This is a genomic window from Paraburkholderia silvatlantica, from assembly GCF_003096715.1.
GTDB lineage: Bacteria > Pseudomonadota > Gammaproteobacteria > Burkholderiales > Burkholderiaceae > Paraburkholderia > Paraburkholderia silvatlantica.
The window spans coordinates 57,672-173,014 of the sequence record NZ_QEOL01000002.1; the positions used below are offsets into that span (position 1 = coordinate 57,672).

Annotated in this window: 100 protein-coding genes, 1 tRNA gene and 2 pseudogenes (2 of these 103 cut by a window edge); 52 read left to right on the forward strand and 51 right to left on the reverse strand. The window is 63.3% G+C overall.

The genetic code is table 11. The annotated features are described in order from the left end of the window. From C7411_RS02560 to C7411_RS02600, 10 genes are all read right to left on the reverse strand, one after another. Positions 1–740, reverse strand: the 5' portion of a protein-coding gene (locus C7411_RS02560) for an ABC transporter substrate-binding protein (protein ID WP_110383260.1). Its footprint begins 430 nt before the window's first position; only the first 740 of its 1,170 coding nucleotides appear in the window; the start codon lies at positions 738–740; its stop codon lies beyond the left edge, outside the window. A gap of 293 nt (positions 741–1,033) precedes the next feature. After that, on the reverse strand, positions 1,034–2,200 hold the full coding sequence (locus C7411_RS02565) for an ABC transporter substrate-binding protein (RefSeq protein ID WP_110383259.1): 1,167 nt from the start codon (positions 2,198–2,200) through the stop codon (positions 1,034–1,036). A gap of 182 nt (positions 2,201–2,382) precedes the next feature. Beyond that, positions 2,383–2,595 (reverse strand): hypothetical protein, encoded by a 213-nt coding sequence (locus tag C7411_RS36905; RefSeq protein WP_133253610.1) that lies wholly within the window; start codon positions 2,593–2,595, stop codon positions 2,383–2,385. A 294-nt stretch (positions 2,596–2,889) separates the two neighbouring features. Beyond that, on the reverse strand, positions 2,890–3,861 hold the full coding sequence (locus C7411_RS02570) for a branched-chain amino acid ABC transporter permease (RefSeq protein ID WP_165822737.1): 972 nt from the start codon (positions 3,859–3,861) through the stop codon (positions 2,890–2,892). After that, positions 3,861–4,745: a branched-chain amino acid ABC transporter permease gene (locus C7411_RS02575; RefSeq protein WP_110383320.1), complete on the reverse strand. Its 885-nt coding sequence runs from the start codon at positions 4,743–4,745 to the stop codon at positions 3,861–3,863. The genes C7411_RS02570 and C7411_RS02575 overlap by 1 nt, the downstream gene beginning before the upstream one ends. A gap of 115 nt (positions 4,746–4,860) precedes the next feature. Next, a complete protein-coding gene (locus C7411_RS02580; protein ID WP_165822732.1) occupies positions 4,861–6,078 on the reverse strand; it encodes an ABC transporter substrate-binding protein in 1,218 nt (405 codons plus the stop codon). A gap of 109 nt (positions 6,079–6,187) precedes the next feature. After that, the gene (locus C7411_RS02585) at positions 6,188–6,958 is read right to left on the reverse strand and encodes an ABC transporter ATP-binding protein (RefSeq protein ID WP_110383257.1); all 771 of its coding nucleotides are present in this window, start codon (positions 6,956–6,958) and stop codon (positions 6,188–6,190) included. Beyond that, positions 6,955–7,734: an ABC transporter ATP-binding protein gene (locus C7411_RS02590; RefSeq protein ID WP_110383256.1), complete on the reverse strand. Its 780-nt coding sequence runs from the start codon at positions 7,732–7,734 to the stop codon at positions 6,955–6,957. The genes C7411_RS02585 and C7411_RS02590 overlap by 4 nt, the downstream gene beginning before the upstream one ends. Positions 7,735–8,085: 351 nt before the next feature. Beyond that, complete coding sequence (locus C7411_RS02595) at positions 8,086–9,789, reverse strand: GMC family oxidoreductase (RefSeq protein WP_110383255.1); 1,704 nt, start codon at positions 9,787–9,789, stop codon at positions 8,086–8,088. Positions 9,790–9,905: 116 nt separating this feature from the next. Continuing rightward, a complete protein-coding gene (locus C7411_RS02600; protein ID WP_110383254.1) occupies positions 9,906–11,429 on the reverse strand; it encodes a CoA-acylating methylmalonate-semialdehyde dehydrogenase in 1,524 nt (507 codons plus the stop codon). Positions 11,430–11,539: 110 nt separating this feature from the next. Here C7411_RS02600 and C7411_RS02605 point away from each other — a divergent pair, with 110 nt between their 5' ends. Both C7411_RS02605 and C7411_RS02610 read left to right on the forward strand, forming a co-directional pair. Beyond that, on the forward strand, positions 11,540–12,427 hold the full coding sequence (locus tag C7411_RS02605; RefSeq protein WP_110383253.1) for a LysR family transcriptional regulator: 888 nt from the start codon (positions 11,540–11,542) through the stop codon (positions 12,425–12,427). A gap of 205 nt (positions 12,428–12,632) precedes the next feature. Continuing rightward, a complete protein-coding gene (locus tag C7411_RS02610; protein WP_110383252.1) occupies positions 12,633–13,157 on the forward strand; it encodes a class IV adenylate cyclase in 525 nt (174 codons plus the stop codon). 81 nt (positions 13,158–13,238) lie between these two features. Here C7411_RS02610 and C7411_RS02615 read toward each other — a convergent pair whose 3' ends face one another. Further along, the gene (locus C7411_RS02615) at positions 13,239–13,730 is read right to left on the reverse strand and encodes an Lrp/AsnC family transcriptional regulator (protein WP_028203286.1); all 492 of its coding nucleotides are present in this window, start codon (positions 13,728–13,730) and stop codon (positions 13,239–13,241) included. Positions 13,731–13,871: 141 nt separating this feature from the next. Here C7411_RS02615 and phhA point away from each other — a divergent pair, with 141 nt between their 5' ends. Further along, positions 13,872–14,765: a phenylalanine 4-monooxygenase gene (gene phhA, locus C7411_RS02620; RefSeq protein WP_110383251.1), complete on the forward strand. Its 894-nt coding sequence runs from the start codon at positions 13,872–13,874 to the stop codon at positions 14,763–14,765. Between the two features lie 86 nt (positions 14,766–14,851). Then, positions 14,852–15,205 (forward strand): 4a-hydroxytetrahydrobiopterin dehydratase, encoded by a 354-nt coding sequence (locus C7411_RS02625; protein ID WP_258365411.1) that lies wholly within the window; start codon positions 14,852–14,854, stop codon positions 15,203–15,205. A 79-nt stretch (positions 15,206–15,284) separates the two neighbouring features. Here C7411_RS02625 and C7411_RS02630 read toward each other — a convergent pair whose 3' ends face one another. Continuing rightward, on the reverse strand, positions 15,285–15,515 hold the full coding sequence (locus C7411_RS02630) for a DUF3717 domain-containing protein (protein ID WP_028203283.1): 231 nt from the start codon (positions 15,513–15,515) through the stop codon (positions 15,285–15,287). A gap of 106 nt (positions 15,516–15,621) precedes the next feature. Here C7411_RS02630 and C7411_RS02635 point away from each other — a divergent pair, with 106 nt between their 5' ends. Both C7411_RS02635 and C7411_RS02640 read left to right on the forward strand, forming a co-directional pair. Continuing rightward, positions 15,622–16,308, forward strand: coding sequence for a response regulator transcription factor (locus C7411_RS02635; protein WP_027815974.1), 687 nt, complete (start codon positions 15,622–15,624; stop codon positions 16,306–16,308). Positions 16,309–16,492: 184 nt separating this feature from the next. Then, positions 16,493–18,061 (forward strand): sensor histidine kinase, encoded by a 1,569-nt coding sequence (locus C7411_RS02640; RefSeq protein WP_110383250.1) that lies wholly within the window; start codon positions 16,493–16,495, stop codon positions 18,059–18,061. Positions 18,062–18,140: 79 nt separating this feature from the next. Here the strand turns inward: C7411_RS02640 and C7411_RS02645 are convergent, their stop codons facing one another. The 7 genes from C7411_RS02645 to mnmC form a co-directional block, all read right to left on the reverse strand. Beyond that, on the reverse strand, positions 18,141–18,647 hold the full coding sequence (locus C7411_RS02645; protein WP_110383249.1) for an SET domain-containing protein: 507 nt from the start codon (positions 18,645–18,647) through the stop codon (positions 18,141–18,143). A 329-nt stretch (positions 18,648–18,976) separates the two neighbouring features. Then, complete coding sequence (locus C7411_RS02650) at positions 18,977–20,089, reverse strand: NADH:flavin oxidoreductase/NADH oxidase (protein ID WP_110383248.1); 1,113 nt, start codon at positions 20,087–20,089, stop codon at positions 18,977–18,979. A gap of 130 nt (positions 20,090–20,219) precedes the next feature. Next, positions 20,220–20,948, reverse strand: coding sequence for a glutamine amidotransferase (locus tag C7411_RS02655; protein WP_110383247.1), 729 nt, complete (start codon positions 20,946–20,948; stop codon positions 20,220–20,222). Between the two features lie 276 nt (positions 20,949–21,224). Further along, entirely contained in the window at positions 21,225–21,863 is a 639-nt protein-coding gene (locus C7411_RS02660; RefSeq protein ID WP_042266031.1) for a MarR family winged helix-turn-helix transcriptional regulator, read from the reverse strand. 754 nt (positions 21,864–22,617) lie between these two features. Then, on the reverse strand, positions 22,618–23,733 hold the full coding sequence (locus C7411_RS02665; protein ID WP_110383246.1) for a YbdK family carboxylate-amine ligase: 1,116 nt from the start codon (positions 23,731–23,733) through the stop codon (positions 22,618–22,620). Between the two features lie 55 nt (positions 23,734–23,788). Further along, the gene (locus C7411_RS02670) at positions 23,789–24,994 is read right to left on the reverse strand and encodes a cation:proton antiporter (RefSeq protein ID WP_110383245.1); all 1,206 of its coding nucleotides are present in this window, start codon (positions 24,992–24,994) and stop codon (positions 23,789–23,791) included. A 929-nt stretch (positions 24,995–25,923) separates the two neighbouring features. Beyond that, on the reverse strand, positions 25,924–27,900 hold the full coding sequence (mnmC, locus tag C7411_RS02675; RefSeq protein ID WP_110383318.1) for a bifunctional tRNA (5-methylaminomethyl-2-thiouridine)(34)-methyltransferase MnmC2/FAD-dependent 5-carboxymethylaminomethyl-2-thiouridine(34) oxidoreductase MnmC1: 1,977 nt from the start codon (positions 27,898–27,900) through the stop codon (positions 25,924–25,926). A gap of 462 nt (positions 27,901–28,362) precedes the next feature. Between mnmC and C7411_RS02680 the strand changes: the two genes are divergently transcribed. Then, complete coding sequence (locus C7411_RS02680) at positions 28,363–28,641, forward strand: HU family DNA-binding protein (protein ID WP_027815965.1); 279 nt, start codon at positions 28,363–28,365, stop codon at positions 28,639–28,641. A gap of 129 nt (positions 28,642–28,770) precedes the next feature. On the opposite strand, the gene C7411_RS02685 is transcribed toward C7411_RS02680, so the two are convergent. Then, a complete protein-coding gene (locus tag C7411_RS02685) occupies positions 28,771–30,108 on the reverse strand; it encodes a GTP-binding protein (protein WP_110383317.1) in 1,338 nt (445 codons plus the stop codon). 137 nt (positions 30,109–30,245) lie between these two features. Beyond that, a complete protein-coding gene (locus C7411_RS02690) occupies positions 30,246–30,692 on the reverse strand; it encodes a lytic transglycosylase domain-containing protein (RefSeq protein WP_110383244.1) in 447 nt (148 codons plus the stop codon). Positions 30,693–31,203: 511 nt separating this feature from the next. On the opposite strand from C7411_RS02690, the gene gspD reads away from it, so the two are divergent. From gspD to gspF, 3 genes are read left to right on the forward strand one after another with little or no spacing between them, the layout of a single operon-like run. After that, positions 31,204–33,552, forward strand: a complete 2,349-nt coding sequence (gene gspD / locus C7411_RS02695; RefSeq protein WP_110383243.1) for a type II secretion system secretin GspD — start codon at positions 31,204–31,206, stop codon at positions 33,550–33,552. Continuing rightward, positions 33,549–35,045, forward strand: coding sequence for a type II secretion system ATPase GspE (gene gspE / locus C7411_RS02700; RefSeq protein ID WP_110383242.1), 1,497 nt, complete (start codon positions 33,549–33,551; stop codon positions 35,043–35,045). The genes gspD and gspE overlap by 4 nt, the downstream gene beginning before the upstream one ends. Positions 35,046–35,103: 58 nt before the next feature. Continuing rightward, a complete protein-coding gene (gene gspF, locus C7411_RS02705) occupies positions 35,104–36,321 on the forward strand; it encodes a type II secretion system inner membrane protein GspF (RefSeq protein ID WP_110383241.1) in 1,218 nt (405 codons plus the stop codon). Positions 36,322–36,366: 45 nt separating this feature from the next. Here gspF and C7411_RS02710 read toward each other — a convergent pair whose 3' ends face one another. Continuing rightward, positions 36,367–36,780 (reverse strand): general secretion pathway protein GspC, encoded by a 414-nt coding sequence (locus C7411_RS02710; RefSeq protein WP_110383240.1) that lies wholly within the window; start codon positions 36,778–36,780, stop codon positions 36,367–36,369. Between the two features lie 216 nt (positions 36,781–36,996). Here C7411_RS02710 and gspG point away from each other — a divergent pair, with 216 nt between their 5' ends. Genes gspG through C7411_RS02750 form a run of 8 tightly spaced genes read left to right on the forward strand, consistent with a single transcriptional unit; the run spans position 36,997 to position 43,002 of the window. Continuing rightward, positions 36,997–37,467: a type II secretion system major pseudopilin GspG gene (gene gspG / locus C7411_RS02715; protein ID WP_373682565.1), complete on the forward strand. Its 471-nt coding sequence runs from the start codon at positions 36,997–36,999 to the stop codon at positions 37,465–37,467. Between the two features lie 21 nt (positions 37,468–37,488). Further along, positions 37,489–38,022: a GspH/FimT family pseudopilin gene (locus tag C7411_RS02720; RefSeq protein WP_110383238.1), complete on the forward strand. Its 534-nt coding sequence runs from the start codon at positions 37,489–37,491 to the stop codon at positions 38,020–38,022. A gap of 13 nt (positions 38,023–38,035) precedes the next feature. Further along, positions 38,036–38,464, forward strand: coding sequence for a type II secretion system minor pseudopilin GspI (gene gspI / locus C7411_RS02725; protein ID WP_181431305.1), 429 nt, complete (start codon positions 38,036–38,038; stop codon positions 38,462–38,464). Next, positions 38,442–39,125, forward strand: coding sequence for a PulJ/GspJ family protein (locus C7411_RS02730; RefSeq protein ID WP_110383236.1), 684 nt, complete (start codon positions 38,442–38,444; stop codon positions 39,123–39,125). Before gspI ends, C7411_RS02730 begins: the two co-directional genes overlap by 23 nt. Then, a complete protein-coding gene (gene gspK / locus C7411_RS02735; RefSeq protein WP_110383235.1) occupies positions 39,122–40,243 on the forward strand; it encodes a type II secretion system minor pseudopilin GspK in 1,122 nt (373 codons plus the stop codon). Before C7411_RS02730 ends, gspK begins: the two co-directional genes overlap by 4 nt. A gap of 34 nt (positions 40,244–40,277) precedes the next feature. Further along, positions 40,278–41,666 carry a type II secretion system protein GspL gene (gene gspL / locus C7411_RS02740; RefSeq protein ID WP_110383316.1) on the forward strand — a complete coding sequence of 463 codons (1,389 nt, stop codon included), beginning with the start codon at positions 40,278–40,280 and terminating at the stop codon, positions 41,664–41,666. Further along, on the forward strand, positions 41,642–42,181 hold the full coding sequence (locus tag C7411_RS02745) for a type II secretion system protein M (RefSeq protein WP_110383234.1): 540 nt from the start codon (positions 41,642–41,644) through the stop codon (positions 42,179–42,181). Before gspL ends, C7411_RS02745 begins: the two co-directional genes overlap by 25 nt. Before the next feature lie 41 nt (positions 42,182–42,222). Then, the gene (locus tag C7411_RS02750) at positions 42,223–43,002 is read left to right on the forward strand and encodes a type II secretion system protein N (protein WP_110383233.1); all 780 of its coding nucleotides are present in this window, start codon (positions 42,223–42,225) and stop codon (positions 43,000–43,002) included. A gap of 60 nt (positions 43,003–43,062) precedes the next feature. Here C7411_RS02750 and C7411_RS02755 read toward each other — a convergent pair whose 3' ends face one another. Beyond that, positions 43,063–44,661 (reverse strand): efflux transporter outer membrane subunit, encoded by a 1,599-nt coding sequence (locus C7411_RS02755; RefSeq protein WP_110383232.1) that lies wholly within the window; start codon positions 44,659–44,661, stop codon positions 43,063–43,065. Between the two features lie 159 nt (positions 44,662–44,820). Continuing rightward, positions 44,821–45,381, reverse strand: coding sequence for a hypothetical protein (locus C7411_RS36910; RefSeq protein WP_133253611.1), 561 nt, complete (start codon positions 45,379–45,381; stop codon positions 44,821–44,823). Between C7411_RS36910 and C7411_RS02765 the strand changes: the two genes are divergently transcribed. Together C7411_RS02765 and C7411_RS02770 are read left to right on the forward strand one after the other, a co-directional pair. Next, entirely contained in the window at positions 45,380–45,904 is a 525-nt protein-coding gene (locus C7411_RS02765) for a MarR family winged helix-turn-helix transcriptional regulator (RefSeq protein ID WP_110383230.1), read from the forward strand. The genes C7411_RS36910 and C7411_RS02765 overlap by 2 nt on opposite strands. Positions 45,905–46,054: 150 nt before the next feature. Beyond that, positions 46,055–47,611 (forward strand): DHA2 family efflux MFS transporter permease subunit, encoded by a 1,557-nt coding sequence (locus tag C7411_RS02770; RefSeq protein WP_110383229.1) that lies wholly within the window; start codon positions 46,055–46,057, stop codon positions 47,609–47,611. A 142-nt stretch (positions 47,612–47,753) separates the two neighbouring features. On the opposite strand, the gene C7411_RS02775 is transcribed toward C7411_RS02770, so the two are convergent. From C7411_RS02775 to ada, 4 genes are all read right to left on the reverse strand, one after another. Continuing rightward, entirely contained in the window at positions 47,754–48,236 is a 483-nt protein-coding gene (locus tag C7411_RS02775; protein ID WP_110383228.1) for a hypothetical protein, read from the reverse strand. Positions 48,237–48,435: 199 nt separating this feature from the next. Continuing rightward, positions 48,436–50,058: a glutamate--cysteine ligase gene (gshA, locus tag C7411_RS02780; RefSeq protein WP_110383227.1), complete on the reverse strand. Its 1,623-nt coding sequence runs from the start codon at positions 50,056–50,058 to the stop codon at positions 48,436–48,438. 201 nt (positions 50,059–50,259) lie between these two features. Beyond that, positions 50,260–51,273, reverse strand: coding sequence for a DNA-3-methyladenine glycosylase family protein (locus C7411_RS02785; protein WP_110383315.1), 1,014 nt, complete (start codon positions 51,271–51,273; stop codon positions 50,260–50,262). Between the two features lie 5 nt (positions 51,274–51,278). After that, the gene (gene ada / locus C7411_RS02790; RefSeq protein ID WP_110383226.1) at positions 51,279–52,439 is read right to left on the reverse strand and encodes a bifunctional DNA-binding transcriptional regulator/O6-methylguanine-DNA methyltransferase Ada; all 1,161 of its coding nucleotides are present in this window, start codon (positions 52,437–52,439) and stop codon (positions 51,279–51,281) included. Between the two features lie 537 nt (positions 52,440–52,976). Here ada and C7411_RS02795 point away from each other — a divergent pair. Then, positions 52,977–53,387 (forward strand): VOC family protein, encoded by a 411-nt coding sequence (locus C7411_RS02795; RefSeq protein WP_110383225.1) that lies wholly within the window; start codon positions 52,977–52,979, stop codon positions 53,385–53,387. A gap of 6 nt (positions 53,388–53,393) precedes the next feature. On the opposite strand, the gene C7411_RS02800 is transcribed toward C7411_RS02795, so the two are convergent. Next, positions 53,394–53,948 (reverse strand): YaeQ family protein, encoded by a 555-nt coding sequence (locus C7411_RS02800; protein WP_110383224.1) that lies wholly within the window; start codon positions 53,946–53,948, stop codon positions 53,394–53,396. 235 nt (positions 53,949–54,183) lie between these two features. Continuing rightward, positions 54,184–54,525, reverse strand: coding sequence for a surface attachment protein Sap1 (sap1, locus tag C7411_RS02805; RefSeq protein ID WP_110383223.1), 342 nt, complete (start codon positions 54,523–54,525; stop codon positions 54,184–54,186). Between the two features lie 482 nt (positions 54,526–55,007). Between sap1 and C7411_RS02810 the strand changes: the two genes are divergently transcribed. The 4 genes from C7411_RS02810 to C7411_RS02815 all read left to right on the forward strand — a co-directional run bounded on the left by C7411_RS02810 (position 55,008) and on the right by C7411_RS02815 (position 56,726). Next, positions 55,008–55,634 carry a LysE family translocator gene (locus tag C7411_RS02810; protein ID WP_110383222.1) on the forward strand — a complete coding sequence of 209 codons (627 nt, stop codon included), beginning with the start codon at positions 55,008–55,010 and terminating at the stop codon, positions 55,632–55,634. Positions 55,635–55,829: 195 nt separating this feature from the next. Continuing rightward, on the forward strand, positions 55,830–55,994 hold the full coding sequence (locus C7411_RS37295) for a hypothetical protein (RefSeq protein WP_165822733.1): 165 nt from the start codon (positions 55,830–55,832) through the stop codon (positions 55,992–55,994). A gap of 43 nt (positions 55,995–56,037) precedes the next feature. Beyond that, positions 56,038–56,205 (forward strand): hypothetical protein, encoded by a 168-nt coding sequence (locus C7411_RS37300; protein ID WP_165822734.1) that lies wholly within the window; start codon positions 56,038–56,040, stop codon positions 56,203–56,205. Positions 56,206–56,339: 134 nt separating this feature from the next. Next, complete coding sequence (locus C7411_RS02815) at positions 56,340–56,726, forward strand: ecotin precursor (RefSeq protein WP_110383314.1); 387 nt, start codon at positions 56,340–56,342, stop codon at positions 56,724–56,726. 57 nt (positions 56,727–56,783) lie between these two features. On the opposite strand, the gene C7411_RS02820 is transcribed toward C7411_RS02815, so the two are convergent. From C7411_RS02820 to mnmE, 5 genes are all read right to left on the reverse strand, one after another. Next, positions 56,784–57,809 carry a S1C family serine protease gene (locus C7411_RS02820; protein WP_258365409.1) on the reverse strand — a complete coding sequence of 342 codons (1,026 nt, stop codon included), beginning with the start codon at positions 57,807–57,809 and terminating at the stop codon, positions 56,784–56,786. Positions 57,810–58,072: 263 nt separating this feature from the next. Continuing rightward, positions 58,073–58,309: a hypothetical protein gene (locus C7411_RS02825; protein ID WP_110383220.1), complete on the reverse strand. Its 237-nt coding sequence runs from the start codon at positions 58,307–58,309 to the stop codon at positions 58,073–58,075. Between the two features lie 144 nt (positions 58,310–58,453). Further along, positions 58,454–58,645 (reverse strand): hypothetical protein, encoded by a 192-nt coding sequence (locus tag C7411_RS02830; RefSeq protein ID WP_110383219.1) that lies wholly within the window; start codon positions 58,643–58,645, stop codon positions 58,454–58,456. Positions 58,646–59,070: 425 nt separating this feature from the next. Beyond that, positions 59,071–59,382 carry a DUF4148 domain-containing protein gene (locus C7411_RS02835; RefSeq protein ID WP_110383218.1) on the reverse strand — a complete coding sequence of 104 codons (312 nt, stop codon included), beginning with the start codon at positions 59,380–59,382 and terminating at the stop codon, positions 59,071–59,073. A 156-nt stretch (positions 59,383–59,538) separates the two neighbouring features. Beyond that, positions 59,539–60,939 (reverse strand): tRNA uridine-5-carboxymethylaminomethyl(34) synthesis GTPase MnmE, encoded by a 1,401-nt coding sequence (gene mnmE, locus C7411_RS02840; RefSeq protein ID WP_110383217.1) that lies wholly within the window; start codon positions 60,937–60,939, stop codon positions 59,539–59,541. A 363-nt stretch (positions 60,940–61,302) separates the two neighbouring features. Between mnmE and C7411_RS02845 the strand changes: the two genes are divergently transcribed. Next, positions 61,303–61,722 carry a helix-turn-helix domain-containing protein gene (locus tag C7411_RS02845; protein WP_110383216.1) on the forward strand — a complete coding sequence of 140 codons (420 nt, stop codon included), beginning with the start codon at positions 61,303–61,305 and terminating at the stop codon, positions 61,720–61,722. Between the two features lie 135 nt (positions 61,723–61,857). Here C7411_RS02845 and yidC read toward each other — a convergent pair whose 3' ends face one another. From yidC to rpmH, 4 genes and pseudogenes are all read right to left on the reverse strand, one after another. Further along, a complete protein-coding gene (gene yidC / locus C7411_RS02850; protein ID WP_110383215.1) occupies positions 61,858–63,537 on the reverse strand; it encodes a membrane protein insertase YidC in 1,680 nt (559 codons plus the stop codon). A 30-nt stretch (positions 63,538–63,567) separates the two neighbouring features. Then, the gene (yidD, locus tag C7411_RS02855) at positions 63,568–63,798 is read right to left on the reverse strand and encodes a membrane protein insertion efficiency factor YidD (RefSeq protein ID WP_042266160.1); all 231 of its coding nucleotides are present in this window, start codon (positions 63,796–63,798) and stop codon (positions 63,568–63,570) included. 203 nt (positions 63,799–64,001) lie between these two features. After that, positions 64,002–64,424, reverse strand: a pseudogene (gene rnpA / locus C7411_RS02860) (ribonuclease P protein component); the annotation flags it as partial. A 91-nt stretch (positions 64,425–64,515) separates the two neighbouring features. Further along, complete coding sequence (gene rpmH, locus C7411_RS02865; RefSeq protein WP_026120950.1) at positions 64,516–64,650, reverse strand: 50S ribosomal protein L34; 135 nt, start codon at positions 64,648–64,650, stop codon at positions 64,516–64,518. Positions 64,651–65,072: 422 nt separating this feature from the next. Between rpmH and dnaA the strand changes: the two genes are divergently transcribed. From dnaA to C7411_RS02895, 5 genes are all read left to right on the forward strand, one after another. Beyond that, a complete protein-coding gene (gene dnaA, locus C7411_RS02870) occupies positions 65,073–66,650 on the forward strand; it encodes a chromosomal replication initiator protein DnaA (RefSeq protein WP_220025053.1) in 1,578 nt (525 codons plus the stop codon). 288 nt (positions 66,651–66,938) lie between these two features. Beyond that, on the forward strand, positions 66,939–68,042 hold the full coding sequence (gene dnaN, locus C7411_RS02875; protein ID WP_110383213.1) for a DNA polymerase III subunit beta: 1,104 nt from the start codon (positions 66,939–66,941) through the stop codon (positions 68,040–68,042). A 113-nt stretch (positions 68,043–68,155) separates the two neighbouring features. After that, positions 68,156–70,627, forward strand: a complete 2,472-nt coding sequence (gene gyrB / locus C7411_RS02885; RefSeq protein ID WP_110383212.1) for a DNA topoisomerase (ATP-hydrolyzing) subunit B — start codon at positions 68,156–68,158, stop codon at positions 70,625–70,627. 530 nt (positions 70,628–71,157) lie between these two features. Continuing rightward, complete coding sequence (locus tag C7411_RS02890) at positions 71,158–71,946, forward strand: Hachiman antiphage defense system protein HamA (protein WP_116603277.1); 789 nt, start codon at positions 71,158–71,160, stop codon at positions 71,944–71,946. Between the two features lie 46 nt (positions 71,947–71,992). Beyond that, positions 71,993–75,109, forward strand: coding sequence for a DEAD/DEAH box helicase (locus tag C7411_RS02895; RefSeq protein WP_181431304.1), 3,117 nt, complete (start codon positions 71,993–71,995; stop codon positions 75,107–75,109). Positions 75,110–75,172: 63 nt separating this feature from the next. Here the strand turns inward: C7411_RS02895 and C7411_RS38830 are convergent. Then, positions 75,173–75,475 (reverse strand): annotated as a pseudogene (locus C7411_RS38830) (DUF3732 domain-containing protein); the annotation flags it as partial. 321 nt (positions 75,476–75,796) lie between these two features. On the opposite strand from C7411_RS38830, the gene C7411_RS02905 reads away from it, so the two are divergent. The 10 genes from C7411_RS02905 (at position 75,797) to C7411_RS02950 (ending at position 91,582) form a co-directional block, all read left to right on the forward strand. Further along, entirely contained in the window at positions 75,797–76,516 is a 720-nt protein-coding gene (locus tag C7411_RS02905; protein WP_110383208.1) for an AAA family ATPase, read from the forward strand. Next, positions 76,411–77,727, forward strand: coding sequence for an ATP-dependent nuclease (locus tag C7411_RS02910; RefSeq protein WP_165822735.1), 1,317 nt, complete (start codon positions 76,411–76,413; stop codon positions 77,725–77,727). The genes C7411_RS02905 and C7411_RS02910 overlap by 106 nt, the downstream gene beginning before the upstream one ends. A gap of 252 nt (positions 77,728–77,979) precedes the next feature. Beyond that, on the forward strand, positions 77,980–79,821 hold the full coding sequence (locus tag C7411_RS02915) for a type I restriction-modification system subunit M (protein WP_110383206.1): 1,842 nt from the start codon (positions 77,980–77,982) through the stop codon (positions 79,819–79,821). Beyond that, the gene (locus tag C7411_RS02920; protein WP_110383205.1) at positions 79,818–81,116 is read left to right on the forward strand and encodes a restriction endonuclease subunit S; all 1,299 of its coding nucleotides are present in this window, start codon (positions 79,818–79,820) and stop codon (positions 81,114–81,116) included. Before C7411_RS02915 ends, C7411_RS02920 begins: the two co-directional genes overlap by 4 nt. Beyond that, the gene (locus C7411_RS02925; protein ID WP_110383204.1) at positions 81,113–82,045 is read left to right on the forward strand and encodes a DUF5655 domain-containing protein; all 933 of its coding nucleotides are present in this window, start codon (positions 81,113–81,115) and stop codon (positions 82,043–82,045) included. The genes C7411_RS02920 and C7411_RS02925 overlap by 4 nt, the downstream gene beginning before the upstream one ends. 54 nt (positions 82,046–82,099) lie before the next feature. Then, positions 82,100–85,213 (forward strand): type I restriction endonuclease subunit R, encoded by a 3,114-nt coding sequence (locus C7411_RS02930; protein WP_110383203.1) that lies wholly within the window; start codon positions 82,100–82,102, stop codon positions 85,211–85,213. 78 nt (positions 85,214–85,291) lie between these two features. Next, on the forward strand, positions 85,292–87,658 hold the full coding sequence (locus C7411_RS02935; protein ID WP_110383202.1) for an nSTAND3 domain-containing NTPase: 2,367 nt from the start codon (positions 85,292–85,294) through the stop codon (positions 87,656–87,658). Between the two features lie 184 nt (positions 87,659–87,842). Then, entirely contained in the window at positions 87,843–88,769 is a 927-nt protein-coding gene (locus C7411_RS02940; RefSeq protein WP_133253612.1) for a hypothetical protein, read from the forward strand. A gap of 36 nt (positions 88,770–88,805) precedes the next feature. Further along, positions 88,806–89,615 (forward strand): hypothetical protein, encoded by an 810-nt coding sequence (locus tag C7411_RS02945; RefSeq protein ID WP_110383200.1) that lies wholly within the window; start codon positions 88,806–88,808, stop codon positions 89,613–89,615. A gap of 59 nt (positions 89,616–89,674) precedes the next feature. Continuing rightward, positions 89,675–91,582 carry a GmrSD restriction endonuclease domain-containing protein gene (locus C7411_RS02950; protein ID WP_110383199.1) on the forward strand — a complete coding sequence of 636 codons (1,908 nt, stop codon included), beginning with the start codon at positions 89,675–89,677 and terminating at the stop codon, positions 91,580–91,582. Positions 91,583–91,727: 145 nt separating this feature from the next. Here C7411_RS02950 and C7411_RS02955 read toward each other — a convergent pair whose 3' ends face one another. The 5 genes from C7411_RS02955 to adh form a co-directional block, all read right to left on the reverse strand. Then, positions 91,728–93,431, reverse strand: a complete 1,704-nt coding sequence (locus C7411_RS02955; RefSeq protein ID WP_110383198.1) for a hypothetical protein — start codon at positions 93,429–93,431, stop codon at positions 91,728–91,730. Positions 93,432–94,045: 614 nt separating this feature from the next. Beyond that, a complete protein-coding gene (locus C7411_RS02960; protein ID WP_110383197.1) occupies positions 94,046–94,717 on the reverse strand; it encodes a SagB/ThcOx family dehydrogenase in 672 nt (223 codons plus the stop codon). 535 nt (positions 94,718–95,252) lie between these two features. Then, positions 95,253–95,732 carry an AraC family transcriptional regulator gene (locus C7411_RS02965; protein WP_116603278.1) on the reverse strand — a complete coding sequence of 160 codons (480 nt, stop codon included), beginning with the start codon at positions 95,730–95,732 and terminating at the stop codon, positions 95,253–95,255. Positions 95,733–95,835: 103 nt separating this feature from the next. After that, positions 95,836–96,216 carry a DUF779 domain-containing protein gene (locus C7411_RS02970; protein ID WP_110383195.1) on the reverse strand — a complete coding sequence of 127 codons (381 nt, stop codon included), beginning with the start codon at positions 96,214–96,216 and terminating at the stop codon, positions 95,836–95,838. A gap of 102 nt (positions 96,217–96,318) precedes the next feature. After that, positions 96,319–97,839 carry an aldehyde dehydrogenase gene (gene adh, locus C7411_RS02975; protein ID WP_110383194.1) on the reverse strand — a complete coding sequence of 507 codons (1,521 nt, stop codon included), beginning with the start codon at positions 97,837–97,839 and terminating at the stop codon, positions 96,319–96,321. 330 nt (positions 97,840–98,169) lie between these two features. Here adh and C7411_RS02980 point away from each other — a divergent pair, with 330 nt between their 5' ends. Further along, the gene (locus C7411_RS02980) at positions 98,170–98,364 is read left to right on the forward strand and encodes a hypothetical protein (RefSeq protein WP_042266086.1); all 195 of its coding nucleotides are present in this window, start codon (positions 98,170–98,172) and stop codon (positions 98,362–98,364) included. A 334-nt stretch (positions 98,365–98,698) separates the two neighbouring features. After that, positions 98,699–98,947, forward strand: a complete 249-nt coding sequence (locus tag C7411_RS02985; protein WP_110383193.1) for a hypothetical protein — start codon at positions 98,699–98,701, stop codon at positions 98,945–98,947. Positions 98,948–99,016: 69 nt separating this feature from the next. On the opposite strand, the gene C7411_RS02990 is transcribed toward C7411_RS02985, so the two are convergent. Continuing rightward, a tRNA-Lys gene (locus tag C7411_RS02990) sits at positions 99,017–99,092 on the reverse strand. A 275-nt stretch (positions 99,093–99,367) separates the two neighbouring features. On the opposite strand from C7411_RS02990, the gene C7411_RS02995 reads away from it, so the two are divergent. Next, positions 99,368–99,772, forward strand: a complete 405-nt coding sequence (locus tag C7411_RS02995; RefSeq protein WP_028203232.1) for a PaaI family thioesterase — start codon at positions 99,368–99,370, stop codon at positions 99,770–99,772. 48 nt (positions 99,773–99,820) lie between these two features. After that, positions 99,821–100,699: a patatin-like phospholipase family protein gene (locus C7411_RS03000; RefSeq protein ID WP_110383192.1), complete on the forward strand. Its 879-nt coding sequence runs from the start codon at positions 99,821–99,823 to the stop codon at positions 100,697–100,699. A 73-nt stretch (positions 100,700–100,772) separates the two neighbouring features. Here the strand turns inward: C7411_RS03000 and C7411_RS03005 are convergent, their stop codons facing one another. Continuing rightward, on the reverse strand, positions 100,773–101,786 hold the full coding sequence (locus C7411_RS03005) for a D-2-hydroxyacid dehydrogenase family protein (RefSeq protein ID WP_110383191.1): 1,014 nt from the start codon (positions 101,784–101,786) through the stop codon (positions 100,773–100,775). 427 nt (positions 101,787–102,213) lie between these two features. Here C7411_RS03005 and C7411_RS03010 point away from each other — a divergent pair, with 427 nt between their 5' ends. Together C7411_RS03010 and C7411_RS03015 are read left to right on the forward strand one after the other, a co-directional pair. Next, positions 102,214–104,064, forward strand: coding sequence for a phosphoenolpyruvate carboxykinase (GTP) (locus C7411_RS03010; protein WP_110383190.1), 1,851 nt, complete (start codon positions 102,214–102,216; stop codon positions 104,062–104,064). 315 nt (positions 104,065–104,379) lie between these two features. Next, a complete protein-coding gene (locus C7411_RS03015) occupies positions 104,380–105,489 on the forward strand; it encodes a LysR family transcriptional regulator (RefSeq protein WP_110383189.1) in 1,110 nt (369 codons plus the stop codon). Positions 105,490–105,597: 108 nt separating this feature from the next. Here the strand turns inward: C7411_RS03015 and C7411_RS03020 are convergent, their stop codons facing one another. The 3 genes from C7411_RS03020 to dprA all read right to left on the reverse strand — a co-directional run bounded on the left by C7411_RS03020 (position 105,598) and on the right by dprA (position 110,235). Continuing rightward, the gene (locus tag C7411_RS03020) at positions 105,598–108,255 is read right to left on the reverse strand and encodes a DNA topoisomerase III (RefSeq protein ID WP_110383188.1); all 2,658 of its coding nucleotides are present in this window, start codon (positions 108,253–108,255) and stop codon (positions 105,598–105,600) included. A 257-nt stretch (positions 108,256–108,512) separates the two neighbouring features. Continuing rightward, complete coding sequence (locus tag C7411_RS03025; protein ID WP_110383187.1) at positions 108,513–108,890, reverse strand: thioredoxin family protein; 378 nt, start codon at positions 108,888–108,890, stop codon at positions 108,513–108,515. A 94-nt stretch (positions 108,891–108,984) separates the two neighbouring features. Next, complete coding sequence (gene dprA / locus C7411_RS03030; protein ID WP_243413024.1) at positions 108,985–110,235, reverse strand: DNA-processing protein DprA; 1,251 nt, start codon at positions 110,233–110,235, stop codon at positions 108,985–108,987. A 304-nt stretch (positions 110,236–110,539) separates the two neighbouring features. Here dprA and def point away from each other — a divergent pair, with 304 nt between their 5' ends. From def to htpX, 4 genes are all read left to right on the forward strand, one after another. Next, positions 110,540–111,043 (forward strand): peptide deformylase, encoded by a 504-nt coding sequence (gene def, locus C7411_RS03035; RefSeq protein ID WP_110383185.1) that lies wholly within the window; start codon positions 110,540–110,542, stop codon positions 111,041–111,043. A gap of 55 nt (positions 111,044–111,098) precedes the next feature. After that, entirely contained in the window at positions 111,099–112,091 is a 993-nt protein-coding gene (gene fmt / locus C7411_RS03040) for a methionyl-tRNA formyltransferase (RefSeq protein ID WP_110383184.1), read from the forward strand. A gap of 112 nt (positions 112,092–112,203) precedes the next feature. Further along, complete coding sequence (locus C7411_RS03045; RefSeq protein WP_110383183.1) at positions 112,204–112,854, forward strand: LysE family translocator; 651 nt, start codon at positions 112,204–112,206, stop codon at positions 112,852–112,854. Positions 112,855–112,985: 131 nt separating this feature from the next. Continuing rightward, entirely contained in the window at positions 112,986–113,840 is an 855-nt protein-coding gene (gene htpX, locus C7411_RS03050) for a zinc metalloprotease HtpX (protein ID WP_042266165.1), read from the forward strand. A 48-nt stretch (positions 113,841–113,888) separates the two neighbouring features. Here htpX and C7411_RS03055 read toward each other — a convergent pair whose 3' ends face one another. Next, positions 113,889–115,073, reverse strand: a complete 1,185-nt coding sequence (locus C7411_RS03055) for a hypothetical protein (protein ID WP_110383182.1) — start codon at positions 115,071–115,073, stop codon at positions 113,889–113,891. 235 nt (positions 115,074–115,308) lie between these two features. Between C7411_RS03055 and rsmB the strand changes: the two genes are divergently transcribed. Next, positions 115,309–115,343 carry the 5' end (the start) of a 16S rRNA (cytosine(967)-C(5))-methyltransferase RsmB gene (gene rsmB / locus C7411_RS03060; protein WP_110383181.1) on the forward strand. Its footprint extends 1,504 nt past the window's final position, so 35 of the gene's 1,539 nt are visible here — the first part of the coding sequence; its start codon is at positions 115,309–115,311; its stop codon lies beyond the right edge, outside the window.

A 115,343-nucleotide genomic window follows, 5' to 3' on the forward strand; every position in this document is an offset into this window, starting at 1 on the left:
TGATAGATCTTGCCCTTGTAGCCGCGATCCTTGAGCGTCGTCGCAGGCAGCGCCGCAGGTGTGCCCGAGCCTGCGATCAGGATCGCCTCGGGGTTCGCCGACATCAGCTTGAGCGCCTGGCCCGTCACCGACGAATCGGTGCGGTTATAGCGCTCGTTCGCCACGATCTTGAGGTTGTGCTTCGCGGCTGCGCCGGTGAATTCCTTGAGCCAGCTGTCGCCGTAGGCGTCGGTGAAGCCGATGAAGCCCACCGTCTTCACGCCCTGCTTCTCCATGTAGCTCGCGAGCGCGTCGGCCATCAGGCTGTCGTTCTGCGGCGTCTTGAAGGCCCACTGACGCTTCGCGTCGATGGGCTCGACGATCGCGGCGGAGGCGGCGAGCGAGATCATCGGCGTCTTGCCCTGCGCGGCGACGTCGAGCATGGCGAGCGAGTTCGGCGTGACCGACGAGCCGATGATCGCGTCCACGTGATCTTCGTCGATCAGCTTGTGCGTGTTCTGCACGGCCTTGCTCGTGTCCGAGGCGTCGTCGAGCACGATGTATTGCACGCTCTTGCCCGCGATCTCCTTGGGCAGCAGCGCGATGGTGTTCTTCTCGGGAATGCCGAGCGACGCGGCCGGCCCCGTTGCCGAAAGCGTCACGCCAATCTTCACCTGCGCGGCGGCGATGCCCGCCGTGCCCATCAGTGCCGCTGCGAGTCCGGCACTCATCGAGCTCAATACCCACTTCTTCGTTTTCATTGCGCGTCTCCAAACGCCTGGCCTGCGTGTTGTCGATTGATCCTGCGCCGATTACTAGGATGTTCGTAAATCGACGCCGGCCTTTGAGTGTAGTAATCGGGATCGCGCGTGTAATGCATGGTTTTCCCTGCCTGCGGCGCCGCACAAGCCGCCGCGCGCCAGGCTGCGCTCCCCGCCTTATCGACTGCCTGACTCCCTGCTCACCTGCTGCTGCAAAGCCGTTGTAACGGCAACAAAAAAGGCACCTCGACCGAGCGTGCCTTTTCGTGTTTCGTGCGTCATTCAACCGGCGCTCAATCGCCGGCGAGTTTCCACTTGCCGCCGACGATCTCCACCATCACGCGGGCACGCTGGTCGAGACCCGCGTGGTCCGTCGCGCTCATGTTGAAGATGCCGTGCGCGCCTGCCACGTCGTGCGAGTTTCCGAGCGCGGCGCGCAGCGCATCGCGGAAGGCCTTCGAGCCCGGCTGACCGGCTTTCAGCGCGGCGGGAACCGCGTGCTGGAGCAGGACACCCGCGTCCCACGCGTGACCGCCGAAAGTCGAGATCGAGCCCGCGCCATAAGCCTTTTCATACGCGGCCTGATACGCAAGCGCCGATTGCTTCACGGGATTCGAATCGGGCAATTGATCGGCGACGAGCAGCGGCCCGGCGGGCAGATACGTGCCGTCGCAGTCCTTGCCGCACACGCGCAGGAAGTCGTTGTTGGCCACGCCGTGCGTCTGGTAGTACTTGCCCGCGTAGCCGCGCTCCCTGAGCGTTTTCTGCGGCAACGCAGCCGGCGTGCCCGCACCCGCGATCAGCACCGCGTCGGGGTGCTGCGAGATCATCTTGAGCACCTGGCCCGTGACCGATGCGTCGTTACGCGCGAAGCGTTCGTTCGCGACGACCTTGATGTTCTGTTTGGCGGCAGCCGCGCTGAATGCCTTGTACCAGCTCTCGCCATAAGCGTCTGCGAAGCCGATGAAAGCCACCGTCTTCACGCCGTGCGCGGCCATGTGCTGCGCGATGGCGCCGGCCATCAGCGCGTCGTTCTGCGGCGTCTTGAAGACCCACGAGCGTTTGGCATCCATCGGCTCGACGATCGAGGCCGCTGCGGCCATCGAGATCATCGGCGTGGACGTTTGCGCGGCCACGTCGATCATGGCGAGCGAGTTGGGCACGACAGTCGAGCCGATCAAGGCGTCGACGTGATCTTCGCTCGTGAGCTTGCGCGCGTTCTTCACCGCTTGCGTGGAATCCGTGGCGTCGTCGAGCACGATGTAATCGATCTTCTGGCCCGCGATTTCCTTCGGCAGCAGCGCAACGGTGTTCCTTTCCGGAATCCCGAGCGAGGCAGCCGGACCCGTAGCCGACAGCGTCACACCGATCTTCACATCTGCATACGCCCCGCCGGCCGTCGCCGCGAGCACCCCGGTCGCGACGCAAGCCGCCCCCATCCAGCGCAAAACCCACTGCATCTCCACTCCTTCGATATTCGTTTTCTTTATTGCCACGGATTTTGTGGTGCACCGCAGCCGGTTACCTCATCGGCAAGTCGCTGATCGGCTGCGGAAAATCAGCGCAAAAATGCTGACCGCATGGTCGGTGATTGGCGAGTGTAGCGGTCTGCGTATTCAGATGGCAAGTGCTTTCCATCAGCTTACAGCGAGGAAGATTGCGCGCTCGCCTTGCGTAATGCGCAAATGCTTGTGCAGCGGGCGAAGTCGGCCGCGCGGCGATTTGCGTCATTTGGGAAGGGATAACCGGCGCGTACGAAGGCGCGTAAGTCGAACGCTTCGCAGCGAAAAAAGATAATCGGCTCACCGTTGAAAACAGGCTCGCAGAAATATAAAAAGCGCTGTTGGATTCTCATCCAACAGCGCTTCCTTGTCCGGGCACTTGGTGCCTCAGTTGTCTCCTCGTTCTCCACCTGCAAATTCGGTGCATCAGAACTAGGTGAAACTTTAAACTTCGCCCCTCTCTGCAGCAACTAGCATTTACCCTAGTGGTGCAGTGCGGCACCGAAATGGGGCGCTGCGCCACAGATTTGCCGCATGGCGGGCCGCAGTCGCATACCGCAACGCGCCATCACTGCGCGCGCCACGCCAGCTCGGGCCGGCGGGGCACCTATTCTATCGTAGTCCGGAGCAGTCCTGGCACCCCGCCGTCACGCGCGCAGGGGCCGTACGCGCGCCACGATCTCGCCGACAATGCCGCGCCGGAACGCCAGCACGCAGGCAATGAAGATGATGCCCGTGACGATCGTTGTGGACTCACCGAGTGAGCGGAACCACTCCACGCCCGTCCCTCTTGCGAGCGCGGTGCCGATGTCGCCCAGCCGGTCCTCCAGCGCGACGATCAGCGTCGCGCCGAGCAACGGCCCGAACAGCGTGCCCATGCCGCCCACGAGCGTCATGAGGATCACGAGGCCGGACATGGTCCAGTAAGCGTCGCCGAGTGTTTCGAAGCCGAGCACGAGTACCTTGAGCGCGCCGGCCAGTCCCGCGAGCCCCGCCGACAACACGAACGCGAGCAGCTTGAAGCGGTCGGTGTCGTAGCCGAGCGAAACCGCGCGCGGCTCGTTTTCCTTGATCGCGACGAGCACCTGCCCGAACGGCGAATGCACGATGCGCACGATCAGACCGAACGCGAACACCATCACGACGAGCACGGCGTAGTAGAGCGTGAGATCGGAATCGAGCGAAAGCACGCCGAACAGCTTGCCGCGCGGCACGCCTTGCAGACCGTCTTCGCCATGCGTGAACGGCGCCTGCAGGAATACGAAGTAGACCATCTGCGCGAGCGCGAGCGTGACCATCGAGAAGTAGATGCCCTGCCGGCGAATCGCGAAGATGCCGACCACGAGTCCGAGGACCGTGGCCACCGCCGTGCCCGCGAGCACGCCCGCCTCGGGCGTCAAATTGAGCGACTGGATCGCGTAGCCGGCCGTATAGCCCGCGCTCGCGAGAAACATCGCGTGGCCGAACGAGAGCAGGCCCGTGTAGCCGATCAGCAGGTTGAAGGCCGCGGCGAACAGGGCGAAGCACAGCACCTTCATCACGAAGAGCGGATAGGCGCCCGCAAACGGCGCGACGATCAGCCCGATCAGCAACAACCCATAGAGCGCTTTTCTTTGCATCATCGTTCCTTGCCGAAGAGGCCAGCGGGGCGAATCAGCAGCACGATCGCCATGATTACGAACACCACGGTCGCGGAGGCCTCGGGCCAGAACACCCGCGTGAAGCCTTCGATCACGCCGAGCATGAGGCCAGTGAGAATCGAGCCCATGATCGAGCCCATGCCGCCGATCACGACCACGGCGAACACGGTGATGATCATTGGCTGGCCCATGAGCGGCGACACCTGGATCACGGGTGCGGCGAGCACGCCCGCGAACGCCGCGAGTGCAACGCCAAAGCCGTAGGTGAGCGTGATCATGAGCGGCACGTTGATGCCGAACGCCTCCACGAGCTTGGGGTTCTCCGTGCCCGCGCGCAGATACGCGCCAAGGCGTGTCTTTTCGATCACGAACCAGGTCGCGAAACATACGGCGAGCGAAGCCACCACCACCCAGGCGCGATAGTTGGGCAAATACATGAAGCCGAGATTCGTCGCGCCGGCCAGCAGGTCGGGCACATCATAGGGCTGCCCCGACGAGCCGTAGATCGACCGGAACACGCCCTCCACCACGAGCGTGAGACCGAAAGTGAGCAGGAGTCCGTACAGATGATCGAGCCGGTAGAGCCAGCGCAGCATGGAGCGCTCGATGAAGACGCCGAACAGCCCGACCGCGAGTGGAGCGACGACGAGCATTGCCCAGTACGGCAGATCGAAGTACGCGAGCCCCATCCACGTGAGCATCGCGCCCAGCATGAACAACGCGCCGTGGGCGAAGTTGATCACGTTGAGCATGCCGAAGATCACCGCGAGACCGAGGCTCAGGATCGCGTAGAACGAGCCGTTCACGAGCCCAAGGAGCAACTGGCTCAGCATTGCCGGCAGCGGAATGCCAAAAATCGTCATGAAAGCCGCCCATTGACGCATTAACGCATTAACGGATTACGCAATCATGCCGCGCCCGGCGCACCCACCTCGGGGCGCCGGGCGCGGCATCCGACTGCAGCATTGACGCGCGCGCTCACTTCCACAGCGCGCACTTGCTCTCCTGCTTCGTCGTATAGGCCTGCTCGCCCGGGATCGACTGCAGCACCTTGTAGTAGTCCCACGGCTTCTTCGACTCGGACGGCTTCTTCACCTCGACGAGATACATGTCGTGGATCAGCACGCCGTCCTGGCGGATGTAGCCACCCTTGGTATAGAAGTCATTGACCTTCGTCTTCTTGAGCTGCTCCATGACCTTGTCGGAATCCGTCGTGCCGGCCGCCTGCACCGCCTTCAGATACGTCGTCACCGCCGAGTAGTCGGCTGCCTGCAGTTCCGACGGCATCTTCTTCGTCTGCTCGAAGTAGCGCTGCGCCCACTTGCGCGTGTCGTCGTTCTGGTCCCAGTACCAGCCGGTCGTGAGCACGAGGCCCTGCGTGGTGTCGAGCCCGAGGCTGTGCACGTCGGGCAGGAACATCAGCAGCGCCGCGGTCTTCATCGTCTTGTTGATGCCGAATTCCTTCGCGGCCTTGATCGCGTTGACCGTGTCGCCGCCCGCGTTCGCGAGGCCGAGGATCTGCGCCTTCGAGGCTTGCGCCTGCAGCAGGAACGACGAGAAGTCCGACGCCGAGAGCGGATGGCGCACTTCGCCGAGCACCTGGCCGCCGTTCGCCTTCACGACGTCCGCGGTGTTCTTCTCGAGCGACTTGCCGAACGCGTAGTCGGCGGTCAGGAAGAACCAGCTCCTGCCGCCCTGCTTGAGCACCGCGAGGCCCGTGCCCTTCGCGAGCGCCACCGTGTCGTAACCGTAGTGGACCGTGTACGGCGTGCACTGCTCGTTCGTCAGGGCGTCCGTGCCCGCGCCCGTGTTGAAGTACACCTTCTTCTTCTCCTGCGCGACCTGGTTCATCGCCAGCGCCGTCGCCGAGTTCGTGCCGCCAAGCAGCATGGTGAGCCCGTCGCGGTCGAACCATTCGCGCGCCTTCGAAGCGGCGATGTCGGCCTTGTTCTGGTGATCGGCGTACTCGATCTGGATCGGCTTGCCGAGCACCTTGCCGCCGAAGTCCGCGACCGCCATCTTGATCGCCGTGAGGCCGCCCTGGCCGTCGTCGTCGGCGTAGAGGCCGGACATGTCGGTGATGAAGCCGATCTTCACCGCGTCGTCGGCGGCCTGCGCGCTCCCCGCGCTGAACGCCATCGCAGCTGCCGAGGCGGCAAACAGGCCCGCGAGCCGCGCGAACGTGGTTTTTCTCATTGCAGTCTCCTTCCTTGGTTGCGTAGTTATTCAGGAACACTCCATGAACACCGGAGGCAAAGCGATTCGCGCGGCACCGTTGCGTCGCGCGGCAAACCCGAACCGAAAATTAAACGCCCAGCAGGTCGTGCAGCACCGGCATCTTCCCCTCGAGCTCGGCAGTGCCGAAGTGCTCGACGATGCGCCCGTGCTCCATCACGTAAAAGCGGTCCGCGAGCGGCGCCGCAAAACGGAAGTTCTGCTCGACCATCACGATCGTGTAGCCGCGCGACTTGAGCGTGAGAATCATGCGCGCGAGCGTTTGCACGATCACCGGCGCGAGGCCTTCGGAAATCTCGTCGAGCAGCAGCAGGTTCGCGCCCGTGCGCAGAATGCGCGCCACGGCCAGCATCTGCTGCTCGCCGCCGGAAAGCCGCGTGCCCTGGCTGTTGCGCCGTTCGGCGAGATTGGGAAACATCGCGTAGATCTCGTCGAGCGACATGCCCTCGGCCAGCTTCGCGCCTTTCGCGCCGATGTGCGGCGGCAGGAGCAGATTTTCTTCGCACGACAGGCTCGAGAATATGCCGCGCTCCTCGGGGCAGTAGCCCACGCCGCAATGCGCGATGCGATAGGTCGGCATCTGGATGGTCTCGCGCCCGCCGATGCGGATCGAGCCCGTGCGCCGTCCGGTGAGCCCCATGATGGCGCGCAGCGTCGTCGTGCGCCCCGCGCCGTTGCGCCCGAGCAGCGTCACGACCTCGCCGCGCCCGACGGACAGATCCACGCCGTGCAGGATGTGCGACTCGCCATACCACGCCTGCAGTCCCGCAATCTCGAGCGCTTTCGCGCTCCCGGCTGCGCCGGCGGCCGCGGCCGTCTCGCGTTCGGTGACCGTGCTCATGCGTGCGCCCCCGTGAGCGCCGCGTCCGCACTGCCCATATAGGCCTCGGCGACGAGCGGATTCTTCGAGACTTCGGCGTAGCTGCCTTCCGCGAGCACCTCGCCGCGCTGCAGCACCGTAATGGTGTCGGAGATGCCGGCAATCACGTTCATGTTGTGCTCGACCATCAGGATCGTGCGCCCGCTCGATACCTTCTTGATGAGCGCCGTCACGCGGTCCACGTCTTCGTGGCCCATGCCCTGGGTCGGTTCGTCGAGCAGCATCAGCTCGGGCTCCATGGCGAGCGTCGTGGCGATTTCCAGCGCGCGCTTGCGGCCATAGGCGAGCTCGACCGTGGGCACGTCGGCGAAATCGGTGAGGCCCACTTGCGTGAGCAGATCCATCGCGCGGTCGTTGAGCTCCGCGAGCGTGCGATCGCTCTTCCAGAAGTGATAGGCGGTGCCGAGCGAGCGCTGCAGCCCCACGCGCACGTTCTGGAGCGCCGTGAGGTGCGCAAACACGGCCGAAATCTGGAACGAGCGGATGATGCCGCGCCGCGCGATCTGCGCGGGCCGCTCATGCGTGATGTCGATGCCGTTGAAGACGATGCGCCCCGCGCTGGGCACGAGGAATTTGGTGAGGAGATTGAAGCAGGTGGTCTTGCCTGCGCCGTTCGGTCCGATCAGTGCGTGGATCGAGCCGCGGCACACGCGCAGGTTCACGCCGTTCACGGCCGTGAAGCCCTTGAACTGTTTCGTGAGGTCGCGCGTCTCCAGAATGGTGTCGCCGAGAATCATGTCCCCTTCCGAGCATGGTAAGGCGTAACACTGCAGACCGTCCGTGACTCGTGGTACACGGTGAGGTCCGGCGCGGACGTGGCGGCGCGCCTCCCGATGCGCGCAACGCGCGCCTGCCGACTTTGCGTCATTGTCTCGCCAATGATGCAGCGCAATCATTGGGATTTGCACTTAAGGGAGCGCCACAAGGACAGCGAACATTACAATCGATAGTTGACGACAGTTCGCGCAAAGATCCCTACAAGTTAGGCGCAAGATCGCCGCCAACCCGCATCCGGCAGACGTACAGAAACACGCGCGCGCGTCCCATATCGTCATCGAATCGACGCTGTCTTGCGCGTCGTCCTGCTTTCAGGCGGTCGTCAGCGTTGCACCGGCGGCAGCCTCCGTTTGCGCACGCGCCGTCTCGCGACGGTCGGCGCGCAGCATCTCGGCGGCGCGCTCCGCGATCATCAGCGTCGGCGAATTCGTGTTTCCCGAGGTAATGGTCGGCATGATCGAGGCGTCCACCACGCGCAGGCCCTCCACGCCACGCACGCGCAGGCGCGCGTCGACCACGGCGTCGGGGTCGTCCGCGCGGCCCATGCGGCACGTGCCGACCGGATGGAAGATCGTCGTGCCGACGTTGCCCGCCGCCTCGCGCAGCTGCTCCTCGGTTTGAAACGCGAGCCCCGGCAGGATCTCGTGCGGCTGGTAACGCGCGAGCGCGGCAGACGCCGCGATGCGCCGCGTGAGCCGTATCGAGTTGGCCGCCACGCGCAAGTCGTGATCGGTCGACAGATAATTGGGCGCGATCGCGGGCGCCTGCGACGGGTCCGCCGAAACGGCGTGGATACTGCCGCGCGACGTGGGCCGCAGGTTGCACACCGAGGCCGTAAACGCGTTGAAGCGATGCAGCGGCTCGCCGAAGCGGTCGAGCGAAAGCGGCTGCACGTGATACTCCAGGTCAGGCCGCGTGAGCGCGGAGTCACTCGGGTCCGACTTCGCGAATGCGCCGAGTTGCGAGGGCGCCATCGACATGGGTCCGCTCTGGAACAACGCGTACTGCACGCCGATCATCAGCTTGCCCCACCAGTGCGCGGAGGCCGTGTTGAGCGTACGCACGCCGTTCACGCGAAACGCCATGCGCAACTGCAGATGGTCCTGGAGGTTCTCGCCCACGCCGCGCAGATCCTGCACGACGCCAATGCCAAGCTGCGCGAGCCGTGCAGCGGCGCCGATGCCGGAAAGCTCGAGCAATTGCGGCGAATTCACGGCGCCGGCGCTCAGGATGACTTCGCAACGCGCCCGCGCGACGTAATCGACGTCGCCGCGATACTCCACGCCCACGCAGCGCTTGCCTTCGAATATCACGCGCTGCGTGAGCGCGCCGGTGACGACCGTGAGGTTGGGCCGCTTCATCGCCGCGCGCAAGAACGCCTTCGACGCGTTCCAGCGCACCCCGCGCTTCTGGTTCACCTCGAAATAGCCCACGCCGCTGTTGTCGCCGCGATTGAAGTCGCCGGTAGCAGCAATGCCCTGCTCTTGCGCGGCGTGCGCGAACGATTCGAGAATCTGCCAGCGCAGGCGCTGCTTCTCCACGCGCCATGGGCCGCCCGCACCGTGAAATTCGCTCGCGCCGCCGTGATGGTCTTCGCTGCGGCGAAATACGGGCAGCACACTGTCCCACGACCAGCCGGAGTCGCCCGTCTCGCGCGCCCAGTCGTCGTAGTCTTCGCGCTGGCCGCGCATGTAGATCATGCCGTTGATCGACGACGAGCCGCCCAGCACCCGCCCGCGCGGGTAGGACAGCGAGCGGCCGTTGAGGCCTTTTTCGGCGGCGGTCTTGTAGAGCCAGTCCGTGCGCGGATTGCCGATGCAATACAGGTAGCCCACGGGAATGTGGATCCAGTGATAGTCGTCGGTGCCGCCCGCCTCGATGAGCAGCACCGAGACGTCCGCGTCTTCGGTCAGGCGGTTGGCAAGCACGCAGCCCGCGGTGCCGGCTCCTACGATCACATAGTCGAATTCGCCTTCGAGGCGGCGCGCGGCCTGAGCTTCACGCGGTGCAGGCATGATGTGTCTCCAGCGATGATTGCTTTCTTTATGTTGTATTTCTTGAACTGCGACTGCTGCGGCGGGCGGCATCAAACGCTTTGGATTCCTTTCGAACCGCCCGGCTCCCGCCCCGCCTACTTCGCCACCGGCATGGTGAATTCCGCGCCCTTGGCGATGCTGTCGGGCCAGCGTTGCATGATGCTCTTGTAACGCGTGCAGAAGCGCACGCCTTCCTCGCCGTAGGCATGGTGATCGCCGAACAGCGAGCGCTTCCAGCCGCCGAACGAGTGCCACGCCATCGGCACCGGAATCGGCACGTTGATGCCCACCATGCCTACCTTGATCTGGCGCGAGAAGGCGCGCGCGACGCCGCCGTCCGAGGTGTAGCACGACACGCCGTTGGCGAATTCGTGCGCGTTGATCAAGTCGACGGCGCTCGCGAAATCGGGCACGCGCACGACCGAAAGCACCGGGCCGAAGATCTCTTCCTTGTAGATCGTCATGTCGGTCTTCACGTCGTCGAACAGCGTGCCGCCGAGGAAGAAGCCGTCCTCGTGGCCTTCCACCTCGTGGCCGCGCCCGTCCACGACAAGCCTCGCGCCCGCGGCCACGCCCGCTTCGATATAGCCCTGCACTTTCGCGCGATGTACGCCCGTGACGAGCGGCCCCATTTCCGAGGCGCCGTCCATGCCGCTGCCGATCTGCAGCGCCTTCACGCGCGGCGTGAGACGCTCGACGAGTTCGTCGGCGATATGGCCCACGGCCACCGCCACCGAAATCGCCATGCAGCGCTCGCCGGCCGAGCCGTAGGCGGCGCCGATCAGTGCATCGACGGCCTGGTCGAGGTCCGCGTCGGGCATCACGACAAGGTGATTCTTGGCACCGCCCAGCGCCTGCACGCGCTTGCCGTGCTTCGTGCCTTCCGTATAGATGTATTCGGCGATCGGCGTCGAGCCGACGAACGACAGCGCGGTGACATCGGGATGCGCAAGCAGCGCGTCCACGGCCACCTTGTCGCCGTGCACGACGTTGAACACGCCGTCGGGCAGCCCCGCTTCCTTGAGCAGTTCGGCGAGCCGCACCGAAGCGGACGGATCGCGCTCCGAAGGCTTCAGCACGAACGTGTTGCCGCACGCGAGCGCGATCGGGAACATCCAGCACGGCACCATCATCGGGAAGTTGAACGGCGTGATGCCCGCCACGACGCCCAACGGCTGGCGCAGATTCCAGTTGTCGATGCCGCCGCCGATCTGGTCGGTGAAATCGGTCTTCAGCAGATTGGGAATGCCGCACGCGAACTCGACCACCTCGATGCCGCGCATCACCTCGCCCTTCGCGTCGGAGAACACCTTGCCGTGTTCGCGCGTAATGAGTTCGGCGAGTGCGTCGTGATGCTGGTCGAGCAGATCCTTGAACTTGAAGAGAATGCGCGCGCGCTTGATCGGCGCCGTTTCCGCCCAGGCGGGAAACGCGGCCTGCGCAGCGGCAACGGCGGCATCGACCTCCGCCACGGTGGCGAGCGGCACGCGCGCGCTCACGTTGCCGAACGCCGGATTGAAGACGTCGCCGTAACGGTCGCTCGTGCCGGCCAGCGGCTTGCCGTTGACGAAATGCGCCAGCGTGCGTACGCCCGCGTCGCTCTGATGTGTCTCGCCCATGTGTGCCTCTTCTGTCGTGAAGCCTCGATCTACCTAGCGTAATCGGGAGGCCGGGGCGCGATCCAATGATTAATGCTCAATAGCGATATAAGGCGGTTTAATATCAGAATATGGACCTGACCTTGCTCCGCGCGTTCGTCACGGTCGCACGCGAGGGCAATCTCACGCGCGCGGCCACCCATCTGCATCTCACGCAGCCGGCCGTGAGCCTGCAGATCAAGCATTTGCAGGAAGCGCTTGGCGTGGCGCTCTTCACGCGCACCTCGCACGGCCTCGCGCTCACGCGCGACGGCCAGGCGCTGCTGCCGCACGCCGAACGCGCGCTCGCCGCCGCCGGCGACGTGCAGCGCGCCGCTGCTGCGCTGCGGCACGAAGTACGCGGACGCTTGCGCATCGGGACGATTCTCGATCCGGCGTTCCTGCGCCTCGGCGGCTTCCTGCGCCAGCTCGTCGAAACCTGGCCGCAGATCGAAACGGCGCTGCGCCATGGCATGTCGGGCTGGGTGCTCGACCAGGTGCGCTCGCGCGAACTCGATGTGGGCTACTACATCGGCCAGCCCACGCCGGACCCCGACAGCTTCCACGCCATCGCGCTCACGCGCTTTCAGTACCGCGTGCTCGCGCCCGCGGGCTGGAAAGACCGCGTGAAGGATGTGCACGACTGGCGCGCACTCGCCGCGCTGCCGTGGATCTGGACACCGCCCGCCTCCGCGCACAACCGCCTGCTCACCACGCTGTTCGAGGCCGCGCACGCGAGGCCCGTGAAGGTGGCCGAAGTGGACCAGGAGCCGTCGATGCTCGATCTCGTGAAGTCGGGCGTGGGCCTCACGCTCGCACGCGATTCCACGGCCCTCGCCGAAGCGCACGCGCACGGGCTCACCATCGTCGAAGGCGTGACGGTGCCCACGGAACTCACCTTCATCACGCTTGCCGCGCGGCGCGACGAGCCCACCATCGCGGCGGCGCTCAAGTCGATCGAAACGCAGTGGGCGATATGAGCCGCGCTCATGAAGACGCGCGTGCGCCGTTCATGTCTGACGTAAGCGCAGGCCCGGCCGCGTAACAGCGCGGTCACACAAGTTTTGATAGATTGGGCATTCGCTCCGCGTTTTCGCCACGCCCTTCGGTGTGTTCACCCTGCGCGGCGCGTTTCCAGCCTCTCCCATCGTTCCCCTTGTTCTCTTCGTTCGACAGGAGCCTTGCATGGCCCGCAACATCGAAATCAAAGCCCGCGCCCGTCAATTCGACACCCTGCGCGACCGTGCTTCCCAGCTCGCCACCGAGGCGCCGCTGATCTTTCGCCAGCAGGACTTCTTCTACGACGTACCGCGCGGCCGCCTGAAGCTGCGCCAGTTCGACGACGGCACGCCGCCCGAGCTGATCTTCTACCAGCGCGACGACCGCGACGGCCCGAAGGCCTCGTACTACACGCGCAGCCCGGTCACCAATGCCGAAGCCATGCACTCGCTGCTCGCCACGGCGCTCACCACGCGCGGCATCGTCTCCAAGGAACGCCACGTGTATCTGGCAGGCCGCACGCGCATCCACCTGGACCGCGTGGATGGTCTCGGCGACTTCGTCGAGCTGGAAGTGGTGCTCGGCCCCGAGGACGACGAGCAAGGCGGCGAAGCCGAAGCGCACGCGGTGTTCGCGAAGCTCGGCGTGGACGAAAGCGATCTCGTCGCCGTGGCTTACGTGGATCTGCTCAATACGGCCAACCCGGCCTGATATCTGTCGTCGGCGAGGCGCGGCCGGCGAGGCGCGGCCTTGCGGCCCGCTGCGCCATGCCGCTCACCCCGCCCATGCCACTCATGCCGCCGGCGCGCCCGGCTCCAGATGCCCGAGCGGCAGCGGCCCGTTGCGCTTGAACGTGGTGAGCACGATGTTCGAGCGCACGCTGTCCACGCCGGGCACGCGCATGAGCTTCTTCATGACGAAGGTGGAGAGCGCGTTCAGATCGGGCGCGACGATGCGCAGCAAATAATCGGCATCGCCCACCACGGCATGGCATTCGAGCACTTCGGGCAGCACGTCGATCTGCTGCTGGAACTGCTCGATGATCGAATCCCCATGATGCTTGAGCTTGAGGCTCGTGAACGCCGTCACGCCCAGCCCGAGTTTTTCGGGCCGCAGCACCACGCGATAGCCGTCGATCACACCTGACGCCTCGAGGCGCTGCAGCCGCCTGCCGATCTGCGAAGGTGAGAGCGGCACCTGCTCGCCAAGCTGCTGATGCGTGGCGCGGCCAAAGCGCTGCAGCACGTCGAGCAACGCCAGATCGAAATGGTCGAGTTCAAGCATGAATGAAATCCGCATTGATTGACGATATTGCGCTCAATTATTGCATATGCATGGCGTAATCTATGGAGTACGCGCACATGCCGCACGCCTGCCGCTCTAGACTTGCATGACAGCAAGTCTTTTTAGTGGAGCGTTACGAACATGGCCGCCGCCACCGCGAAACTGCAGGAGCAGTTCGACGCGGGTCTCGCCACCCGTGCCGATTTCACGATCGACCAACCGTTCGAACGCTACGGCGGGGCCGATCACGCCGTCTGGGACCAGCTCTACCGGCGCCAGCGCGCCCTGCTCGAAGGCCGCGCCTGTGATGCCTTCCTGGAGGGTGCATCGCGCATCGGCCTGAATGTCTCCCACGTTCCGTCCTTCGCACAGGTGAGCGAGTGCCTGATGAGCGCAACCGGCTGGCGCATCGTGGCCGTGCCGGGCCTCGTACCCGAGCGCATTTTCTTCGAACACCTTGCGAACCGGCGCTTTCCGGTCACCTGGTGGATGCGCCGTCCCGACCAGCTCGACTATCTGGAGGAACCCGACTGTTTTCACGACCTGTTTGGCCATGTCCCGCTGCTCACCGACCCCACTTTCGCCGATGCGATTCAGGCTTATGGCCGCGCCGCGCTCGCCGTCGAGGAACGCGCATTGCCGTTGCTCGCGCGGCTCTACTGGTACACGGTGGAGTTCGGCTTGATGCGCGATGCGAACGCCCCCGACGGCGTGAAGATCTACGGCGCCGGCATTGTCTCGAGCAAGGGCGAGACGCTGCACAGCATGGAGAGCGCAGCGCCCAACCGGCTCGCCTTCGACCTCGACCGCGTGCTGCGCACGCGCTATCGCATCGACACGTTCCAGAAGACCTACTTCGTGATCGACTCGTTCGCCCAGCTTTTCGAAGCGCTGGGCGCGGGCATCGCTTCGCGCCTGGCCGATCCGGCGGCGCTCATCGCGGCGCCGCCTCACACGGCGGGCAGCGTGCTGCACAGCGACACGATCATCACGCGCGGCACGGGCGAGGGCTGGCTCGACGACGGCGACGTCTGAACGGCACGCGGGCATTGCGCCGCAGCACGCGCGCGTTCCTTGATGCGGGCGCTCGCACGCGTGCCTCATACGTGAAAAAATGGCTGATCGGCTCACGGCGCAAGCCCGGCCTCAAGTTCAATACAGGTGCAACGATGATCAACCGACTCACATCCGAAGAACGCGCATCGCAACTCGCCGACCTGCGCGGCTGGCAGGCCGTCGCCGGCCGCGATGCGATCCAGCGCCATTTCCGCTTCGCCGACTTCAACGAAGCGTTCGGCTTCATGACGCGCGTCGCCATCAAGGCGCAGGAAATGAATCATCACCCCGAGTGGTTCAACGTGTACAACCGTGTGGAAATCACGCTTTCCACTCACGAAGCCGACGGTCTCACCTCGCGCGACATCGAACTTGCGCGCTTCATCGATTCGATCGCGCCGGGGCCGCTCAGCGCATAAGCGGCGGTACCAGGCATGGGCACGCTGCGCGCACAGCGCGTCGCGAAAGCATAATGCAGGGTGCCGGACCTTCAAACCTTCAGCTTTGAAGGCTATTCTTGATGGATACGTAAGACTCCCAGGCAGCGCGGGCAATCGGGTCTAAACGTTCCGGTGATATCGCGTTCTGACGCTGTACAATCAGCAGCGCATAAGGCTTGGAGAGCGCACTTGCCTCCTGGCACAACGCGAGTTCATCGCCAATCGATGGCGAGCGGTTGCGCCAGAAGTTGATCGCGGCTTCGAGTTCGGTGATCGAAATATCGGACATGTGGATCGTGATCGCGCAACCGTCGGGCTGTGCCACGAGGCCAGCAAGCGACGCTTCGCGAACTGCGTGCCTGAACGCTAAAACCCATTGTACTTGAGCGAATTCCATGCGACTCCTTCTGATCGAAGACGACCGCCCTATCGCACGCGGTATCCAGTCCAGCCTCGAACAAGCCGGCTTCACGGTCGACATGGTCCACGACGGCATTTTCGCCGAACAGGCCCTCACGCAAAATCGCCATGAGCTCGTGATCCTCGATCTGGGGCTGCCGGGCATCGACGGCATGACGCTGCTTTCGCGCTTTCGTCAAAGCAACCGGCATACGCCCGTCATCGTGCTCACTGCCCGCGACGAACTGAATGACCGCGTCCAGGGCCTGAATTCCGGCGCCGACGACTACATGCTCAAGCCGTTCGAACCGGCCGAGCTCGAAGCGCGCATTCGCGCCGTGATGCGCCGCAGCGGCCCGCACGGCGACGTCCCGCGCCCCGAAGTGTCGCTCGGCGGCGTGCGCCTGTCGGGCGTCGATCGCCGCATCTTCAACGACGACAAGCCGCTCGAACTCTCGCCGCGCGAATTCGCCGTCCTCGAAATGCTGCTGCTGCGCCATGGCCGCGTGGTGAGCAAGGCGCAACTGCAGGACCACCTCACGCACTTCGGCGGCGACCTCGGCGACACCGCGATCGAAGTCTACGTGCACCGCGTGCGCAAGAAGCTCGAGAACTGCCGTGTCGAGATCGTCACGGTGCGCGGCTTCGGCTACCTGCTGCAGGAAATCCGCCAGGCGGCCTGATCCGCCCCGTTTTCTGAGCCAGTCAGCGGCGGCGGAGCACTCCGCCGCCGTTTGCGCTTGAGGGCGCCGGCTTTGGCGTGTCACCGGCACTTCAGCCGCCGCGCCCGCGGCCCGCGTACAATGGATCGGTCCTGCGCAGCGCAAGCCGCCGCACCCACGATTCGTCATTCGCCCCGAAGCCATCATGTCCTCACCTGCCGCAACGAGCCTGCGGCGCACGCTGCTACGGCGCCTCGCCGCCCCGCTCTCGCTGCTCGCGCTGATGAGCGGCCTGATCGCCTATTGGCTCGCCTGGCAGTACACGCAGCACGTGGTCGACCGCTCGCTCGCCGACCTCGCCACCGCCATATCCCGCCAGATCCAGATCGCCGGCGACGACGCCCCCAATACCGTTCCGCCGCTCGCGCAGGCGATGTTTTCCGACCCTGTCGAGCACCTCGTCTATCGCATCAGCAACGGCGAAACGGAAATCGCGGGCGACCACAACCTGCCACTACAGGGCACCAACGTGCGCCGCATGCACTACGCGTACGTGTTCGAAACGATCTATCAGGGCGTGACCGTGCGCGTCGCCCAGGTACGCGTGCCGCAGGCGCATGGCAATCCCATCGTCGTGGAAGTCGGTCAGCCTGTGCATCACCGTTTTCGCATCGCGGCCGAATTTCTCGTCGCGATCATGATGCCGTTGCTGCTCCTGCTGCTCGCCGGCTGGGTCATTGTGTGGCGCGTGGTCAACCAGCAGCTCAACCCGCTCACCGCGCTCGCCGACTCGCTCAACCGCCAGACGCACACGTCGCTCGAACCCGTCGACGAGACCTACGTGCCGGTCGAGATCCGTCCGCTCACGGGCGCGCTGAACGCGCTGCTCGGCCGCCTGAAGACCGCGCTCGACGCGCAGCGCAAGTTCATCGCCGACGCTGCCCACCAGCTCCGTACGCCGCTCACTGCAGTAAAGCTGCACGCCGAGCAGGCCGTGAACGCGCGCGAGCCGCAGAAGGTCAACGACGCGGTGCGCGAGTTGCGCGCGGCCGCGGATCGCGCGGTGCGTCTGTCCAATCAGTTGCTCTCGCTCGCGCGCGCGGAACCGGGTGAGCAGGCCGCGCGCTTCGTCGATATCGACATGGCCGCGCTCGCCTTCGAGACAGGCGCCGAGTGGGTGCCGCGGGCACTGGCGGGCCACGTCGACCTCGGCTTCCAGCGCCTCGACGATCCCGAAAACGACACGCCGTTGATGGTGCGCGGCAACCCCGTGCTGCTGCACGAGGTCGTCGCGAATCTGCTCGACAACGCGCTCAAATATTTGCCGCCCGCGCGAGTCGAAGGTGCGCGCATCACCGTCACCGTTTCGCAGTCCTGCGCGGAAGGCGTGCCGATGGCCGAGATCGTCGTGGAAGACAACGGCGGCGGCGTGCCCGCTTCGCAGCAGGCGGATCTCTTCAAGCGCTTCTTCCGCGGCGACGGTCAGAGCGAAAGCGGCGTGGACAGCGGCGCGGGCCTGGGCCTTGCAATCGTGCACGACATCATGGCGCTGCATCGCGGCAGCGTGCATTACGAAGATGCGCCGGAAGGCGGCGCACGTTTCATCGTGCGCGTGCCGCTCGCGCATCGCGGCGCGCCCGGCGGCAAGGCCCCCAAAGACCGCAAGGACAGCAAGGAGACCGCCGCCTTCGAGACCGCACATTTGCGTACGGCCGACGCCGGCGAGCCGCCTCGCGAGAAGAAACCGACCCATCAGGCGAGCGTCGACCTCTGACGCTGCGGGTGCCAGGAAAACGACAAGGGCCGCTCATGCGGCCCTTGTGCTTGATACCTGGCAATGCGCGTCGCGCCGCTTACTTCTTCTTTTTGCTCCTGCTTTTTGACGCTTTCGCGCCCTTCGCAGACTTGTCGCCGTCGGGCGGCGCGAGCATCGTGCCGCGGCACTTGCGGGCGCCGCAACGGCATTCGTATTCGCGCTTGAGCTTCTTCGTCTGCTTCGCGTCGATCACGAGGCCGTAGTCGTAGAAGAGCTCCTCGCCCTCGGCGATATCGCGCAGCGCGTGAATGTAGACGTGTCCTTCGATTTCCTCGGCTTCGCAGTTCGGCGCGCACGAATGGTTGATCCAGCGCGCGCTGTTGCCCTTTACCTTGCCGTCGATCACGTCGCCGTCGTCGAGTGCGAAATAGAACGTGTGATTCGGTTCGTCAGGATTATGCGGATGACGCCGCAGCGCTTCCTTCCAGGAGATGCGCTCGCCCTTGTATTCGATCAGTCGTTCGCCGGTCGCAATGGGGACCGCCGCAAACACGCCCTTGCCGTGCACGCCCGACTGGCGCACGACGATCCTGCGTTCACTCATTGAATGAATCCTTGTGAAGTACTGGGGGAGACTGTCCCGGTCATGACAGGCGGCGTGGAACACGTCCTCCCGCGCGCCGCCTGCGGCTCTCTCATGAAGCCGTGCCTGGCGGTCTGCCTGGCCTTGCATCGGCCCTTGCATCAAACCGCGCTTCCCGGCGCGTCGCGCTCCGTACGCAAACGCGGCGCCCGATTGGGCGGATTGTGCGGATTGGGCGGATTGGGCGCCGCTCATGCGACGCCCGGCGCGCCACAGACGGCATCGTACACGCTCGCGCCTCTTTCGTTCAACCCATATGCGCCGCGAAAAATCGCACCGCGCCGCGTATTTCAGCGCTGGCCGAGCGTCGTCTCGCCGAACAGCTTCTTCAACTCGCGCGGTTGCGAACGCCAGTATTGCGGCGGCGCGCTCACGCTCGCGCCGAGTTGCGCCGCGGCGTGCCACGGCCAGCGCGGATCGTAGAGCATTGCGCGCGCCATCGCGATCATGTCGGCTTCGCCGTCTTCGACGATCTGGTTGGCCTGCAAGGCGTCGGTGATGAGGCCCACCGCAATCGTCGTCATGCCGGTTTCGGCCTTCACCTTGCGCGCGAACGGCACTTGATAGCCGGGTTCGAGCGGGATCTTTTGCAGCGGCGACACGCCGCCCGACGACACGTCGATCCAGTCTGCGCCGCGCGCCTTGAGCGCCTGCGCGAAGACCACGGTGTCGTCAAGCGTCCAGCCGCCGTTAACCCAGTCCGTTGCCGAAACGCGTACGCCGATCGGGCGATCGGCGGGAAATTCGGCGCGTACGGCGTCGAACACTTCGAGCGGAAAGCGCATGCGGTTTTCGCGCGAGCCGCCGTACTCGTCGCTGCGCTGGTTCGCGATCGGCGAGAGAAATTGATGCAGCAAATAGCCGTGCGCCGCGTGGATTTCGAGGGCGTCGATGCCAAGACGCGCAGCGCGCCGCGCCGTGGCCACGAACGCATCGCGCACTCGATTCAGACCCGCGACGTCGAGCGCGAGCGGCGGCGCCTCGCCCTCCTTGTGCGCGAGCGCCGAAGGCGCGTGCGTCACCCACCCGCCGTCGGCCACCGAAATCAGCTGGCCGCCTTCCCAGGGCACATGACTCGACGCCTTGCGCCCCGCGTGCGAAATCTGCATGGCGACGCGGATAGGCGAATGGCGGCGGATGGCGGCGATCACGGGCGCGAGCGCGGCTTCGGTCGCGTCGTCCCACAGGCCGAGGCAGCCCGGCGTGATACGGCCGTCGGGCTCGACGGCCGTCGCTTCGATGCAGAGCATCGCCGCGCCCGAAAGCGCCAGGTGGCCGAGATGGATCATGTGCCAGTCATTGGCTTCGCCGCGCTCGGCGGAATACTGGCACATCGGCGAAACGACGATGCGATTGGGAAGCGTCACGCCACGCAGTTCGAGCGGAGTGAAGAGCTTGCTCATGGGAGGTCCACGGACGGTTGGCAGAAGCGTCCGAGAATAGCACGCGCTTTATTCACGCGTTCGACAAGGAACAGGACGCCTGCGCAACACGCGCCCGCGCGAGGTAAATCAAGCCGGGTTCAGGCGCGGGTCAGGGTTGGCGCGCGGCCATCTGTGCGTCGACGGCATCGAGCCATTCGCCGAACATGCGGCTCGCCTGCGCTTCGAGCTGCGGCCCGTGGCGCGCCGTGTCGTTGCGCAGCGCGTTCACGTCCACACCCGCGCTGGCGATTTCGGCGGCATGACCGATCAGCCAGGGCTCGAAGCGGTCGGCGCGCACTTCGGGATGGCACTGCAGGCCGAGCACGTGCTCGCCCCATGAAAACGCCTGGTTCTCGCAGGGCGGCGTGGAAGCGAGACGCGTCGCCCCCTGCGGCAGATCGAAGGTATCGCCATGCCAGTGCAGCATGGAGGTCGCCGCGCCGTCGAGGTGCCGCAGTGGCGAGGCGCGGCCGGCGTCCGTGAGCGTGAGCGGCGTCCAGCCGATCTCGGGCTGGGGTCCCGCATACACGCGGGCACCGAGCACGCGCGCAATCAGTTGCGCGCCGAGGCAGATGCCGAGCGTAGGCAGACCCGCCGCGATGCGCTTTTCGATCATCGCAGCAAGGGGAACGAGTGTGGGGTAGCGCGCATCGTCGCACGCGTTGATCGGGCCGCCGAGCACGACCATGAGCGACGCCGACAAGGGATTGAGCGCGCCGACACGGGCGAAGCCGACGTCGACGTAGCGCACGGGGCGGCCACGGTCGCCGAGCACGCGCTCGAAGCTGCCGAGGTCCTCGAAATAGACATGGCGCACAGCCAATACTTCGCGATTCATCGGCAAATTCCCGGGTCGGCTGTGGGCGGCATGCACGTCACCGCTTTTTCACGGCGCGGGCGAATGTCTGCGCCTACGGTCGTAGCAATAAACTTCTGGCCAATACTTGCGAGAACTACACAAATTGCCACGCCCGCGTCTGCTGCACGCAAAGTCAGGCACGCAAGGTCAGGCGCGCAAAGTCGGCACGCCATCGACAGAGCGAAGCTTTGCATTACGGCGCATTACATGCATGGCGCGCACCGCCCGCATGGGGGCGGCGGCGCAGCTTCGGCCTTAAACCGCGAAGATCTTCCAGTTCTTCTTCTGGGTCGTCACGTCGGCCTGTTCGTAGACCGAGCAGTCGAGACGCAGATCCGTGTCAGCCATGTCGATGTTCAGAAGCTGGCAGTGATGCGGCGTCTTCTTCGGGTTCTTGCTCGGCTCGAAATGCGAGCAGGTCAGGCACATGCGGTGTTGCGGGCTGGTTTCCTGCGATTCGAGCAGATAAACCGTCTTGAGCAGCGTGCGATACAGCGTGGACTGCTCGTCCGCCTTCAGCGTGCCGACCGCCTTCGACAGGAAGTCGGGCCACTGCGAGGCCTTTTTCGCCGCCGTGCGGCCGCGCGAGGTGAGACGCACCGCAAGTGCGCGGCCGTCGTCGAGCGCACGGCGCTTTTCGACCAGCCCCTTGGTTTCGAGCGTGCTCACCGCATCGCTCGTGGTCGCGGCCGTGAGGGCCGTTTCGCGCGCGATCTCGCCGAGGCGCATCGGCCCCTTACGCTGCATCAGCAGCACGAGAATTTCGCCCTGGGTAGGCGTGAGTCCTGCCCCTTCGGCCCAGTCCCACGCCTGGCTCCGCATTGCCGTGCTAAGTCGCAGCAGGCTATGGGTCACCCGCCCGGCTGCCTGCTCTCCGTATACGCCTTCGCTCATAGTCTTTCGCTGGTTATTGGCAGCTTGCGCTGCATCGTCAGCCGCCGCTTTGACCGACGGCCTGTGGGAACGCTGGCGCCCGGTTCCCCGAGCGCCGCACCATCTTAAAAATTCCTGCAACGCCCACGCAATCGTATGCGTTGCACTGTCATGTTTCTTGCCGCAGGCCCCGGAAACATCCTTCAAGTCCCGGCGCCAGTGCAGCAAACCGACATTCTATGCGAGAGCGGCAAATCGCACAGCTAACTTATCCAACGCGAATTGTGGATAACCCGTTGATAAGCGGGCTTTTGCCTTGTGTACAGGTTCCTGCCCGCTCGCCTTCGTCGCCCCGCGACCCATGCAGGTTATCGCGGATTTCTGTCTCGAACGCAACTGGAATCTGCCCGATCGTGCCTAACCAATCATTACGTAGTCCATTGAGTTTGCAGGGAAAACGAAGGTTACCCACAACGGTGCAGGGCCATGTGTCCATGAATATGGACCATGTCGGGACCCAGGTCAAAAAATAAGAACCCCCAGGTACCTCGAAGCCAGCAAAAAAATTTTTGGCCACCTCGAAAAAAGTGGCGTGCGGAACCCACAGGGGCCGCTTTTAGCTCGTTGTCCTGCCCCCGAAAACACCAAGGGCAGCCCGAAAGCTGCCCCTGCATCCTCTTTTGCCGGCGCGGGCGCGCGCTTCCGACACCTCTGGCACCCCGCGAAAATCGGTCAGTGGTCCTGTGCGTCCGCCGGCTCCCCCTGCGATTCCCCGTCAGGCGCGCCAGCGCAGGCACTGCTGCCGCACCGCTTCGTGCAGCGATTTTTCCTCGGCCACGACGCTGCGCAGCCACGCCGCGTCGTTGTTCTGCGCCCGGGCGATCGTGCCGATTTCGGTGAGCGCGCGCGTCGAGCCGAGCACCTCGCCGTGCGGCGCGATCCGGTCGAGCGTTTCGAGAATGTCTTCGGAAATCGTGCGGCGCTCGCCCGTTTGCGGATTCACGCAAGTGCCGGCGAGGCCGAAGCGGCACGCCTGGAAGCGGTTGAACGTGTACACGAGGTAGTCGTCCTCGAGCGGCGCGATCGGCCGATCGGTAAGCAGATGGCGCGCGAGCGTCTGGATGTAGCAGGCGATCGCGGCGGCGCGCTCGACCGAAAGCGGCGTGTCCATCACGCGCACCTCGATCGTGCCGAAGCCGGGTTTCGGGCGGATGTCCCAGTAGAAGTCTTTCATGCTGTTGACAACGCCCGTGTGCACCATCTTCGAGAAGTATTCCTTGAACTCCTCCCAGCTCAGCACGAACGGCGCACGGCCAGACAGCGGAAACGCGAACACGGAATTCAGTCGTGCCGAATGAAATCCGGTGTCCACGCCCTGCACATAGGGCGACGACGCCGAGAGCGCGATGAAATGCGGGATGAAGCGCGAAAGCGAGTGCAGCAGGAAGAGCGCGCTGTCCGCGTCCGGGCAGCCGATATGCACGTGCTGGCCGAACACCGTGAATTGCTTCGCCAGGTAGCCGTACAGCTCGGACAGATACTGAAAGCGCGGCGTATCGACGATGCGCCGGTCGCTCCATTGCTGGAACGCGTGCGTGCCGCCGCCGCACAGACCGACGTTGAGACGATCGGCCGCAGCGACGAGCACGTCGCGAATCTTGCGCAGATCGGCCACGGCCTGCTCGTGATTCGTGCAGATACCGGTGGAGAGTTCGATCATGCTTTCGGTGATTTCGGGCGTGATGTTGCCCGGAATCTCCTGATCTTTGACGAGGCGCATGAGGTCGCTACCCGCCTTGGTCAAATCGTAGTCGTGCGTGTTGACGATCTGCATTTCGAGTTCGACGCCGAACGTGAACGGCTTCGAATCGACAAACGTTTCAAGGGACATGGCGTTTCCTGTCGGGGCGTCGCGCGCGAACCGCCGGCCGCGCGCGACGCGAGATTCATTTTTCGCCGCGTTCGCCGACGAGCGCAAGCGCGCGATAGACCACCCAGGGTCCGAAGAGCTGCAGCACGACGATCGAGCACAGAATGATCGCGCGCAGGCGCGGATCGAACGTCGGGTAAAGCTCGTAGGTGTCCTCGACGAGCAACAGCGCAAGCGCCGACATGGGCGTCAAGGCGAGACCGAGCGCCACACCCTGCTTCCAGTGCAGCCCGCTCGGTTTGGCGAACATCAGCACGCCGACGAGCTTGGCCACGAGCCTGGAGACGATCAGCCCCGCCGCCGCCGCGCCGCCCACGAGAATGTCGTGCCACTCGAAGGTGGTGAGCGTGAGCACGAACAGAATCACCGTGAGCAGCCATCCGGCCGTGCCGAAATGCTGCGGCCACAGCTGCGGGCGCGGCTCCAGATTCTTCACGATGATGCCCGCGGCAAGCAGGCTCAGGATGGTCGAGAGCCTGAGCAGGTGCGCAATCGCAATCGCCAGCAGCACGAGGCCGAAGAGCGCGACGAACGAATGCTCGTCCTGCGGGCTCAGCCGACGGTAAAACAGCGTGCACGCCCGGGCGAGCACGAACGCGAGAATCAGCGAGCCGATCAGCAGATAAAGCGGCTGCAGGATCGTCGCGAACACGTTGCCGTACATTTCCTGATGCAGCCAGGTCGAGGCGAGCTTCTCCACGATCACCGCATACATGCTGTTGAGCGCCGTGAGCGTCAGCAGGCGCTGCGTGACCTGGCCTTCTGCGCGCAGCTCGGTCTTGAGCTGGATCACCATGGCAGGCGACGTCGCCATGGCGATCGCGGACACGACGAGCGCGATCATCGTCGGCACGGAGAGGAACAGCAGCACCGCGAGCACGAGCACGAAGGTGAGCGAGGACTCGGCAAGACTCGAAAGGATGAGCCAGGGATTGCGGCGGATCCAGCGCAGGTCGAGGCGGCTGCCCAGTTCGAACAGCAGCAGGCCGAGCGCGACGTCGAGCAGCGGCCGCGCGGCCGTGCCGACATCGGCGTCGATCACGCCGAACCCGGCCGATCCGGCAATGAGCCCGATCACCCCATAGCCCGAAATCCGCGGCAAGCGCCAGGCCCGATAACAAAGCTCGCCGCACAAACCGGCGGCGAGCAGCGCGAGCCCGGCCCAGAAAATACCGTCGAGCTGCAACGGCCAGGCGGGAAAAAACGAAAACGCCGACTTCATCGTGGTGGCTTCTCCTTGGCAACGACATCTTGCGTGGGATCGAATCCGGCTGTCCGACGTTAGATCGACATACGACTGGCTAACAGGCAAGCCATGTGCCGCACGAGGCGAACGACACCTCTACTCCCCGTCCGTTGTCTGCCTGCTCTGCGCAACAATCCATGCAGCCGGCTGGCCCGACGGTATGACGATTGGGCGAGCCGGCGCGACCAGGCGCTTGCTGCGGCGAGTGCGGGCAAACAGTGCGGCAAAACGCTGCGGCTAAGCAGTGCGCCGGCACACGACGGTGCGGCGAACAGCCGGTACGGGCGCTTTGCGTGTGGTGGCTGCGCCCGCGTTGGATGAACGAACGCTGCCGTCTACCCTGAGCACTCAGATTCAGGACGAGGGGCAACCGTTCCTTGGATACGTCGGCCGTCTGATGCGGCGTTCGACGCGGAAAGAACGGCGATTGTGCCATAGCTTTTTTGCAATTGCCCCCAGCTCCTCGAAAGCATCGACAAAGACGGTAATAACGTCCTCATTGTGCGCTTTTGACGACGTATGCGGAAAAAGTGACCGCGTCGGCAGGCCGCTTTCGTCAGGGGATTCAAACTCTGGCTGGATCGTGCTTGCCGGCAGCGATGGCGCCAGCTTGGGGTTTACGGTTTACCGTATGTATACGTAGTAGAAGTTAACAAGGGCCTGGATTTCCTGTGGATAACCGGAGTTTACCGAGAGGAATCCGCGAGTTGGCGCTCGCACAACCGCGCGCAAAGCATGTGCGGTCCATGCGCACTTCGAGGAGTAACTTTTGGGCCTGGAACGGGGCGTGCTGAGTTACCCCGTTTACGTCCACACCGCATCCACACTCGATTCGCCGGCAATTCGCGCGGTTGTCCACAGATTGGTGTGGATAACCCGGCTGGCTCTTTTTCCGTCTGCCGCGCTCAAAGACTGCGCTGGCGCAAGGCGCGCTGCAGGAAGCGCGCCGGATCCAGCTGGTCGGCGAGTTCCCGCTCGAGCGGCCACGGCTCGCCTTCCAGCTGGGACGCGATCAGTTCCGCCCCCAGCCCCGCCCATACGAGCCCGCGCGAGCCAAACGCATACGCGCCGTAAAGGCCGCTCGCGCGCGGCAGGTCGAGCGGCCAGGCGCCAGCCAGCCGCTGGGCGTCGCGGCGGGCGGCGTCTTCGTCGGCGAGCGGGCCGAGCATCGGCATGCGGTCGCTGGTGACGCAGCGGAACGCTACGCGGCCCGCGAAATCGCGCTCGCCCTGGGCCGCGGCAAGCTCAGGGAGCATGTGCGCGACGCGTTCGATGTTTTCGGTATGGCCGGCGGCGCGCAGCGCGTCGTCGGCGTCGTCGACTTCGTAGGTGGCGCCCGCGAGCGTGACGCCGCCGTCGAGCGGCACCGCATAGCCTTCGCCGATCACGGGCACGCGCAGGTTCGCGAGCGGGCTGGGGTCGACGAGCGTGAGCTGGCCGCGCACGATGCGCGTGGGCGCATGCGCGAGCGCGGCGGCCCGCGAGGCGTCCTGGGCATTGGCGAAGATCACCGTGGCTGCCTGTGCGGCGAGCCGGCCGGCGTCGTCGAACACCTGCCATTCGCCGGATTCCCGTTCGCCGGCGCGCGCAATGCGACCGATACGCACACCGAAACGTGTCTCGACCTGCGCGCCGGGCAGCGCGGCGGCGAAGGCGCATTGGGCACGGCAGAGCGCTGCCGGGTCGATCGCGCCGCCCTGCGGATAGAACCACCCGCCCTGGTTGAGTGCGACGCCGGCCAGCGCCTGCGCTTGCTCGCGCGTGACGGCGCGCACGAATGCTTCGGGATAGCCGAACGATTCCAGGGCGGCGGCGACGGCGCGCGACTCGTCGTCGGTGACGAGATGGAGCAAGCCGGCATGGGAGCGCCTGGGCGCATGGCCGGCGGCTTCGAGCGCGGCCCAGCGTTGCAGCGCGTAGAGAAACCCCGCGCGCGTGATGCGCGACGCGCTGCTGTCGTCGCGGGAAATCAGCGGATGGAACACGCCGGCCGGATTGCCCGATGCCTCGAGCGCGGGCGCGGCGTTGCGTTCGACGAGCGTCACGCGCCAGCCGCGCACGGCCAGCCGCTCGACGAGCGCGCAGCCGGCAAGTCCCGCTCCCACGACGACGGCGTGCCGCTCGCGCAGTGCAAGGGGCAGCGGCGGCTCGTAGCGGCGCACGCGCCAGCGCGGCGCGAAGCGTCCGACCAGCATCGCCCACTTGCCGTTGAAGCCTTGCACCTTGCGGTATTCGAAGCCGTTTTGCTCCAGCGCGCGCTTGACGCCGCCCGAACTGCTCCAGGTCGCGAAGGTGGCGTCTTTGCCGGCGATGCGCGCAAGCGCCTTGAAAATGGCCGGCGACCAGAGGTCGGGATTCTTCGCCGGGGCGAAGCCGTCGAGGTAGATCGCATCGGCGCGCATCCACATTTTGGGAAAGACCTCGAGCGCATCGCCGAAAACGAGCGTGAGCGTGACGCGCCCGCCCTCGAATTCCAGGCGGTGGGTGCCCGGCAGGAGCATCGGCCAGGCGTTCACGAGTTCGCGCGCGAGCGGCGCTTCGCGTGTGTGCGCAACGACTGCGTCGAGTGCGCTTTGCAGGTCGTTGCGCGCGAACGGATGTTTTTCCACCGAAACGAAATGCAGGCGTTCGCAGCGCGCCGGGTCGTCGCGCCATGCCGACCACGTGGCAAGAAAGTTCACGCCCATGCCGAAGCCGGTTTCGACGACGGTGAAGATTCGCCGGTCCTGCCAGCGCTGCGGCAGCGCGTTGCCGTTCAGAAAGACGGCTTGGGCCTGTGCGAATGCGCCTCCCGTGCTGTGGTAAATGTCGCCATAGATGGGCGAAAACGGCGTGCCGTCTTCCCGGAAAACGAGCGTGGCGGGTGTCAGGATGGCGGTCATGAGGAACGCGAAGCCAGAGGTGAGGAGAAAACGGGCAAGCCGCGAGGCTGGAAAAAGCGTCTGGCGAAGGCCGGTCGCGTCGCCGCAAACGCTTGCCGGGCCGGCGTTTGCGCGCATGCTGCGTTGGCGCGGCGCAACGCGTGCGGCGGGAAAAACGTCGCAGGCGGGGGATTTGCGGGGGTGGGCACCCCCAAAAGGTCCACCCGCTCCCAAAAACCCGCATGTCCAGCGCGAAATCTTCGAAACCCTTGTCGTTATTGGGTTTGCGCTGCGCTATCATAGCAAGCGCCGCCCAGGGAAGCGGCAGCACGGACGTTGCGGCATCAGACACACGCTAGTCGCCGCAACGCGAAAACGCCGGGGTGCTCCGGGTCCGTCGCTGCTCGACGGCGCGGCACGCGTCCGTATAATCGGCGCGTTCGCGCTGTTCGTGTCAACCTAAACACAGAAAGGAACTTCTCAATGAATAAACAGGAACTGATCGACGCCGTCGCAGCACAGACGGGCGCTAGCAAGGCACAAACCGGCGAGACGCTGGACACGCTCCTCGAAGTGGTCAAGAAGGCTGTGTCGAAGGGTGACGCGGTTCAGCTGATCGGCTTCGGCAGTTTCGGTTCGGGCAAGCGCGCAGCCCGTACGGGCCGCAATCCGAAGACCGGCGAAACCATCAAGATTCCCGCTGCCAAGACCGTCAAGTTCACGGCTGGCAAGGCGTTCAAGGACGCCGTCAACAAGCGCTAAGGCATTGCCGCTTTAAGTTGACACCCGCCCCCTGGCGGGTTTTTTTCTGCGTGCCTCGTCTATCGCAGGTACACAAGCAAACGGCGCCGCATTTTTGCGGCGCCGTTGTTCGTTGAGCGCATCGTCCGGTCAGCCGGGGCGGTGGACGATTTCGTCGTGATCGCTGTGATCATGATCATGATCGTGATCGTCGTCGTCGAGTTCCCAGGACGGGAACGGGTCGGCGTAGCCCAGCCAGGCTTCGGGGCCTGCCGAATATTCCGCGTCGGTCAGAAGGCATGCATCGAGCTTCGCGCGCCATGCGTCATGGTCGAGATTCGCGCCGATCATCACGAGCTCCTGGCGGCGGTCGCCGACGCTGGGGTCGTCGAGGTCGCCCTGCCAGTCGGCGGCGATTTCCTTTTCGAGTTCGGCGTCCTGCGGCCATTGCTCGCGCGGCAGCGCCGCCCACCACGTGCCCGCGGGACCGTGACGGCACACGCCGCCCGCCTGCGAGAGCGTGCCCGTCACGTCGTTGCGCGTGGCGAGCCAGAAGAAGCCCTTCGAGCGCAGCACGCCCTTCCACTCCTGGTTGAGCAGGGCCCAGAAGCGCTCGGGATGAAACGGGCGGCGCGCGCGATAAACGAAGTTGCTGATGCCGTACTCGTCGGCTTCGCTGCGCGGCGTATGCGTATGTGCCGGATCGTGGCAATGCGCCGGATCATTGCAATGGTCATGATCATGCAGCGACGCGAGCCAGCCCGGTGCGCTCGACGCCGCATCGAAATCGAAGCGGCCGGTTTGGATCACTACCTCGAGCGGCACGTTGCCGAAGCGGCTGACCACCTGCACCGCGCGCGGATTGATGCGCGCGAGAATGTGCTGCAGGCGCGCGAGTTCGTCGTCGCTCACGAGGTCGGCCTTGTTGAGCACGAGCACGTCGCAGAATTCCACCTGATCGACGAGCAGTTCCACGATCGCGCGGTCGTCTTCCTCGCTTGCCGCCGCCCCGCGCTGCGCGAGTTGGTCCGTGCTCGCGTAGTCGCGCAGGAAGTTGAACGCGTCGACGACGGTGACCATCGTGTCGAGACGCGCGAGTTCGTCGAGCGCGATGCCATCGTCGCCGGCGAACGTGAAGGTCTCCGCGATCGGCATGGGTTCGGCCACGCCGGTCGATTCGATCACGATGGCGTCGAAGCGCTGGCCGGCGCTGGCCGGGTCGGCGAGGCGCTGGATCTCGGTGAGCAGATCGTCGCGCAGCGTGCAGCAAATGCAGCCGTTCGACATTTCGATCACGCGCTCTTCCACGCGCGAGAGCGCCGAGGCGTCGCGCACGAGCGCGGCGTCGACGTTCACCGAGGCGAGGTCGTTGACGATCACCGCCACGCGCAGGCCCGCGCGGTTCGACAGGATATGGTTGAGCAGCGTGGTCTTGCCCGCGCCCAGAAAACCCGAGAGCACGGTGACGGGCAGTGGCGGCTGGTTCATCGCAATTGTGGTGCAGAAAGTGAGTCGGAAGGAACGCTGCGGGTAAGGATCGAAATCCTCGTAAGGGTGCGGCGCCAGCCAGCATTTTGCACCATGCACGCGCGCCGCGCAGGGCATGCGGTGAGCGCTCGGGCGCGCTACTGCATGAGATGCCACTTGCGCAGAATGTCGGCGATCTGCTGCGCGTACTGGTCGCGCAGCGTCGGCGTTTCGGAATGGTAAGCGCCGACGGCAGCCCACGTGTTGCCGTACTTGTTCATCTTCTGGCGCAGATGCCAGGCGGCGATATAGACGTTCTTGCACGGCTCCATGAGCGTGCTTTGCGAAATGCCGTACTGCGAGAGCACGGGCAGATGCACGGAATTGATCTGCATGACGCCGTAGTCGATCGAACCGTTCGCATTCCTGTGTACTGCGTCGGGCCGGTTGTGCGACTCCTGCCAGGCAATGGCGCGCAGGATCAGCGGATTGACCTTCTGGTAGCGCGCGGCCTCGTCGAAACAGTCCGCGTGCGCGAGCGTGCTGGCGCTCGCGGCGACGAGCACCACGGCGGCGGCTAGCGTAGCGGACCAGATGTTCGGCATGGCGACTCGCGCGGAAGCTGACAAGATGGCAAACGAAAAAGGGCAAACGAAAAGACAGGCAAGGAGGCGAACCGTGCACCTGAAGGATGCCGCAATCTCTCGCTGATCGGCCTGTTTTCTGGCGCGCAATGCGGGAATTCCCACATAAAGAAGGGCCGAAAGTGCGTTGGCCATCCTGCGGGCCGCTCGTATGATACCGGTCACCGATGACGCGTCAAGCCAGCCGCACGGACAAGACGCCCTCATGCTTACAAATGGCTTGGGACGGGCGGCTGGCGCGGCTCGGGGATTGGAAGAATTCCCCGGAGCCCCATTTTTTGTGACAAATTCGACACGAAAAACTGCTACTGTTCCATCTTTTGTTGACTAACGGACGTCCGGGCTGAGGAGAGCCGGCGCCGGCACCAGTCAGGAAAACACAGGCGAGTCGGCCCCACAGCCGTACGTCGAGGACGAATAGCCGCGCGCGTCTGCCGCTGGCTTCGATAAGACACCCATGAGAAGAAATCGTATGGCTTTGCGTCGCGTCGCCACGGCGCTGCTCGTGAGCGGACTCATTACGGCACAGCTTGCCTATGCGCAGGTCACGCTCAATTTCGTCAACGCCGACATCGACCAGGTGGCGAAGGCAATTGGCGCCGCCACCGGCAAAACGATCATCGTCGATCCCCGCGTGAAGGGGCAGCTCAATCTCGTCTCCGAGAACCCCGTACCTGAAGACCAGGCGCTCAAGACCCTGCAGTCGGCGCTGCGCATGCAAGGCTTCGCGCTCGTGCAGGATCACGGCGTCCTGAAGGTCGTGCCGGAAGCCGACGCCAAGCTGCAGGGCGTGCCTACCTACGTGGGCAATACGCCTACCGCGCGTGGCGACCAGGTGGTAACCCAGGTGTTCACGCTCAGGCACGAGTCGGCGAACAACCTGCTGCCGGTGTTGCGCCCGCTCATCTCGCCGAACAACACGATTGCCGCCTACCCGGCCAACAACACGCTCATCGTGACCGACTATGCGGACAACGTGCGCCGCATCGCCTCGATCATCGCGGGCGTGGACTCGGCCGCCGGCCAGCAGGTGCAGGTGGTGCCGCTGCACAACGCCAATGCGCTCGACATCGCGCCGCAAATCGCGAAGATGCTCGACCCGGGCGCGATCGGCGCCTCGGACCCGTCGCTGAAGGTTTCGGTCGTCGCCGACCCGCGCACCAACTCGCTGATGCTGCGCGCCTCGAACGCGCAACGCCTTGCCTCCGCGGTCCAGCTTTCGAAGCAGCTCGACGCGCCGACCAGCATGCCGGGCAACATTCACGTCGTCCCGCTGCGCAATGCCGACGCCACGCAGCTCGCCAAGACGCTGCGCGGCATGCTCGGCAAGGGCGGCAACGACACGTCGTCGTCGGGCAACGCGAACGGCTTCAACCAGGCCGGCAACAGCGGCGGCGGCAGCACGTCGACCGGCACCGCCGGCACGCCGCCGCTGCCCTCGAGTTCGCTCGGCGGCGGCACGTCGCTGGGCAGTTCGCTCGGCGGGGGCAGTTCATATGGCAGCGGCGGCAGCGGCAGCAACGAAGCCCCGTTCCTCGGCGGCGACAAGGACAAGGGCGACGAGAACCAGCCAGGCGGCATGATCCAGGCCGATCCGGCGACCAACTCGCTGATCATCACGGCGCCGGACGCGGTGTACCGCAATCTGCGCGCCGTGATCAACCAGCTCGATGCGCGGCGCGCGCAGGTCTACATCGAGGCGCTGATCGTCGAGTTGAACTCGACCACCAACGCCAACCTGGGCATTCAGTGGCAGGTCGCGAACGGCAATCTGTACGCGGGCACCAATCTCGCCACCGGCAGCGGCAATAGCATCATCAACCTGACCGCGCAAGCGGCAGCAGATGCCGCGACGGGCGGCCTTGCTAGCGCGCTCGGCACTCAGAGCCTCCAGCAGGGCCTGAACGTAGGCTGGATCAAGAACATCTTCGGCGTGCAGGGGCTTGGCGCCTTGCTGCAGGCACTCTCGCAAACCGCCGACGCCAACGTGCTGTCCACGCCTAACCTCATTACGCTCGACAACCAGGAAGCGAAGATCGTCGTCGGTACGAACGTGCCGATCCAGACGGGTTCGTATTCGAACCTCACGAGCGGCACGGCGAGCACGGCGTTCAACACCTTCGACCGTGTGGACGTGGGCCTGACGCTGCACATCAAGCCGCAGATCACCGACGGCGGCATCCTGAAGCTGCAGTTGTACACGGAAGACTCGGCGATCGTGACGGGCACGACCAACGCGACGACCAATCCTGCCGGCCCCGAGTTCACCAAGCGTTCGATCCAGTCCACCGTGCTGGCCGACAACGGCGAGATCATAGTGCTCGGCGGCCTGATGCAGGACAACTACCAGGTCTCCAACAGCAAGGTGCCGCTGCTCGGCGACATTCCGTGGCTCGGCCAGTTGTTCCGCTCGGAAAACAAGACGCGCGAGAAGACCAACCTGATGGTGTTCCTGCGTCCGGTGATCATCAACGACCGTGACACGGCGCAAGCGGTCACGTCGAATCGCTACGACTATATCCAGGGCGTGACGGGCGCGTACAAGTCCGACAACAACCTGATCAAGGATCGCGACGACCCGGTCGTGCCGCCGATGCCGCTCGGCCCGAGCCAGGGCGGATCTGCGCTGAACCTGTTCGATCTCGACCAGATGCGGCGTCAACAGGCGGTGGGCGTGCAGCCCGCGGCTCCCGCCAATCCGGGGAGCGCCGTGCAAGTGCAGCCCGCTGTACCGACGCAAAACGCCCCCGTGCAGACAGCGCCCGTGGAAACCACGCCGGTGCAGCAGGCGGCGCCCGCCACGACACGGGTGCAGCCGTGAGCACGCCTCACGCGCCTGCGGCCACGGGCGGTGCGGACCGCGAGCCGCCCTCGCCGCTCGCCGCGCGCCTCGTGCCGTACGGCTTTGCGCGCAGCGGCCAGATTCTCGTTGCCCAGCAGCGCCCCGAAGGCCTCGAAGTGTGGATCAGCGAGCGCACCTCGCAGGCCGCCATCGCCGAGGTCGCGCGCAACTTCGGCGCGTTCGCGCTCGTGCGCGTGCCGGCCGACGAACTCGCGCAGGCCATCAACCAGGCCTACGCGCGCCAGGACGGCAGCGCGGCGCAGGTGGTGGGCGAAGTGGAAGGCGAAGTCGATCTCTCGCGCCTCATGCAGGACATTCCCGAAGTGGAAGACCTGCTGGAGTCCGAAGACGACGCGCCGATCATCCGCATGATCAACGCGCTCCTCACGCAGGCCGCGCGCGAGCAGGCATCGGACATTCATATCGAGCCGTTCGAGAACGCCTCGGTCGTACGCTTTCGCGTGGACGGCACGCTGCGCGACGTCGTGCGCCCGAAAAAGGCGCTGCATGGCGCGCTGATCTCGCGTATCAAGATCATGGCGCAGCTCGACATCGCCGAGAAACGCCTGCCGCAGGACGGCCGCATCACGCTGCGCGTGGGCGGGCGTCCGGTGGACGTGCGCGTTTCCACGCTGCCCACGGGCCACGGCGAGCGCGCGGTGCTGCGTCTGCTGGAAAAGGACGCGCAGCGCCTGAACCTCGAAGCGCTCGGCATGGCCGGCGACACGCTCGGCAAGTTCGACCAGCTGATCGCCAAGCCGCACGGCATCGTGCTCGTGACCGGCCCGACGGGCTCGGGCAAGACGACCACGCTCTACGCGTCGATGTCGCGGCTCGAGACGGCCACGACCAACATCATGACTGTGGAAGACCCGATCGAGTACGACCTCTCGGGCATCGGGCAAACGCAGGTGAACGAGCGCATCGGCATGACGTTCGCGCGCGCGTTGCGCTCGATCCTGCGTCAGGACCCGGACATCATCATGATCGGCGAAATCCGCGACCTCGAAACTGCGCAGATCGCCGTTCAGGCATCGCTCACGGGCCACCTCGTGCTCGCCACGCTCCATACCAACGACGCCGCCTCGGCGGTGACGCGTCTGACTGACATGGGCGTCGAGCCGTATCTGCTCGCCTCGTCCCTGCTTGGCGTGCTGGCGCAGCGCCTCGTGCGCCAGCTTTGCCCCGTGTGCAAGGAAGAACGCGTGGAAGACGACGGCAGAAAGCGCTGGCATCCGGTGGGCTGCGATCGCTGCGGACATTCGGGCTACGCGGGGCGGCGCGGCGTGTACGAATTGCTGCTCATCGACGAGCCGATTCGCGCGCTCATCCACCGCAACGCCGCCGATGCGGAAATCTTCGAGGCCGGCCGCGCGCAAGGCATGCGCACGCTGCGTGAAGACGGCGAGCGCTGGGTCGAAGCGGGCAGGACGTCGCTCGAGGAAGTGCTGCGCGTGACGGGCGGCGCGTGATGGGCCGCAACATGAACCCCCAGATGGACGCTCAATAAAAGCGAGGGCGATCAGCAACATGCCGGCATTTCGCTTCGAAGCCATCGACGCCACGGGCAAAGCGCAAAAAGGCGTGCTCGACGCGGACAGCGCACGCGGTGCGCGTGCGCTGCTGCGCGGCCAGGGCCTCACGCCGCTCGTGGTCGAACCCGCCGCGAGCCGCACGCGCGGCGCGCGAGCGCAGCGGCTCGCGCTCGGGCGCAAGCTCTCGCAGCGCGAGCAGGCGATCCTCACGCGCCAGCTCGCGAGCCTGCTGGTGGCGGGCCTGCCGCTCGGCGAGGCGCTTGCGGTGCTCACCGAGCAGTCCGAGCGCGACTACATTCGCGAGCTGATGGCGGCCATTCGCGCCGAGGTGCTGGGCGGCCATTCGCTCGCCAGCGCGCTCGAGCAGCATCCGCGTGACTTCCCCGACATCTACCGCGCGCTCGTGGCGGCGGGCGAGCACACCGGCAAGCTCGGCATCGTGCTGTCGCGCCTCGCCGACTACATCGAGCAGCGCAACGCGCTCAAGCAGAAGATCGTGCTCGCCTTCACGTATCCGACCATCGTCACGATCATCGCGTTCGGCATCGTCACGTTCCTGCTCAGCTACGTGGTGCCGCAAGTGGTGAACGTGTTTGCGAGCACGAAGCAGCAGCTGCCCTTGCTTACCATCGTGATGATGGCGCTCTCGGGCTTCGTGCGGCAATGGTGGTGGGCGGTGCTGATCGCCGTGGCCGTGGCGGCGTGGATCGTGCGCTCGATCTTGCGCCGGCCCGGCCCGCGTCTCGCATTCGACCGCTGGATGCTCACCGCGCCGCTCGCGGGCAAGCTCGTGCGCGGCTACAACACCGTGCGCTTCGCGAGCACGCTCGGCATTCTCTCCGCGGCGGGCGTGCCGATCCTGCGCGCGCTGCAGGCGGCGAGCGAAACGCTCTCGAACAAGGCGATGCGCACGAACATCGACGAAGCCATCGTGCGTGTGCGCGAAGGCACGTCGCTGTCTCGCGCGCTGGGCAACACGAAGACGTTTCCGCCCGTGCTCGTGCACCTGATCCGCTCGGGCGAGGCGACCGGCGACGTGACGACCATGCTCGACCGCGCGGCCGAAGGCGAGGCGCGCGAACTCGAGCGGCGCACGATGTTCCTCACGAGCCTGCTCGAACCGCTCCTGATCCTGGCGATGGGGGGCGTCGTGCTCGTGATCGTGCTCGCGGTGATGCTGCCGATCATCGAGCTGAACAACCTCGTGCAGTAAGGCGTACGAACGGCACGAGGCCGCAGGAAGCCGGACGCGCGGAACTCAGCGCACGTAGATGGTGGGGCCGGCTGCGTTGGGCGGCAGGAAGATTTCGGAGTGCACGCCGTGGCGGTCGATGACGATCGAGCGGGGGCGCACTTCGAAGAGTTTCGAGTTCTGGTCGATCGGGCCGCCGAGCGAGATGGCCCGCGGCGGCTCACCGCCCACGCTGACGATGGCCGCTGCGCCCTGCGAGAGCGCGAGGATGCCGAACAGGTGGATATCCTGCACGGGGTTGCGCTCTAGCTTGCCGCCGAACAGCGTGCCGGCCTGGTCGAGCGATACGGGCGCGCGGGCGGCGGCGGCCTGCACCGGCGCTGCGTGGTTCGTGGCCAGGGTGATCGCCCACCACGTGGCCGTGGCACAGAACACCGCAGATGCGGCGAGGGAAAGTAGACGGATTTGCAGTGGGTTCATGCGCTCATTGTACGAAGGTTTATGAAATTTTTGATGTACGCGTTTGCCATGCCCGCAAGGCGTCGGAAAGGCGTCATCGTGTGACATTACAATGACCCGTCATGCGTGCGGACCCGGCCTGCCCAAGGCGGCGGGGTCGACTGCAGGCGGGACGAAGCGCGGTGCACAGGGGTGCACCGCAACCCTATCTAGCGAGGGAGGAAAGAACTCATGTCCATGCGGGCCAAATTGTGGACCAGGCGCCGTGCCGAAATGGAAGTCACGCGCGCGCGCCGTCAACGCGGCTTCACGCTCATCGAAATCATGGTCGTGATCGCGATTCTCGGCATTCTGGCCGCGTTGATCGTGCCGAAGATCATGAGCCGTCCCGATGAAGCGCGCCGCGTTGCCGCGCGCCAGGACATCGGCACGATCATGCAGGCGATGAAGCTCTATCGCCTCGACAATGGCCGCTATCCGACCCAGGACCAGGGGCTGCAGGCGCTCGTGCAAAAGCCGACCACCGACCCCGTGCCGAACAACTGGAAGGACGGCGGCTATCTGGAGCGTCTGCCCAACGATCCGTGGGGTAATGCGTACCAGTACCTGAACCCGGGCGTGCACGGCGAGATCGACGTATTCAGCTATGGCGCCGACGGCAAACCGGGTGGCGAAGGCAACGACGCCGACGTCGGATCCTGGCAGTAAGCCATCCGCCACGCCGCATCCATGCAACCGAGCCGCCTTGCCCCTTGCGGGGGCCGCCGATCGCCACGCACCGCGCGCGCCTCGCGCGCGGGCATGCGTTCGCGCGCGGCGGGCTTCACGCTGCTCGAAATGCTCGTGGTGCTGCTGATCGCGGGGATTCTCATCTCGCTCGCTTCGCTCACGCTCACGCGCAATCCGCGCACCGACCTGAACGAAGAAGCGCAGCGGCTCGCGCTTTTGTTCGAGTCGGCGGGCGACGAGGCGCAGGTGCGTGCCCGGCCCATTGCATGGCAGCCGCTCGCGGGCGGGTTCCGCTTCGACGTCCATACCGAGGACGGCTGGCGTCCGCTGCGCGACGATCTGCTCGGACCGCGCCAGTGGGAAGGCGGCGTGACCGGCGTGGCGATCACCTACCCCGGCAGCGACGACACGCAGGCTAACCGGCTCATTTTCGGCACGGAAGCCGTGGATGTGCCGGTGCAGGTCACGCTCTTCTCGGCAGCCGGGCGCGCGACGATCGTCGGCACCGGCACTGGCCGCTTCGAGGTGCGCTGAGATGCGGCTCTCGATGAGTAGGGGAAAGCGCGGTCACGGCGCTCGCCTGTTTCGTCCGGCTCGCCCGCTGCGTGAGCGCGGCTTCACGATGATCGAGGTATTGGTTGCGCTCGCAATCATCGCGATTGCGCTGGCCGCGTCGCTGCGCGCCGTGGGCAGCCTCGCCGCAAGCGAAGCCGATCTGCACGACCGCCTGCTCGCGGGCTGGAGCGCGGACAACACGCTTGCGCAACTGCGTCTCGCGCACGCGTGGCCGGACCTTGGCGAGAGCCGCTTCGACTGCTCGCAGGGCAATCTGCGGCTGACCTGCACGCAGCAGGTCGCGACGACGCCCAACCCCGTTTTTCGACGCGTGGAGGTGTCGGTGACGACGCCCGGGCGTTCCGGCAATCTCGCGCAACTCGTCACGGTACTCGCCAATGAGACGAATCGCTCGTTGTGACCGCGCGCGCGTCGCCGCGTCAGCGCGCGGCTTCACGCTGATCGAGCTGCTCGTGGCGATCGCCATCATGGCCGTGGTGGCGATCCTCTCGTGGCGCGGCCTCGACGAGATCGTGCGCGGACGCGAAACCATCACGCGCTCGATGGCAGAGGAACGCGTGTTCGCGCAGATGTTCGACCAGATGCGCATCGACTTGCGCGCAGCGACCTCCGACGACGAAGCGGGCGGCATCGCCATCTCGCTCGACGGCGGCGCGCTGCAGATCGTGCGCGCGTTCGCGGTGCCGCCGGGTGCGGCGCCGCGCCTGCAAGTGGTGCGTTACCGCGTGTCGGGCGGCCAGGTGGTGCGCTATGCGTCGCCACCGCTCGCCAATCTCGGCGAATTGCGGCGCGCGCTGCGCGGCGGCGAAGGCGACAACTGGGGCGCGTTGCCGATGATGAGCGGCGTGGACGTCATCAACGCACGCCTGTTTGTGCCGAAGACGGGCTGGACCGCGAGCATGCAGGATGTGCGCTCGCAGGTGAGCGGCAACAACGACGATCTCAAAGTGCCGCAGCTCGGCAACGCGCCGCTGCCGCGCGCGGTGACGGGCGTGCAGGTGAGCGTGGGTTCGCATTCGCTCGAGCGGCCGGTGACCCGCGTGTTCATGGTGGGGGAATGACGTTGCGCACACAACGAACTGTTCCCCGGCGATCGTGCCGCTCCAGGCGCGCACGGCGCGGCGCGGCCATCATCAGCGCGCTGCTCGTCGTGGCGCTTGCGGCGATTCTCGTCTCGGGCATGTTGTGGCGCCAGCAGGTGCAGTTGCGCCGCATCGAGAACCAGCGGCTGCTCGCGCAGGCGCAATGGATCGCGCGCGCCTCGCTCGACTGGACGCGCCTCGTGCTGCGCTCCGAAGCGGATACGTCGGCGGGCATCACGTATCTCGGCGGCGCGTGGGGCGTGCCGCTCGCGAGAACGCGGCTGTCCGACTTTCTCGGCCAGATCGGCGAGGCGCACGCGCAACAGGGCGCGGACACGTGGCTCTCGGGTTCGATCGAAGACGCCCAGGCGCGCTTCAATCTGCGCGATCTCGTGGCGGCCAGCGCGCCGGGCTCGCTGCAGCTGAACCTCACGGAGATCGAGGCATTCGCGCGCCTGTTGCAGATTCTCGGCATCGACCAGCAACTCGCGAAGAACACCGCGGTGTATCTGCGCTCGGGGCTCGCTTACTCGGCAACGCGCTTCCAGACGCAAGCCGCCACGCCGAGCGGCGCCTCGCAAACCGAGGTGCTCGCAGGCGGCGCAACGACTGGCGGCGGCAACGACACCGACAACCCCGGCCTCGCGGACGCCGACAGCAACAGCAGCGTCGCGCCGCTCCTGATGACGAGCGTCGATTCGCTGCTCGACGTGCCCGGCTTCACGCCCGACGCCGTCGCGCGGCTGCGCCCGTTCGTGACGATCCTGCCGACCGTCACGCCCGTGAACATGAACACGGCGAGCGCCGAGGTGATCGCCTCCGTCGTGACGGGCATGAGCCTGTCGAATGCACAGGCCCTCGTCGCGCGGCGCCAGAGCGTGTTCTTCCGCAATGTGAGCGACGTGCAGCTCGCGCTCGAAGGCGTGGGCGTGAAGCAGGCTTCGATCGACACTTCGCAGATCGACGTCAACACGAGTTATTTTCTTGTCCATGGGCGCGTGCAGCACGAGCGCGCCGAGGTGGACCGCACGACGCTCGTCTGGCGCGACCCGCTCACTCATACGACGCGCATCGTGCGCGTTCGCGACGAACCATGAATCCGTCCCCGACCAACATCGAAAAGAGGTGCGTTTGAGCACGCTGATCGTTCTCATGCCGCCCCGCGACCCGGCGGTCCACTCGCAGGAATGGCAGCTGCCGGAGCTGCCGTTCGTGCTGCTCGACAAGGCGGGCAACACGCAGCGCGCGGGCCGTTCGGCGCTCGGGCTCTTGCCGAAGGCCTCGGCCACCGTCCTGATGATCGCCGCGCGCGACCTGCTCACGCTCGCCGCCGCCGTGCCGCCGCTCAAGGGGCCGCGGCTGCGTCAGGCACTGCCGAACGTGGTCGAGGATCATCTGATCCAGGACGCGCAGACCTGTCATCTGGCGCTCGATCCCAAGCGCCTGGCCGATGGCCGCCAGGTGGTGGCGGCCATCGATCGCGGCTGGTTCCGCTTTCTGCTGGAAGGCTTCACCGCCGCGGGTCACCGCAATCTGCGGGCCGTGCCGGTGGCGCGCTGCCTGCCGGCGGCGCAGGCGGTGGAAGCGGTTCAGGAGGTTCAGGTGACCGAACCTGCCGGGCCGGGCGCAGCGCCCGACGCCGCGGCTGCCGAGACGCCTGCGACCGAGCCTGCGGCCGAACCCGTGACCGCGTGCGTGCTCGGCCATGTCGTCGCGACCGCGCCCATGCTGTTGCCCGGCGTCGCACCCGAGCCTGCGGCCGCCACGGCGCAGGCGGCGCTCGAACTCGCGATCGTGCGCGGCGCGCTCGCCGAGGGCTTCGCGGTGCCTGCCGCGAGCATCGCCGCCACCGTCACGGCGCTCGCCGGCGGTGCGCCCGTTTCTGCCTATGTCCTCGCCAATCTGCCGGGCGAGCCTGTGAGCGCCGCTGCGCGCGTCTCGCTCGCCGCAGCGTTGCCGGGCGCGCAGGCGCTCACGTTCGAGGCGCTTGCGCGCCGTGCGCTCGCCTGCCGCTTCGACCTCTGCCAGTTCGAGTTCGCTTCGCAGCCGTGGCGGCTCGACCGCGCGACGCTGCGCCGTCTGCGCGTGCCGATCGTGCTCGTGGCGGCGTCGCTCGTCGTGGCGGTCGTCGGCGCGAATATCCAGTGGCTGATGATGGCGCGCCAGCGCGACGCGATCAGCGCGCAGATGACCGAGCTGCTCCTCAACGCGTTCCCGAAGACGACCGTCGTGCTCGATCCCGCCGGACAGATGGCGCGCCAGTTGCAGCAGTTGCGCCTGGCCGCGGGCGAGCCCTCGCCCGACGACTTCCTCGCGCTCTCCGACGGTCTCGCGCGCTCGCTCGGCCCGGTGCCCGCGAACGGCATCGCGGCCCTCGACTATCACGACCGGCGTCTGGACGTGACCTTCAAGCCAGGCGTCAACGTCGACGCCGATCTCGCGAAACGCCTCGCGGGCAACGGCCTGGCGGGCACGGTGGATGCCAGCACGGGCAAATGGACCATCAGGAGCGCATCGTGAAGACAACGGCTATGGGCGGCGCGTGGGCCGAGGCCTGGACGAACTTCTGGGAGGCGCGCACGACGCGCGAGAAGACGCTGCTCACGTGGGGCGGCGCGGCGCTTGCGCTGGCGATCGGCTGGTCGGTGCTGTGGCAGCCTGCCGCCGACGGCCGTGCGCGCCTGCGCGAGAGCCTGCCCGGCATGCAGCGCGAACTCGCGCAGATGACGGCCGAGGCCGACGAGGCGCGCTCGCTGGCCGGCGCTGCGGCGAGCGTGGCGCCGGGCGGCCAGGCGCTCAAGGAGGCGGTCACCGCTTCGCTCGCCGATCATTCGCTCACGGGTGCGCAGATCCAGCTGATCGGCACGACGGTGCAGGTACAGATGAAGAACGTGTCGTTTCCGGCGTGGGCCGCGTGGCTCGACGACGTACGCAAACAGTTCAAGGTGCAGGTGGTCGAGGCGCACATCACGGCGCTGAAGGCCGATGGTCAGGTCGACTTGACGGCCTCGCTGCAACCGGCGAATACGCATTAAGAAGAAAAAGCGCGCACTGGGAATCGCCGGAGAAATAAGCAATGAGTTACTGGATGCGGCGCCTGCGTGCCGCGTTGCCCTGGCTGATCGTGGGCGTGCTGTCGAGCGCTGTCGTGCTGCTCGCCCGCCTGCCCGCGGCCTGGATCGCGCCGCAGTTCGCGCGCGCGACTCAGGGGCACGTGAATCTGATCGACGCGGAAGGTTCGCTCTGGCACGGCTCCGCTACGCTGGTGCTTGCCGCGGGCGAGGACGCACGCGGCGCGACCTTGCTGCCTGGGCGCATCGTCTGGCGCACGGCGTTCTGGCCGCTTTTCGTCGCGCGCGTGCGCATGCAAATGCTGCAGACCGAGGCGATGCCCGACGCCGTCACGGTGGAGGCGTCGTTGCGCGGCGCGAACGTGAGCGCGGGCACGATCGCCGTGCCGGCGTCGCTGCTCGCGGGTCTCGGCGCGCCCTTCAACACGCTCGATCTGGATGGCAAGGTGCGGCTCGCGTGGAGCCCGTGGCGCGTGTTCGGCACGGATGCGTTCGGACGACTGACCGTCTCGCTCGCCGACATGAGCTCGCGCGTTTCGCTCGTGAAGCCGCTCGGCACGTATCAGGTGGTGCTGCAGGCGCAAGGAGCGACGTCGACGCTCGATCTCTCGACGCAGAAAGGACCGCTGATGCTCGAGGGGCGCGGCACGTTCTCGCGGGCGTCGGCATCGTTCCAGGGCACCGCGAGCGCGGCGCCGGATCAGCGCGACAACCTGGCGGGCCTCCTGAATCTGCTGGGCCGGCCGGTTGGGCCCGGAACCGTCGCGCTGACGTTCATGCGCTGACGTACACGCACCGAGGTTCGTGGTCGGAGCATGCCGCCCGCCTGCGCGGGCGCATGCGCATTACTGCGGCTGGGCGGCCGTCGTCGCAGTCGTAGTCGCTGCCGCCGGGGCCGAAGCCGCCGAAGCCACTGCCGGCGCAGCGACGCTGCCGGTCTCGCGATCCATCTGCGAGGCATCCCAGCCGCCGCCCAGCGCCTTCACGAGCCCCACCGACGACACCATGCGCTGCCCGCCGATGCTCACGAGCTTCTGCTGCGCGGTAAAGGCCGTGGCCTGCGCGGAAAGCACGTTCTGGAAATCGGTCGTGCCCGCCTTGTACTCGTTCGTTACGATCGCGAGCGCATGCTGCGCCGACTCCACCGCCTGCTGCTGCACGACGACCTCTTGCCCGAGGATGCGCTGCGAAGCGAGGTTGTCTTCCACGTCCTGGAACGCGGCCAGCACCGTTTGCCGGTACGCGGCCACCTGCTGGTCGTAGGCGGCGCGCGCGGCCTCGGTCTGCGCGTGGCGCAGCCCGGCGTCGAAGATCGTGCCGGCAAGCGACGGCCCGAGCGTCCAGAAGCGCGAGGGCAGCTGCAACAGCTGCGACATCACCGAGTTTTCGAAGCCGCCGCTCGCGGAAAGCGTGAGCGTGGGGAAGTACGCCGCGATGGCGACGCCGATCTGCTCGTTGGCGGACGCCGCCTTGCGCTCGGCCGAGGCGATGTCGGGCCGGCGTTCGAGCAGCGCCGAAGGCATGGCGAGCGGCACCGTGGGCGGCGTGGCGGCGAGCGGCGACGGCGGGATCGAGAACGCGGAGGCGGGCTGGCCGACCAGCACGGCGATCGCATGCTCGTCCTGGGCGCGCGCCACCCCGTTGTCGATCGCGGCAGCCTGGGCGGACTGCAGCTGGGTTTGCGCCTGGATCACGTCGGCGCGGCCCGCCACGCCTTGGGCGTACTGATTCTGCGTGAGTTGCAGCGACTTCTGGTACGCCACGACCGTGTCGTCGAGCAGCTTCTGCTGCGCGTCGAGCGAGCGCAGCGTGAAGTAAGTCTGGGCGAGCGTGGCCTGGGCCGATAGACGCGCGTTCGCAAGATCGGCGGCGGCACCCTGCTGGCTCGCCTCCTGCGAACTGACCGTACGGCTCACTTTGCCCCAGAGATCGGGTTCCCAGGTGGCATCGAGCCCCAGGTTCACGTTGTTGTTGATGCTGCCGCTCGACAATCCGCCGCTCGAGTTGGCCACGCGCGTCGGCGTGTACGAGCGCGTGCCCGCGAACGAACCGCTGATCACAGGGAAGTAGGCCGCCCGCGCCTCGCCCACGAGCGCGCGCGCCTGACGGTAGGCGGCGGCAGATTGCGCAACCGTCTGGTTGCTCGTGTTGAGCTGATCCATGAGCGCATTGAGCTGCGCGTCGTCGTAGATCAGCCACCAGGCGCCGCGGTCGGCGGTATCGGCGGGTTGCGCAACCTTCCAGCCTTCGGGCGCTTCCTTGAACGAAGCGGGCACGGCGGCGCTGGGCCGGTGATAGTCGGGGCCGACGGCGCAGCCGGTCAACTGGAAGGTGAGCGCGGCGGCCGCGCAGAGCGCCAGGGTGGAAAGCGGCTGGGGCGCGCGGCGCGCCACGGATCCGGCGGATCCAGCGGTCGCGCCGGAGCGGACGAAACGGCAAGGCATGCAAGGATTCCTGTCGATGCAACCGGCACACGCTCAGGCGGCCGTGCACACGGGGTTGTCGCGTTGCGGCAATGGTAGCGCACGCGCTAGTCATCGCACGGAATCCGAAAGCTTACGCGTTGGAAGGGTTGGCGGGTGTTACAGCCTGAGGCGCGCAGGTTACGCGTCGTTACGACGGCGCTTCGGTGCGCGGCAGGCGGGCTGGCCGCCACCGCATGCGGGCGCATCCGCTGCCGTTGTGGCTGCCGCTGCGGTCGCGGATGCGGCCGGCACGACAGCGCTTGCCGCTGCGGGTTCGGGCTGCGCGCGCCGACGCTGCGCCCACACCACGGCCACCACCGCGATCGAGCCGCCCGGCAGCGCGAACATGGCCGCATACAACGCGAGCTTGCGCCAGCGCGACGGCTCACCGGCCTTCGCGAAAGCAAGGCGGGCGGTGTCGGTGACCGAGCGGCCAAGGCCGCCAAGCGCGTTGATCAGGAAAAGCATGGTGCGGAAACGGGTGGATGGAGAAGAATGGAACTGGTTGCCTGTCATAATATTGACTATGCAATCAAATAACAACATACTTTGCGGCGCATCAACGCAACTGTTGTTTTTACACGCCGATTGCGGCGACAGAGGCGGTCGCGATCGGCTATCCAATTTATCTGCCTGAGCAGCGAAATAACCCGTTATAATCCGGTCGTTTTTTTGAGATGCTGCAAAGCGAACTGCCATGAGCGACGGTCCTTTTGTTCCGGCCGGGCTGGGCGTCGAGCCAAGTCTCGGCTATTTCCTTTCGACGGCGCGCAACGTGCTGGCCGGACGCATCGACCGTGCGGTCGCGCCGCTTGGACTCACATCGTCGCAAATCGGTGTGATCCTTTTATTGTGGTTCGAGCGCGCCAGCACGCCGAACGAGATGTCGCGCGCGCTCTCGTACGACACCGGCTCCATGACGCGCATGCTCGACCGGCTGGAGAAAAAGGGCTTTCTCGAGCGGCAGCGCAGCCAGGAGGACCGCCGGGTCGTGGAACTCGCGCTGACGGATCAGGGCCGCACGGCGGCGCAGCAATTACCCGATCTGATCGCCGCGGAGATGTCCGGGCAGTTGCGCGGCTTCTCGCCCGAGGAAGTCGCCACGCTGGTTCATTTGCTGCAGCGCTTCATTGCCAACGACGGCTCGACCACGCCGCTGTGCGGATCGATGGAAGGCGCCGGTAAGGGCGCAGAAGCGCCGGTGCAGGAAGACGGCGACTAGCCACGCCGCACGCTGCGCCGCAGCGCAACACGCGGCGTAGTTCGATCGAGTCACTGTCTGGGCAGAAAATGCACAGACATGAAATGACAAGCCGCTGTGCGCCGCTCTTTGAGTGCAGCAGCAACAGCCTACCCAACAAGGATACGGACCATGGCAGCTTCTCCCGCGGTGCCCGCGCAGGCCGAACCCGCACCGTTTTCCGGCGGCACGCTCGCACTCCTCACAGTCGGGCTCGCGCTCGGGACCTTCATGGAGGTGCTGGACACCTCGATCGCCAACGTGGCGGTGCCGACCATCTCGGGGAACCTCGGTGTCGCCAACAGCGAAGGCACGTGGGTCATCTCGTCGTATTCGGTTGCCTCGGCGATTGCGGTGCCGCTCACCGGGTGGCTCGCGCGCCGCGTGGGCGAAGTGCGCCTCTTCACGCTCTCCGTGCTGCTGTTCACGCTGGCCTCGGCCGCATGCGGCTTCGCCACGAACTTCGAGACGCTCATCGCATTCCGTCTCGTGCAAGGGCTCGTTTCCGGGCCGATGGTCCCGCTCTCGCAGACCATCCTCATGCGCTCCTACCCGCCCGCCAAACGCGGCCTCGCGCTCGGGCTCTGGGCGATGACCGTGATTGTCGCGCCCATCTTCGGACCGGTGATGGGCGGCTGGATCACCGACAACTACACGTGGCCGTGGATCTTCTATATCAACGTGCCGATCGGCCTCTTCTCGGGCATCTGCGCGTACCTGCTGCTGCGCGGCCGCGAGACGAAGACGACGAAGCAGCGCATCGACGCCGTGGGCCTCGCGCTCCTCGTGATCGGCGTGTCGTGCCTGCAGATGATGCTCGACCTCGGCAAGGACCGCGACTGGTTCAACTCGACGTTCATCGTCACGCTCGCCGTCATCGCGGTGGTCGCGCTCGCGTTCATGCTCGCGTGGGAGGCGACGGAAAAGGATCCCGTGGTCGATCTCTCGCTCTTTCGCGACCGCAACTTCGCGCTCGGCGCGATGATCATCTCGTTCGGCTTCATGGCCTTCTTCGGTTCGGTGGTGATCTTCCCGCTCTGGCTGCAGACCGTCATGGGTTATACGGCGGGTCTCGCGGGCCTCGCCACCGCGCCGGTGGGCCTGCTCGCGCTCGTGCTCTCGCCGCTCATCGGGCGCAACATGCACCGGCTCGATCTGCGCATGGTCGCGAGCTTCGCCTTTATCGTGTTCGCGCTCGTCTCACTCTGGAACTCGACGTTCACACTCGACGTGCCGTTCGACCATGTGATCCTGCCGCGTCTCGTCCAGGGCATCGGCGTGGCCTGCTTCTTCGTGCCGATGACGACCATCACGCTCTCGAGCATTCCTGACGAGCGGCTCGCGAGCGCCGCGGGCCTCTCGAACTTTCTGCGTACGCTCTCGGGCGCGATCGGCACGGCGGTGAGCACGACGTTCTGGGAAGACGCCGCGATCTATCACCATGCCGTGCTGTCGGAATCGGTGACCCAGTACTCGCCGAACACCGTCGCCTACAAGGACGCGCTCGCGAATCTCGGATTCGCGGGTCAAAGCCTGACCGCCCAGCTCAACGACGTCGTCACGACGCAAGGCTACATGATGGCCACCAACGACTTTTTCCGCATTTCCTGCGCGATGTTTGTCGTGCTTGCCCTGCTGGTATGGGTGACGAAGCCGAGGAAAGGCGCGGGAGCGGCGATGGGTCATTGACGCTCCCGCGAAGGCCGCCCGGGCGAGCCGCGTATACGCCTTCGGGCCGACCGGGTCGGTGTGGCCGCGGCTGTGCCCGCCCGGATACGGGCTCCTCAACCCCTCCCTCAATCAGACAATGCCCAAAGCCGGGCATCGGCGATCAATGCGCGCTCGAAGCCGGCTCCGCCACGGCTGCGCCGCTCACGCCGGCCGTGTCGCCGCCTGCGCCCGTGGTCGTGTCGCCGGGAATCGGCGCATCGACGCCGGTTCGCACGTACTGCTTGAACGCCGCGCCTGCCGACCATGGGTTGGGCTTGCAGCCGAGCGAACTGTCGCAATGCGCGGCGAAGCCGATCGTGGCCGTGCCGTCCGGGTTGCCCGACTTCGTGATTTCATAGGCGAGCAGGCGCCGGCCGCCGCCCGGGCCAGACGTCTGGATCAGCGTGTCGGTCACGGTCTGCACTTCGTACTTCGAATGACTGCGCACCCAGTCCTGGGCGCGTTGCCACCAGAGATCGCATTCCGCCTTGCTCGAACAGGTGAGCGGCGCGGTCGCGATCTGCATGACGTCGGGATTGACCTGCCCGCGCGACGCGCAGGCCGCAGCCGTCGCGCACAGCAGGATCGCAAGCATTCGTTTCATCGCGTGGGTTCCTCCCAGAGTGAGCCGCATGGCGCGCGGCCCGTGCATTTTTGGTGTTTTCAGATTCGTTCGTCCGGCGCGCGTTGTCCGCGCGGTTCGGTAACGCGGCGGCGCCTACCCTGGTTGGACCGCATCTGCACGCTGGCGTTGCGAGCAAATGCGGTGCCCGGGACGAACTTCGATGGGACGGATGCGCGGCTCAGACGCTGAAGCGGTTGAGCGTATAAGCGCGATACGCGGCGACGAATGCGTCGAACGAGCCGACTTCGTCGCGCTCGAGCTGGGCCTGCTCCGCGAGCGATTCGCGCGCAAGCGTTTCGAACCCGGCCGTGGCCGCGGCATCGAGCGGACGCGCGAGGAAGTGCGCCGCGTGGCGCTCGCTTTGTGCGCGTGCGAATTGCAGGAAGGACTGCTTGCTATCGCGCATGGTCTGCAGCACGCGCGCCGACGGCGTGAGCGACGGGTCGGCCAGCTTCGCGCGTTGCGCCGCGAGCGAGCGTGCATGCTCGTCGCTGCCGTGCGCCGCGTCGAGCGCGGCAGCCGCCTGGCCGATCTTCCCGAATAGCGCTTCGGCCCACTCGTGCATCGGCACGTCCTCGCCGTCGCGCTTGAGCGAGAGACCCGGGCGGCGCCCTTCTTTCGTCACCAGGCCAAAGTTGTCGTTCGATTCGGCATAGGCGTCGGCAGGCAGGAACGGGCTTTCATCGAGCGCGCACGCGAGCAGGTAGGCGTCGAGAAACCGTGCGGTTTCGAGCGAGATGCCGATCGGCTCGAACGGGTCGATGTCCATGCAGCGCACCTCGACGTACTGGACGCCGCGCGCGGCGAGCGCATGCAGAGGCCGCTCGCCCGGATGCGTCACGCGCTTCGGACGGATCGTGGAATAGAACTCGTTTTCGATCTGCAGCACGTTTGTGTTGATCTGCACCCACTCGCCGTCGCGATGCGTGCCGATCGCCTCGTACGGCGGATACGGCTGGCTCACGGCCTGCGCGAGCGCGTCGAGATAGCCTGCCAGCGTGTCGTAGTCGGCGCGCAAGGCGGACTGGCCCGTCGTGTTCGAGTAGCCGAGATCGCTCATGCGCAGGCTCGTCGCGTATGGCAGATAGAGCGTGTCGGCGTCGAACGTTTCGAGCTTGTGCTCGCGGCCTCGCAGGAAGCGCGCGTCGAGCGCGGGCGAAGCGCCGAACAGGTACATGAGCAGCCAGTTCGTACGGCGGAAATTGCGGATCAGCGCGAGGTAGCGCTCCGACTGATAGTCGGTGAGCGAGGCCGTGGACTGATGATGCGCGTGCAGCACGCGCCACACTTCGTCGCTCAGCGAATAGTTGTAGTGGATGCCGGCGATGCACTGCATCGTGCGGCCGTAGCGCAGCGCGAGGCCCATGCGGTACACGTACTTGAGGCGGCCGATGTTCGAGCTGCCGTAGCGCGCGATGGGAATGCCGTCGTCGGTGTCGGGCAGGAGACCCGGCATCGATTCGTTCCAGAGCATCTCGCCATCACGCGCGAGTACCGCGTAGACGTAGCGATGCAGCTCGTCGAGCTTCGCGAGCGTGATCGATGCATCGGGCTCGGCAGGCGTGATGATCTCGATCAGCGCTTCCGAATAGTCGGTGGTCAGCGACGGATGCGTGAGCGCCGAGCCGAGCGCCGCCGCGTGAGGCGTCATGGCGAGACGGCCGTCGCGCGTCACGCGCAGGCTCTCCTTCTCGATGCCGCGCAGACCGCGCGTGAGCGTGCCGCGATGTGGCCCGTCGCCCAGCACGGAAAGGCGCTGCGCGAGAACGTCGTTCGTGCGTGTAGAGGTCGTGTCTGACATTGAGGCAAGTCGGGCTCGGGCCGGCGGCGCAGTGCTGCGCTCAGCGCTGCTGACATTCGCCGGCCGGGATTCTTTTCGGTAGCGGGCACTTTAACATCTCGCCGAAAGACATGCTTGGGCCTGCCTCGTACGGGTTTTGGCCTGTGGACGCGTATCTCCCGCAGCGACGGCACCCCATTCCTCGCGCTGCCTTCCCTTGCCCTAGCCGCCGCGCGCCGCGCCCGCGCGATCGGCGATTTCGTTCCACAAATGCATGGCCGCGTACGCGCGCCAGGGGCTCCAGGTATCGGTGCGGGTGCGCTGCTGGGTCGCGCGCGCGAGCGAAGGGTCGCGCGCCGCGATGGCCTGCATGAGCACGAGATCGGTCGCGGGCCACGCGTTCGCGTCGCGCCATGCGCGCATCGCCACGTATTCCACGGTCCACGGTCCGATGCCGGGCAACGCGAGCAGCGCGGCGCGCATGGCATCGAGATCGGGGGGCTCTGGTGCGATAGCGTCAAATTGTCTGCTTTGACGCTTGCCGCGCTCCTTGCCTTGATCTTCCTGCGCGTAGTCGCGTTCGATGATCACCGCGCCGCTCGCCACGGCCTGCGCGAAGCCCTGCAGCGCGGCGACGCGCTTGCCGGGCATGCCGATACCCGCGAGATCGGCGGCGGCGAGCGCCGCGGGCGTCGGAAAGCGCCACGCGGTGCGCGCGTGCGCATGGTCGTCGATGCGCTTGCCCACGCGTTCGACGAGGCGCCCGACGATCGTCGTTGCCGCTTTCACGCTGACCTGCTGGCCCACGATCGCGCGCACCACGAGTTCGAAGCCCGACCACGCGCCGGGCACGCGCAGCCCCGGCACGGCCGCGACGAGCGGCGCGAGCCACGGGTCGCTGCGCAGATGCCCGGCGACGGCGGCGGGATCGGCGTGCAGATCGAACATGCGCGAGAGCGGTGCGGCGAGCGCTGCCGCGTGCGCGCTCACGGGTCCATCGATCTGCACGACGAGGCAATGCTTGCGCGCGTGCCGGCGCACGGCGAGCGTGCCGCTCGCGCCGTTGAAATCGATCGCGCGCAGCCACGCGCCGTCCTCCACCGCCTCGACGCCCGGCGTCGCGCGGCCGCTGAAAAAGCGCAACACGCGTGGCCAGTCGTAGGGCGCGCGAAACGGCAGTTCGAGTGTGGCGCTGTGCGTCGGCGCCCCGGTTTGTGGTTCGGATTGCGAGGCGATGGCGCTCAAGAGGCGGTCTCCGGCGTGTTGGCGCTTTTTGAGGTCGAACGGGTGCTTTTTGGACTTTTTGCGCCGTCTTGCGCAGCCTGTGATGCGCGCGCTTCGCCGTCGAGCAGCGCCGCCTTGCGCTCGAGCCCCCAGCGATAACCCGCGAGCGAGCCGCCCTTCTGCACGACGCGATGGCACGGAATCGCCAATGCCACCGGATTCGACGCGCACGCACTCGCCACGGCCCGCACCACGCGCGGCGCGCCGAGCGTTTCGGCGATCTGCGAATAGCTGCGCGTCTCGCCGTAGGGAATGCGCTGGAGCGCGTCCCAGACGCGCTGCTGGAACGCGGTGGCGGCAATGTCGAGCGGCAGATCGAAACGCTCGCGCCGGCCGTGCAGATACGCGTCGATCTGCGCGGCGAACGGCGCGACCGCGGCCTTGTCCTCGAAGCACTGCGCGTTAGCGAAATCGGCCGTGAGTGCGGCGGTGAGCGTCGCGGCATCGTCGCCGAACGCGATCCGGCAAATGCCTTTTTTCGTTGCCGCGATCAGCACGAAGCCGATCGGCGTGGGCGTGGCGCCGTAGTAGATCGTCAGTCCCGCGCCCTTGCGGCGATAGGCGGAAGGCGTCATGCCCAGCTCGCCCGGCACGCTGTGATAGAGCCGCGACGACGAGCCGAAGCCGGCGTCGGCGCTGGCGCGCGTGACGTCGGCGCCCTCGCCGAGCGCGTCGCGCAGCACGGCCCCGCGCCGCGCCGCCTGATATTGGCGCGGCGACACACCCAGCGCGCGCTTGAAGAGGCGCTGCAGATGAAATGGGCTTAGGTGCACGGCTTCGCCCAGTTGGGCGAGCGTGAGCCGCTCTTGCGGGTCGGCGTCCAGCGTCGCGCGCGCGCGGCGCACGATTTCCAGTTCGCGCGGCAAGCCACCCGGGCGGCAGCGCTTGCATTCGCGATAGCCGGCGGCGCGCGCGTCGTCGCCATTGGCGAAGAATTCGATGTTCTCGCGCCGCGGCAGCCGCGACGCGCACGACGGGCGGCAGAACACACCGGTGGTGCGCACGGCGTAGAAGAATGCACCGTCGGCGCGGGCGTCGCGCGACGTGACGGCTTGCCAGCGGTCGGCGTCGTTCGCCCACTCGCTGTCTGGCGTTTGGCTGGGTTTGGCGGGTTTCATCACGGGTTTCATGGTAGGGACGGCGCTCATTTGAGGGCTCCTCGAAGTGCCTGTCTGGATGCCCTTACTCTAACTTCGCGTACGGACGACGGCGCGCCGGATCTTGCGCTGTCATTGCAGCCGATATGTGCCGTGAATGCGCCATGGTCTGGCACTGATAGGCCCTTCGGTGAATCCCTGGTGGTGCTTTGCGGATTCCCATGCGACAAAATGGCAACTTTGCGGGTTTTCCCTTAAAAAGTTGTTGCGTCGCGTCAGCCGACTCGGTATAGTAGTTCCTGTCTCCTCCATGTCTCCTCCTGATATGGATTAAGCCCGCTCACAGCAGCGGGCTTTTTTTCGTCCAGCGTTTCCATACGTCGATTCGCCCACCCGCGCCGCGCCCCCGCTTTCAGTCCTTTCGGCTATTTTCCGCCGGTTCCCACGGTTGTGCCGCCGGCGGTTCCGGTTCGCGAATCTCGCGCCAATGCGCGCATTCTGCGCAGCCCCGCGTCCACAGGTTCATCATGAGAAGCCCTGCACGAACTCGAGGACGCCATGCGGATTCAGATTCGCGAGATCGATCACGTCGTTATCCGGGCGGCCGATGTGGCCGCCATGACGCGTTTCTATTGCGAAGTACTCGGTTGCCAGCCGGAGCGTGAACAGCGCGATCTCGGCCTCGTGCAATTGCGCGCGGGACGCTCGCTGATCGATCTCGTGACGATCGGCGGCCCGCTCGACCGGGGCTCCGGCGCCCCGCCTGCTGGCGCGGGCGGCAACATGGATCATCTTTGTCTGCGCGTGGAGCCGTTCGACGCCGAGGCGCTCGCGTCGCATCTGACGCTGCATGGCGCGCGTCCCGGCAATGCCGTCGAGCGCTATGGGGCGGAGGGCTTGGGGCCGTCGCTTTATCTGTTCGACCCGGAAGGCAACATGGTGGAACTCAAGGGGCCGCCGCGCGCCTGAGCGCGCTCACACGTTTTCGGGCGCCTTGAACACGCTCCATTCGACGGCCACTGGCTCGGCGCTCGTGTTGCCGATCCATGCAGCGCCGTCCTGCACCGTGCATTGCAGGCGCATGGTGCGCTCGGCCAGCGCGCCGAGCGACGCGGCAACGCCCTCGCCCAGCGACCAGACCGTCACGTTGCGCAGGCGCTCGACCTTGTTGCGCACGCCTTGCCACCAGATGTCGGAGGTGCGCCCGCCGTAGGCGATCACGATGACCTCGCCCGCGCGGCCGCTCGCCTTGGCAATGCGGCGCTCGTCGGGCTGGCCGACTTCGATCCACGTCTCGATCGCGCCGGTGTAGTCCTTGCACCAGAGATCGGGCTCGTCCGTATCGGAGAGGCCCTTGCAGAATTCGAGCCGCTCGCCCGCAAACAGCGCGAACGCCGCGATGCGAACCATCATGCGGTCGTCGGTTTCGGACGGATGGCGCGCGATCGTGAGCGCATGGTCAGCGTAATAGTGCCGGTCCATGTCCGCGATCTGCAGTTCTGCCTTGTAGATGGTCGATTTGAGTGCCATACCGAATTCCGGTCGCGCGAAAGCCGCACATGATAGCGAAGTTTCCAGCAAGCAACGTGCCGGTCGAGTCGGCGCGCGGCGCAATGCGGATGGTCTGACGGGAAAATGACGGGGGTTTGACAGCGGCGCGCAACGCGTGGCATCACGTCACGGCCGCGCGTCCGGCAAGCACGATGGCCCGGCGCATGTGCATCGGGCCATGTCGATGTCGAGAGGCGCGTTGGGAGATGCGGTCTTACTGCTTGATGAAGCGGTCCGTGGTCCAGAGTCCTTGCTCGTCGGTGTTCGCGGCGTTGACGAATTCGACGTCGTGACCCACCACCTGTACGACGCGGAACGACTGGTTGTCGGGCGTGGACAGACACTGGAATCCCGTGAAGTATTCCTGCATCTGCTGATGCTCGCCGGCCTGCTCGTGAAGCGCGACGGCATCGAGTTTGTCTTTCGTGAGGCAGCCATAGGAGCCCGGCTTGAGCTGCACCGTTTGCTGCGGCTTGACGCTCGCGTCCTGAGCTTGAACCGCAACGGCACAAGCAAGGCTGGCCGCCGCGACGACCAGACCGGATAGCTGTTTCATGATTGCCTCCTGCGGGTTTTGACTCAGATTAGCTATGTATTTAACTCTCATGCCGCACCCGCGTTGTTAAACATAGAAAACTGCCGAAAGACTGCAAGCCCGACTTGTGTGCGCTTGCAACAGCCGTGGAGGTTTGCAGCGTGGTGTCGAGCGCCGCGATACGTCCAGCCTGGGTCTGCCGGGCGTTCAGGAGCACTCCGAAGCATCGATTACATAGTCCCGCGCCTTATCCAGCAAGGCGCAGCCGGTTATAGCGGGAATAGGACAATCGAACCTGCTTTGATTTAAACGGGTAATGGATTGCCGGGCGGCCAATGACGCAGCGCACCCAAAGTCGCATCGCCACCAATTGGGAACGCGCGCATTAATGGATTGGCGACAGAATAAAAACGATGCCAGGCGTCCATGAGGCTCTCGAAACGAAGCCGCTTGCATAGCGCAAAAGTTCGTGGATAAATCGGGCTTCCCAATGGAGGAACCCCATGACTTTCGCTCACTGGCTGCCGTTCGCGATTGCGTCGGCCATTCTCGTGGCCATTCCCGGCCCCACCGTGCTGCTCGTCGTTTCCTACGCGCTTGGCCACGGCCGCCGCTACGCGCTAGCAACCACGGCGGGCGTCGCGCTCGGCGACTTCACGGCCATGACCGCTTCCATGCTCGGACTCGGCGTGATACTCGCGGCTTCCGCCACGCTGTTCTCGGTGCTGAAGTGGATTGGCGCCGCCTATCTGATCTATCTGGGCGTGAAGCTCTGGCGCGCGCCCGTTGGCGAAGGCGACGCACCGGATACCTCCGAGACGCGCACCGGCCGCATCTTCGCGCATGCGTACGCCGTCACCGCGCTTAACCCGAAGAGCATCATTTTCTTCGTCGCCTTCGTGCCACAGTTCATCGATCCGCATATGGCCATGACGCCGCAGATCGTCGTGTTCGAAGCCACCTTCCTCGCGCTCGCGACGCTCAACGCGTTCGCCTATGCGCTGCTCGCGGCGGCAGCGCGCAAGGTCGTGCGCAGCCCGCGCGTGCAGCGCGTGGTCAATCGCACGGGGGGCACGCTGCTCATCGGCGCCGGACTTTTTGCTGCCGCGTGGCGAAAGTCGACGGCATAGAGGGCGCATTGGGATCGATGGCGACCTCGCGCGGCGCACGCTCCGGGCGCCGCGCGGACCGGGCACGCAGGCTGCTTGACCCGGTTGTGATGGTTGGCGAACATTGTTTTCAAGCTTCAGTGCGCGCCCAATGGGCAAACTGTCGCGTCCTGGCTACAATGCAATTGCAAACCGCTTGACAACCAGGAGTCAATCGTGATCGAACACGTAATACTGGGCGCGTTTTTGGTGATCCCCCTTGTCATTGTCGTCTTCCTGTTTTCCGACGAGATCCTCGAGGAGCATCGACAACGCGTGGAAGCGGGAGACGGACATCATATCGACTGGCGTCATCCGCTACGCAGTCTTCTGCATCACTGAGCGGGAGCACGAATCGCGCGGATAAACGCGCCGAAGCACATGGGTGGCACTCGTGGATTTCGAGTTCTCCTGGATGGCTTACTTCGTCGCCTTGTTCGTGCTGATGGCGCTGTCCGTTGCGCTCACCCTTCTCTGGCCGTCCGCTGGGCAGCGTGGCAGCACGCCGCGCGCACACGAGGCAGACGCGCACGACGGCGCGCACGCACGCTGACCGGATTCGCTCCCGGCCAGCGCGCCGGCAAGCCACACCCTTCGGTAATTCGGCGTTACCACTTGCAGCACCTGTATCCAGCGATCAGGCTGACAATCGCTCGCATGTTTTCAAAGGTTCTCTGGGAGAACGACATGCGAAAGATGGCAGCCGTTTTGGTGCTGGCGGGGTGTGCGCTGTCGGCAGGCCCCGCGAGCGCGCACGATCACGGCGGTGACGTGGTGGGTGCGCTGGTCGGCGGCGCGTTGATTGGCGCCGCGGTGGGCGCCGTGCTCAATAGCGGCCCGGCGGTGGCCTACCCGGCTCAGCCGGCCTATGTGCAGCCCGAGCCCGTGTATGCCCAGCCGGCGCCGGTTTATGCCGCCGCCCCGGCCGGCGCGGCGTGTTACGACCCGTATTCGGGCCGCTACGTGCCTTGTGCGCCGGCCCAGCCCTCGCCGCCGCAATATGACGACGGCTACGCGCAGCCCGGCTACTACGGACAGCAGCCGGTTTATGCCCAGCCGGGCGGCGGCTGGTAATGCGTGAAGTGGCGCACGCCACAGTGCGCCGCCCGGCATCGTGGCTGCTCCTCGCGCCTAGTTCGTTTGCTCGACGGGCGTCACGCTCAGGATGAGTCGCTGCGTCAAGCGGATCACACCGATTTCCACTGCGCGATCAATGCGCGACACGTCGAACAGACGCTGCAGCGTGTCGATACCGTCCACCGCCACGCCGTCGATCGTCACGATCGTGTCGTCCACGCGCAGGCCGCTGAGCGCCGCGGGACTGCCCTTGACGATTTCCATCACCCGCACGCCGGTTGTCGCGCTCAGGCCGAAGTAACGCTGCACCTTGCGCGCGATCGGCACCGTGGTGCCGGCAATGCCGATATAGGCACGCCGCACCCGGCCGTGCGCGAAGAGTTGCGTGATAACCCACTTTGCCGTGTCGATGGCCGTGGCGAAGCAGATAGCCTGCGCGCCCGGAATGATCGCCGTATTCACGCCAATCACCTGACCCGCCGAATTGATGAGCGGGCCGCCCGAGTTGCCCGGATTGAGCGCGGCGTCGGTCTGGATCACGTCGTAGATCATGCGGCCGGACTCCGAGCGCAGCGAGCGGCCGAGCGCCGACACCACACCCGTCGTCACCGTTTGGGCGAGGCCGAGCGGGCTGCCCACGGCGATGGCAATTTGCCCGACGCGCAGGCCCGCCGAATCGCCGAGTTGCGCGTGCGGCAGCGCTTCTGCCGCGCCGATACGCAGCACGGCGAGATCCGTGCTCGGGTCGTCGCCGACGAGGTCGGCGCTCTGCGTCGTGCCGTCCGCAAGCGTGACGCTCAGCTTACTTGCGCCATGCACCACGTGGCTGTTCGTCAGCAAGTAGCCGTCCGGCGTGAACAGGAAGCCCGAGCCGCTGCCGCCGCGCGCGGGGGCCTGGCCCGATGCGCGGCGCTCGACGGCAATGTGCGCGACGGCCGGCTGCACGCGCTCCAGCGCGCCGATCACGGTTCGCGAATAGGCGTCGAGGAGCGCGTCGTCGTCGAAGCCGGGGCGCTGGCCCGCGCCGTCGGATGGGACGCCGCGAGCCAGATCGTCAATGAAGGAAGGTCGTCTGCCCACGATCTGCATCTCCGAAAATAGTGGGCTCTACATGCAGGGGGCGCACGACGTTTTCAAGAGCGCGCACCAGGTTGGCCGAAACGTCAAGCTCCTGATCGCCGCAACTGCTGCGGTGCTTTTTTCGTCTGCCAGGCCGCTGGCGAGCGCCCCGGAAAAGAAAAAAGCCCGCTCGCGCGGGCTAATCCATGCTCGGGTGACATGGCGAGGTTAATCGGCAATTCGCGGCGCCGGGCGCGCGCGAAGCAAACGCATGAACCGGTGAATCAGGCGGCCAGCGCCTCGCGCACCGCTGCGCCGGGCGCAGGCCGCCGCGCTTCGAGTTCGACCATGAGCGCGTCGACCGTGCGGAACTGGGACGGCGTGATCTGGGCAAGGTCAAGCAATGCGCACAGGCGCCCGTACCAGTAATCGAGTGAAAAGACTGTCGGCGTCGTGCCGGCCGATAACGAGGGCGCCATTGCGCGCGTGATATGCGCGATCTCGTCGTCGATGAATCTCATGGTTGCCCCGTGCGCTGGTCCAAGGTCTTGTGAATACGTGTCTCGCCACTTTAGTTCGGCGGCAGCGCGTGTCCAGCTATCACATCGGATAGGTCAAGTTCATAAGTCAGACGTCAAGCTTTCAGGAAGCTTGTTACGGTCCCCTTAATGTCGCCAGCCGTGGCCGTAATAGCCGCCTACGCCAACCCCGATATCCACAGCCGGCGCGGCATAGTAGCCCGGCGCATAGCCGTAGTAGGCCGGCGCAGGCGCGTACGCGTACGGCGGCGCCACCACGCAACCCGTGAGGCCGGCCGACAAGCCAGCGAGAGCAATAACGCAGAAGAGTGTTTTCATCGTCGTTCTCCTATGCCACGGATTGTCGGCGAGCCACGCCGAGGCAAGCGTTTGGAAAAGCAACGATGTGTGTCCACAAATTACAGCCGCGCGCAGCGGCCGCTGGGCGTTTGTGGAGGCACAGAGGAGCGAGTTAGCGGGCGCAAGCGTTGAAGCGTCTGCAAGACAATTGCCCGTTTTCGAACTTATGGATTGATCGCACTACGAATTAAATGACGTCGCAGTTAGCTCGTAGTGCGTTGAAGTGAGGCTGAACAAGCTTTGCTTTTGAGCAGAGTCGCCGATTCGCTCGACGGTCGCTGGAAAAAGCGCCCAGGCCAGAAGGCCCGAGCGAAGCCGTCGCGTCAACGACGGCGGAGGTATTCGTTTAGGTATACGAAACGCCTGCGATGGATCATCACAAGCGTTTCAACAGTATTGCCGTGTTACGGATGGTTATACATCGCGTTCCAGTCTGCCTTGGACACCGCCGGGCGGCCTGCATCCGAATTGCCGGCCGCCACGCCGCCGTAGCCGCTGGTTGCGCCGTTCGCGGCGGCCACCTTGGCTTCGGCGGCGAGAAGATCGTCGGGGTAGTGCGGGTCCGCCCCTGCGCCCGGATGCCAGCCCGCCTTCGCGAGCTGCTCCAGCTCGGCGCGCACCTGGGCGCGGGTCACGGGTGCATTCGATTGCGCGAACGATGCCATCGGCACCACGAGTGCAACGGCGACGGCTACGGTCTGGATCAGGGACTTCATGCTAACTACCTCCTTTGGTTTTTGATTCGGCGCGACAACATGTCTGCAACCGATGAGAGGAAGTCTAGGAGGATTGCCGCTGAGGGTTAACCCTCGGGATTCGAAGGGATTGTTCCAGGTTGAAGAAGAATGGGCGGGGCGCGGCGCGCTTGCGGGTTACTTCCCGATACAAAACCGGCTGAAAATCACACCCAGCAGGTCATCGGATGTGAACTCGCCGGTGATCGAATTCAGCGACTCCTGCGCGAGCCGCAGCTCCTCGGCGAACAGATCGAGTAGTTGCGAATTCTGGTCGGCGTGCGCCGCCGCCTGTGCGAGATGCTCGCGCGCCGCGCGCAGCGCGATGAGATGCCGCTCGCGCGCGAGATAGACGCTCTGCGCATCCGCCTGCCAGCCTGCAATGCGCAGCAGCTCGGCGCGCAGCAGCCCAACGCCGTCGCCCTGTTTCGCGGAAAGACGCAATTCGCAGATTTCGCTGCCGTTCACGGCACGACGCTTCGCCACTTCGGGCGGCACACCGGTCAGGTCGGTTTTGTTCAGCACGCGCACGACCGGCACACCGGCGGGAAAGCGCGCGGCGATCACCTCGTCCCCGGCGTTCATGCCCGTGCGCGCATCGAGCAGATGCAGCACCACGTCTGCGCGGCCGATCTCGCTCCACGTGCGCTCGATGCCGATCTTCTCGACTTCGTCCTCCGTGTCGCGCAAACCTGCCGTGTCGATGACATGCAGCGGGATGCCTTCGACCTGGATGGTTTGGGAAATCTTGTCGCGCGTCGTGCCCGCAACGGGCGTCACAATCGCGAGCTCCGCGCCTGCCAGCGCGTTCAAAAGCGACGACTTGCCTACGTTGGGTTGTCCCGCGAGCACGACCGAAAGTCCCTCGCGCAGCAGCGCGCCCTGGCGCGCTTCGGCGAGCACGTGGTCGAGCTGCTCGCGAATACGTGCGAGTTTGCCGCGGGCGTCCGCGGCCTCGAGGAAATCAATCTCTTCTTCGGGGAAATCGAGCGTCGCCTCCACCAGCATGCGCAGCGTCACGACGTCGTCTACGAGGGCATGGATGTCGCGCGAGAACGCGCCGTCGAGCGAGCGGCCGGCCGAGCGCGCCGCCGCTTCGGTGCTCGCCTCGATCAGGTCTGCGACGGCTTCCGCCTGGGCCAGATCGAGTTTGTCGTTGAGGAACGCGCGCCGGGTGAATTCGCCAGGTTCGGCGAGGCGCAGCCCGAACTCGCGGCCGGCCTCGATGCAGCGCTGCAAAACGAGTTGCAGCACGATTGGGCCGCCGTGGCCCTGCAGTTCAAGTACGTGCTCGCCCGTGTACGAATGCGGCGCGGGGAACGACAGCGCGATACCCCGGTCGAGCACCGTGCCGGCGCCGTCGAGGAAGGGGACGTAGCTCGCGTGGCGCGCAACCAGGTCCTGGCCCGTGAGGGCTCGCATCAACGCGACGGTCGCCGCCCCGCCGGCGCGGCCGGCCGAGACACGCACGACACCAATCCCGCCGCGTCCGGGTGCAGTGGCAATGGCGACGATGGGATCGGAATCGGTGGCAAGCATGATGGGCGTGGAACGTAGGGCAGGGCTGGAATCGGGATGCAGTGCGGGGACTCGGTGGGTCTCGCGGGCACTCGCAAAGTGCGAGGCATTGTAACGCGCCAGAGAAGGCCTTTTCCGGCTGGAAACCCGGCTGAGATTCGTCTCGCCTTATCTCAAATTAGCTAAGATTGGTCTCAAGGAATTCTGTCAGATTTCAGTTAATTCGAGCGCCAGATTTCATCAACGTCTTGCCACAAAGGAATTCGCGGAGATCTCGACCGAAGTCATACGACAACCAGAAGCAGGTGAATTATCGCTTATATACGTTAAATATAGCCTAACTGGTTGTCATCTTCGGCGATTTCGGGTTGCACAATCTCGCCCATGCCGACCTCCGACGAAAAAGCCGCCTTTGCCGAGCGTCTCAAGTTCGCCATGAAGCGCGCGCCCGAAAAGCTGCGCGGCAGCACCGACCTGGCAAACAAGTTCAACCTGCGCCATCACGGCGAGCATCCGGTTTCGCCGCAAACCGCTCACAAGTGGCTGAGCGGCCGCACCATTCCCACGCAGGACAAGCTCGAGACGCTGGCGAACTGGTTTGACGTGGACATCCACTGGCTGCACTACGGTCCTCCCGGCAACGCGGGCGCGAGCGTGCCGCGGCCCCGCAAGCCCGACGGCAAATATCCGGTTTCCGAGGAAACGCTCGAACTGGCCTCGAAGATCGAGTCGCTCAGCGCCCATCACCGCTATCTCGTGCAGGAACTGGTCGCCCAATTCTACGGCGACGCGGACAAGCGCTAACGCGCGCACACGAAAGCTGCGCTCTGCGCCGTCAAGGAAATGGCGCTCCGCTAATGCAAAAAGCCGTCCGGTTCACACCGGACGGCTTTTTTTCGAGCCCTGATTCAGGTGGCGGCATCACTGCCGCCCCGGCCCTCAGGCAGCGGCCTTCTTCTTGCCTTTGCCCATCATGCGCGTGATGTAGTACTGCTGCGCGATCGAGAGCACGTTGTTCACGACGTAGTACAGCACGAGGCCCGCCGGGAAGAAGAAGAACATGACCGAGAACGCGATCGGCATGAACATCATCATCTTCGCCTGGACCGGATCCGGCGGCGTCGGGTTCAGCTTGGTCTGCACGAACATCGAGACGGCCATCAGTACAGGCAGGATGAAGAACGGGTCCTGCTGCGAGAGGTCGTGAATCCAGAGAATCCACGGCGCACCGCGCATTTCCACCGACGAGAGCAGCACCCAGTACAGCGAAATGAACACCGGAATCTGGATCACCACCGGCAGACAGCCGCCGAACGGATTCACCTTCTCCGTCTTGTAAAGCTCCATGAGCGCTGCGTTCATCTTCTGCGGGTCGCTCTTGAAGCGCTCGCGCAGCGCCTGCATGCGCGGCGTGATTTCCTTCATGCGCGCCATCGACTTGTAGCTGGCGGCGGAGAGCGGAAAGAACACGGCCTTGATGAGCAGCGTGAGCAGCACGATCGACCAGCCCCAGTTGCCCACGTAGCCGTGGATCTTCTCGAGCAGCCAGAAGAGCGGCTTCGCGATGATCGTCACCCAGCCGTAGTCCTTCACGAGTTCCAGACCCGGCGCGATGCCTTCGAGCATGCGCTCTTCCTGCGGACCCGCGAAGAGGCGCGCCTGCACGGTGTCCGTCGCACCCGGTGCGATCGTGCCGAGCGGCTGCTTCACGCCCACGCGGTAGAGCGAGTTGTCGAACTTCTCGACGTAGATGCTGCGTTTGACGCCTTGCTGCGGAATCCACGCGGTCGCGAAGTAGTGCTGCACCATCGCGATCCAGCCGTTGTCGGCCTGGGTCACGAAGTCGGCCTTGTTCTTGTCGATGTCGCCGAACGTGATCTTCTGGAAGTGATGCTCGTTCGAGTACACCGCCGGCCCGATGAAGGTGTGCGAGAAGCGCGGCGTTTCGACCGGCTCGCTGTCACGCACGATTTCCATGTAGAGCGTGGGCGAAACGGGCGCGCTGCCGACGTTCTGCACCTTCCAGTCCACGCCGATCACGTAGCTGCCGCGCGTGAACGTGTAGGTCTTGGTGACCTTCACGCCGCCCTTCTCGGGCGACTGCAGCGCGATCTGGAAGGAGCTGGCGTCGCCGGTCAGCTCGCGCGGGCCTTCGACTGCCGTGAACACGTCGTTGTGGTTCGGGAAGTCGCCGCCGAGCAGGCCCGTGCGCGCGAGGTACGTGTGGTCGTTGGTGTGGTCGAACAGCGTGATGTACTGGTCGGGGCCCTTGCCATCGGCGCTTTCCTTCACGAGCGAAAGCTTCACGAGCGTGCCGCCGCGCGTGTCGATCACGCCATCGTAGACGTCGGTGCGAAAGTGAACGAGCTGTGCTGCGGCTGCAGCCGGCTGGGCGGTGTTCGTCGGCGCCTGGCCCGCGGCGGCGGCGGCCGTCGGCAGGTCGGACGCGCCATTGGCGGCGCTAGCCGGCGCAGGGCCGCCCGCGGCGGTTTGCGTCTGCGTTTGCGTCGCGTTCGGGAAGAACATCGACTGGCGTCCATGGTCGCGCTGCCAGTTGTCGTACAGCATGACCGCTGACATGAAGAAGATGACCCATAGGACGGTGCGTTTGATATCCATGCGTTGTCTCAGTGTCGATGGAATGGCGCGTCAGCGCTTTTTCGGAGAGGCAGGCGGGACGAGATCGATGCCGCCCGCCGAAAACGGATGGCAGCGGCACAGCCGCCGCGCGGCGAGGTAAGTCCCACGCGCGGCGCCATGATACTGGATTGCCTCGCGTGCGTAATCCGAACAGGAAGGATAAAAACGGCACCGGCTGCCGAGGAGGGGACTCACGGCAAGCTTGTAGAAACGCAGCAGTGCGATCAATACCGTTTGCATGGCGTTGCGGCCTGGCTGCGCCGCGTTCGATGACGAACCCCGTGCCGCTTGCGCGGCGGCTACGTCGGATATGCCGGACTCGCGCGCCCCGCTCATGATGCGCGGGTCTTGCTCTCGTCCGGCGGCAAATCTTTACCGGCCTGGGCATGCGCCGGCTCCCCGGCTGCCTGCCCACTTGGTGCCGCAGCCTGCGTCGCGCAAGGGGTGCGCGCAGATGTCGCAGGCGCAGCGCCGCCACGCCGCGCGACTTCGCGCGCGGCCTTTTCGAGCAGCGTCTCGATCTCGCCGCGGCACAACGCTTTGAGCGCCGGCGAAGACGCGCCCGGCAGCGCCTTGCGGTCGAACTTCGTATGCAGGCGCAGCAGCAGGTCGAAACCGTCGAACTGCGCACGGCGCACACGAAACGCTTCGCGGGCAATCCGGCGCACCAGGTTGCGCGTGACCGCGCGCGGCGCGTACTTCTTGCCGATCACGAGCCCGAGCCGCGCCTCGTTGCCGGTGGGCCGGCCGTACACGACGAAGTGTTCGGTGCGGCGCCATGGGCGCAAACGAAAAACGGATGAGAACTCATCCGTTTTCAGTAGCCTTGCGGCTTTCGGAAAAGCGGCTTGCGTTCGCGACGGCATGACGCCCCGATCAGTTACCAGGCTCGTCCTGTTCGCCGTGCTCGCGAGCGGGCCGCTACCCGTGATTTCGCTGATAGCGATGCTGCCCGACTTAGACGGCGAGGCGCTTGCGACCCTTCGCACGGCGTGCGTTGATCACTTTGCGGCCACCAGCGGTCTTCATGCGCACGCGGAAACCGTGGGTGCGCTTGCGACGGGTAACGGAAGGTTGGAAAGTACGTTTCATGTTGCTCTCACTGTTGAGTTTTGACCGCGGCGAGCATCGCGGAAAAAGGCAATGGCCGGTGGTACTAGGGATTGGTTTTCGAGGAACCCGTTATTTAAGCCGGTTTTTCGTTGGCCGTCAATAGGTTAGGCAATCGAACCTTCTGGAACGGCCAAGCGGCGCTGCCTCGGCCACGGAAAGGGCGCGAACGAGCGTGCGTTGATCCGTCCCTGTGGATAACTTCCTGGGGAGGGGATTTCGGCGTTAGAATCTCGCCTATCCCAAGAATCCTGCATGCCGCTCCGGCCCGCCTGCTTGCCGCAAGACCTTTGCCGCGCGGGCTTCCGGAGCCATTGCCGTCGCCTCGTCAGGGCCTCGTCGCGTATGTGCGGCAAGAGCGGAGCGACAGACTTGCATGCAAACAAAACGACCACAGCAACTCGATGAACGAATTCTGGCAACACTGTTCCGCACTGCTGGAGCGTGAGCTAACGCCCCAGCAGTACGTGACGTGGATTAAACCGTTGGCCCCGGTTGCCTTTGATGCTGCGGCGAACACGCTGCAGATAGCCGCTCCCAACCGTTTCAAGCTCGACTGGGTCAAGAGCCAGTTTTCGGGCCGGATCGCCGATCTGGCGCGCGACTTCTGGCAGACCCCGGTCGACGTGCAGTTCGTCCTCGACCCGAAGGCAGGCATGCGCGCGCCTCACGTCGCACCGGCACCTGCGGCCGCGTCGCGCGCGCCGCTGGCTGCCGCGCCTGCGGCGGTCGCGAGCGCAGCCGCCGCGCCGCAACCGGCCGCCATGACTGGCGGTACGGGCCTCGCCGGCATGGTGCAAGCCGCGTCGGCCGCCGCCGCGCAGGCCACCGCCGAAGACGCCGCCGACCTCGACCTGCCGAGCCTCGACGCCAACGAGGCCGCCGCCGGCCGCCGCACATGGCGTCCGGGCCAGGGAGCGGCTGCGGCCGCTTCGAGCGGCGAGCCGGACCCGACCTACGAGCGCTCGAAGCTCAACCCGGTGCTCACGTTCGACAACTTCGTGACGGGCAAGGCGAACCAGCTCGCGCGCGCGGCCGCGATCCAGGTCGCCGACAACCCCGGCATCTCGTACAACCCGCTGTTCCTCTACGGCGGCGTGGGCCTCGGCAAGACCCACCTGATCCATGCGATCGGCAACCAGCTCCTGCTCGACAAGCCCGGCGCGCGCATTCGCTACATCCACGCCGAACAGTATGTGTCCGACGTGGTGAAGGCCTACCAGCGCAAGGCGTTCGACGACTTCAAGCGTTACTACCACTCGCTCGACCTGCTGCTGATCGACGATATCCAGTTCTTCTCGGGCAAGTCGCGCACGCAGGAAGAGTTCTTCTACGCGTTCGAGGCGCTCGTCGCCAACAAGGCGCAGGTGATCATCACGAGCGATACGTATCCGAAGGAAATCTCGGGTATCGACGACCGTCTGATCTCGCGTTTCGACTCGGGCCTGACCGTAGCGATCGAGCCGCCGGAGCTGGAAATGCGCGTGGCCATTCTGATGCGCAAGGCGCAATCGGAAGGCGTCAGCCTGAACGAGGACGTGGCGTTCTTCGTCGCGAAGCACCTGCGCTCGAACGTGCGCGAACTCGAAGGCGCGCTGCGCAAGATCCTCGCGTACTCGAAGTTCCACGGCCGCGAGATCTCGATCGAGCTGACCAAGGAAGCGCTCAAGGACCTGCTGACGGTGCAGAATCGCCAGATTTCGGTCGAGAACATCCAGAAGACGGTGGCGGACTTCTACAGCATCAAGGTCGCCGACATGTATTCGAAGAAGCGCCCGGCGAATATCGCGCGCCCGCGCCAGATCGCCATGTATCTGGCCAAGGAGCTCACGCAGAAGAGCCTGCCGGAAATCGGCGAGCTGTTCGGCGGCCGCGACCACACCACGGTGCTGCACGCCGTGCGCAAGATCGCCGACGAACGCACCAAGGACGCCCAGCTCAATCACGAGCTGCACGTGCTCGAGCAGACGCTGAAGGGGTAATACACATCAGGCGGCGGCACTGGAATGGCGGGGCTCACGGTCGTATTCCGAAGGATTTGCCCTGTTTATTTCGCGGATCGCCCCCAATTTAGGGAAGTGGTCCGTTTTCAGGCACAATATGGGTTTAACCGCCCGGCGGTCCGGGGCGGGAACCACGCCGCGGCCTGTGCTGCATCAACCGCCTGAGCGGCGCCAAAGTAGCCGGGCGCACCTGCAGATTCGTGGGGTCGCGTCGGCAATACCGGCGCCAGGCGGGCGCGCAGACCGTCACATCAACGAAGGAACTCTATGCAACTGGTCAAGACCGAACGCGATAACCTGCTGAGGCCGCTGCAAACGGTGAGCGGCATTGTCGAACGCCGCCATACGTTGCCGATCCTCGCCAATCTGCTGATCACCAAAACCGGTTCCGACGTCTCGTTCCTGTCGACCGACCTCGAGTTGCAGATCACCACGACTGCCGATTTCGGCGTCGGCAACGACCAGGTGGCCACGACGGTCGCGGCGCGCAAGCTGCTCGACATCCTGCGCGCCATGCCCGACGGTCAGGTCACGCTCACGCTCGCCGACAAGCGCCTCACGGTGCAGTCGGGCAAGAGCCGCTTCGCGCTGCAAACGCTCGCCGCGGACGAGTTCCCCACGGTGGCGCAGGCCAAGGACTTCGGCGCGAACCTCGCGGTGCCGCAGAAGACGTTCCGCCAGTTGCTCGGCATGGTGTATTTCGCCATGGCGCAGCAGGACATCCGTTACTACCTGAACGGCATGCTGCTCGTCGTGGACGGCGACCAGCTCATGGCAGTCGCGACCGACGGCCACCGCCTCGCGTTCTCGTCGATGAAGATCGAAGGCTCGTTCGCGCGCCAGGAAGTCATCATCCCGCGCAAGACCATTCTCGAACTGCAGCGCCTGCTCGAAGACATCGACGATTCGCTGAAGATCGACATCGGCGCAAGCCAGGTGAAGTTCACGTTCGGCCAGGTCGAGCTCGTCTCGAAGCTCGTCGAAGGCAAGTTCCCCGACTTCCAGCGTGTGATCCCGAAGGCGCACAAGAACACCTTCCAGATCGGCCGCGAAGAACTGCAACGCTCGCTGCAACGCGCGGCGATTCTCACGTCCGACAAGTTCAAGGGCGTGCGCTGCATCATCGAGCCGGGCCAGCTCAAGATCATGTCGACCAACGCCGACCAGGAAGAGGCGCAGGAAGAGCTGGAAATCGCCTACCAGGGCGACACCATCGACATCGGGTTCAACGTCACGTATCTGCTCGACGTACTCGCGAACCTGAAGGTCGACACGCTGGAAGTGAGCCTCGGCGACGCCAGTTCCAGCGCGCTCATCACGATTCCCGAGAACGAGGAATTCAAGTACGTGGTGATGCCGATGCGCATCTAAAAAGCGCGACAGAAGAAGAACACCAGGGGGCGCTGCGCCCCTTTGGCGTTTTTATGGCTTTTTGAAAAAGTCTCGAGCAGTAACACAGGCAGTACGCAGAACCGGAAAATTCCATGACTGATACGAACAACGCGCAACCCGACAACAGCTACGGCGCCTCGTCGATCCAGATCCTCGAAGGTCTGGAGGCAGTGCGCAAGCGGCCCGGGATGTACATCGGCGACACGTCGGACGGCACCGGTCTGCACCATCTCGTCTTCGAAGTGCTGGACAACTCGATCGACGAAGCCCTCGCCGGCTACTGTAACGACATTCACGTGGTGATCCACGCGGACAACTCCATCTCGATCACCGACAACGGCCGCGGCATTCCCACGGACGTGAAGATGGACGACAAGCACGATCCGAAGCGCAGCGCCGCCGAAATCGTGATGACCGAGCTGCACGCGGGCGGCAAGTTCGACCAGAACAGCTACAAGGTCTCGGGCGGCCTGCACGGCGTGGGCGTGTCGTGCGTGAACGCGCTCTCGAGCTTCCTGCGTCTCACGGTGCGCCGCGACGGCAAGAAGCACTTCATGGAATTTCACCGCGGCGTGCCGCAGAACCGTGTGCTCGAAGAGCGCGACGGCCACGCGGTCTCGCCCATGCAACTGCTCGGCGACACCGAGAATCGCGGCACCGAAGTGCACTTCATGGCCGACGAAACCATCTTCGGCAGCGTGGAGTATCACTACGACATTCTCGCCAAGCGTATTCGCGAGCTTTCGTTCCTGAACAACGGCGTGCGCATTCGCCTGACCGACCAGCGTACCGGCAAGGAAGACGATTTCGCTTTCGCGGGTGGCGTGAGGGGCTTTGTCGAGTACATCAACAAGGCCAAGCAGGTGCTGCATCCGAACATTTTCTACATTCAGGGCGAGAAGGACGGCGTGGGCGTCGAAGTGGCGATGCAGTGGAACGACAGCTACAACGAAAGCGTGCTGTGCTTCACCAACAACATCCCGCAGCGCGACGGCGGCACGCACTTGACCGGCCTGCGCGCGGCGATGACGCGCGTGATCAACAAGTACATTGCCGACAACGAAATCGCGAAGAAGGCCAAGGTGGAAACCTCGGGCGACGACATGCGCGAAGGATTGTCGTGCGTGCTTTCCGTGAAGGTGCCGGAGCCGAAGTTCAGTTCGCAGACGAAGGACAAGCTGGTTTCCTCGGAAGTGCGTGCGCCGGTGGAAGAAGTCGTGGCGAAGGCGCTCGAAGAGTTCCTGCTGGAAACGCCGAACGACGCGAAGACGATTTGCGGCAAGATCGTCGACGCCGCGCGGGCTCGCGACGCCGCGCGCAAGGCGCGCGAGATGACGCGCCGCAAGGGCGTGCTCGACGGCGTGGGCCTGCCGGGCAAGCTCGCGGACTGCCAGGAGAAGGATCCGGCGAAGTCGGAGGTCTATATCGTCGAGGGCGACTCGGCAGGCGGCTCGGCCAAGCAAGGCCGCGATCGCAAGTTCCAGGCAATCCTGCCGCTGCGCGGCAAGGTGCTGAACGTCGAAAAGGCCCGCTACGACAAGCTGCTGTCTTCCGAGCAGATCGTCACGCTCATCACCGCGCTCGGCTGCGGCATCGGCAAGGACGACTACAACCTCGACAAGCTGCGCTATCACCGCATCATCATCATGACCGACGCGGACGTGGACGGCGCGCACATCCGCACGCTGCTGCTCACGTTCTTCTATCGCCAGATGCCGGAGATGATCGAGCGCGGCTACGTGTATATCGCGCAGCCGCCGCTGTACAAGCTCAAAGCGGGTAAGGACGAGCGTTATCTCAAGGACGATTCCGAGCTCAACGCGCATATGCTGCGTCTCGCGCTGCAAGGCTCGGAGCTCGTGCCGAGCGAAGGCGCGACGCCGATCTCCGGCGACGCGCTCGGCGAACTCGCGCGCTCGTACCAGCTTGCGCGCGGCGTGGTGGATCGTCTGTCGCGTCTGTACGACGAGCGCGCGCTCGAAGCGATCATGGACGGCGTGGCGATCGACCTGTCGAGCGAGGCATCGACCGAGGCTTCGGCGCGCGCCCTCGAAGCGCAGTTGCGCGACGATCCGCTCAAGCCCGAGGTGAGCGTGGTGCCGATGTACGACCAGGTGCGCGAGCAACGTTCGCTGCGCGTGGAGCGCCGCCATCACGGCAACGTGAAGGTCTCGGTGATCGACGAGGAGTTCCAGCTCACCGCCGATTATCAGCAGCTCGTGAACACGGCCAACACGTTCAAGGGCTTGATCGGCAAGAACGCCGTGATCAAGCGCGGCGAGCGCAGCATGGCCGTCAACGACTTCAAGAGCGCGATGAAGTGGCTGATCGCCGATGCCGAGCGCAACGTGTCGAAGCAGCGCTATAAGGGGCTTGGCGAGATGAACCCCGGGCAGCTGTGGGAAACGACGATGGACCCGACTGTGCGGCGTCTGCTGCGCGTGCAGATCGAGGACGCGATCGCCGCAGACGGCATCTTCACGACGCTCATGGGCGACGATGTCGAGCCGCGTCGTGCGTTTATCGAAAGCAATGCGCTGCGGGCGGGGAATATCGACGTTTGATCGTCTGTGTAGGTAGACGCATAACCTGAGAAAAAAAGACCCATAAGTTGAGAAACTTATGGGTTTTTCGCATTAATAGTGCGGAATTATAGACGATTCATTTACGTGCACCTGCACTTCCCAAATATCTCCGAGAGCGAGTGAGCGTCTAAGAAATCGGTAGCGGCGTGGAGAAGCTAGCCTTCCGGAGGGCGCATATTTCTGGAAGGATGCCTCTCAAGTCGACGTCGACCAGTCGTGGAATCGGGCGAAGTCGGTGACGCTGGCAAGATACACGCAACGTGTTCGACGTTTTTTGCTGAGAGCTCGATGACGTATCGCATATCACTAAAGCTTTGAATGTCGGGCCTCAAGGTCGATTGCCGGTTTTGGCTACGACCGTTGAAGAACGGGCGCTTGCGAAATCGCCAGCTTTACGGCCCTGCAGATTGACGAAAGTGCAGAGGTACGTTTGCTATTCTTACTAGAAGAGAAGTTCATGCTTCACGCTCCACCGTTGCGGAGGCTCGACGATGCCGCCTCCTGAGCACATGGGTTGGTTTGTCGCTCACCCGTCAATCAACACGACCGCAGGCAGAAGCGTTAGCATTTTCGAGTTCGCGCATCAGCCGGACGATGCAATCCTGGCTGCATGGGCTCGTCATTTTCGGGAACACTATTGCCTAGATGCCGACATCGATGTCCTTAGAGGTGGCACCGGCCTTTCGCGTGCTCAGTTTTTGATTGAGCGGATTTTTCCGAACGCGGAAAATCCAGGACCCGCCGTTCGGGCGGGCGATTTCGCGGAGATACTCGTTTCGGACTTTCTCGAGTACAGCCTGGACCACTGGGTGCCTCGCTGGCGATTCTCCGAAAAAGCCACCCCAAATGAGTCGGTCAAAGGCACTGACATCATCGGACTGCGAATATGTCCGAACGGAAATGCTTTTCAAGACACGCTGACGACGTTCGAAGTGAAGGCTCAGTTGTCTGGTGGTCGTGCAAGAGCTAGATTGCAGGATGCCGTCGACGATGCCGCGAAAGACCGGGTAAGGCAAGCGTACACGCTCTTAGCCATGAAGCGCAGAGCGCATCTGATTCGCGATACCGAACGAGTGGCGTTGGTGGAACGCTTTCAGCTGAAAGCTGATAGACCATTCACAGAACAAGTCGGTGCCGCCGCTGTCGTCAACAATTTGGTGTTCGACGCTGAGCAGATAGCTGCGACCTCGACAGTTGCGCATCCGCCCGGGACAGCTCTTCTCTTGCTGGTCATCCGAGGCGAAGACTTGATGACGCTCGCTCACAACCTCTACGAAAGAGCCGCAAATGAGGCCTGAGGCCAATTCTCGACGCTTATTCGGCATTACGCAGGCAAAGGCGCGTATGTTCGAATATGCGGTACCAGAGAACCACCATCTCGCAATCCCTCCCGGCACCCATCCCGAAGACCTCTTTCTTCTCACCATTGGAATCTTGGGGGACGAAGCGGCCGCGCTGTGCGAGCAGTACGAACAACGAGCGACCCTTGTCGCCTCTGGTGTTCCGACCGACCGACAAGGTCTGCGCTTTGCGGCATCTTTCTTTCATGCCTACGTCGCCGCACGCTTCGACGATGAGTTGGACGACGAGGTTCTGACGCTCGCTGCGGCATCGTTCTACCTGTCGGAGACGCCAGGCAGTAGCGTGGTGATAAGTAATCTTCTCGCGGACCGAGGTTTTCCGGTTGATGACCCGCTCCCGACGGTCTTACGGTTTGCACTGGCGAATCGCTTGACAGACGCGTACGTTGCCCCTGAATACCGGTTCTCGCTCGAACTGCGAGCGGTGTCAGCCGCTGCGTCTGAACTGCTCACCCGCGTCGGCGGCGACGAGCGCATTTTGCTGCGCAATGCGGCAATCCTTCGTCGGGTGGTCTACGCGAGAGGAAGCGCCCGTGAGGTAGCCCTTGTCGACGTGTGCGTAGCAACCATTCTCCGCAAGGTCAGCAACTCAAGTCGTTTGAATTTGCCTAGATATTCTAGGCTCGACGATGAGGCATGGTTGGACGTATTTCTCAAACGAGACTTCGTCTCGGAGCTTTGGCCGTCACAACGGCTCTTGGGAGAATCGGGCGTCTTCGCCGGTGCCTCAGCCGTTGTGCAGATGCCAACGAGTGCGGGGAAAACTCGGGCGGTCGAACTGGTGATACGAAGCGCAATCTTGGCGAACAACGCGCGCACCGCTGTGGTGGTCGCGCCCTTCAGGGCGCTTTGCCACGAGATTTCGATGTCGCTGCGGCAGGCCTTTGCTGGGGAGCAGGTATCAATCGACGAACTGTCCGACGTTCTGCAGGAAGATTTTACGGAGCTGCTGGCCGAGTTGCTCGGAGAGGAGCACCAACCTCGACCTCAAATTTTGGTGCTCACACCGGAAAAGTTTTTGTACGTACTGCGCCAGTCGCCGGAGCTTGCGGAAAAGATAGGCCTTGTCATCTACGACGAGGGACATCAATTCGACTCGGGAGCTCGAGGCGTAACCTACGAGCTGCTGCTCACAACTTTGAAAAGTGCCCTACCGAGAAAGGCGCAGATAATTCTCGTCTCAGCGGTGATTTCGAACGGGGAAGTCGTCGGACGATGGCTGCTGGGCGAGCGCTCACGCGTTGCCCGAGGCGAGGACCTTGCCCCTACGCAACGTTCCGTAGCGTTTGCAAGCTGGAAGACAGCGCTTGGAACTCTGCAGTTCAATGCCTTGGGTGCAGCCGAAGACTTTCCTTACTTTGTTCCACGGATTATTGAGTCGGTCAGATTGCCTCTACTAGGTCGCGAGCGGCGAAATCGGGTATTCCCTGAAAAAGATGATGCCGCTGACGTTGCGCTGTACCTAGGGTTGAAGCTAGCACCGCAAGGCAGTTCCGCAATCTTCTGCGGTCGAAAAGACAGTGCGGCGGGTATTGTTGCAAAGGCGGTCGAATACTTCTCACGTGGTGTTCCATTTGATGCACCTAGTACCGCTGCGGACGCGGATGAACTGCGACGGCTTGTCCATTTGCACGTCAAGCATTTTGGCGGGGATGCCGTCGTAACAATGGGGGCCAGGCTCGGTATTCTGGCTCATCACGGCAACACGCCCCAAGGCCTACGCGTGTGCATTGAACACGCGATGAAAGAATCTCTGATTCCTCTCGTGGTATGTACGTCGACTCTGGCACAGGGAGTCAATTTACCGCTCAGATACCTGATTGTTTCAAGCATTTACCAAGGTGGTGAGCGTGTGAAGGTTAGAGACTTTCATAATCTCATGGGCCGTGCTGGACGCGCCGGCATGCATATCGAGGGCTCCGTCATCTTCGCCGATACCCGCGTCTTTGATGACAAAGACGCTCGGCAACGCCGGAATCGGTGGCGATGGGATGCCGTTAGAGAACTGCTTGATGCTCGAAACGTGGAGCCAACTGGTAGCTCGCTTCTGGCTCTCGTCGAACCGATTGTGAACGATGACGGTTCCGAGGAGGTCCAGAATGCGTTCGATGTGGCCGTTGCTTTGCTCGCCGACGAAGACAATGCACTGGCGCAAATCAACGACGACCCCGTCTATCTGCGCGCGGTGCGTGCCACGCCTGAGGCAGTTGCGCGACAGGTCAAACATAAGGCCCGATTGCTGAACGCTGTTGCCAGCTTTTTGCAGGCTAGTCGCGGCGACGAAGAGTTCGAGCAGTTCCTTCAACAAGTCGAAGGCCTCGCTGAAAGCACTTTCGCCTTTATGCTCGCGTCAGACAACCAAAAGGAGCTGCTCAAGCGGATATTCGTCGAAGTCGCACGAGCTGTGCATGACCGCGAGCCGGATACGGTCGCGCAACGACGCAACTCCAGAACGCTCCTCGGCCTCAACGCGCTCGCGAAGATTTACAGATGGTGTGAGGACCATCGCGAAGATGTACTGGCGTCGCTTACACAAGAGCAATTGCTGTCGACGATATGGCCTCTCCTCGCCGCAGTCAGCGAAGACGAGCTATTCTCAAAGTGCATCGGTAAGGAGCACCTTGAACATATCGCGCAACTGTGGCTTTCGGGTCAGCCGTACTACCGAATTGAGGAGGAAATACACAGAAGGCGCATTGCAAAACGCCATGGGACAGGCCAACGTCGGTTCACGTCCGGAGACGTTGTGGACATCTGCGACAACTGCTTCGGATACGAGTTTTCACTTTATCTCACTGCACTGGTTACTTTCTTCGAGCGAGGGGACGAGGCCGATAGACCACCGACTGTCGAATTGCTGAAACAACTGCAAAGCGGCCTGAAGTATGGATTACCTAATGCCCTGCTGGTGGCAATTCACGAAACGGGCTTCTCAGACCGCATGCTTGTGCAAGATTTGCAACCGAGCTTAATCGGCGTCGAGGCAGTGCGCGCCGAGGTGATTGGCCGCGTTCGAAATGTGCAAGTCGAAGTACGAGAAGTTCTTCAGCAGTACCCACACTATTTTGAATCGATTCTCGACACCATCGTGGAAGCTTGATGGCTCGCTTGCGAGTATCTGGGGTTCAGGGCGAGCCCGCGCGGGACGGGAACTCATCCAGTTCTCTCCGCTGCCGACTTCCCATAGGTACTCTTTTTTCCCGTCTTCGGTTTTACTGAAACTGAGAGTGAGTTCCTGCTTGTCCAGTTTTACCTTACCACGCTGTTCCAAACCCAGCGCATTTGCGTATTTGCTGATTTGCCCTGTCAGCGCGTCGTCGACAAGCGCTTCTCTACGTTCGGAGTCCACCTCAGCCAGGTATTTTGCGATTTCCTCAATCTGCTTTGTAATCTCTGCAATTTGAAGAGATAGCTCGTCGGTATCGCGAAGTGGCGCGAAAAAACCTAACCATCTTGCACACTTCATCGCAATGCTTCAGCGAGCGTTACGCAAAGGCGAGTGCTATAGCTTGCGCGGCCACTTCGCTATATCACGAACGCGGATGGACCTCTTCGCCGAACCACCGAGGAATGAGATTCCCCTGCGACCTTGAAGTGTTCGACGTGAACGACAACGACCTTGCCGTCGGTGTGTGCGACGTCGTTGATACGTTTCCACTGGCCGCCTTGGGCGTGACGGAATAAATAGAACGATGCTTCGACAGGGTTTGGCAAATCCGAAAACCACCTGAGGCATCCTACTGTGTTTAAATTGTACGCAAGGAAATCCACCAGCCCGGGGACAAACATGCGCATCGAATCAATTCACATTAAAAACCTCAGGTCCATCAAGGACGCGAAGGTTTCCCTTAACCAATACAACTGCTTTGTCGGACCGAACGGCGCGGGGAAATCCACATTTTTGTTCGCGCTAAATGTCTTCTTCCGTGAGACCGATGGTGCATCTACCGACGTGGCACTTCTGTCGGCCGAAGACTTTCACCGAAAGGACACATCTCAGCCCATCGAAATCACGGTGACGTTCTGCGACCTTAACGCCGAAGCAAAGGAAGAATTCAAAGCCTACTTCCGAATGGACCGCCTGACCGTGACCGCGAAAGCAACGTTCAATGCCGGCACGGGAAGAGCGGAGGTTCGGCAATTCGGCCAGCGACTTGGGATGGCGGAGTTCATGCACTTTTTCGAGCGCATGGGCGACAAGGCCAAGGCCGATGAACTGAAGCAGATATACGGAACACTACAGGCCCAGTTTGACCTTCCAAAGGCCGCAAGTCAGGCTGCGATGGCAGAGTCCCTCAAGTCCTACGAGGCAGACCGTCCCGGTGACTGTATTCTGATTCCCAGCGAAGACCAGTTCTACGGCGTCAGCAAAGGCACAAACCGACTTCAGAAGTATCTCCAGTGGGTCTCTATATTCCTGCGGTCAAAGATGCTACCGCTGAGCAATCGGAAGGGAAGGCTACAGCTCTTGGGAAACTGGTCGCCCGGACTGTCCGTTCCAAGGTAAATTTCGCTGAGCGTCTGACGGAAATGGCGCAGCGTGCGCGAGATGAATATCAGCAGCTTCTTGACGAAAGTCAGGGGGCACTGGCAGATATATCTGACTCGCTACAGACGCGTTTGATGCAGTGGGCGCATCCTGACACCAGCCTGCGTGTGAGTTGGCAACAAGACCCGGACAAGTCGGTTAGGGTTGAGGAGCCGTTCGCAAAGATAATTGCCGGCGAGGGAACTTTCGAAGGAGACCTGGTTCGCTTTGGTCACGGTTTCCAACGCTCCTTTCTACTAGCCCTGCTGCAGGAGCTGGCAAATCAGGGAGAGACGACAGAGCCTCGACTCATCCTTGGCTGTGAGGAACCGGAACTATACCAACACCCTCCCCAGGCTCGCCATCTTGCAGGCGTTCTGAACGCATTGGCTGAGGGCGGTTCACAGGTTCTCGTAACGACCCATAGTCCATTGTTTGTCTCGGGCAACTCGTTCGAAAGCGTTCGGATGGTGCGGCGCGATTCGGACACGAAGGCCTCTTACACCACTCAGCCGCTACCAGCCAAGATTGGTGAGAAGTACGCGGAGCTGACCGGCGAAAAGCCGCTCGACCCTCGGGGGTCGCTTGCGCGCATTGCGCAAATACTGCAGCCGACACTGACCGAGATATTCTTCGCCCAGAGGGTAATCTTGGTGGAGGGTATCGAGGACGTCGCGTACATCAACTCGTGGTTGACACTCACGAACCGCATGCCCGAGTTTCGTAAGGCCGGATGCCACATCGTTCACGTCGATAGCAAGAGCAACATCCTGCGTCCAGCAATCATCGCTCAGCAGCTAGAAATCCCGGTCTTTATCGTCTTTGACGGCGACGCGGACTGCAAAGAGGAGCATAAGCACCATCATGTGAGAGATAACGCAGCCCTGCTGAAACTAGTGGGCGGCGACGACAAGACGCCGATACCGGCAGAGACCATTTGGGCCGGCAACCACGCAATCTGGCGCACAAATCTCGGAGATACTGTCGACGCGGAGCTCTTGGAGGGGATGGGCGCGAATGCCTACGAAAAAGTGAAGAACGAGGCCCACGCATCCTATGGAAACGCCAAGGGCCTTCACAAGAATCCGTTGCTCATTGGGGCGAAGCTCGCCTTAGCTGTCGACAATGGAGGCAAATCCGCGTCGTTGGACAAGCTCTGCGACCTCCTTCTCGAGTTCGGCAAACGCTGACCAATTGTCCACTATCGTTCTCTGCGTCAGCCGATGTCGTCTCGCCACGGGCTGACGCGGGACCACGGATGGGCTGCCTCCAAACTCCGCTTCAGTCTGCCCCCCCCCGGAGCGAATGTTTCCCTCAGGAATCACCGGCGAGGCGGAGGTAAAATCGACGCCACGTCCACCGCTGCCGACAGCATGCCAGCAGCGGTGTCCCCCCGCACTCGGTCGCCCCAGTAACCAGCACACAGGCAAGGTCGAAATACAATGAACCACCAAGCGCTATCTTCATTTATCTGGTCCGTAGCGGACCTCTTGCGCGGGGATTACAAACAATCTGAGTACGGGCGCGTGATTCTGCCCTTCACCGTGCTCCGGCGCTTGGATTGCGTACTCGAATCCACGAAACCCGCCGTGCTCGCAGAATTCGAAGCAAAAACAAAGATGGGGCTCAATCCAGAGCCCTTCCTGTTGCGCGTCGCCGGCAGCGCGAGGTTTTACAACACCTCGCCGCTCGACCTCGTCAAGTTGCTGGGCGACCAGGACAATATTCGCCAGAACCTGTACGCGTACATTCAGGCGTTCTCGCCAGCAGCGCGCGATATTTTTGAACGGTTCGATTTCTACACGCAGGTCGAAAGGCTCGGCAAGGCCGACCTTCTCTACCTTGTCACGGAGAAGTTCGCGAACATCGACCTGCACCCGGATGTGGTCGACAACACCCAGATGGGCCTCGTCTTCGAAGAGCTCATCCGGAAATTCGCCGAAATCTCGAATGAAACGGCGGGGGAGCATTTCACCCCGCGCGAAGTCATTCGGCTGATGGTGAACCTGCTGTTTATCGAGGACAGCGACGTACTCACGGCAGGCAACGCCGTCGTGCGAACCATTTACGACCCGACAGCCGGAACGGGCGGCATGCTCTCGGTTTCCGACGAATACCTGCGTGAGCACAACCCGGCTGCGCGGCTGACCATGTTCGGCCAGGAGTTGAACGACGAGTCGTACGCCATCTGTAAGGCGGACATGCTCATTAAGGGCCAAGATGTCGCGAACATCGTCGCGGGCAACACGCTGTCCGACGACGGCCATACCGGGCGCAAGTTCGACTACATGCTTTCTAATCCGCCGTTTGGTGTCGAATGGAAGAAGGTTGAAAAGGCAGTGCGCACCGAGCATGAACAAAAAGGCTTCGATGGGCGCTTCGGCCCCGGCCTGCCGCGCGTGTCTGATGGTTCGATGCTGTTCCTACTGCACCTCATGAGCAAGATGCGTCCAGCGCAGGACGGCGGCAGCCGCTTCGGCATCGTGCTGAACGGCTCCCCGTTGTTCACGGGTGGTGCCGGTAGCGGGGAGAGCGAAATCCGGCGCTACGTGCTGGAGAACGACCTGGTCGAGGCCATTGTCGGCCTGCCGACAGACATGTTCTACAACACGGGAATCTCCACTTATGTGTGGATTCTGTCGAACAGGAAGCCCGATTCCCGCAAGGGGTTCGTCCAACTCATCGATGCGTCGGGCTTCTGGCAGAAGATGCGCAAGAGTCTGGGCAGCAAACGCCGGGAGATGTCGGACGAGCAAATCGCGACAGTTACCCGGTTATTCGGGGATTTTGTCGAAGCAGAGCTGGCAACGGTACTTGACGCTGAAGGTGCAGAGGTCGGGCGATGGGTCGTACCGTCAGGCAGCAATGCGCCCGACGTGCCTGCGGGCGGCATGGTGAAGTCGCTCCCGATTTCGCGGATTTTCCAAAACCAAGACTTCGGCTACACGACGATTACGGTCGAGCGCCCGCTGCGCGATGAGCAAGGCAACATCGTGCTCGGCGTCAAGGGCAAGCAGAAAGGTAAGCCGCAGGCGGATAGCGCGCTACGGGATACCGAGAACGTACCGCTTTCTGAGGATATCGGGGCGTATTTCGCGCGGGAGGTGCTGCCGCACGCGCCGGATGCCTGGATTGATGAAGAGAAGAGCAAGGTCGGCTACGAGATTCCGTTCAACCGGCAATTCTATGTGTTCGAGCCGCCGCGCGACCTGCACACGATTGACGAGGAGCTGAAGGCTGTATCGTCCAACATCATGAAGATGCTCGAGGAGTTGGCGGAATGAGCTTGGTGAGATACTCCAGCTACAAGGACAGCGGGTTGCCGTGGTTGGGCGAAATTCCTAAGCATTGGCGGGTGGGTCCCCTTAAATACTTTGTTCGGCGTCGCTCCGGTGCCATCAAGACTGGACCCTTCGGAAGTCACTTGACATCCGCAGAAATGATGCAGGGGACAATCAAAGTATATAACCAGCGAAACGTCATCGATAACGACTTCTCCGCAGGCGACAACTTTGTAACCGAAGCCAAGTTTGAACAACTTCGCGCCTTCGAAGCATTCCCGGGCGACGTTCTAGTTACTACACGAGGGACCATCGGACGTGCTGCGATTCTTCCTGAAGATGCAGGGACGGGAGTGCTTCATCCATGTTTGTTGCGAGTGCAACCAGATGCGGCAGAACTCGATGTGAAGTTTTTGTGCGCCCTGATTCAAGATAGCAATCTATTGCGAACTCAAATCGAGCTCTATAGTAACGCTACCACCATCGAGGTAATTTACTCGGAAACCATGGCGTCCCTGGTCATTCCTGTGCCACCTTTGGAGGAGCAATTACAGATTTTGTCCTTCTTGGACCACGAAACTGGCAAAATCGACGCGCTCATTGCCGAGCAGGAAAAGCTCCTCACGCTTATGGCAGAAAAGCGCCAGGCGACCATCTCGCACGCTGTCACCCGTGGCGTCAACCCTGACGTGCCGTTGAAGGCCTCTGGTGTGGCGTGGTTGGGGGAAGTACCCGCACACTGGCGTTTGAGTCCGCTGAAGCGCGCAGTTGTGCTTCAGCGGGGGCACGACCTCCCGTCGGAAGAGCGCGTGGAGGGCGATATTCCCGTCGTTTCTTCAGGTGGAGTCTCAGGTCGGCACAACAAGGCAGCAACCAGCGGGCCAACGATTGTGACCGGTCGATACGGAACCATCGGTGAATTCACTCTGGTCGACGAAGATTGTTGGCCGTTAAACACTGCGCTGTATGCGATTGAAATGTACGACAACCTGCCAAGGTACCTGTGGTACATGCTTCAGTCGTTAAAGCACCTTTTCATCTTAAATTCCTTAAAGACTGCCGTTCCCGGCGTCGACAAAAATGATATTCACCCCACTATCGTCTGTGTACCACCGGTGTCAGAACAAGCTGCAATCGTCGCGTTTCTTGATGCTGAAATTGCGAAACTCGACGCCCTAAAAGCCGAGGCTGAGCGAGCCATCGACTTGCTCAAGGAGCGCCGCAGCGCCCTGATTTCCGCCGCCGTCACCGGCAAAATCGATGTCCGTAATGCAATGTCGCAGGAGCTCGCCGCATGAGCGACCTCCAGTTGTTTCGCCTTTCGAACGGAACGGCAAGCGAGCTGCCAACCCAGGCCGTAAAGCTGGAAAAGGAACTTCAAAGCCTCGTCGAGGCGAACATGCAAACGTTCCTTGGCGTTCGCTTTCTGGCCAGCGAGTACGTCACCGGCAAGACGCACAGGGGCCGAATCGACTCGCTGGGCCTCGACGAGAACGGCTGCCCGGTCATCATCGAGTACAAGCGCCACAGCAACGAGAACGTCATCAACCAGGGGCTGTTCTATCTGGACTGGCTGCTGGACCATCAGGCGGAGTTTCGCTGGCTGGTCATGGAAAAGCTCGGCAAAGACGTGGCGGATGAAATCGAGTGGGCCGGCACGCGCCTGCTGTGCATCGCTGCCGATTTCACCCGCTATGACCAACATGCGGTACAGCAGATTCCGCGTAACATCGAGCTGATTCGCTACAAGCTGTTTGGCGATGACCTGCTGTTGCTCGAACTGGTCAATGCGCAAACCGTTCCCGATGCCACAGCGGTCAAGCCCGCCCAAACGGACCTACCCGCTGAGCAGGAAAAGCCGAAGGCGGCAGGCAAGGACAAGTCAGTGGACGAACAGCTTGCCATCGCGTCCGCCGAAATTCGTGACCTGTACGCACAAGTCACCAGCGTCCTGACTTCGTTGGGTGACGACGTGCAGGAGAAGCGCCTGAAGCTCTATACCGCCTTCCGACGCCTGAAGAACTTCGCTTGCGTCATCGCCTATCCGAACAGACTCCTCGTGACGCTCAAGCTTGACGCTTCATCCGTCGAGTTGGAGGAAGGGTTCAGCCGTGACGTCAGCCAGGTCGGACATTGGGGCACCGGCGATGTCGAACTGACATTGCGCGGGCAGGCTGACCTGGAACGCGCCAGGCCACTGCTCGAACGAAGCTACGCCGAGGGCTAACCGGCCTACGCTAACTATCAGAGAAAAGCAAAATCGAACGCATTGGGGGCATCCATGAGCAACCTGCACCAGGAACATCACTTCGAGGCCGCAATCTGCCAGTCCCTCTTAGCCAATGGCTGGCTCTATGCGGAAGGCGATGCCGCCCACTACGACCGCGTCAGCGCGCTCTTTTTGCCGGACCTGCTCACATGGGTGGAGGCGACCCAGCCTGACACCTGGCAGCGCCTGACGAAGACGCATGGTCCAGCGCTCTCTGAGCGTCTTGCCGAACGGGTGCGTAAGAGCCTCAACGAACGCGGTACTCTGGATGTGCTTCGCCGGGGCGTTGAAATGCTGGGGCTCAAGGAGACGCTCTCGCTCGTCCAGTTCAAGCCCGCGCTGGCCATCAACCCTGCCATCCAGCAGCGGTACGCCGCCAACCGACTGCGCGTCGTCCGCCAGGTTCGCCACTCGCCGAATCACCCGCAGGACGCGGTGGACCTCGTGTTGTTCGTCAACGGCATACCGGTCGCAACCGCCGAGCTAAAGTCTGACTTCACGCAGAACGTTGAGGATGCAGTCGACCAGTACCGCTTCGACCGGAACCCCCAGCCCAAGGGTGGGCAGCTTGAGCCGCTTCTTGGCTTCCCTGGCGGTGCGCTGGTGCACTTCGCCGTAAGCCAGACAGAGGTGAAGATGTGCACCCGGCTCGCTGGCGCGGCCAGCCGGTTCCTGCCGTTCAACAGAGGTAACCACGGCGCGGCAGGCAACGCACCGAATCCGGACGGCTTCGCGACGGCTTATCTTTGGGAGGACACCTGGGCACGTGACAGCTGGCTCGACATTCTGCACCGCTATCTCATCGGCAAGCGGGACGAAAAGCAGCAGCTGAAGACTGTGATTTTTCCGCGTTTTCACCAGCTCGACGCGACCCGAAAGGTCGTTGCGGACGTCCTTGCTCAGGGACCCGGCCAGCGATATCTGATTCAGCATTCCGCTGGCTCAGGAAAGACGAATTCAATTGCCTGGACCGCGCACTTCCTCGCGGACCTGCACGACGTCGAGCACAAGAAGATGTTCGACAGCGTGCTTGTGGTGTCGGACCGCACCGTGCTCGACGCCCAGTTGCAGGAGGCCATCTTTGATTTCGAGCGCACGACCGGCGTCGTAGCCACCATTACCAATGAGCACGGTAGCAAGAGTGCGCAGTTGAGCCAGGCGCTCAAGAGCGGCAAGAAAATCATTGTCTGCACCATCCAGACATTCCCCTTTGCCCTGCAGGCCGTGCAGGAACTTGCGGCAACCGAAGGCAAGCGGTTTGCGGTCATTGCCGACGAGGCCCACAGTTCGCAGACCGGCGAATCGGCGGCGAAGCTCAAGCAGTTGCTATCAGCCGAAGAGTGGGCGGCCTTCCAGGATGGCGGCGAAATCGACACCGAAGCATTACTGGCCGCCCAGATGGAAGCACGCGCCGGTGGCAAGGGACTGACCTATGTCGCCTTTACGGCCACGCCCAAGCAGAAAACGCTTGAACTGTTCGGTCGGCCAGGTCCGGATGGATTGCCGCAACCATTCCATGTGTATTCGATGCGACAGGCTATCGAGGAAGGGTTCATTCTCGACGTCCTGAAGAACTACACGACCTACAAGCTCGCGTTCAGGCTCGCGCACGACGGCGAGGAATATGACGAGAAGGAGGTCGAGCGTAGCACTGCGATGAAGGGCATCATGCAGTGGGTCCGGCTGCATCCGTACAACATCACGCAGAAAGTGCAGATTGTCGTCGAACACTACCGCGAGAACGTGCAACCGCTGCTCGACGGCAAGGCGAAGGCAATGGTGGTCGTCGGCAGCCGCAAGGAGGCGGTGCGATGGCAGAAGGCCATTCGCGCGTACATCGAGAACCGGGGTTATCCGCTCGGTGTGCTCGTAGCGTTCTCTGGCGAAATCGACGACCCGGAGAGCTATCCGGTGCCGGTGACCGAAACAAGCAAGGAGCTGAACTCCGGGCTCAAGGGACGCGATATTCGCGATGCCTTCGCCGAACCTGAGTGTCACCTGCTGCTCGTCGCTAACAAGTTCCAGACGGGCTTCGACCAGCCTTTGCTGTGCGGGATGTACGTTGACAAGATGCTTGGAGGCATCCAAGCGGTGCAGACGCTGTCGCGCCTGAATCGCGCACATCCGGGCAAGGACGCCACCTACATCCTGGACTTCGTGAACGACGCAGATGAAGTCCTCAAGGCATTCAAGAGCTATTACGAGACCGCCGAACTCGAAGCTACGACCGACCCGCATCATGTCTATGACCTGCGCGCAAAACTCGATTCGGTTGGCTATTACGACGATTTTGAGGTCGACCGGGTGGCCAAGGTCGAATTTGACCCGAAAGGTACGCAGGCTCAACTGCAGTCCGCTATCGCACCCGTAGCCGACCGGCTACTCAAGCGCTACAAGGCGGCGCAACTAGACAAGGTTGCAGCAGAGGCTCAGCAGGATGGGAAGGCCGCCCAGGCAGCCAAAGACACGCTCGACGCACTGGTGCTGTTCAAAAATGACATGGGCGCATTCGTGCGCCTCTACGCGTTCCTCTCGCAGATTTTCGACTACGGCAATACGGACATCGAAAAGCGCTTCCTGTTTTACAAGCGGCTCATCCCGTTGCTGGAGTTCGGTCGCGAGCGTGACTCTGTAGACCTTTCAAAGGTCACACTGACGCACCATAGCCTGAAAAACACGGGCCGCCAGAATTTGAATCTGAGTCAGGGCGAGGCCCCTAAGTTGCCTCCGATGGACGCGGTTGGCAGTGGCGCAGTCCAGGAGAAGGAAAAGGCGCTCCTCGACGAAATCATCCAGAAGGTCAACGGCCTCTTCGAGGGAGAGCTGACCAACGACGACCAGCTCGTGTACGTGAATGGCGTGCTCAAGGGTAAGCTGCTTGAAAACGAACTGCTGGTCCAACAGGCCGTGAGCAACAGCAAGGAGCAGTTCGCGAGTTCCCCCGACCTTAAGGACGCGCTGATGCACGCCATCATTGATGCGTTCGATGCGCATACGACCATGAGCAGACAGGCGCTCGACTCGGAGCGTGTGCGTGACGGATTGAAGGACATTTTGCTCGGACCAGCGAAGCTGTACGAAGCATTGCGCGCTAAGTCGGGAGACGCAGCCGGGATGGCTCTCTGAAGTTGAGAGACTGTCTAACTCGCGGGCAAGCGACCACCGACCGACTGCGAAATCACGACAATTGAGCACGCCGCATCTATGTCATACGACTTCACAACACTGAGTCCGAGCGATTTTGAAAATCTGGTAGCTGACCTCCTGTCACGTAGTTGGGGCCAGCGATTGGAAATATTTAAGGCTGGGAAAGACGATGGCATCGACCTGCGCATTGCACCCGTTGATACCGATGAAGGCGATACCATCGTCCAATGCAAACGTTATGCTCCTCACAAGATTGCTGAACTCTTGCGGAACGTTAAGCATGAAATCCCGAAACTAGCCAAGTTGCGGCCGCGCCGATACGTGCTGGCGACCTCCGTCGGATTGAGTCCACACAATAAGGATGCGATTTTCGAACAATTTCGCCCTTGGTGCCAGTCGACCAGTGACATCTTGGGGGTAGACGAACTGAACGCCCTGCTTCGCGAGCATCCCGAAGTTGAGAAGGCACATTTCAAGCTCTGGGTTTCTAGTACTCAAGTACTCGAAAGCTTGTTGCACGCGCGAATTTTTGCCTTCACTGAAGCCACAATCGATGCTACGCGCAGGCAGCTAAGCAAGCTTGTCGTTCACAACGGTTTAAGTCGCGCTCTGGAACTGCTGCATGCACATCACCACGTGTTGATAGCGGGAAATCCGGGCATTGGGAAAACGACACTCGCACGAATGCTCATGTGTCACTACATAGACCATGGGTTTGAGCCGGTGATGATATCCAGCAACGTCGAAGACGCATGGACGCTTGTTCATCAAGTGCGCGACGAACGGCAAAAGCTATTCATCGTCTACGACGACTTTTTGGGTATGGACCAATTCGATTCACGGCGCTTCGATAAAAACGAGGATTCCTCGCTGATGGCGTTGTTGGATAAGGTGAGTGCCTCGCCTAACCTCCGTTTCGTGCTGACGACGCGTGAATACATTCTTGAAGATGCGAAGCGAGTCCATGGAGCGTTTGATGAGAGAGCGAACGAGCTTCTAAAGTGCACCATTTCCCTCGCAGATTACACCGAGACGCAAAGAGCGAGGATGTTATTCAATCATTTGTACTTCTCCGAATTGGCCGATGGACGGCTCGACGCGTTCGTGCAGGCGGGTGTATATCGGGAGATAGTCAAGCATAGACACTTCAATCCCCGCGTTGTTGAAGCAATCAGTAACGCAGCAAACAGTAAAGCGATGACCGACGGGGAGTACATCAAGTACGTCAAGGAGGAATTCGAGAACCCGGCGAAGCTATGGTCGACTCCGTTCCACCGACACATTAGTGAAATAGCAAAACACATCTTGGTCTGTCTTTGGAGCTTCGGTGGAAGTGCCGAGGTCTTGATGCTTCGAAAATGTGTATCCTTAATGAATCGGAACGTATCATCAGAAGTCCTCGCGGCGCAGTTCAGAGACGCGATGAGGCAGATTGATGGGAATTTCATACAGACCGGGCGCTTCGCAGCCTCAAACTGGAGGCTTCCTGAGCTACACATTGCGCAATTTCACAACCCATCTGTAGCCGAGTTTGTCCGGAGATTGGTATCCGAAGAGCCTGCCTGGCTTGAGCGTGTCCTCCCCGCAATAACTTCTTTTGACCAATTGAATGTCGTGTTCAACGCGGCCGAAGCGACAAAGACAATCGACGAGACGGTCCCAGCATTCTGGGTGAAACTGCGTCAACGATTGCGACTCTGCGAGGATAACGTACACCGTCGATTCCTCACTTACAGGTACGGGGCTAGCACACCGAGGATGGTGTGGGATGTTGAACCCGTTAAGTTGTCGGCCATTACGTTACGTGAACTTCAGATTGAATTCAGGGCCCAACTGCCGGATGAGCAGACTCGTATTCTGGAGGAGCGTCTTCTCACGGTTTCGGCGTGGAGCGAACTCATTCGCGATACGTTGAACAGGATGATTGGTGCTGTAGATGTAGCCCGGATTCAGCATTGGATTGCGACTCACTGGTCGATGGAACGAGTGCTTGAATCCAATCGTTGCTATCGCGCTGCGACGTTTGGCGCGTTCAACGACCCAGAGTACGGAACAATGGAGTTGTCGATTCTGGAAAGCCTTATCAGAGGTTGTCTTTGCGCTGGTGCACCGTTCAACAAGGCCGATGCGCGCGCAATTGCTGACGTTGCCGAGGCTTCAGTATCGATGTCGCTGGATAACGAGGAGAACCCGGATGAAATTCGATACTGCGCGAAGGAACTCAAGAAGCTCGAAGAATACATCAATGTTGACATGAGTTCGAGCGTGGCAGCTCTTGAATTGCAAGCGAATTTTCTAGAGTCCAAAGATGACGAGGAAGACGAGGAGGATTCCGACGCAGAAGACAATCGCTACGAGGCTGAAAGCAGCGCTGGCGAAGATGAAGATATCGACTTGCTCTTCAGCAGGTTGCTGAGCCGGTAGACTCTTCGTTTGAGACAACCACCAGCCCCATATCTCGGATGCAATCTCGGACAGTTCGTCGGTCTTGAACGCCGAGCGTCAACGACATCAGTGGCGGTGCCATCGCTCAAGTTAAGCACGGAGTTGCCGATATAGCAGAGGAACGCTATAGACAAGTTCACTTTCTGCTCGGACTCGTTTCAACATGCAGCCAGTACGTTTTCCTCGCTATTTGCATCAACGTCAAGCGACTAAGCCTCAGGAGCCTGCGAAGCCGGCAGTTACCTGGGTTGCCATTGCAACGGTATTCATCAGCAGCCTTGCCTTGTTGGGCACGCTTTTCTATTGGACACAAAAGAATGCTGGACGCGCCTATCGAGAGGCGTACCTCGAGATGTTTGGATTCCGTTCGGATGCGCTTCCATGGAATACCGACGACCTAGCACTTTTAGGCTACGTCGCTCAAGCGGATGTGATTGTAAAAATGCTGTTCGCATTTTCTGCCCTATCCTTATTTGCAGTGGTTATGTTGCTTGCCGCTAACTGGGCAAGTCAGTACTTTTCCAAACACAGGGCAAGAAAGGACGTTAAGGCGGAACAAAAAAAAGAGGATAACATCGTAACCTCGGAGGTCGTCGCTTGCTGGGCGATTGTAGTGGCCCTTGTAGTGCTGGGATACTCCGTCGTCGTTCCTTTGGTGCTATTTCAGCAAGCGAGAACCGAGGGATTTCACGACGCGGAGCAGCAAATGGGCGCTGTTCGGACTTTGAATCTCCCTGCCCTGAAGAAATATCGACTCAACTTCGTTGAGATTACTCGCGAAAAGGCAGAGGCTGTCTCGGGTGCCGCAATTTCATGCACAGAAAAATTCTGCGCCCTTTACTCGCCTGATGGTCCCATTCATGCACGCATAGTGCCGCTCTCTGATGTAAAAATGTGGTCGAAGCTGGAGTGGGAGGATGTGCTCGCTCGTAGGCAAGCCCAAGCAAGCGAAAACAGCAAGACGGGCGCGGAGGGAGCGGTGAGGCCGTCGACCCAACCCACTGCGGGACTTCAATGTGAGCAGGACTGGGCAGGAGGCGCGCGGCGCGTTTCGTCTCACGCGCACGGTCAGAGAGGCAGTCGGGGTTAAATGGCGGGCGAATCAGCATTTGCAGCGAACGCAGGCATGAGTAAAGACATCAAAATTAAGGAACACCACCTCGTCAAGGCTGCTGACAGACACCTCCGCAGCTACTTCCAGTCAATAGGTACTGCGTACTCGTCATGCCTACCCGCCAATGCCGAACAGAACTTCTTTGACCTCGGTCAACACTGCGCTGACTTGGTCAGTTGCGTCGGTGATTGGCAGACACTGTTGCTCGAGTTCAAGGTCCGTCACCAAGGAATTCTGCCGTCGTTTGACAGCGCGCAGCACGCGGGACTCGTCGTTCTGAACAACTTCGGCATTCCCGTCGAGTATTGTTTTAATAAGACCGTGCCGCCCCCAAGGGCTTCGGATGAAGTGTTTTTAGGTAATCTCCTGGTTTGCAAGGCGTTACCACTACCTAACGAGACGCCGGCTCTGACTCATCCGACGTTGCTGCAACGGATAAGTAGCATGGGAAGTGGGGTACCGCCTTCGCTCACCCCTTTAGCTGTCTGTGACAGCGCGCTGTTCGATGAAGAACGCATGGGCCAGTTGAACACCGCGCGGCTGCTCATCTTGGCTGATGGTACCGCAACGCATCTCGGCCTTGCTGAAGGGACGGCCTTGGTCGAGATGCTTCTTGCAGACAAGCGGTGGGCCAAAGAGAAGAATGTCGCCCGCTTGCAGCGAGACATCGAAGGATTATTGAAGTCGAGCGACAAGCTGCTTCAGGAACTAGCCAACGCCGGGTGGGGCTCCGTACAGTCGCTTCGGGCCGCACTCCCGGGCGAGCCTGAGGAGCCGAGTGGCAGTGAAAAATCGGCCGATAACAAATTTAGCCCCTTCTAACAATGAATTTCTGCGACAGTGGTGAGATTTTTCCGATACCAATGGAAGACTAATCGACAATGGCAAGGTCCGCATTTCAAACCAATCCGATAGACCTCCGAGAGCTTCTCGACGATTGTCACCGGGGTGCCCTTCAACTTCCTGATTTCCAGCGCAGCTGGGTATGGGATGAAGACCGCATCAAGAGCTTAATCGCGTCAATCTCGCGTGCATTCCCCGTTGGCGCGCTGATGACGCTTGAAACCGGAGGCGAAGTCGAATTCAAACCGCGACCTGTTGAAGGCGCACCGAGTGACGCACGAGCGGCCCGACCACGCTCTTTGCTCCTCGACGGCCAGCAGCGGATGACGTCGCTCTATCAGGTAACGCTGCGCGGTAAGGTCGTGGAGACCGTCACACCGAAGAACAAGAAGGTCAAACGCTGGTTTTACATCGATATAAGGAAGGCGCTTGACCCGTCTTGTGACCGGGAAGACGCAATCATCGGTGTCCCGGAGGACAGGGTCATCCGTGCAGATTTTGGTCGCTCTGAAGTTCTTGACCTCGCAACTCCGGAGCGCGAGTATGAAGCGCTCATGTATCCCGTATCGCAGGTTTTTGACTGGGACTCGTGGCAGGATGGCTTTCACGAGCATTGGCGCGGAGACGCACACACGGAAATCCGCCAACTCTTTCGCACATTCAAGCAGACAATCCTCGATAACTTTAAACAGTATCGGGTGCCGGTCATCGCTCTCGACCGTTCGACTTCCAAGGAGGCCGTATGCGTCGTGTTCGAAAAGGTAAACACCGGCGGTAAACCACTTGATGCCTTTGAGCTGGTAACTGCGATGTATGCGGCAGAGGGACATGAACTCCGCAAAGACTGGTACGGTAACGAGAGTGTCACGGGACGCCAGAGCCGGTTCGCAGAAACATTGCGACCTGCGGGCGCAACCTCCGGCATCATCGCCGATGTGACGAACACAGACTTCTTGCAGGCAATCTCGCTATTTCATACTCGCGAGAAACGACGGGAAGCGGAGCGGTCCGGAAAATCCGGAAGAGACCTGCCGGCCGTTACCGGCAACCGGCAGGCGCTCTTGAACCTGCCACTGAGTGCCTACAAGAAGTATGAGGCACAGGTTGAGACCGGCTTTGTACACGCGGCAAAGTTCCTGCACATGCTGCACATCTACCGCGTGTTCGACCTTCCCTATCAGTCGCAAATCGTCCCGCTAGCGGCGATTCTCGCCGACATCGGGGACGCTTGGGAACATGACACCACCCGCGCAAAACTGGTGCGATGGTACTGGAATGGAGTCTTTGGCGAGCTCTATGGTTCGGCAGCCGATTCGCGTTTTTCTCGAGACTTCCTGGAGGTCCCGGCGTGGCTCAACGGCGGACCGGAACCGACGACGGTAAGCGAGACTATCTTCCGCGCCGACCGATTGAAAACGATGCGAATGCGTCTGTCGGCCGCGTACAAAGGGGTAAATGCCCTGTTGATGCGGAGGGGTGCACAGGACTTTCGCTCGGGTCAGGAATTCGACCATATTGTGTTCTTCGGTGAAAACGTCGACATTCACCACATTTTTCCTCAGGAGTGGTGCAAGTCGCACAACATAAAACCCACCGTGTTCGATTCGATTATCAATAAGACGCCATTGTCCTATCGAACCAACCGGATTATCGGCGGAGTCGCACCGTCGGAGTATCTCGCGAAGCTTGAATCAGGAAACGCAACGACGCCATCAATTGAGCGTGGACGGCTAGACGAGCATCTTCGCTCACATTTCATAAATCCAGAGCTGCTTCGGGCCGACGCCTTTGAAGCTTTCATGACTGACAGGCAAAGCAGACTTTTGGCATTGATTGAAGAAGCGATGGGCAAACCAGCCTACTCGGGAGATATTCGCGAAGAAGGTGAAGACTATGAGCCAGACCAAGCAACGGTGGAGGCTGACTTGACTATGACCGCTGCTTGAGACTCGCGGCGACAGAGCGTGGGCAAGACGGGTTAAGCTTGCCCACCGTCCTCAACCGACACGTGTCAACGCAGATACGACTGAAGCAGGCGCGCGGTTATCGGGCATTGCCGTCGACACTGAACGGCAACTATATAGACGAAGACTATGCCGTGGACTTTTCGGTCGGCAGTGCCAGTGAAATCCTCAGGCCGGATTCAGAAACTGTCTGCATCGACCCGTCATCAAAGTCTCCGTCGCTCAAAAGGATAAACGCCTGCGCGTCATCCTCGGCGGAGAAACGCAGAGCTTCCGCGAGTGCCGGCATGATGCTGCTATTGGTGCCCAAAGCGGCACGCTCTATGTCGAACGCCCTTCCCGAAGCCTCGGTCAGGGAAGCACAAACCTTGGCATTTCCTGCAAAGAGGATACAAGTGTCCGATAGTTCTCCGGCAGTCACCCACCGGCGTAACTGGGGCGCAACGGCCAAGACATCATTGACGTAACTGCTCGACAAATCGAGGATTGCTATCGTCCGCGAAGCGAGGCCGTGTGCCTGCTTTAACAGCCTTCGCAACGTACCAAGCCCTGCTCCCCGAGGCGCAACATCCAGAATGACGCGCGAGTCGGACCCGATTTCTGGGCGAGGAAAGTATTCGAGCACACAGGAGAAGTCGCTTGGTCGAAATTGGTCCATGTATCGTTGGGCCGTGCTTACGTAGCTCGACATCGAATACCCGCCTTTTTCAGAGAATTTCGGGTCGACAATCCACACGGGGGCTGTTTCTGCTGCACGGTCCCGCCACAGCGAGATATCCGGCATGTCTCCCTTGCTGCGACGACGAAACAGCTGATAAAAGAGGAACAGTTTCGCGTCATCTTTTGTAATTTCGGCGACTGGACTCGTGGCTTTGGCGTACTTCAGATTCCATACGCGGTGGGAATCCTCACCACTTGCAACCTCCAGCAATTGGACGTTGCAACCGCCATCTCTAAGGGTCTTCAAGATAGTGCACATCACCCACATCTCATAGAGTTGAGGCCGATGGCGGAATACATCCAGTCTCAGGAGCTGAGCAAGCTCCTTTGCGGGCGTGCGTTGGTGGAGGAACGAAACAGATTCAATAAAAATCTTAAAGCGCTCGGTTGTGCGCGCATCGATTGCGCGCGACCATGTCTCTTGTGTCCTATATGCGGAATCCACCTCCGATGCAAATTTCCGCAGGTCACTTGAGAGCCGCTTTGACAAGCTTCGAAGTTCCCGCAAAACAGGGAAGTCTGCAGGTTCTTCACCAAGGACACTATCTGAAATGGCGTTATCGGCAAGGCGTAGAATCTGCTCGAATTCGTCGAGCGCCTCACGAGAGTATTCGCAGAATTCGATACGCTCATAGACCTCGCCCAGATGCACGCGTCGTCGGCTAGGCTGTGTCCTCGACCTTTGCTGTGGCGCGGCTCTATTCCGAACCTCGAGAAGGAATGGCTTCACAAAGGTTCGAAACTCGACCTCCAAGTCCCTTTGCACTTGCGCCGACGGGCACATGTTTTCGGTCCAGGAGATTGCATACTCCAGTTGCTGCGCTTCGACTCTTATATTGTCTGCAAGAGAAATCACAGATGCCGTTGTGCGCGCCCTAACGTCTTTCTGCCCCAGGAATTCGGCAACCTCAGCCAGCATGCTCATCGGACGTGTCAACGCCCCGAATACTGCCATGCAGTATGTTGTCTTCGACACTGCCTGGAAAACCGTCTGCGGTTCCTTTCTGAAGGACTCTTTGGATACGCCCTCAACCTTGAGGTCGTCGCATACTTGCGACCATTCGCTGTCTGACAACAGGTCAGCAAGTTTTGCGTAGGACTTGTCTTTCAAAATTCGGTTCCTCTATGGCATGTGAATTTGCGGCGGTCAGTTATGCAGCAGTATCCTTTGTCTGAACGAATCAGTCTCGCATGAACTGGGCTGGCGACACAAAGCCTAGCGATGGATGACGACGAGTACGGTTTTAAAACACTTCGATGTATTCGAACGAGCACGCTGCGGCTTCGCTATGCATGCCATACCGTCGACGCTGCATCCAGAGACCCAACCTCGCCCGCCCGCGCACCCTGAAAGTTGCCGGGTATAGCTTGGAGCCCAGCAGGTATCGCCGACTATGAAGCACGGCTTTCAACTTTACGGCAGAGTGTATAAGATGCTATACGTATACAAGAGGGACGTCCGGCTTGACCCAAAGTGATTCGATGGGTACCCAAGTTCTTAAACGTGAGGGTCAAGATATAAATTGTTAGGTGCGTAGGAAATTCTCAGCTTATGCTTGACTTTGTCTCGCCTTATGCTGGAGCGAATGACGCAAGTCCTTGATTTGCAGAGTACGGAATTCTCGACTTTTGAAATCTCCTACAGTCTGGCGCCTTCATTGAAAAACAAACGCCCGGTTTCCCGGGCGTTTGTTTTTTCTACTGCCTCATGCCGCGACTCAAATCTCAAACCGGAAGGCCCACCGGAATGACATAGACGACGCTCTGCCCGGAAGGCAAACCAAGCGCCTGGGCTGCCTGCGGTCCATCGACCGCGCCCACGGGCACGGCGACGAGCCCGAGCGCAACGGCCTGCAGCAGCAGGTTCTGGGCGGCGTGCCCGGCCTCGAGGTCGCTATACACACTGGCTCTCGCCCCATACCTCTGGGTGAGACGGCCGGGATCGGCAGCCACCACGATCAAGGCCGGCGCCGCCCCGACGGACGCTTGCCCGAGTGCGAGCGCTTGCAGCCTGGGGCGCATATCGGGCGTCGCTCGCGTTTGCGCGCGGTGGCCTTGAGGCACGTAGTGCATCACCTCCGCTGCGGTCACCATGTAGAGTTCGAGCGCATACAAAGCCCCGGCCGAAGGCGCCGCGCGCTTGCCGTCCGGGCTGGTGATGCCCTGGCCGGCCCACAGCAGCTGGCCGATGGTCTCCACAGGCAGCGGGTCGGAGCGGAACCTGCGCACGGACCTGCGCCGCTGGATGGCATCCTCCAGCGAGACCGTGCCGGATACTTTGGGTTTGGGCAGCGCGATCTCATTGGTGTACTTCGCCGGGCTCTCCTGCGCCTGGCCGGTGGAAACCTGGGTCATTGCGCCCGCAGCCAGCGCGGCCAGCAGTTCACGGCGTTTCATCCGGCGCCTCCATGAGTGACGAAGCAGGCCTGCATGGCCTTCGCGATTCTCACTATTTCAGGTTTTTGAGCGGCACTCGGGCCATGGCGCAATTCGATCAACAGTCACGTGCCGGCCCACTCGCAGAAGTTATAGACCGTAAATTCGAGATTGCGAGGTCCGATTCAACGTGGCGATTTTCGTCCTCCCGCACTATCCACAGCCCCCAGCGGATAACCCTCGGAAAACCCCTGGGAATCACTGTGCATGAATCGGGGATAACTTCGGCCGCGTGCAAACCGTCGAAAAGTTGCCAGCAGCTGCCTCGCGTTGTCCCATGATCGCCCGCAAGGTTATGTTTTTTCCATACCCTTGTTTACTCAACGGTTTTCCGGGGTTATCCACAGAATACCCAGGGGCTTGTTAACTATTACTACGTTTACGTATACATACGTTATTAAAACCTTAGAACCCTCGCATCGGAAACGACGATGCCGCCATGAAACGTCCTGGCGGCATCGTTCAAACGACGTCCAAATCGTACGGATCAAGCGCTTTATGCGAGCGGGATATACAGCTCCGTCTTCAAGTCGTCCGGTGCCGCCTCATCGGGCGTGTTCAGATAAACCTCGAACGACGGTGCCGAAAAGTCCGGCGTACGTCCGAGCTTCCGCAATCCCTCGTTGTAAAACCACGTCCACGCCTGGCCCAGCCCCTGATACGGCCCCTTGTGCAGCATCATCGCGTGCTCGCCGCCGCGCAGCCGGAACTTCTCGACAGGCGCCACGATTTCCACATCGGTTTCCTGCCCCAGATGCAGCGCCGCCTTCGAGCGCAGCTTCGATTCTTCGACCGTATTGGGATCGTCGTAATAGATGCCGACCATCTTCGATCCCGACGTGCGCACATTGCGCTCGCCGAGCCATTGCGCGAGCGTGTAGAACGCGTCGCCGATCTTCATGTACGGACCCACGTGGCTGACGGCGAGCAAGTCCATCGGCTCGAGGGTGACAAGTTTCACGTCGTGCTTTTGCATGATGGCGTCTCCTGGTGCGATGGCCGCGCGATTGCGCAGCGCCTGCAAACCAGGATAGCACCACGCTGCGTGCGGCGCCCAAGGCGTGCCGGGCGCACGTGCCTCACAAACTCACGCGCGTCACCCGATGCGTCTCGAGCCACGCGTTTTCTTCGTCGTCGTAGAGCCGCGAGCGCGTGAGAAAGCGCAGGCCCGTGGGTCGTTCGACCGAAAACATGCCGCCGTTGCCCGGCACGGCGTCGATGATGAGCTGGGTGTGCTGCCAGTACTCAAACTGCGCCTGGGTCATATAGAACGGCATCCCGCCGATTTCTCCCAATTGCACATCGGCATTGCCGACCATGAACTCGCCGACGGGAAAGCACATGGGCGCACTGCCGTCGCAGCAGCCGCCCGATTGATGAAAGAGCAGGGACCCGTGCTCGCGCGCCAGCTGCTCGATGAGCGCGAGCGCGGCCGGTGTGGCGGTAACGCGTTCGACCATGTCGTGACGCTCCTCTCAAGAGGCAAGGAAGGAGGCGTCGCGCGCGGCTGCCGCCTGCGGAGCGCAAACCGCCGCGCGCGACGCATAGGGCACACCGTGCGATCAGAAGAATCCGAGCGGTTGCTCGCTATAGCTCACGAGCAGGTTCTTCGTCTGCTGGTAGTGGTCGAGCATCATCTTGTGGTTTTCGCGCCCGATGCCAGACTGCTTGTAGCCGCCGAACGCCGCGTGCGCCGGGTATGCGTGGTAGCAGTTGGTCCACACGCGTCCCGCCTGGATCGCGCGGCCGAAGCGGTAGGCTCGCGTGCCGTCGCGCGTCCACACGCCTGCGCCGAGGCCGTAAAGCGTGTCGTTGGCGATTTCCAGCGCTTCCTCTTCCGTCTTGAAAGTCGTGACCGACACGACGGGTCCGAAAATTTCCTCCTGGAAGATGCGCATCTTGTTGTGGCCGCGGAAGACGGTGGGTTTCACGTAATAACCGTCGCCGAGTTCGCCGGCGAGTGTGTTGCGCTCGCCGCCGATCAGGCATTGCGCGCCTTCCTGCTTGCCGAGGTCGATATACGAGAGGATCTTCTCGAGCTGCTCCTGCGAGGCCTGCGCGCCGATCATCGTTTTCGTGTCGAGCGGGTGGCCTTGCTGGATCGCCGCTACGCGCTTGAGCGCGCGCTCCATGAAGCGGTCATAGATCTTCTCGTCGATGAGTACGCGCGACGGGCACGTGCACACCTCGCCCTGGTTGAGCGCGAACATCGCGAAGCCTTCGAGCGCCTTGTCGAAATAGCTGTCGTCGTGGTCGAGCACGTCGGCAAAGAAGATGTTCGGGCTCTTGCCGCCCAGCTCCAGCGTCACGGGAATGAGGTTCTGGCTCGCGTACTGCATGATGAGGCGGCCCGTGGTCGTTTCGCCCGTGAAGGCGATCTTGGCGATGCGCTTGTTCGAGGCGAGCGGCTTGCCGGCTTCGAGGCCGAAGCCGTTCACCACGTTGAGCACGCCGGGCGGCAGCAGGTCCTGGATCAGTTCGGTGAGCACGAGGAACGACGCGGGCGTCTGCTCGGCGGGCTTGAGCACCACGCAGTTGCCGGCCGCGAGCGCGGGCGCGAGCTTCCAGGCGGCCATGAGAATCGGGAAGTTCCACGGAATGATCTGGCCGACCACGCCCAGCGGCTCATGGAAGTGATACGCGACCGTGTCGTGATCGATCTCGGAGATGCCGCCTTCCTGCGCGCGCACGCAGCCCGCGAAATAGCGGAAGTGGTCGGCGGCGAGCGGGATGTCCGCGGCGAGCGTTTCGCGCAGCGGCTTGCCGTTGTCGATGGTCTCGGCCACGGCGATCTTGTGGAGGTTCTGCTCGATGCGATCGGCGATGCGGTTGAGAATGTTGGCGCGCTCGGTGGGCGAGGTCTTGCCCCATGCGGCCTTGGCTTTGTGTGCGGCGTCGAGCGCGAGTTCGATGTCGGCTTCGCGCGAGCGCGCAATGGACGTGAACGCGTGGCCCGTGACAGGCGAGATATCGTCGAAATACTCTCCGCCGAGCGGCGCCACCCATTCGCCGCCGATGAAGTTGCCATACTGCTTCTTGTACGGGAATTCGGTGGTCAGGAATTGCATGTCCGCGTGATTCATCTGCGTGCTCCTCAATGTTCTCGATCTCGATATGGACGGGCGCAGCAAAACTGCGCTACCGCGGCACGCTAACGCGAGAACCATGCCAGCGCGTCGGCGCAGCAGCGCGCTGCCGGGCAGTCGCGGCTCAGCGCGCCCATGCATTCCGGAATGCGCGGCGCGCGAGCCTTCGGGGCGGAGAAACGATTGCGTCAAGCCGGAACAGAAGCGCGGCCAACTGCTCAAGAAGTGAACAGCCTGGGCGCGCAACCGTGGCTGGAGTCGGAGATTTGCGGCGCGCGGGCCTGACTTGCGGTAGGCTTTGCACCCGTAACAGTCAGGAGAGTCTGCATGTCGAGTACATTCGTTTGCCGCAACCAGTCGTGCGGCACCCCGTGGGATCAAAGCGAGGTCGTGATCAAGAACGAAGGGCAGGGGCCCTTGTTCCGGTGTCCGCTGTGCGGCGCCCGCAACTACCTGGAGCAGTTCGAGGACGACGATGGCAATGTCGTCTATGAACAGGTGGACGGCAAGCCGTTCCTCTGAGCGCTGGCGGCTGGACGGTCTGCAATCGCGAGCGTGATGCCGATGAGAGTCCGAAAAGCGAGGCATCTGGACCGGAGTCCAATCGTCTGGATTCCGAAGTTTTTCGCCGTCCATGCCGTTGCGGACATGGGCGGCATGGCAAGTGCCTGACCGAGCTGCCGCCGCACGGCGAGGCGCGAGAGCCGGCCAGCGAGGCGCCGCTTTCAGCGGCGTCCATCCCCAATTTAGCCGGACTATTTGTTACCTATCCATACGGGTAGGCTGGCGAGCGCCCCGGAGCGTCCTACAGTACTTCATACGATAAGAAACCACGGCAGGACCAACGGGGAAAGCCATGACATTCGTCGAACAGGAAATCGCGCACATCGCGCGCGTGATGCCGCCGTCGCTGGCTGGCGATTTCGAGATGCCGGTGATGGGTGTCGCATACTGGCGCAAGCGTCTGCACGCGCTTCTGAAGCAAAACCACCTGACTCACGTTCAGCTTTCGACGGTCGACACGCTGCTGCGCCAGCTCGACGGCTTCGAGGCGCTCGGCCGCTGGCTGCCGCGCCCGAAGCAGGCGTCGCGTCACGTGAAGTAGTCCAGGCCAGTGGCCGCGCAGAAATGCAAAAAGCCCGATCGCAAGATCGGGCTTTTTGGCTGAATTCGCTGGTGGGGCGTGAGTGACTCGAACACTCGACCTACGGATTAAGAGTCCGCTGCTCTACCAACTGAGCTAACGCCCCCAACAGAAGAAAGATTATGCAGGACTTTTTGGGGCTTGGCAAGCCCATTCTGCAAATTTTCCAAAAATAGTTGACCGAGGCGGCGACGCAAACTTCGGTGGCGCAGGCCTTTGTGCCTTCACCGCGGGGGCCGTGCTGTCCCGGTATGATGTCGCCACTGCCTGGCGTCAAGCCAGGTTTCAAGCCAGTCGCTGTGCACCGCCTGTTCGCCGAAGCTGGCTGAGGGTGGTTGCAATCGGCAGGAATCGTCGCACGGCAATCCACAAAGGCAAACGATGGACGACAACGCAATCGACGCGCTGCTGGAGCGCGTGCTGGCCCCATGGGTGCGCGCGCTCGGGATGAAGCCCGTCGAGGTCTCGGAAGACAGCGCCACCCTGCGCCTGCCGTTTTCCGGCGAGCTGCGGCATTCGGGCGGCGTGATCTGCGGCCAGGTGTTCATGGCGGCGGCGGATACGGCCATGATCGTCGCGATCACGGCGGCGCTCGGCGGCTTCAAGCCCATGACAACCGTTGCGCTGAACACCAACTTCATGCGCGCGGTGCGCAAGGGCGACGTGCTCGTGACGGCGCGCGTGCTGCGCATGGGCCGCAATCTGGTGTTCGGCGAAATAGAACTCTACGACGAAGACGGCCGGATGGCCGTTCACGCGACCTCGACTTACGCGCTGCTCGATTAAGCTTGGCACTTCCGATCGTTTTCGGTCGCTTCGAAGGACGTAGAAGGCATGTTCGATCAGGTGGTTTTCGCCGGCGGCGGCAATCGCTGCTGGTGGCAGGCGGGGTTCTGGGACATCGTCCAGCCGGAGCTGCGCATTCGCCCCCGCGTCATCACGGGCATCTCGGCGGGCGCGGCCACCGCGTGCATGCTCTACACGCGCGACGCCGACTGGGTCATGCGCTATTACGAGGAGGCCCTGCGCCACAACAAGCGCAATGCCTACTGGGGCAATCTGCTGCGCGGCGAGTCGGTGTTCCCGCATTACCGCATCTATCGCCAGGCGCTGCTCGACATCTACGGCGAGCCGTTCACGCAGCTTCAGGATGCCCCTGAGATCCGCATCGGCGTGTCGCATGTGCCGCGCTGGCTCGGCGCGCGCAGCGCCGTGGCGGCGGGTCTCATTGCGTACAACATCGAAAAGCACATCCGCAAGACGCTGCACCCCACGCTCGGGCGCAGGCTCGGGTTTCATCCGGAGTTCGTGACGGCGCAGGAGTGCGCGAGCGTCGAGGATCTGGCCGATCTCATCCTGCAGTCGTCATGCACGCCGCCGTTCACGCCCGTGCTGCGGCGCGACGGCCGTCCGGTGCTCGACGGCGGCATGGTCGACAATGTGCCGGTCGGCGCGCTCGACGACACGCCGGGCCGTGTGCTGGTGATGGTGACGCGGCTCTATCCGCGTCCGCAGATGTTCGTGGTGCGCCATCAGGCGGCGCAGGGCGCGCAGCAGCGCCTCTACGTGCAGCCGTCGGCCAGAGTGCCGATCTCGAGCTGGGACTACACGAGCCCGCAGCAGATGCAGCACGCCTACAACCTCGGCCGCGTGGACGGCGAGCGTTTCCTCGTACGTTTGCCCGAGGTCATGGAAGCCGCCGCTCGCGCCTGAGCTTACGCGGCCGCATCGAAATCGCACGCAAAGTCGCACGATGGGCGGCGCGCGCCGCCCCGTGCAGCCGCGCTTACTTGCGGCGGCCGCCCTGCAGCGCTTCGGGGTTGGCGACGCTCACGTGATCGCCCGAGTCGAACGCGAGGATGTTGCGGAACGCCGCGCCGAAGTACAGCTCGTAGCTCTCGCGCTCCACATAGCCGATGTGCGGCGTGCAGATCACGTTTTCCATGCGCAGCAGGCTGTAGCCCTGCAGGATCGGCTCGCTCTCGTACACGTCGATCGCGACCATGCCCGGCCGGTTGTGCGCAAGCGCGCCGAGCAGCGCGTTTTCTTCCATCAGCTCCGCGCGGCTCGTGTTGACGAGCAGCGACGTGGGCTTCATGCGCAGCAGATCTTCCTGCTTGACGATCCCGCGCGTGTCGTCGTGCAGGCGCAGATGCAGCGAGAGCACGTCGCTCTCTTCGAAAATCGCCTCGCGGCTGGCGGCGGCTTCGTAGCCGTCGGCGCGCGCCGCTTCGAGCGAATGCTCGCGGCCCCACACCAGCACGCGCATGCCGAAGGCCTTGCCGTAGCCGGCCACGAGCCGGCCGATCTTGCCATAGCCCCAGATGCCGAGCGTCTGACCGCGCATCACCTGGCCGAGGCCGAAGTTGGGCGGCATAGCCGAGGTCTTGAGGCCCGACTGCTGCCACGCGCCCTGCTTGAGGTTGGCGACGTACTGCGGAATGCGCCGCTGCGCTGCCATGATGAGCGCCCACGTGAGTTCGGCGGGCGCGACGGGCGAACCGGTGCCTTCGAGCACGGCGATGCCGCGTTCGGTGCAGGCCTCGATGTCGATGTGCGGACCGGCCTTGCCCGTCTGGCTGATCATGCGCAGATGCGGGAGCTTGTCGAGCAGTTGCGAGGTGATGCGGGTGCGTTCGCGAATCAAAACAAGCGCGTCGACTTCGGCGAGGCGGCTGGCGAGCTGGCCGAGGCCGCGCACCGTGTTGTTGAAAACCTTGACCTCGTGGTCGGCGAGCAGTTGAAAGCAGTCGAGCTTGCGGACGGCGTCCTGGTAGTCGTCAAGGATGGCAATTTTCATGGCGGCGGGTTGTTTTGCGTGTTTTGCATCGCGCCTTTCGTAGCGCGACTTCGGTGTTCATCTGGTGGTTATCCCACTATGCAGCGCCGGGAAGGCTGGTATGAATATGGGGAGCCTTCACGTCGCTTGCCGCGTGCGGCAGCAGGTATTGCAATTGCGCAAGCCCGAGGCTACGCACGCAGGTTTTCTGACGCGGTAATCAGCCGCGAATTTGCAATTTTTAACAGCTTGTCGGGCTCCGATGCAAGCCGCTTTACAGACGGTTTCGAACCCCAGGCTGAAGGACCTTGACGACCTGCCCAACTGCGCGAACCGATTCCTGTGTTGATCTGCCGGGCGACATTCGGTTTGCATGAGTTGCGCCTCTCGCATGCAGCGTCGAAAAGGGCGATTCCTTTTTTACAGCCCTAAAAATGGAGACAGCTCGATGAACCATCCCGATTACCAAGCCCAGGCCGCCGCTCAGGTGCCCGCCTGGGTCCGGCACCGGCAACTGATCGACTGGGTGCAGAAAATCGCCGCGCATACGCTGCCGGATCGCATCGTCTGGTGCGACGGCTCCCAGGAAGAATACGACCGCCTGTGTGCCCAGATGGTCGAGGCCGGCACGATGCGCCGCCTCAATCCGCAGAAGCGTCCGAATTCGTATCTCGCGTGCTCCGACCCCTCGGACGTCGCGCGCGTCGAAGATCGCACCTTCATCTGTTCTCCCAATCAGGAAGATGCCGGCCCCACCAACAACTGGGTCGCGCCTGCCGAAATGCGCGCGACGCTCGACGGCCTGTTCGCAGGCTCGATGCGCGGCCGCACGATGTATGTCGTGCCGTTCTCGATGGGCCCGCTCGGCTCGCCCATCGCGCATATCGGCGTGGAGCTTTCCGATAGCCCCTACGTCGTCGCGAACATGCGCATCATGACGCGCATGGGCCGCGCCGTGTACGACGTGCTCGGCGAAGACGGCGCGTTCGTGCCGTGCGTGCACAGCGTGGGCGCGCCGCTCGCGGCAGGCGAGAAGGACGTGCCGTGGCCGTGCAACGAGACGAAGTACATCGTCCACTTTCCGCAAACGCGCGAGATCTGGAGCTATGGCTCGGGTTACGGCGGCAATGCGCTGCTCGGCAAGAAGTGCTTCGCGCTGCGCATCGCTTCGACCATGGGCCGCGACGAAGGCTGGCTTGCCGAGCACATGCTGATTCTCGGCGTGCGTTCGCCGGAAGGCCGCAAGTACCACGTCGCGGCGGCGTTCCCGTCGGCGTGCGGCAAGACCAATTTCGCCATGCTGATTCCGCCGCCCGCCATGAACGGCTGGGAAATCACCACGATCGGCGACGATATTGCGTGGATCAAGCCCGGCGCCGATGGCCGCCTCTACGCGATCAACCCGGAGGCGGGCTACTTCGGCGTGGCGCCTGGCACCGGAGAGAAGACCAATTTCAACGCCATGGCGACGCTCAAGGAGAACGTGATCTTCACGAACGTCGCGCTCACCGACGATGGCGACGTCTGGTGGGAAGGCATGACCGACGAGCCGCCCGCGCACGCGATCGACTGGCTGGGCAACGACTGGACGCCCGCCATCGGCAAGGAGACCGGCCGCAAGGCCGCGCATCCGAATGCGCGCTTCACGGCGCCCGCGTCGCAGTGCCCGTCGATCGATCCCGAGTGGGAGAACCCCAAGGGCGTGGCCATCGATGCGTTCATCTTCGGCGGCCGCCGCTCGACCACGGTGCCGCTCGTGACCGAGGCGCGCGACTGGACCGGGGGCGTGTACATGGCCGCGACCATGGGCTCGGAAACCACGGCCGCGGCTGCGGGGCAGCAGGGCGTGGTGCGCCGCGATCCGTTCGCGATGCTGCCGTTCTGCGGCTACAACATGGCCGACTACTTCGGCCATTGGCTCGACGTGGGCGAACGCCTTCCCAGCACCGGCGCGACGGTGCCGCGCATCTTCTGCGTGAACTGGTTCCGCAAGGGGCCGGACGGCAAGTTCGTGTGGCCGGGCTTCGGCGAGAACATGCGCGTGCTCGAGTGGATGGTGCGCCGTATCGAGGGCAAGGCCGCAGGCGACGAGCACGCATTCGGCGTGTCGCCGCGCTACGGCGACCTCGACTGGAGCGGCCTGAACTTCAGTGAGGCGCAGTTCGAGCAGGTGATTTCGGTGGACGCCGACGCCTGGCGCGCCGAACTCGCGCTGCACGCCGAACTGTTCGACAAGCTGGCTCATGGCTTGCCGCAAGTGTTGAACGACGCCCGCAAGGCGCTGGAAACACGCCTCTGAGTATGTGATGTGAGCGCTCGCTAACTAAATGGCCGCCTGCGGGCGGCCATTTCCATTTGCGGGGTCGAATGCATTGGTGCGGTGCAGAGGCCCGTCTGTTCGGCGGCTGAGCGGCTATTTCGCTGCAACGCGCAAAATTGTTTCTTTTGAGGTAACAATCGGACCTCCGTTAATGCATTTTGGGGTGCAGTCGAAGAATTCGTAAAGAAAATAAGGGCTTCGGAGGCAACTTCTGCACGATTTCTGCTGTCGTAGGAGAATTCGCGGTTTCCTCCGCTGATTAACAGCGGGGTAGTAACAGGCAGGAGTTGTCTCATGGATCATTTGCAGTCGATGCGAGTATTCGTCAAAGTGGCCGACCTCGGCAGTTTCGCCCGGGCCGCTTCTGCGATGGATATCTCCAACGCGGTTGCGACGCGGCATGTTGCCGACCTCGAAGGTCGGCTCGGCACGCGTTTGCTTAACCGCACGACCCGCAGTCTCTCCCTGACCGAATCGGGTCAGGTCTATCTCGAGCGCGCCCGCCAGATTCTCGATGAACTCGAGGATGTCGAACAGATGGTCGTCGCGCGCAATCACGAGCCCGTCGGCACGCTGCGCATCGTCGCGCCGGTCGTGTTCGGGCTCCACAATCTCGCTCCGGTGCTGCAGACGTATACGCAGCGCTATCCGCAGGTCATTCCCGACGTCACGCTGGTGGACCGTCAGGTCGATCTCGTCGAAGAGGGCTTCGATCTGGGCGTCGTGACGGCGCGCCAGATGCGCAGCGCCAGCATCGTCACGCGCCGCCTCACCACGGGCTGCATGACCGTGTGCGCGACCCCGGCGTACCTCGAAAAGCACGGCACGCCCACGCGCCCCGAGCACCTCATGGAGCATCCGAGCCTCTCGCTGCCCTCCGAGTACTGGGGCGACGAGCGCGTTTTCACGGGGCCGGACGGCGAAGTCCGCGTGCGCCCGACCAACGTGATCGTGGCGAACAACACCGAGATGCTGCGCCAGTTCGCGCTGCTCGGCATGGGCATCGCGATTCTGCCGAGCTACCTGATCGGCCGCGACATGACGCGCGGGCGCCTCGTGCGGCTGCTTGGCGACTATCGTCTGCCGCAGGTGGAGATCAACGTCGCCTATCCGAGCCGCCGTCACCTGCCGGCCAAGGTGCGCACGTTTATCGACCATCTCGTCGAGCACTTCAGCCAGACGCCCAACAGCCAGCTCGGCGAGCAGTGGGTCAAGGACGGCCTCGCGCGCCCGGCGGTTGCGGCGCGCAACGGCGTTGCGAGCGACGACTACGATGGCGCGCAGCCTGCGCCGGGCGGGAGCCTGCACGACGGCGAGCGCAACGGCATGGACGGCGAGCGCGCACCGAAGGCCGCGCGCGCTTCGGCGGCGCGTACCCGGACTTCGGCGATTTCGCCGCTATAACTCCGGTATCCCCGTTCATCGGTCGATAAAAAAGGCGCAGCTTCGTGAGAAGCTGCGCCTTTTTACCTTACTGTGCCTGGGGCCGGTGACGGTCCGTGCAAAGCCCGCTTAAGACCCTGTCTTACGCGCCGGCGTCTTGCGGGCGGCGGTCTTGCGCGCCGGTGCGGCTTTGGCGGTCGCCGTCTTGCGCGCTGGCTTCGTCTTGCCTTCTGCAGCCGAATCCGCCGCGTCGTTCGCGGCATCGACCGTAGCCTCGGCCGCTGCGGCCGACTTCTTCGCGACCGCTCTGGCCGCCGTCTTCGCGCTCGGCTCCTTCTTCTCGAACTCGAAGCCGATCTTGCCGTCCGGCTGCTTGACGAGGAAAGCCTTGAAGTTGCGGCCCGTACGCGAAGACTTGAAGTTGGTCAGCAAGTCCGTGCGGCCTTCGGCCAGCAGTTTGGCCATCTGGTCGCGCGCGATCTCCTGCTGCAGGATCACCTTGCCCGAACGGAAGTCGCAGGTCTTCGGATTCGCGACCGAGTGCTCGCACACGTAGCTCATGCCGTGCTCGTACACGCGTGCCTTGCACTTCGGGCACGCGCCCACCGGTTCCTGCTGCGAGAAGTCGGGCGCTTCACCGTCTTCGGCGCCGGAGTCCTGGCCAAAATCGAACTCGAGCTTGTAGTTCTTGATTTCGTCGTCGAACGAGAGCTTGAGGATGGCCGAGAACGGCCGGCCCATCTTGCTGCGGAAGCCCGAGAGCGGGCCGATCGTCTTGTTCTGCAGCAGTTCTTCCACTTCGGGGATTTCGAACTGGCGGCCGCCCGGGATCTTCGAGATCGAGAACTCGCACTTCGTGCATGCGAAGCGGCGGTAGTTTTCCTTCACCTGGCCGCCGCAATTCGGACACGGCGTTTGAAGCGTCGCGTAGTCGCCGGGGATCGTGTCCGAGTCGTATTCCTTCGCGCGCTTCACGATGGTCTGCGTCATGCGGGCGATTTCCTGCATGAACGCGTCGCGCGGGAGTTTGCCGCGCTCCATCTGCGAAAGCTTGTACTCCCATTCGCCGGTGAGTTCCGGCGCGGTGAGTTCTTCCACACCGAGACCGCGCAACAGCGTCATGAGCTGGAACGCCTTGGCCGTCGGGATCAGTTCGCGGCCTTCGCGCACGAGATACTTTTCGCCGAGCAGACCTTCGATGATCGCCGCACGCGTGGCCGGCGTGCCAAGGCCCTTGGCGGCCATGGCCTCGCGCAGTTCTTCGTCGTCCACGAGCTTGCCCGCGCCTTCCATGGCCGAGAGCAGCGTCGCTTCGTTGTAGCGCGCGGGCGGCCTGGTCACGAGCTGGTGCGCCGCGATCTTGTCGGTCTTGACCTTCTCGTCCTTCTTCACCGGCACGAGGTTGGCGTCGTCGCCGCCCGCGTCGCGGCCATAGACCTGCAGCCAGCCCGGCTCGACCAGCACCTTGCCTTCGGTCTTGAAGTGATGGCCGGCGACTTCGGTGATACGCGTGGTGACGCGATATTCCGCCGCCGGGAAGAACACGGCGAGGAAGCGCTTGACGACGAGGTCGTACAGCTTCTGCTCGGGCTCCGAGAGCGACTTCGGCGCCTGCAGCGTGGGGATGATGGCGAAGTGGTCGCTGATCTTCGAGTTGTCGAAAATGCGCTTGTTCGGCTTCACCCAGCCCTTGTCGAGCACCTGCTTCGCGTGCGGCAGGTAGTTGTTGCTCTCCTTGAGCATCTCGAGCGTCTCTTTCACCGTGCCCATGTAATCCTCGGGCAGCGCGCGCGAATCGGTACGCGGGTAGGTGAGCACCTTGTGCTTTTCGTACAGCGCCTGGGCGAGGCCGAGCGTGTTCTTGGCCGAAAAGCCGAAGCGGCCGTTGGCTTCGCGCTGCAGACTCGTCAGGTCGAAGAGCGCGGGCGAGAGCTGGGTGGACGGCTTCGATTCTTCGGTGACCGTGCCTTCGCGGCCATGGCAGGCCGCGACGATGGTCTCGGCGGCCGGCAGGCTCCAGAGGCGCGAATCGCGCTTTTCCGGATCGAACTCGTCCTTCTTGAATTTCGGGTCAAACCAGCGGCCTTCATAGAAGCCGCTCGCGCAGACGAACTCCGCACGCACTTCCCAATAATCGCGTGGAATGAAACGGCGGATTTTCTCTTCGCGTTCGACGACGATCGACAAGGTCGGCGTCTGAACGCGGCCAACCGTCGTGAGGAAGAAGCCGCCGCCCTTGCTGTTGAAGGCGGTCATCGCGCGCGTGCCGTTGATGCCGACAAGCCAGTCGGCTTCCGAGCGGCAGCGGGCCGCGTCGGCGAGCGGCTGCATGTCGTGGTCGCTGCGCAGGTTCGCGAAGCCGTCGCGGATCGCCTGCGGCGTCATCGACTGGAGCCACAGGCGCTGGACCGGCTGCTTCGCCTTCGCGTGCTGCGCGATCAGGCGGAAGATCAGTTCGCCCTCGCGCCCCGCGTCGCAGGCGTTGATGAGTTGCGTGACGTCCTTGCGCTTCATCAGCTTGTTGAGCACCTTGAGCCGCGATTCGCTCTTGGCGATCGGGTTCAGGTCGAAGTGCGGCGGGATCACGGGCAGATGAGCGAAGCTCCATTTGCCGCGCTTGACCTCGTATTCTTCCGGCGCTGCGATTTCCAGCAGATGGCCGACCGCCGACGAGAGCACGTAGTCGTCGCTCTCGTAGTACTCGTCATGCTTGGTAAAACCGCCCAGCGCGCGCGCGATGTCGTTCGCGACGGATGGCTTCTCGGCGATGATCAGAGCTTTGGACATGACTGGTTGCTTGTGGGTGTATCCGGTTGGCGCCCCGGGGCCGATGCCGCCTGAATGGGCGCTTGGGCGCGATGCCCGGCGTTGCTGCCCCGCTCGGGGGGCCGTTCTCGACCGCTTTATAGCACATGGCGCGTCGGCGTCGATTTTTGCGTCATCTCATGACGACACCCGCGCAAGCGCCAGGGCGCCCAATCATAAGGGCGCGCCAGGCCGCGCGGCAAGCGGTATGCCTGATCGGGGTCAGATGCAGGTTGTGCTCAGACCGCGCTGAGGGCGGGGCGCAGCTTGGGCGCGTCGGACACACCCGGTAGCGCGGTGAGGTCCGAGAGCATGCGTTCGACCACGGCGGCGTGCGGCAGGACCGTGCCGAAAAAGCGCGTGGCGTGACCGTCTTCGATCAGGATGGTCGGGAAGTTCTCGACATCGAGGTCGTCGAAGCGGTCGGCATGGGTTTCGATGTCGATGTACGCGAAGCAGACGTCGGGATGCGCCTCGGCGATGCGGTCGAACGTGGCACGGTAGTCGCGGCACGTCCCGCACCACTGCGCGCACAGGCACGCGACGAACAGCGTGTCCTGATTGCTGACGCGCTCGGCGATCTGGTCGGCGTCGGTGTCGAGGTCTAGCGCGGGCATGGTGGTTCCTTGCGTTCTCTTATATATAGAGCGGGGTATTTGGCGCGAATGTATCACGGCGGGGCACGGGCGGTGATGCCCCCAATGCGCGGCATCAGCCGCGCGATGCCCGCACGAACCAGCCGCCGGGCAGGGCGTCGAGGTGTCCCGCGAGTTCGAGTTGCAGCAGTGTGCCTTGCAGCACCGCTTCGGCCATGTCGGTGCGCTGCGCGAGAATTTCAACCGTGGCCGGCGCGTGACCGAGCGCTTCGAGCAGGCGCAGGGCTTCGGCGCCAAGGCTGGCGGGCGATTTTCGTGCTTCGGCGCGAAGCACGGGCGGCGGCTCGGGGCGCTGGAATTCGAGCGCCAGTTGGGGCGTTTCGTTTGTGTCGCCGTGCTGCATGCGATCGAAGGGAACCGGGATCTTCTGGCTTTGGCGGCGCCTTTCCCGCGGCGACGCGCTCGCGCGCCCGGTACCCCGGGGCGGCTCGACATTGAGCGCGTCGAGCACCTCTTCGGGCGATTCGACCAGCTGCGCCCCTTGCTTGATGAGCCCATGGCAGCCGCGCGTGAGCGGCGCGTGAATCGAGCCGGGCAGCGCGAACACGTCGCGTCCCATTTCGTTGGCGAGCCTCGCCGTGATGAGCGAGCCGGATCGTTGCGCGGCCTCGACCACCACCACGCCTTCGACGAGCGCGGCAATCACGCGGTTGCGCTGCGGAAAATTCGCGGAGCGCGCCGGGGTGCCGAGCGGCCATTCGGAGACGAGGGCGCCGTGCACGGCGATCTCCATGGCGAGCGGACGATGGGCCGGGGGATAGACGAGATCCGCGCCGGTGCCGATCACGGCGACGGTGCCGCCACGCTCGTGGAGCGCGCCTCGATGCGCGGCGCCGTCCACGCCGAGCGCGAGCCCCGAGACGACGGTGAGACCCGACGCGGCGAGTGTGCGCGCGAAGCGCGCTGCGTCCTCGACGGCCTGGGGCGTGGCGTTGCGGCTGCCCACGACGGCTACCGCGCGTGCGTGGAGCAGTTCGAGCCGGCCCTTTGCGTAGAGCAGCGGCGGTGGGTCGGGCATGTCGAGCAGGCGGGCCGGATAGGCCGGATCGGCCAGCGTGATGAGCGCGGTGCCGGGTGCCGCCCGCCATGCCTGCAGGGCTTCGAGTTGTGCCGTGAAGTCCGGCCGGGGCTCGGCCAGGGCGGCGTGTGCGGCTTGCGCACCCGCCACCGCGGCGAGGGCAGCGAACGGCTGGGACAGCACGTTTTGAGGCAGGCCGAACGCGCCGAGCAGCGCCCGCAGCGCAGCGGGCCTCAAGCCGCGCGCAAGGGCGAGGCGCAGCCAGGCGGCCAGTTCATCAGCAGACATCGGCAAGGTCGCCGGCATTGCGTTCCCCCGGGCGCGGACGGTTTGCCGCACCTCGTGATAAAATTTTCACCATCCGAAATACACCGTGGCGTCCTGACCCGTGGCATTGCGCGCGCACCTTCGGGCGCAGCGCGTCCGCACGGGCGATAAGCGTGTTCAACGTTGAATTGCGGTCCTTTCGTCCGAATATGAGGAGATATCCTCCGTTTCCGGCATGGGACCCGCAAGCTGGCCGAATGGCCAGGCCGCGCATCGTTCCCTGTGCCTGGCTCTTTCGGGCGCCCAACGAGAAACCCGTCAAATCATGGCTCTACTGAACATTCTTCATTACCCGGACAAGCGCCTGCACAAGGTCGCGAAGCCGGTCGAGGTGGTCAACGACCGCATCCGCAAACTGGTCGCCGACATGGCCGAAACCATGTACGCCGCGCCTGGCGTCGGTCTCGCCGCCACCCAGGTCGACGTGCATGAGCGTGTCGTTGTGATCGACGTTTCCGACACGCACGACGAACTGCGCGTGTTCATCAACCCGGAAATCCTCTGGTCGAGTGAAGAGCGCGAAGTGCATGAGGAAGGCTGTCTTTCCGTGCCGGGCATCTACGATGAAGTCGAGCGCGCGGAAAAGGTGCGCGTGCGCGCGATGAACGAAAAGGGCGAGACCTACGAGGTGGACTGCGAAGGGCTGCTCGCCGTGTGCATCCAGCACGAAATGGATCACCTGATGGGCAAGGTGTTCGTCGAGTACCTGTCGTCGCTCAAGCAGACCCGCATCCGCAGCAAGATGAAGAAGCTCGAACGCGCGATGTAATCGCTTTGCGTCGCGCCGTCTCCTTCTTCATCGACCAGCCACGTACTGAGCGCCCATGAGCCACACCCTTCGCGTCATCTTCGCCGGCACGCCGGAATTCGCCGCCGCAGCGCTCGCGGCGATTCACGAAGCGGGCTTTGCCGTGCCGCTCGTCCTCACCCAGCCCGACCGCCCGGCAGGCCGCGGCATGAAGCTCCAGGCAAGCCCGGTCAAGCGCTATGCGCAGGAGCACGGCATGGCCGTCGCCCAGCCGCCGTCGCTGCGCCGTACCGGCAAGTATCCGCAGGAAGCCGCCGCGGCGCTGGACCTGCTGCGCGCCACGCCGCACGACGTGATGGTGGTCGCAGCCTACGGGCTGTTGCTGCCGCAGGAAGTGCTGGACATCCCGCCGCACGGCTGCATCAACATTCATGGGTCCATCCTGCCGCGCTGGCGCGGCGCGGCGCCGATTCATCGCGCGATCGAAGCCGGCGACACCGAAACCGGCATCACGCTCATGCAGATGGACGCGGGGCTCGACACCGGCCCGATGATCTCCGAGGTGCGCACGCCGATCGCGCCGGGCGACACCACGGCGACGCTGCACGACCGCCTGGCGCAACTCGGCGCGAAGCTGATCGTGGACGGGCTCGTCGCGCTCGAACGCGACGGCGCGCTGCCCGCCACGCCGCAGCCGGCAGAGGGCGCAACTTACGCCGAAAAGATCGGCAAGCAGGAAGCCGCGCTCGACTGGCGCCGCTCAGCGCTCGCGCTCGCGCGGCAGATTCGCGCCTTCGACCCGTTCCCGGGCGGCGCAGCCACGCTGGACGGCGCACAGCTCAAGTTGTGGGCAGCCGAGCCCGTAGCGCGTTCGGCGGGCGCCGCCGAGCCGGGCGAGATTCTCGAAGTGAGCCCGGCGGGCGTGGTGGTGGCCTGCGGCGAGGGCGCGCTGCGCCTCACGCAGCTGCAAAAGCCGGGCGGCAAGCGGCTGCCCGCGCGCGAATTCCTGGCCGGCATGCCGCTGGCGGCGGGGCAGCGTTTTCAGTTGCCCGAGCCTCCTGCGGCCTGAACCAGGGCCCGCGCCAGCGCCCGAAATGGCCCCGCCATGCCCAATGCCGCGCGGTTCCCGGCGCGCTAGAATCAATGGCGTTTGAAGCGCGTTTTTCGATTTTGAGGTTGTCATGCCCGGCATCACCCATTTCGGTTTCTTTCTCGTCGCCGTATTTCTCCTGAACGTGACGCCGGGACCCGACACGGCCTATATCGTCGGCCGCAGCGTCGCGCAGGGCCGCGGCGCGGGCCTCGTTTCCGCACTGGGCATCTCGGCGGGCTGCTGTGTGCACACGCTCGCCTGCGCGTTCGGGTTGACCGCGCTGCTCGCGGCGTCGGCCACGGCGTTCACGGTCATCAAGATCGTCGGCGCGATGTATCTCGTGTATCTCGGCGTGCGGCTCGTCCTCACGAAGCACGAGGTCGAGCCGGTCGAGGGCGCTGCGCAAGCCGCGCTGCCTGCCGCCGCCCCGCGCCCGCTGCGCCAGCTCTTCGTGTCGGGTTTCTGCACCAATGTGCTCAACCCGAAAGTGGTGCTGTTCTTCGTGTCTTTTTTCCCGCAGTTCGTGACCACGGGGACGGAGCACAAGGCCCTCGCTTTCCTCACGCTCGGCGCCGTGTTCGTCGTGATGAGCACCGTCTGGAACAGCTTCGTCGCGTGGGTGGCGGGCAGCGTCGCGCGGCGCTTTGCGGGCAAGGCGGGCGTGAAGAAGTGGCTCGACCGCACGGTCGGCTCGGCGTTTGTCGGCTTGGGCCTGAAGCTCGCCACGGCCACACGCTGAGGTTGAATTTTTCGCATCGGCCTATATCTAACAAATCGCTTACAATGCGCTTCGCCTGGCGCCAGCTGACCGGTTGGCGGCGGGCGTTCAACGATCGATTTGATCCCCTGGCGGGTGAAGGAGCACAGCACATGTTCAACTGGGTCAAAACCGCGATGTTGATGGCCGCGATTACGGCCCTTTTCATCGTGATTGGCGGGCTGATCGGCGGGCATCGCGGGATGGTGCTGGCGCTGTTCTTCGCGCTCGCCATGAACTTCTTCTCGTACTGGTATTCGGACAAGATGGTCCTGCGCATGTACAACGCGCAGGAAGTCGACGAGACCACGGCGCCGCAGTTCTATCGCATGGTCCGCGATCTGGCCACGCGGGCCGGCCTGCCGATGCCGCGCGTCTATCTCATCAACGAGGACGCGCCCAACGCCTTCGCCACGGGCCGCAATCCCGAGCACGCCGCGGTCGCGGCGACCACGGGCATCCTGCGCGTGCTGTCCGAGCGCGAGATGCGCGGCGTCATGGCGCACGAACTGGCGCACGTGAAGCACCGCGACATCCTCATCTCGACCATCTCGGCCACCATGGCCGGCGCGATCTCGGCGCTCGCCAACTTCGCGATGATCTTCGGCGGCCGCGACGAAAACGGCCGGCCGGCGAATCCCATCGCGAGCATTGCCGTGGCGCTGCTCGCGCCGATCGCGGGCGCGCTGATCCAGATGGCGATTTCGCGGGCGCGCGAGTTCGAAGCGGACCGCGGCGGCGCCGAGATTTCGGGCGATCCGCAGGCGCTCGCCTCGGCACTCGACAAGATCCATCGCTATGCGCAGGGCATTCCGTTCCCGGCGGCCGAAGAGCATCCGGCCACGGCGCAGATGATGATCATGAATCCGCTGTCTGGCGGCGGCCTGCAGAACCTCTTCAGCACGCACCCGTCCACGGAAGAGCGCATCCGCCGATTGATGGAGATGGCCGCGGGCGGCCGACGCTAAAGCGGGAACCGGCAACGGAATCAACGCCTCTTCGGAGGCGTTTTTTATTCAACCCGTCGCCGCAGCGTCGCTGTTCACCTGTCGGGCGCCCGCTCGAGCGGAAACCCGCAATGCCCGTTGACGCAGCGAAACCACGAAGAACACGAAATAAACGCCGATGAACCACGAAACGTCGAGCGCGTAGTACACGTGCCCGAACTTGACGACGATCCAGGCGGCGATGAACGCCAGCGGTACGGCGTAGAAAAACACGCGGTCCATCCGGTGGGCGTCGTTGCTGCTCTCGAAGAGCGAAACGTAACAGCACGCGAAAAACGGCGCGATGTCGTATTCCTTCATTCTCGGATTCAGCGCGAGACAGAACGCGAGCACGTAGAACAGCCTGCCGCGCACGTTTTCGTTTTCGGCAGCCATGAGCCGCCGCCCGCGCAATGGATCGACCGCGTACGCGAACAGCGCCAGGACCACCAGTTCGTAGAACAGGACGTCTTCCAGCGTCGATAACGCGCGCACGTGCTGTTCGAGTATCCCGAACAGCACGAGCCCGGAATCGTTCTGGGCGAGCATCTGCCAGCGCAGCAGGGTTTCGAAGCCGGTCCACAGGCGCGGTTCCAGCGCGAGCTGCGCAAGGGTTGCGAGCGCAACGCACACGGGCACGGCGAAGCCATAGCGCATGCCTTTGGGGATAAAAAAGAACACGACGGCGTACGTCAGGAAATAGATCTTGATGGAGGCAAACAGGGCGATGAAAAAAGCCAGCGCGCAATACTTTGCCGCTGCGTTGCCGCCTCGCTGCGATGCATGCGGTGAGGCGTCCTGCGAAGCCGCATAAAAAAGCGCAATGATCAGCAGGTGGGCGAAGATCGCGAAATTCCCCGTGAGGATGCCGCCCACGCCCGCACCGCCGGTCAGAAACCCCAGCGCACCGGCGACGACGAAATCCGCATGCCTGATGCTGTACGCGAGATAGATCAGCGACGCGGCAACGAATGCCAGATAGAGCCAGTGAAACGGCACGCGCGAGAACAGATTCAGGAAGATGGGCGGATAGACGAAGGGGAATCCGTGCGGGATATATGGATTCGCGCCGCGCCTGAACTGATCCAGCGCGTACGCGTACACGTTGTAGTCCCAGAAGGGCGAGAACAGCTTTCCGCGTCCCTGCTGGTACACGGAAAAAAGCGCAACGAAGGCGAGGAACGCGAAGTCTTGTTTCTTCCCGGGCAGTTTCATGATGGCCGCGATGACGCAGGGAGGACGGGCGTTGTCTGTCGCCATCATGCGGCGGGCCGTTAGTCGGTATCCGCCAATATGTATCCCTGCGCTTTTCGCCGCTCCCCCGCCTGCGGGCGCGGTGCCGTCAACGGGAATCGCGCCGGCTGGCAGTGTTGCGCGCTCGCCACGCTACAATGGCTCGCTTGTGCATCATTGACGCCGCGATTCACTGCGGCCCGCATCCGGTTTCTCCATGACATCGAGCCCATCCCGGCGACCCAGCAAGCC

Coding starts and splice junctions, on each gene's coding strand:
- C7411_RS02935 (WP_110383202.1), top strand. CDS start 85,292: ATGTCATACGACTTCACAACACTGAGTCCGAGCGATTTTGAAAATCTG.
- C7411_RS02835 (WP_110383218.1), bottom strand. CDS start 59,382: ATGAAGTCCCTGATCCAGACCGTAGCCGTCGCCGTTGCACTCGTGGTG.
- C7411_RS02600 (WP_110383254.1), bottom strand. CDS start 11,429: ATGGGCGAGACACATCAGAGCGACGCGGGCGTACGCACGCTGGCGCAT.
- C7411_RS02795 (WP_110383225.1), top strand. CDS start 52,977: ATGCGGATTCAGATTCGCGAGATCGATCACGTCGTTATCCGGGCGGCC.
- C7411_RS02810 (WP_110383222.1), top strand. CDS start 55,008: ATGACTTTCGCTCACTGGCTGCCGTTCGCGATTGCGTCGGCCATTCTC.
- mnmE (WP_110383217.1), bottom strand. CDS start 60,939: ATGCTTGCCACCGATTCCGATCCCATCGTCGCCATTGCCACTGCACCC.
- C7411_RS02645 (WP_110383249.1), bottom strand. CDS start 18,647: ATGAGTGAACGCAGGATCGTCGTGCGCCAGTCGGGCGTGCACGGCAAG.
- C7411_RS02920 (WP_110383205.1), top strand. CDS start 79,818: ATGAGCTTGGTGAGATACTCCAGCTACAAGGACAGCGGGTTGCCGTGG.
- C7411_RS02590 (WP_110383256.1), bottom strand. CDS start 7,734: ATGATTCTCGGCGACACCATTCTGGAGACGCGCGACCTCACGAAACAG.
- C7411_RS02585 (WP_110383257.1), bottom strand. CDS start 6,958: ATGAGCACGGTCACCGAACGCGAGACGGCCGCGGCCGCCGGCGCAGCC.
- yidC (WP_110383215.1), bottom strand. CDS start 63,537: ATGGATATCAAACGCACCGTCCTATGGGTCATCTTCTTCATGTCAGCG.
- C7411_RS36910 (WP_133253611.1), bottom strand. CDS start 45,381: ATGGCAGTTCGCTTTGCAGCATCTCAAAAAAACGACCGGATTATAACG.
- C7411_RS02890 (WP_116603277.1), top strand. CDS start 71,158: ATGGGTTGGTTTGTCGCTCACCCGTCAATCAACACGACCGCAGGCAGA.
- C7411_RS02950 (WP_110383199.1), top strand. CDS start 89,675: ATGGCAAGGTCCGCATTTCAAACCAATCCGATAGACCTCCGAGAGCTT.
- C7411_RS03000 (WP_110383192.1), top strand. CDS start 99,821: ATGTTCGATCAGGTGGTTTTCGCCGGCGGCGGCAATCGCTGCTGGTGG.
- C7411_RS02595 (WP_110383255.1), bottom strand. CDS start 9,789: ATGCCTGCACCGCGTGAAGCTCAGGCCGCGCGCCGCCTCGAAGGCGAA.
- dprA (WP_243413024.1), bottom strand. CDS start 110,235: ATGTCTGCTGATGAACTGGCCGCCTGGCTGCGCCTCGCCCTTGCGCGC.
- C7411_RS02650 (WP_110383248.1), bottom strand. CDS start 20,089: ATGAGCAAGCTCTTCACTCCGCTCGAACTGCGTGGCGTGACGCTTCCC.
- gspK (WP_110383235.1), top strand. CDS start 39,122: ATGACGTTGCGCACACAACGAACTGTTCCCCGGCGATCGTGCCGCTCC.
- C7411_RS02635 (WP_027815974.1), top strand. CDS start 15,622: ATGCGACTCCTTCTGATCGAAGACGACCGCCCTATCGCACGCGGTATC.
- C7411_RS02755 (WP_110383232.1), bottom strand. CDS start 44,661: ATGCCTTGCCGTTTCGTCCGCTCCGGCGCGACCGCTGGATCCGCCGGA.
- C7411_RS02690 (WP_110383244.1), bottom strand. CDS start 30,692: ATGCCGAACATCTGGTCCGCTACGCTAGCCGCCGCCGTGGTGCTCGTC.
- dnaN (WP_110383213.1), top strand. CDS start 66,939: ATGCAACTGGTCAAGACCGAACGCGATAACCTGCTGAGGCCGCTGCAA.
- C7411_RS36905 (WP_133253610.1), bottom strand. CDS start 2,595: ATGAGAATCCAACAGCGCTTTTTATATTTCTGCGAGCCTGTTTTCAAC.
- fmt (WP_110383184.1), top strand. CDS start 111,099: ATGAGCCACACCCTTCGCGTCATCTTCGCCGGCACGCCGGAATTCGCC.
- C7411_RS02615 (WP_028203286.1), bottom strand. CDS start 13,730: ATGCTTGAACTCGACCATTTCGATCTGGCGTTGCTCGACGTGCTGCAG.
- C7411_RS02670 (WP_110383245.1), bottom strand. CDS start 24,994: ATGAAGTCGGCGTTTTCGTTTTTTCCCGCCTGGCCGTTGCAGCTCGAC.
- C7411_RS02630 (WP_028203283.1), bottom strand. CDS start 15,515: ATGTCCGATATTTCGATCACCGAACTCGAAGCCGCGATCAACTTCTGG.
- C7411_RS02710 (WP_110383240.1), bottom strand. CDS start 36,780: ATGAACCCACTGCAAATCCGTCTACTTTCCCTCGCCGCATCTGCGGTG.
- C7411_RS02640 (WP_110383250.1), top strand. CDS start 16,493: ATGTCCTCACCTGCCGCAACGAGCCTGCGGCGCACGCTGCTACGGCGC.
- C7411_RS02960 (WP_110383197.1), bottom strand. CDS start 94,717: ATGAAACGCCGTGAACTGCTGGCCGCGCTGGCTGCGGGCGCAATGACC.
- C7411_RS03005 (WP_110383191.1), bottom strand. CDS start 101,786: ATGAAAATTGCCATCCTTGACGACTACCAGGACGCCGTCCGCAAGCTC.
- gshA (WP_110383227.1), bottom strand. CDS start 50,058: ATGTCAGACACGACCTCTACACGCACGAACGACGTTCTCGCGCAGCGC.
- C7411_RS02570 (WP_165822737.1), bottom strand. CDS start 3,861: ATGCAAAGAAAAGCGCTCTATGGGTTGTTGCTGATCGGGCTGATCGTC.
- C7411_RS02660 (WP_042266031.1), bottom strand. CDS start 21,863: ATGAGCGAAGGCGTATACGGAGAGCAGGCAGCCGGGCGGGTGACCCAT.
- gspI (WP_181431305.1), top strand. CDS start 38,036: ATGAGTAGGGGAAAGCGCGGTCACGGCGCTCGCCTGTTTCGTCCGGCT.
- def (WP_110383185.1), top strand. CDS start 110,540: ATGGCTCTACTGAACATTCTTCATTACCCGGACAAGCGCCTGCACAAG.
- gspD (WP_110383243.1), top strand. CDS start 31,204: ATGGCTTTGCGTCGCGTCGCCACGGCGCTGCTCGTGAGCGGACTCATT.
- yidD (WP_042266160.1), bottom strand. CDS start 63,798: ATGCAAACGGTATTGATCGCACTGCTGCGTTTCTACAAGCTTGCCGTG.
- C7411_RS02945 (WP_110383200.1), top strand. CDS start 88,806: ATGAGTAAAGACATCAAAATTAAGGAACACCACCTCGTCAAGGCTGCT.
- C7411_RS02745 (WP_110383234.1), top strand. CDS start 41,642: ATGGACCATCAGGAGCGCATCGTGAAGACAACGGCTATGGGCGGCGCG.
- C7411_RS03025 (WP_110383187.1), bottom strand. CDS start 108,890: ATGCCCGCGCTAGACCTCGACACCGACGCCGACCAGATCGCCGAGCGC.
- mnmC (WP_110383318.1), bottom strand. CDS start 27,900: ATGACCGCCATCCTGACACCCGCCACGCTCGTTTTCCGGGAAGACGGC.
- C7411_RS02720 (WP_110383238.1), top strand. CDS start 37,489: ATGCAACCGAGCCGCCTTGCCCCTTGCGGGGGCCGCCGATCGCCACGC.
- C7411_RS02770 (WP_110383229.1), top strand. CDS start 46,055: ATGGCAGCTTCTCCCGCGGTGCCCGCGCAGGCCGAACCCGCACCGTTT.
- gspF (WP_110383241.1), top strand. CDS start 35,104: ATGCCGGCATTTCGCTTCGAAGCCATCGACGCCACGGGCAAAGCGCAA.
- C7411_RS02985 (WP_110383193.1), top strand. CDS start 98,699: ATGACATTCGTCGAACAGGAAATCGCGCACATCGCGCGCGTGATGCCG.
- C7411_RS02965 (WP_116603278.1), bottom strand. CDS start 95,732: ATGCAAAAGCACGACGTGAAACTTGTCACCCTCGAGCCGATGGACTTG.
- sap1 (WP_110383223.1), bottom strand. CDS start 54,525: ATGAAACAGCTATCCGGTCTGGTCGTCGCGGCGGCCAGCCTTGCTTGT.
- C7411_RS03045 (WP_110383183.1), top strand. CDS start 112,204: ATGCCCGGCATCACCCATTTCGGTTTCTTTCTCGTCGCCGTATTTCTC.
- C7411_RS02605 (WP_110383253.1), top strand. CDS start 11,540: ATGGACCTGACCTTGCTCCGCGCGTTCGTCACGGTCGCACGCGAGGGC.
- C7411_RS02970 (WP_110383195.1), bottom strand. CDS start 96,216: ATGGTCGAACGCGTTACCGCCACACCGGCCGCGCTCGCGCTCATCGAG.
- dnaA (WP_220025053.1), top strand. CDS start 65,073: ATGAACGAATTCTGGCAACACTGTTCCGCACTGCTGGAGCGTGAGCTA.
- C7411_RS02685 (WP_110383317.1), bottom strand. CDS start 30,108: ATGAACCAGCCGCCACTGCCCGTCACCGTGCTCTCGGGTTTTCTGGGC.
- C7411_RS02730 (WP_110383236.1), top strand. CDS start 38,442: ATGAGACGAATCGCTCGTTGTGACCGCGCGCGCGTCGCCGCGTCAGCG.
- C7411_RS02815 (WP_110383314.1), top strand. CDS start 56,340: ATGCGAAAGATGGCAGCCGTTTTGGTGCTGGCGGGGTGTGCGCTGTCG.
- C7411_RS02580 (WP_165822732.1), bottom strand. CDS start 6,078: ATGAGAAAAACCACGTTCGCGCGGCTCGCGGGCCTGTTTGCCGCCTCG.
- C7411_RS02665 (WP_110383246.1), bottom strand. CDS start 23,733: ATGTCCCTTGAAACGTTTGTCGATTCGAAGCCGTTCACGTTCGGCGTC.
- C7411_RS02655 (WP_110383247.1), bottom strand. CDS start 20,948: ATGAATCGCGAAGTATTGGCTGTGCGCCATGTCTATTTCGAGGACCTC.
- C7411_RS03055 (WP_110383182.1), bottom strand. CDS start 115,073: ATGAAACTGCCCGGGAAGAAACAAGACTTCGCGTTCCTCGCCTTCGTT.
- C7411_RS02575 (WP_110383320.1), bottom strand. CDS start 4,745: ATGACGATTTTTGGCATTCCGCTGCCGGCAATGCTGAGCCAGTTGCTC.
- C7411_RS02800 (WP_110383224.1), bottom strand. CDS start 53,948: ATGGCACTCAAATCGACCATCTACAAGGCAGAACTGCAGATCGCGGAC.
- C7411_RS02930 (WP_110383203.1), top strand. CDS start 82,100: ATGAGCAACCTGCACCAGGAACATCACTTCGAGGCCGCAATCTGCCAG.
- C7411_RS03015 (WP_110383189.1), top strand. CDS start 104,380: ATGGATCATTTGCAGTCGATGCGAGTATTCGTCAAAGTGGCCGACCTC.
- C7411_RS02765 (WP_110383230.1), top strand. CDS start 45,380: ATGAGCGACGGTCCTTTTGTTCCGGCCGGGCTGGGCGTCGAGCCAAGT.
- C7411_RS03010 (WP_110383190.1), top strand. CDS start 102,214: ATGAACCATCCCGATTACCAAGCCCAGGCCGCCGCTCAGGTGCCCGCC.
- C7411_RS02750 (WP_110383233.1), top strand. CDS start 42,223: ATGAGTTACTGGATGCGGCGCCTGCGTGCCGCGTTGCCCTGGCTGATC.
- gyrB (WP_110383212.1), top strand. CDS start 68,156: ATGACTGATACGAACAACGCGCAACCCGACAACAGCTACGGCGCCTCG.
- gspG (WP_373682565.1), top strand. CDS start 36,997: ATGCGGGCCAAATTGTGGACCAGGCGCCGTGCCGAAATGGAAGTCACG.
- htpX (WP_042266165.1), top strand. CDS start 112,986: ATGTTCAACTGGGTCAAAACCGCGATGTTGATGGCCGCGATTACGGCC.
- adh (WP_110383194.1), bottom strand. CDS start 97,839: ATGAATCACGCGGACATGCAATTCCTGACCACCGAATTCCCGTACAAG.
- phhA (WP_110383251.1), top strand. CDS start 13,872: ATGGCCGCCGCCACCGCGAAACTGCAGGAGCAGTTCGACGCGGGTCTC.
- C7411_RS02995 (WP_028203232.1), top strand. CDS start 99,368: ATGGACGACAACGCAATCGACGCGCTGCTGGAGCGCGTGCTGGCCCCA.
- C7411_RS02825 (WP_110383220.1), bottom strand. CDS start 58,309: ATGAGATTCATCGACGACGAGATCGCGCATATCACGCGCGCAATGGCG.
- C7411_RS02775 (WP_110383228.1), bottom strand. CDS start 48,236: ATGAAACGAATGCTTGCGATCCTGCTGTGCGCGACGGCTGCGGCCTGC.
- C7411_RS02845 (WP_110383216.1), top strand. CDS start 61,303: ATGCCGACCTCCGACGAAAAAGCCGCCTTTGCCGAGCGTCTCAAGTTC.
- C7411_RS02895 (WP_181431304.1), top strand. CDS start 71,993: ATGTTCGAATATGCGGTACCAGAGAACCACCATCTCGCAATCCCTCCC.
- rpmH (WP_026120950.1), bottom strand. CDS start 64,650: ATGAAACGTACTTTCCAACCTTCCGTTACCCGTCGCAAGCGCACCCAC.
- C7411_RS02940 (WP_133253612.1), top strand. CDS start 87,843: ATGCAGCCAGTACGTTTTCCTCGCTATTTGCATCAACGTCAAGCGACT.
- C7411_RS02925 (WP_110383204.1), top strand. CDS start 81,113: ATGAGCGACCTCCAGTTGTTTCGCCTTTCGAACGGAACGGCAAGCGAG.
- C7411_RS02565 (WP_110383259.1), bottom strand. CDS start 2,200: ATGCAGTGGGTTTTGCGCTGGATGGGGGCGGCTTGCGTCGCGACCGGG.
- ada (WP_110383226.1), bottom strand. CDS start 52,439: ATGAAACCCGCCAAACCCAGCCAAACGCCAGACAGCGAGTGGGCGAAC.
- C7411_RS02915 (WP_110383206.1), top strand. CDS start 77,980: ATGAACCACCAAGCGCTATCTTCATTTATCTGGTCCGTAGCGGACCTC.
- C7411_RS02905 (WP_110383208.1), top strand. CDS start 75,797: ATGCGCATCGAATCAATTCACATTAAAAACCTCAGGTCCATCAAGGAC.
- C7411_RS02610 (WP_110383252.1), top strand. CDS start 12,633: ATGGCCCGCAACATCGAAATCAAAGCCCGCGCCCGTCAATTCGACACC.
- C7411_RS02980 (WP_042266086.1), top strand. CDS start 98,170: ATGTCGAGTACATTCGTTTGCCGCAACCAGTCGTGCGGCACCCCGTGG.
- C7411_RS02680 (WP_027815965.1), top strand. CDS start 28,363: ATGAATAAACAGGAACTGATCGACGCCGTCGCAGCACAGACGGGCGCT.
- C7411_RS03020 (WP_110383188.1), bottom strand. CDS start 108,255: ATGTCCAAAGCTCTGATCATCGCCGAGAAGCCATCCGTCGCGAACGAC.
- C7411_RS02830 (WP_110383219.1), bottom strand. CDS start 58,645: ATGAAAACACTCTTCTGCGTTATTGCTCTCGCTGGCTTGTCGGCCGGC.